The 115,343-nt window shown below is 42.4% G+C and carries 110 protein-coding genes and 8 pseudogenes (2 of these 118 cut by a window edge); 16 read left to right on the plus strand and 102 right to left on the minus strand.

The annotated features are described in order from the left end of the window. The 17 genes and pseudogenes from carB to ACESPO_RS03075 form a co-directional block, all read right to left on the minus strand. A protein-coding gene (gene carB, locus ACESPO_RS02995) for a carbamoyl-phosphate synthase large subunit (RefSeq protein ID WP_336304817.1) crosses the window boundary here: on the minus strand, nucleotides 1-3,070 show its 5' portion. It extends 113 nt beyond the left edge of the window; the window shows 3,070 of its 3,183 coding nt (coding positions 1-3,070); its start codon is at nucleotides 3,068-3,070; the stop codon falls past the left edge of the window. Continuing rightward, complete coding sequence (carA, locus tag ACESPO_RS03000; protein ID WP_499788447.1) at nucleotides 3,054-4,154, minus strand: glutamine-hydrolyzing carbamoyl-phosphate synthase small subunit; 1,101 nt, start codon at nucleotides 4,152-4,154, stop codon at nucleotides 3,054-3,056. Before carA ends, carB begins: the two co-directional genes overlap by 17 nt. Nucleotides 4,155-4,174: 20 nt before the next feature. Beyond that, nucleotides 4,175-5,593: an amidophosphoribosyltransferase gene (gene purF, locus ACESPO_RS03005; RefSeq protein ID WP_336304815.1), complete on the minus strand. Its 1,419-nt coding sequence runs from the start codon at nucleotides 5,591-5,593 to the stop codon at nucleotides 4,175-4,177. 31 nt (nucleotides 5,594-5,624) lie between these two features. Next, on the minus strand, nucleotides 5,625-6,908 hold the full coding sequence (locus tag ACESPO_RS03010) for an SIS domain-containing protein (protein WP_435387668.1): 1,284 nt from the start codon (nucleotides 6,906-6,908) through the stop codon (nucleotides 5,625-5,627). A gap of 27 nt (nucleotides 6,909-6,935) precedes the next feature. Further along, nucleotides 6,936-8,543 carry a CTP synthase gene (gene pyrG / locus ACESPO_RS03015; RefSeq protein ID WP_016439153.1) on the minus strand — a complete coding sequence of 536 codons (1,608 nt, stop codon included), beginning with the start codon at nucleotides 8,541-8,543 and terminating at the stop codon, nucleotides 6,936-6,938. Between the two features lie 14 nt (nucleotides 8,544-8,557). Beyond that, nucleotides 8,558-9,805, minus strand: a complete 1,248-nt coding sequence (guaA, locus tag ACESPO_RS03020) for a glutamine-hydrolyzing GMP synthase (RefSeq protein ID WP_499788448.1) — start codon at nucleotides 9,803-9,805, stop codon at nucleotides 8,558-8,560. 13 nt (nucleotides 9,806-9,818) lie between these two features. Further along, nucleotides 9,819-11,096 (minus strand): adenylosuccinate synthase, encoded by a 1,278-nt coding sequence (locus ACESPO_RS03025; RefSeq protein WP_320852374.1) that lies wholly within the window; start codon nucleotides 11,094-11,096, stop codon nucleotides 9,819-9,821. 15 nt (nucleotides 11,097-11,111) lie between these two features. Further along, on the minus strand, nucleotides 11,112-12,548 hold the full coding sequence (purB, locus tag ACESPO_RS03030) for an adenylosuccinate lyase (protein ID WP_251390385.1): 1,437 nt from the start codon (nucleotides 12,546-12,548) through the stop codon (nucleotides 11,112-11,114). Between the two features lie 5 nt (nucleotides 12,549-12,553). Continuing rightward, nucleotides 12,554-13,273 carry a phosphoribosylaminoimidazolesuccinocarboxamide synthase gene (gene purC, locus ACESPO_RS03035; RefSeq protein WP_120091418.1) on the minus strand — a complete coding sequence of 240 codons (720 nt, stop codon included), beginning with the start codon at nucleotides 13,271-13,273 and terminating at the stop codon, nucleotides 12,554-12,556. 172 nt (nucleotides 13,274-13,445) lie between these two features. Continuing rightward, entirely contained in the window at nucleotides 13,446-13,847 is a 402-nt protein-coding gene (locus tag ACESPO_RS03040; protein WP_016439159.1) for an RrF2 family transcriptional regulator, read from the minus strand. 19 nt (nucleotides 13,848-13,866) lie between these two features. Then, nucleotides 13,867-14,799 (minus strand): cysteine synthase A, encoded by a 933-nt coding sequence (gene cysK / locus ACESPO_RS03045; protein WP_336304814.1) that lies wholly within the window; start codon nucleotides 14,797-14,799, stop codon nucleotides 13,867-13,869. Nucleotides 14,800-14,818: 19 nt separating this feature from the next. After that, a complete protein-coding gene (locus tag ACESPO_RS03050; RefSeq protein WP_016439161.1) occupies nucleotides 14,819-16,102 on the minus strand; it encodes an O-acetylhomoserine aminocarboxypropyltransferase/cysteine synthase family protein in 1,284 nt (427 codons plus the stop codon). A 303-nt stretch (nucleotides 16,103-16,405) separates the two neighbouring features. Next, nucleotides 16,406-16,882 carry an Hsp20/alpha crystallin family protein gene (locus ACESPO_RS03055; protein ID WP_016439162.1) on the minus strand — a complete coding sequence of 159 codons (477 nt, stop codon included), beginning with the start codon at nucleotides 16,880-16,882 and terminating at the stop codon, nucleotides 16,406-16,408. 205 nt (nucleotides 16,883-17,087) lie between these two features. Next, on the minus strand, nucleotides 17,088-18,668 hold the full coding sequence (gene asnB, locus ACESPO_RS03060; RefSeq protein ID WP_120105174.1) for an asparagine synthase B: 1,581 nt from the start codon (nucleotides 18,666-18,668) through the stop codon (nucleotides 17,088-17,090). A 294-nt stretch (nucleotides 18,669-18,962) separates the two neighbouring features. Then, nucleotides 18,963-20,260 (minus strand): annotated as a pseudogene (locus ACESPO_RS03065) (ammonium transporter). A 100-nt stretch (nucleotides 20,261-20,360) separates the two neighbouring features. Continuing rightward, nucleotides 20,361-22,457 carry a glutamine synthetase III family protein gene (locus tag ACESPO_RS03070; protein ID WP_117576264.1) on the minus strand — a complete coding sequence of 699 codons (2,097 nt, stop codon included), beginning with the start codon at nucleotides 22,455-22,457 and terminating at the stop codon, nucleotides 20,361-20,363. Nucleotides 22,458-22,836: 379 nt separating this feature from the next. Then, the gene (locus ACESPO_RS03075) at nucleotides 22,837-23,028 is read right to left on the minus strand and encodes a hypothetical protein (RefSeq protein ID WP_016439165.1); all 192 of its coding nucleotides are present in this window, start codon (nucleotides 23,026-23,028) and stop codon (nucleotides 22,837-22,839) included. 218 nt (nucleotides 23,029-23,246) lie between these two features. On the opposite strand from ACESPO_RS03075, the gene ACESPO_RS03080 reads away from it, so the two are divergent. Genes ACESPO_RS03080 through ACESPO_RS03110 form a run of 7 tightly spaced genes read left to right on the plus strand, consistent with a single transcriptional unit; the run spans nucleotide 23,247 to nucleotide 30,106 of the window. Beyond that, nucleotides 23,247-24,341, plus strand: coding sequence for a class II glutamine amidotransferase (locus tag ACESPO_RS03080; protein WP_016439166.1), 1,095 nt, complete (start codon nucleotides 23,247-23,249; stop codon nucleotides 24,339-24,341). Further along, a complete protein-coding gene (locus tag ACESPO_RS03085) occupies nucleotides 24,341-25,846 on the plus strand; it encodes a glutamate synthase-related protein (protein ID WP_117576265.1) in 1,506 nt (501 codons plus the stop codon). The genes ACESPO_RS03080 and ACESPO_RS03085 overlap by 1 nt, the downstream gene beginning before the upstream one ends. Nucleotides 25,847-25,851: 5 nt before the next feature. After that, a complete protein-coding gene (locus ACESPO_RS03090) occupies nucleotides 25,852-26,286 on the plus strand; it encodes a 4Fe-4S dicluster domain-containing protein (RefSeq protein WP_016439168.1) in 435 nt (144 codons plus the stop codon). A gap of 16 nt (nucleotides 26,287-26,302) precedes the next feature. After that, nucleotides 26,303-27,535 carry an NAD(P)/FAD-dependent oxidoreductase gene (locus ACESPO_RS03095; RefSeq protein ID WP_499788449.1) on the plus strand — a complete coding sequence of 411 codons (1,233 nt, stop codon included), beginning with the start codon at nucleotides 26,303-26,305 and terminating at the stop codon, nucleotides 27,533-27,535. 1 nt (nucleotide 27,536) lies between these two features. Continuing rightward, nucleotides 27,537-28,259, plus strand: coding sequence for a GltB/FmdC/FwdC-like GXGXG domain-containing protein (locus ACESPO_RS03100; protein WP_499788450.1), 723 nt, complete (start codon nucleotides 27,537-27,539; stop codon nucleotides 28,257-28,259). An 18-nt stretch (nucleotides 28,260-28,277) separates the two neighbouring features. Further along, entirely contained in the window at nucleotides 28,278-29,489 is a 1,212-nt protein-coding gene (locus ACESPO_RS03105) for a glutamine synthetase family protein (protein ID WP_336304810.1), read from the plus strand. Nucleotides 29,490-29,521: 32 nt separating this feature from the next. Then, on the plus strand, nucleotides 29,522-30,106 hold the full coding sequence (locus ACESPO_RS03110; RefSeq protein ID WP_016439172.1) for an ANTAR domain-containing response regulator: 585 nt from the start codon (nucleotides 29,522-29,524) through the stop codon (nucleotides 30,104-30,106). 134 nt (nucleotides 30,107-30,240) lie between these two features. On the opposite strand, the gene ACESPO_RS03115 is transcribed toward ACESPO_RS03110, so the two are convergent. From ACESPO_RS03115 to ACESPO_RS03240, 26 genes and pseudogenes are all read right to left on the minus strand, one after another. Beyond that, nucleotides 30,241-30,612, minus strand: coding sequence for an ATP dependent DNA ligase (locus ACESPO_RS03115; RefSeq protein ID WP_318265124.1), 372 nt, complete (start codon nucleotides 30,610-30,612; stop codon nucleotides 30,241-30,243). Next, nucleotides 30,612-31,136: an ATP-dependent DNA ligase gene (locus ACESPO_RS03120; protein ID WP_336304809.1), complete on the minus strand. Its 525-nt coding sequence runs from the start codon at nucleotides 31,134-31,136 to the stop codon at nucleotides 30,612-30,614. The genes ACESPO_RS03115 and ACESPO_RS03120 overlap by 1 nt, the downstream gene beginning before the upstream one ends. Before the next feature lie 32 nt (nucleotides 31,137-31,168). Further along, nucleotides 31,169-31,678 carry a Ku protein gene (locus ACESPO_RS03125; protein ID WP_336304808.1) on the minus strand — a complete coding sequence of 170 codons (510 nt, stop codon included), beginning with the start codon at nucleotides 31,676-31,678 and terminating at the stop codon, nucleotides 31,169-31,171. After that, on the minus strand, nucleotides 31,660-32,040 hold the full coding sequence (locus tag ACESPO_RS03130) for a hypothetical protein (protein WP_336304807.1): 381 nt from the start codon (nucleotides 32,038-32,040) through the stop codon (nucleotides 31,660-31,662). Before ACESPO_RS03130 ends, ACESPO_RS03125 begins: the two co-directional genes overlap by 19 nt. Before the next feature lie 4 nt (nucleotides 32,041-32,044). Next, nucleotides 32,045-32,191, minus strand: coding sequence for a hypothetical protein (locus ACESPO_RS03135; protein ID WP_336304806.1), 147 nt, complete (start codon nucleotides 32,189-32,191; stop codon nucleotides 32,045-32,047). A gap of 216 nt (nucleotides 32,192-32,407) precedes the next feature. Beyond that, a complete protein-coding gene (locus tag ACESPO_RS03140) occupies nucleotides 32,408-32,794 on the minus strand; it encodes a hypothetical protein (protein ID WP_336304805.1) in 387 nt (128 codons plus the stop codon). A 315-nt stretch (nucleotides 32,795-33,109) separates the two neighbouring features. After that, nucleotides 33,110-33,692 (minus strand): annotated as a pseudogene (locus ACESPO_RS03145) (GyrI-like domain-containing protein). A gap of 75 nt (nucleotides 33,693-33,767) precedes the next feature. Then, nucleotides 33,768-34,247, minus strand: coding sequence for a hypothetical protein (locus tag ACESPO_RS03150; protein WP_336304804.1), 480 nt, complete (start codon nucleotides 34,245-34,247; stop codon nucleotides 33,768-33,770). Between the two features lie 50 nt (nucleotides 34,248-34,297). Next, nucleotides 34,298-34,639 carry a hypothetical protein gene (locus ACESPO_RS03155; protein WP_336304803.1) on the minus strand — a complete coding sequence of 114 codons (342 nt, stop codon included), beginning with the start codon at nucleotides 34,637-34,639 and terminating at the stop codon, nucleotides 34,298-34,300. Nucleotides 34,640-34,749: 110 nt separating this feature from the next. Beyond that, on the minus strand, nucleotides 34,750-34,911 hold the full coding sequence (locus ACESPO_RS03160) for a DUF3221 domain-containing protein (RefSeq protein ID WP_336304802.1): 162 nt from the start codon (nucleotides 34,909-34,911) through the stop codon (nucleotides 34,750-34,752). A gap of 231 nt (nucleotides 34,912-35,142) precedes the next feature. Beyond that, nucleotides 35,143-35,556 (minus strand): EamA family transporter, encoded by a 414-nt coding sequence (locus tag ACESPO_RS03165; protein ID WP_120093091.1) that lies wholly within the window; start codon nucleotides 35,554-35,556, stop codon nucleotides 35,143-35,145. A 244-nt stretch (nucleotides 35,557-35,800) separates the two neighbouring features. Beyond that, on the minus strand, nucleotides 35,801-36,475 hold the full coding sequence (locus ACESPO_RS03170; RefSeq protein ID WP_336304801.1) for a hypothetical protein: 675 nt from the start codon (nucleotides 36,473-36,475) through the stop codon (nucleotides 35,801-35,803). Continuing rightward, nucleotides 36,476-37,900, minus strand: a complete 1,425-nt coding sequence (locus ACESPO_RS03175; protein WP_499788451.1) for an FtsX-like permease family protein — start codon at nucleotides 37,898-37,900, stop codon at nucleotides 36,476-36,478. Next, nucleotides 37,887-38,150: pseudogene (locus tag ACESPO_RS03180) on the minus strand (ABC transporter ATP-binding protein); the annotation flags it as partial. The pseudogene ACESPO_RS03180 and the gene ACESPO_RS03175, both read right to left, overlap by 14 nt. A 140-nt stretch (nucleotides 38,151-38,290) precedes the next feature. Then, complete coding sequence (locus tag ACESPO_RS03185) at nucleotides 38,291-40,579, minus strand: AAA family ATPase (protein WP_270188187.1); 2,289 nt, start codon at nucleotides 40,577-40,579, stop codon at nucleotides 38,291-38,293. Nucleotides 40,580-40,583: 4 nt separating this feature from the next. Continuing rightward, nucleotides 40,584-41,303 carry an ABC-three component system middle component 1 gene (locus ACESPO_RS03190; RefSeq protein ID WP_117468201.1) on the minus strand — a complete coding sequence of 240 codons (720 nt, stop codon included), beginning with the start codon at nucleotides 41,301-41,303 and terminating at the stop codon, nucleotides 40,584-40,586. After that, nucleotides 41,296-42,573 (minus strand): ABC-three component system protein, encoded by a 1,278-nt coding sequence (locus ACESPO_RS03195; RefSeq protein WP_118188779.1) that lies wholly within the window; start codon nucleotides 42,571-42,573, stop codon nucleotides 41,296-41,298. Before ACESPO_RS03195 ends, ACESPO_RS03190 begins: the two co-directional genes overlap by 8 nt. A 177-nt stretch (nucleotides 42,574-42,750) precedes the next feature. Further along, complete coding sequence (locus tag ACESPO_RS03200) at nucleotides 42,751-44,505, minus strand: hypothetical protein (RefSeq protein ID WP_118188778.1); 1,755 nt, start codon at nucleotides 44,503-44,505, stop codon at nucleotides 42,751-42,753. 158 nt (nucleotides 44,506-44,663) lie between these two features. Beyond that, on the minus strand, nucleotides 44,664-45,047 hold the full coding sequence (locus ACESPO_RS03205) for a DUF6262 family protein (protein WP_118188777.1): 384 nt from the start codon (nucleotides 45,045-45,047) through the stop codon (nucleotides 44,664-44,666). Next, nucleotides 45,034-46,530: a tyrosine-type recombinase/integrase gene (locus tag ACESPO_RS03210; RefSeq protein WP_118188776.1), complete on the minus strand. Its 1,497-nt coding sequence runs from the start codon at nucleotides 46,528-46,530 to the stop codon at nucleotides 45,034-45,036. Before ACESPO_RS03210 ends, ACESPO_RS03205 begins: the two co-directional genes overlap by 14 nt. After that, entirely contained in the window at nucleotides 46,523-48,268 is a 1,746-nt protein-coding gene (locus ACESPO_RS03215; protein WP_118188775.1) for a tyrosine-type recombinase/integrase, read from the minus strand. The genes ACESPO_RS03210 and ACESPO_RS03215 overlap by 8 nt, the downstream gene beginning before the upstream one ends. Nucleotides 48,269-48,280: 12 nt before the next feature. Further along, nucleotides 48,281-49,396 (minus strand): annotated as a pseudogene (locus ACESPO_RS03220) (tyrosine-type recombinase/integrase). A 178-nt stretch (nucleotides 49,397-49,574) separates the two neighbouring features. Next, nucleotides 49,575-51,548 carry an ATP-dependent DNA helicase gene (locus ACESPO_RS03225; protein ID WP_499788452.1) on the minus strand — a complete coding sequence of 658 codons (1,974 nt, stop codon included), beginning with the start codon at nucleotides 51,546-51,548 and terminating at the stop codon, nucleotides 49,575-49,577. A gap of 578 nt (nucleotides 51,549-52,126) precedes the next feature. After that, the gene (locus tag ACESPO_RS03230; RefSeq protein WP_024852315.1) at nucleotides 52,127-52,558 is read right to left on the minus strand and encodes a sigma factor-like helix-turn-helix DNA-binding protein; all 432 of its coding nucleotides are present in this window, start codon (nucleotides 52,556-52,558) and stop codon (nucleotides 52,127-52,129) included. Nucleotides 52,559-52,947: 389 nt separating this feature from the next. Continuing rightward, the gene (locus tag ACESPO_RS03235) at nucleotides 52,948-53,652 is read right to left on the minus strand and encodes a response regulator transcription factor (RefSeq protein WP_242953403.1); all 705 of its coding nucleotides are present in this window, start codon (nucleotides 53,650-53,652) and stop codon (nucleotides 52,948-52,950) included. Nucleotides 53,653-54,097: 445 nt separating this feature from the next. Next, nucleotides 54,098-54,319 (minus strand): DNA-directed RNA polymerase subunit alpha C-terminal domain-containing protein, encoded by a 222-nt coding sequence (locus ACESPO_RS03240; RefSeq protein ID WP_044988093.1) that lies wholly within the window; start codon nucleotides 54,317-54,319, stop codon nucleotides 54,098-54,100. A gap of 554 nt (nucleotides 54,320-54,873) precedes the next feature. Between ACESPO_RS03240 and ACESPO_RS03245 the strand changes: the two genes are divergently transcribed. Then, nucleotides 54,874-55,383 carry a helix-turn-helix domain-containing protein gene (locus ACESPO_RS03245; RefSeq protein WP_004614566.1) on the plus strand — a complete coding sequence of 170 codons (510 nt, stop codon included), beginning with the start codon at nucleotides 54,874-54,876 and terminating at the stop codon, nucleotides 55,381-55,383. Then, complete coding sequence (locus tag ACESPO_RS03250) at nucleotides 55,353-56,042, plus strand: IS630 family transposase (RefSeq protein ID WP_117787421.1); 690 nt, start codon at nucleotides 55,353-55,355, stop codon at nucleotides 56,040-56,042. The genes ACESPO_RS03245 and ACESPO_RS03250 overlap by 31 nt, the downstream gene beginning before the upstream one ends. A 189-nt stretch (nucleotides 56,043-56,231) precedes the next feature. On the opposite strand, the gene bsh is transcribed toward ACESPO_RS03250, so the two are convergent. Continuing rightward, the gene (gene bsh, locus ACESPO_RS03255; protein WP_004614568.1) at nucleotides 56,232-57,209 is read right to left on the minus strand and encodes a choloylglycine hydrolase; all 978 of its coding nucleotides are present in this window, start codon (nucleotides 57,207-57,209) and stop codon (nucleotides 56,232-56,234) included. 556 nt (nucleotides 57,210-57,765) lie between these two features. Further along, nucleotides 57,766-57,954, minus strand: coding sequence for a hypothetical protein (locus ACESPO_RS03260; RefSeq protein WP_118038717.1), 189 nt, complete (start codon nucleotides 57,952-57,954; stop codon nucleotides 57,766-57,768). A gap of 327 nt (nucleotides 57,955-58,281) precedes the next feature. Here ACESPO_RS03260 and ACESPO_RS03265 point away from each other — a divergent pair, with 327 nt between their 5' ends. Beyond that, the gene (locus tag ACESPO_RS03265) at nucleotides 58,282-59,445 is read left to right on the plus strand and encodes an IS630 family transposase (protein WP_004615245.1); all 1,164 of its coding nucleotides are present in this window, start codon (nucleotides 58,282-58,284) and stop codon (nucleotides 59,443-59,445) included. Between the two features lie 105 nt (nucleotides 59,446-59,550). On the opposite strand, the gene ACESPO_RS03270 is transcribed toward ACESPO_RS03265, so the two are convergent. The 4 genes from ACESPO_RS03270 to ACESPO_RS03285 all read right to left on the minus strand — a co-directional run bounded on the left by ACESPO_RS03270 (nucleotide 59,551) and on the right by ACESPO_RS03285 (nucleotide 62,500). Beyond that, complete coding sequence (locus ACESPO_RS03270) at nucleotides 59,551-60,099, minus strand: hypothetical protein (protein WP_499788453.1); 549 nt, start codon at nucleotides 60,097-60,099, stop codon at nucleotides 59,551-59,553. 396 nt (nucleotides 60,100-60,495) lie between these two features. Further along, nucleotides 60,496-61,437, minus strand: coding sequence for a TlpA disulfide reductase family protein (locus tag ACESPO_RS03275; RefSeq protein WP_004614573.1), 942 nt, complete (start codon nucleotides 61,435-61,437; stop codon nucleotides 60,496-60,498). Nucleotides 61,438-61,479: 42 nt separating this feature from the next. Then, complete coding sequence (locus ACESPO_RS03280) at nucleotides 61,480-62,367, minus strand: 4Fe-4S binding protein (protein ID WP_004614574.1); 888 nt, start codon at nucleotides 62,365-62,367, stop codon at nucleotides 61,480-61,482. Beyond that, nucleotides 62,360-62,500, minus strand: coding sequence for a CD1871A family CXXC motif-containing protein (locus ACESPO_RS03285; protein WP_004058840.1), 141 nt, complete (start codon nucleotides 62,498-62,500; stop codon nucleotides 62,360-62,362). Before ACESPO_RS03285 ends, ACESPO_RS03280 begins: the two co-directional genes overlap by 8 nt. Before the next feature lie 44 nt (nucleotides 62,501-62,544). Here ACESPO_RS03285 and ACESPO_RS03290 point away from each other — a divergent pair, with 44 nt between their 5' ends. After that, nucleotides 62,545-63,285, plus strand: coding sequence for a response regulator transcription factor (locus tag ACESPO_RS03290; RefSeq protein WP_004614575.1), 741 nt, complete (start codon nucleotides 62,545-62,547; stop codon nucleotides 63,283-63,285). Then, entirely contained in the window at nucleotides 63,282-64,481 is a 1,200-nt protein-coding gene (locus ACESPO_RS03295; RefSeq protein WP_004614576.1) for a sensor histidine kinase, read from the plus strand. The genes ACESPO_RS03290 and ACESPO_RS03295 overlap by 4 nt, the downstream gene beginning before the upstream one ends. A gap of 120 nt (nucleotides 64,482-64,601) precedes the next feature. Here ACESPO_RS03295 and ACESPO_RS03300 read toward each other — a convergent pair. The 42 genes and pseudogenes from ACESPO_RS03300 to ACESPO_RS03505 all read right to left on the minus strand — a co-directional run. Continuing rightward, a pseudogene (locus ACESPO_RS03300) lies at nucleotides 64,602-65,414 on the minus strand (transposase); the annotation flags it as partial. Then, nucleotides 65,415-65,609 (minus strand): annotated as a pseudogene (locus tag ACESPO_RS03305) (winged helix-turn-helix domain-containing protein); the annotation flags it as partial. A gap of 245 nt (nucleotides 65,610-65,854) precedes the next feature. After that, complete coding sequence (locus ACESPO_RS03310; protein ID WP_499788454.1) at nucleotides 65,855-66,217, minus strand: MmcQ/YjbR family DNA-binding protein; 363 nt, start codon at nucleotides 66,215-66,217, stop codon at nucleotides 65,855-65,857. Nucleotides 66,218-66,364: 147 nt separating this feature from the next. Beyond that, a pseudogene (locus ACESPO_RS03315) lies at nucleotides 66,365-68,075 on the minus strand (lysozyme family protein). Nucleotides 68,076-68,102: 27 nt separating this feature from the next. Beyond that, nucleotides 68,103-68,450: a hypothetical protein gene (locus ACESPO_RS03320; protein ID WP_118188769.1), complete on the minus strand. Its 348-nt coding sequence runs from the start codon at nucleotides 68,448-68,450 to the stop codon at nucleotides 68,103-68,105. 27 nt (nucleotides 68,451-68,477) lie between these two features. Further along, nucleotides 68,478-69,278 (minus strand): DUF6674 family protein, encoded by an 801-nt coding sequence (locus tag ACESPO_RS03325; protein ID WP_499788455.1) that lies wholly within the window; start codon nucleotides 69,276-69,278, stop codon nucleotides 68,478-68,480. A gap of 70 nt (nucleotides 69,279-69,348) precedes the next feature. Further along, entirely contained in the window at nucleotides 69,349-71,679 is a 2,331-nt protein-coding gene (locus ACESPO_RS03330) for a VirB4-like conjugal transfer ATPase, CD1110 family (RefSeq protein ID WP_330627228.1), read from the minus strand. Then, the gene (locus tag ACESPO_RS03335) at nucleotides 71,672-72,118 is read right to left on the minus strand and encodes a PrgI family protein (protein ID WP_220430863.1); all 447 of its coding nucleotides are present in this window, start codon (nucleotides 72,116-72,118) and stop codon (nucleotides 71,672-71,674) included. The genes ACESPO_RS03330 and ACESPO_RS03335 overlap by 8 nt, the downstream gene beginning before the upstream one ends. A gap of 6 nt (nucleotides 72,119-72,124) precedes the next feature. Beyond that, the gene (locus tag ACESPO_RS03340) at nucleotides 72,125-72,595 is read right to left on the minus strand and encodes a DUF4313 domain-containing protein (RefSeq protein WP_220430862.1); all 471 of its coding nucleotides are present in this window, start codon (nucleotides 72,593-72,595) and stop codon (nucleotides 72,125-72,127) included. 14 nt (nucleotides 72,596-72,609) lie between these two features. Next, entirely contained in the window at nucleotides 72,610-73,449 is an 840-nt protein-coding gene (locus tag ACESPO_RS03345) for a VirB6/TrbL-like conjugal transfer protein, CD1112 family (RefSeq protein ID WP_173895397.1), read from the minus strand. A 63-nt stretch (nucleotides 73,450-73,512) separates the two neighbouring features. Next, nucleotides 73,513-73,881 carry a glutamyl-tRNA amidotransferase gene (locus tag ACESPO_RS03350; RefSeq protein WP_187305841.1) on the minus strand — a complete coding sequence of 123 codons (369 nt, stop codon included), beginning with the start codon at nucleotides 73,879-73,881 and terminating at the stop codon, nucleotides 73,513-73,515. 8 nt (nucleotides 73,882-73,889) lie between these two features. Further along, nucleotides 73,890-75,617 carry a VirD4-like conjugal transfer protein, CD1115 family gene (locus ACESPO_RS03355; protein WP_499788456.1) on the minus strand — a complete coding sequence of 576 codons (1,728 nt, stop codon included), beginning with the start codon at nucleotides 75,615-75,617 and terminating at the stop codon, nucleotides 73,890-73,892. A 152-nt stretch (nucleotides 75,618-75,769) separates the two neighbouring features. Continuing rightward, on the minus strand, nucleotides 75,770-75,928 hold the full coding sequence (locus ACESPO_RS03360; protein ID WP_330627227.1) for a DUF4314 domain-containing protein: 159 nt from the start codon (nucleotides 75,926-75,928) through the stop codon (nucleotides 75,770-75,772). A gap of 18 nt (nucleotides 75,929-75,946) precedes the next feature. Further along, a complete protein-coding gene (locus ACESPO_RS03365) occupies nucleotides 75,947-76,288 on the minus strand; it encodes a hypothetical protein (protein ID WP_499788457.1) in 342 nt (113 codons plus the stop codon). A gap of 51 nt (nucleotides 76,289-76,339) precedes the next feature. Next, nucleotides 76,340-77,290 carry an ArdC-like ssDNA-binding domain-containing protein gene (locus ACESPO_RS03370; RefSeq protein WP_220430859.1) on the minus strand — a complete coding sequence of 317 codons (951 nt, stop codon included), beginning with the start codon at nucleotides 77,288-77,290 and terminating at the stop codon, nucleotides 76,340-76,342. Nucleotides 77,291-77,296: 6 nt separating this feature from the next. Continuing rightward, complete coding sequence (locus tag ACESPO_RS03375) at nucleotides 77,297-78,097, minus strand: PcfB family protein (RefSeq protein WP_118188664.1); 801 nt, start codon at nucleotides 78,095-78,097, stop codon at nucleotides 77,297-77,299. A 14-nt stretch (nucleotides 78,098-78,111) separates the two neighbouring features. After that, nucleotides 78,112-79,386, minus strand: a complete 1,275-nt coding sequence (locus ACESPO_RS03380) for a relaxase/mobilization nuclease domain-containing protein (RefSeq protein ID WP_118188665.1) — start codon at nucleotides 79,384-79,386, stop codon at nucleotides 78,112-78,114. Next, complete coding sequence (locus tag ACESPO_RS03385) at nucleotides 79,387-79,695, minus strand: plasmid mobilization protein (RefSeq protein ID WP_009248015.1); 309 nt, start codon at nucleotides 79,693-79,695, stop codon at nucleotides 79,387-79,389. A gap of 8 nt (nucleotides 79,696-79,703) precedes the next feature. Beyond that, nucleotides 79,704-80,081 (minus strand): hypothetical protein, encoded by a 378-nt coding sequence (locus ACESPO_RS03390; protein ID WP_009248016.1) that lies wholly within the window; start codon nucleotides 80,079-80,081, stop codon nucleotides 79,704-79,706. A gap of 126 nt (nucleotides 80,082-80,207) precedes the next feature. Next, on the minus strand, nucleotides 80,208-80,534 hold the full coding sequence (locus ACESPO_RS03395) for a DUF7768 domain-containing protein (RefSeq protein WP_118188666.1): 327 nt from the start codon (nucleotides 80,532-80,534) through the stop codon (nucleotides 80,208-80,210). An 11-nt stretch (nucleotides 80,535-80,545) separates the two neighbouring features. Continuing rightward, on the minus strand, nucleotides 80,546-80,911 hold the full coding sequence (locus ACESPO_RS03400) for a hypothetical protein (RefSeq protein WP_177312087.1): 366 nt from the start codon (nucleotides 80,909-80,911) through the stop codon (nucleotides 80,546-80,548). A 78-nt stretch (nucleotides 80,912-80,989) separates the two neighbouring features. Then, nucleotides 80,990-81,796: a DNA-methyltransferase gene (locus ACESPO_RS03405; RefSeq protein WP_330627226.1), complete on the minus strand. Its 807-nt coding sequence runs from the start codon at nucleotides 81,794-81,796 to the stop codon at nucleotides 80,990-80,992. 18 nt (nucleotides 81,797-81,814) lie between these two features. Further along, on the minus strand, nucleotides 81,815-82,624 hold the full coding sequence (locus ACESPO_RS03410; protein ID WP_243035254.1) for a hypothetical protein: 810 nt from the start codon (nucleotides 82,622-82,624) through the stop codon (nucleotides 81,815-81,817). 5 nt (nucleotides 82,625-82,629) lie between these two features. Further along, the gene (locus ACESPO_RS03415) at nucleotides 82,630-83,598 is read right to left on the minus strand and encodes a DUF3991 and TOPRIM domain-containing protein (RefSeq protein ID WP_118188669.1); all 969 of its coding nucleotides are present in this window, start codon (nucleotides 83,596-83,598) and stop codon (nucleotides 82,630-82,632) included. Then, complete coding sequence (metK, locus tag ACESPO_RS03420; protein WP_118188670.1) at nucleotides 83,598-84,758, minus strand: methionine adenosyltransferase; 1,161 nt, start codon at nucleotides 84,756-84,758, stop codon at nucleotides 83,598-83,600. The genes ACESPO_RS03415 and metK overlap by 1 nt, the downstream gene beginning before the upstream one ends. A 302-nt stretch (nucleotides 84,759-85,060) precedes the next feature. After that, nucleotides 85,061-85,582, minus strand: a complete 522-nt coding sequence (locus ACESPO_RS03425) for a type II toxin-antitoxin system PemK/MazF family toxin (protein ID WP_118188671.1) — start codon at nucleotides 85,580-85,582, stop codon at nucleotides 85,061-85,063. A gap of 270 nt (nucleotides 85,583-85,852) precedes the next feature. Further along, nucleotides 85,853-86,053, minus strand: coding sequence for a UPF0175 family protein (locus tag ACESPO_RS03430; protein ID WP_177968239.1), 201 nt, complete (start codon nucleotides 86,051-86,053; stop codon nucleotides 85,853-85,855). Nucleotides 86,054-86,771: 718 nt separating this feature from the next. Further along, nucleotides 86,772-87,553 (minus strand): annotated as a pseudogene (locus ACESPO_RS03435) (class B sortase). Further along, the gene (locus tag ACESPO_RS03440; RefSeq protein ID WP_499788458.1) at nucleotides 87,531-91,922 is read right to left on the minus strand and encodes a SpaA isopeptide-forming pilin-related protein; all 4,392 of its coding nucleotides are present in this window, start codon (nucleotides 91,920-91,922) and stop codon (nucleotides 87,531-87,533) included. The pseudogene ACESPO_RS03435 and the gene ACESPO_RS03440 overlap by 23 nt, the downstream one beginning before the upstream one ends. Nucleotides 91,923-91,976: 54 nt before the next feature. Then, a complete protein-coding gene (locus ACESPO_RS03445) occupies nucleotides 91,977-92,474 on the minus strand; it encodes a gamma-glutamylcyclotransferase family protein (protein ID WP_118188676.1) in 498 nt (165 codons plus the stop codon). 9 nt (nucleotides 92,475-92,483) lie between these two features. Beyond that, on the minus strand, nucleotides 92,484-93,443 hold the full coding sequence (locus ACESPO_RS03450) for an amidoligase family protein (protein WP_118188677.1): 960 nt from the start codon (nucleotides 93,441-93,443) through the stop codon (nucleotides 92,484-92,486). 6 nt (nucleotides 93,444-93,449) lie between these two features. Continuing rightward, nucleotides 93,450-94,739 (minus strand): DNA (cytosine-5-)-methyltransferase, encoded by a 1,290-nt coding sequence (gene dcm, locus ACESPO_RS03455; RefSeq protein WP_499788459.1) that lies wholly within the window; start codon nucleotides 94,737-94,739, stop codon nucleotides 93,450-93,452. An 80-nt stretch (nucleotides 94,740-94,819) separates the two neighbouring features. Next, nucleotides 94,820-95,371, minus strand: coding sequence for a hypothetical protein (locus ACESPO_RS03460; RefSeq protein WP_187305832.1), 552 nt, complete (start codon nucleotides 95,369-95,371; stop codon nucleotides 94,820-94,822). 156 nt (nucleotides 95,372-95,527) lie between these two features. Beyond that, a complete protein-coding gene (locus ACESPO_RS03465; protein WP_118188679.1) occupies nucleotides 95,528-95,803 on the minus strand; it encodes a hypothetical protein in 276 nt (91 codons plus the stop codon). Beyond that, a complete protein-coding gene (locus tag ACESPO_RS03470) occupies nucleotides 95,800-96,708 on the minus strand; it encodes a ParM/StbA family protein (protein ID WP_118188680.1) in 909 nt (302 codons plus the stop codon). The genes ACESPO_RS03465 and ACESPO_RS03470 overlap by 4 nt, the downstream gene beginning before the upstream one ends. A 110-nt stretch (nucleotides 96,709-96,818) precedes the next feature. Continuing rightward, nucleotides 96,819-97,136, minus strand: a complete 318-nt coding sequence (locus tag ACESPO_RS03475) for a DUF5720 family protein (protein ID WP_118188681.1) — start codon at nucleotides 97,134-97,136, stop codon at nucleotides 96,819-96,821. Nucleotides 97,137-97,410: 274 nt separating this feature from the next. Further along, the gene (locus ACESPO_RS03480; protein WP_118188682.1) at nucleotides 97,411-97,620 is read right to left on the minus strand and encodes a hypothetical protein; all 210 of its coding nucleotides are present in this window, start codon (nucleotides 97,618-97,620) and stop codon (nucleotides 97,411-97,413) included. Continuing rightward, nucleotides 97,599-97,952 carry a hypothetical protein gene (locus ACESPO_RS03485; protein WP_118188683.1) on the minus strand — a complete coding sequence of 118 codons (354 nt, stop codon included), beginning with the start codon at nucleotides 97,950-97,952 and terminating at the stop codon, nucleotides 97,599-97,601. The genes ACESPO_RS03480 and ACESPO_RS03485 overlap by 22 nt, the downstream gene beginning before the upstream one ends. Nucleotides 97,953-98,349: 397 nt before the next feature. Further along, nucleotides 98,350-99,243 (minus strand): toll/interleukin-1 receptor domain-containing protein, encoded by an 894-nt coding sequence (locus tag ACESPO_RS03490; protein WP_270188183.1) that lies wholly within the window; start codon nucleotides 99,241-99,243, stop codon nucleotides 98,350-98,352. Nucleotides 99,244-99,301: 58 nt separating this feature from the next. Then, complete coding sequence (locus ACESPO_RS03495) at nucleotides 99,302-99,526, minus strand: DUF2188 domain-containing protein (RefSeq protein ID WP_118188684.1); 225 nt, start codon at nucleotides 99,524-99,526, stop codon at nucleotides 99,302-99,304. Nucleotides 99,527-99,876: 350 nt separating this feature from the next. Next, entirely contained in the window at nucleotides 99,877-101,166 is a 1,290-nt protein-coding gene (locus tag ACESPO_RS03500; protein ID WP_118188685.1) for an AAA family ATPase, read from the minus strand. A gap of 371 nt (nucleotides 101,167-101,537) precedes the next feature. Beyond that, nucleotides 101,538-101,939 (minus strand): hypothetical protein, encoded by a 402-nt coding sequence (locus ACESPO_RS03505; RefSeq protein ID WP_118188686.1) that lies wholly within the window; start codon nucleotides 101,937-101,939, stop codon nucleotides 101,538-101,540. Nucleotides 101,940-102,057: 118 nt separating this feature from the next. Between ACESPO_RS03505 and ACESPO_RS03510 the strand changes: the two genes are divergently transcribed. Together ACESPO_RS03510 and ACESPO_RS03515 are read left to right on the plus strand one after the other, a co-directional pair. Beyond that, a complete protein-coding gene (locus tag ACESPO_RS03510) occupies nucleotides 102,058-102,294 on the plus strand; it encodes a helix-turn-helix domain-containing protein (protein WP_118188691.1) in 237 nt (78 codons plus the stop codon). Between the two features lie 213 nt (nucleotides 102,295-102,507). Continuing rightward, nucleotides 102,508-102,762, plus strand: coding sequence for a helix-turn-helix domain-containing protein (locus ACESPO_RS03515; RefSeq protein ID WP_118188687.1), 255 nt, complete (start codon nucleotides 102,508-102,510; stop codon nucleotides 102,760-102,762). Nucleotides 102,763-102,863: 101 nt separating this feature from the next. On the opposite strand, the gene ACESPO_RS03520 is transcribed toward ACESPO_RS03515, so the two are convergent. The 6 genes from ACESPO_RS03520 to spoIVA all read right to left on the minus strand — a co-directional run bounded on the left by ACESPO_RS03520 (nucleotide 102,864) and on the right by spoIVA (nucleotide 107,324). Continuing rightward, entirely contained in the window at nucleotides 102,864-103,169 is a 306-nt protein-coding gene (locus tag ACESPO_RS03520) for a hypothetical protein (protein WP_118188688.1), read from the minus strand. Between the two features lie 263 nt (nucleotides 103,170-103,432). After that, the gene (locus tag ACESPO_RS03525; RefSeq protein WP_499788460.1) at nucleotides 103,433-103,774 is read right to left on the minus strand and encodes an ATP-binding cassette domain-containing protein; all 342 of its coding nucleotides are present in this window, start codon (nucleotides 103,772-103,774) and stop codon (nucleotides 103,433-103,435) included. Then, nucleotides 103,726-103,938 carry a hypothetical protein gene (locus tag ACESPO_RS03530; protein ID WP_499788461.1) on the minus strand — a complete coding sequence of 71 codons (213 nt, stop codon included), beginning with the start codon at nucleotides 103,936-103,938 and terminating at the stop codon, nucleotides 103,726-103,728. Before ACESPO_RS03530 ends, ACESPO_RS03525 begins: the two co-directional genes overlap by 49 nt. A gap of 34 nt (nucleotides 103,939-103,972) precedes the next feature. Then, complete coding sequence (locus ACESPO_RS03535) at nucleotides 103,973-105,016, minus strand: sensor histidine kinase (RefSeq protein ID WP_499788462.1); 1,044 nt, start codon at nucleotides 105,014-105,016, stop codon at nucleotides 103,973-103,975. After that, on the minus strand, nucleotides 105,006-105,701 hold the full coding sequence (locus tag ACESPO_RS03540) for a response regulator transcription factor (RefSeq protein WP_009262697.1): 696 nt from the start codon (nucleotides 105,699-105,701) through the stop codon (nucleotides 105,006-105,008). Before ACESPO_RS03540 ends, ACESPO_RS03535 begins: the two co-directional genes overlap by 11 nt. 150 nt (nucleotides 105,702-105,851) lie before the next feature. After that, a complete protein-coding gene (gene spoIVA, locus ACESPO_RS03545; protein WP_120090770.1) occupies nucleotides 105,852-107,324 on the minus strand; it encodes a stage IV sporulation protein A in 1,473 nt (490 codons plus the stop codon). Between the two features lie 141 nt (nucleotides 107,325-107,465). Between spoIVA and ACESPO_RS03550 the strand changes: the two genes are divergently transcribed. Next, nucleotides 107,466-108,077 carry a formate/nitrite transporter family protein gene (locus tag ACESPO_RS03550; RefSeq protein ID WP_270196279.1) on the plus strand — a complete coding sequence of 204 codons (612 nt, stop codon included), beginning with the start codon at nucleotides 107,466-107,468 and terminating at the stop codon, nucleotides 108,075-108,077. A gap of 197 nt (nucleotides 108,078-108,274) precedes the next feature. Here ACESPO_RS03550 and ACESPO_RS03555 read toward each other — a convergent pair whose 3' ends face one another. The 4 genes from ACESPO_RS03555 to ACESPO_RS03570 form a co-directional block, all read right to left on the minus strand. Next, nucleotides 108,275-109,288 carry an NAD(P)H-dependent glycerol-3-phosphate dehydrogenase gene (locus tag ACESPO_RS03555; protein ID WP_008976114.1) on the minus strand — a complete coding sequence of 338 codons (1,014 nt, stop codon included), beginning with the start codon at nucleotides 109,286-109,288 and terminating at the stop codon, nucleotides 108,275-108,277. Nucleotides 109,289-109,290: 2 nt separating this feature from the next. Then, nucleotides 109,291-109,938, minus strand: coding sequence for a glycerol-3-phosphate 1-O-acyltransferase PlsY (gene plsY / locus ACESPO_RS03560; RefSeq protein WP_009262700.1), 648 nt, complete (start codon nucleotides 109,936-109,938; stop codon nucleotides 109,291-109,293). A gap of 2 nt (nucleotides 109,939-109,940) precedes the next feature. Continuing rightward, a complete protein-coding gene (der, locus tag ACESPO_RS03565; RefSeq protein ID WP_499788463.1) occupies nucleotides 109,941-111,269 on the minus strand; it encodes a ribosome biogenesis GTPase Der in 1,329 nt (442 codons plus the stop codon). Nucleotides 111,270-111,331: 62 nt separating this feature from the next. After that, on the minus strand, nucleotides 111,332-112,648 hold the full coding sequence (locus ACESPO_RS03570) for a DUF512 domain-containing protein (protein ID WP_207666980.1): 1,317 nt from the start codon (nucleotides 112,646-112,648) through the stop codon (nucleotides 111,332-111,334). Nucleotides 112,649-112,872: 224 nt separating this feature from the next. Between ACESPO_RS03570 and ACESPO_RS03575 the strand changes: the two genes are divergently transcribed. Next, complete coding sequence (locus ACESPO_RS03575) at nucleotides 112,873-114,045, plus strand: ribose-phosphate pyrophosphokinase (RefSeq protein WP_009262702.1); 1,173 nt, start codon at nucleotides 112,873-112,875, stop codon at nucleotides 114,043-114,045. A 139-nt stretch (nucleotides 114,046-114,184) separates the two neighbouring features. On the opposite strand, the gene ACESPO_RS03580 is transcribed toward ACESPO_RS03575, so the two are convergent. Beyond that, nucleotides 114,185-115,343, minus strand: the 3' portion of a protein-coding gene (locus ACESPO_RS03580) for a polysaccharide deacetylase family protein (RefSeq protein ID WP_499788464.1). The gene runs 179 nt beyond the window's last position; 1,159 of the gene's 1,338 nt are visible here — the last part of the coding sequence; its start codon lies beyond the right edge, outside the window; its stop codon occupies nucleotides 114,185-114,187.

Consider the following 115,343-nt stretch of genomic DNA (forward strand, 5'->3'; position numbering starts at 1 on the left):
TTCGGATTGCAACACCATCTTCATAATGAACACCGGAAAGAATTGCACGGGTATTGATGACATAGCTGACGTATCCTGCACGGATCGCATCCAGTATCTCACTGCTTCCTTCCGATGGTTTCCCCAGTATACGGGTACGGATTCCATGCTGTTTCAAATGCTCTCCCGTAAGAGAGGTTGCTTCTATATTAAAGCCCATATCATAAAAGCGTCTGATAAGCGGAAGGGCTTCGTCTTTATCCTCATCTGCAAGCGTCACAATGACTGTTCCATAATTCTGCACACGAATACCGGAAGCAATCATGGCTTTATACATTGCCCTGTGAAGCTTCTTATCATATCCGATTGCTTCTCCCGTTGATTTCATTTCGGGTGACAGGTAAGCATCCATACCACTTAACTTTGCAAAGGAAAATGCAGGCACTTTCACATACCACCTCTTCTTTTCTTCGGGATAGCTCACAGTAATCCCCTGCTCCTTCAGGCTCTTTCCAAGAATGACTTTCGTTGCAATATCAGCCAATGGATATCCGGTTGCTTTTGACAAAAATGGAACTGTTCTTGAAGAACGCGGATTTACCTCAATGATAGATACATTCTCCTGTCTGTCCACGATAAACTGGATATTAAACAGTCCCACAATGCCAATGCCAATACCTAGTTTTTTCGCATAGTCCAAAATTGTAGCCTTTACCTTATCTGAAATGCTAAACGTCGGATATACACTGATGGAATCGCCGGAATGAACCCCTGTCCTTTCTACCAACTCCATGATTCCCGGAACAAATACGTCCGTACCGTCACAAATGGCATCAATTTCGACTTCTTTCCCACAGATGTATTTGTCTACCAATACCGGTTTATCTTCATCAATCTCTACCGCAGTTTTCAGATAGTGCCGCAGGTGTTCTTCCTTTGCCACGATCTGCATGGCTCTTCCGCCAAGTACAAAGCTTGGACGTACCAGCACCGGATAACCGATCTCTTCTGCCGCTTTTACGCCATCTTCTATATTCGTTACAGCCTGTCCTTTCGGCTGTGGGATAGAAAGCTCTGACAACAGCTTTTCAAAAGCATCTCTGTTTTCTGCTTTTTCGATTGCAGCACAGTCCGTGCCAATCAGCTTCACTCCACGTTCCTGCAGTGGATTTGCCAGGTTGATTGCAGTTTGACCGCCAAGTGATGCAATAATTCCATCCGGCTTCTCCATTTCGATCACATTCATAACATCTTCTACGCAAAGAGGCTCAAAATACAGCTTGTCGGATGTGGTATAATCTGTAGACACAGTTTCCGGATTATTATTGATGATGATCGCCTCATATCCGGCTTCTTTAATGGTTTTCACTGCATGTACCGTGGAATAATCAAACTCCACGCCCTGACCGATACGAATAGGACCGGAGCCCAATACAATGATTTTCTTCCTGTCTTCCACGATCGATTCATTTTCATCCTCATAAGTAGAATAAAAATAAGGAACATAGCTTTCAAATTCCGATGCACAGGTATCAATCATTTTATAGACTGGGAAAATGCCATGTGTCTTACGCATTTCATAAATGTCCGTTTCCATCATATTCCACAGCCACCCAACTGCTCTATCTGAGAAGCCTGCCTTCTTTGCCTGATACAAAAGCTCTCTGTTACCGGTACACTGCTTCAATTCTTTCTCCATATCAATGATTTTTTTCATCTTATCAAGGAAGAAACGGTCAATGCGTGTCTGCTCCCTGATATCGGAAACCGATTCGCCCATTCGGAGCAACCGGGCAATGGCAAAGATACGGTCATCTGTGCCGATTTTGATATATTCCATCAAAGCCTTTTTATCTTCTTTTTCAAACTTTTCCATATACAGATGATTTACGCCTGTTTCCAGAGAACGGATTGCTTTTAACAGACTCTCCTCAAAGGTTCTGCCAACACTCATGACTTCCCCGGTTGCTTTCATCTGTGTACCCAGCTTCTGATTTGCATCGGTAAATTTATCAAATGGAAAACGCGGCATTTTTGTTACCACATAATCCAGTGCCGGTTCAAAGGATGCAGGCGTATTTACCAGCATAATCTCATCCAGAGTCATTCCCACACTGATTTTCGCCGATACCCTTGCAATCGGATATCCGCTTGCCTTTGATGCCAATGCAGAGGAACGGGATACGCGCGGATTTACCTCAATCAGATAATACTGAAAAGAATCCGGATCAAGTGCAAACTGTACATTACAGCCTCCCTCCACCTTCAAGGCACGGATGATTTTCAAGGCACTGTCACGGAGCATCTGATATTCTTTATTCGTCAGTGTCTGTGACGGACATACCACAATGGAATCTCCTGTGTGGATTCCTACCGGGTCCAGATTTTCCATATTGCAGACCGTGATTGCTGTGTCATTGGCATCACGGATCACTTCATATTCAATTTCTTTAAAGCCCTTGATACTTTTTTCTATCAGCACCTGATGAACCGGTGACAAAGCAAGGGCATTTTTAATCAATCCCAGAAACTCCTGCTCATCATCTGCAAAGCCGCCGCCGGTTCCGCCAAGGGTAAATGCCGGACGAAGCACCACCGGATATCCGATATTCTCGGCAGCCTTTATGGCTTCCTCCACCGTATTGGCAATGACAGACGGAAGCACCGGCTCTCCTAAGCTTTCACAAAGCTCTTTAAAGAGTTCTCTGTCCTCTGCCCTTTCAATGCTCTCACTGCTGGTTCCCAAAAGCTCCACACGGCACTCTTTTAAAATGCCTTTTTTCTCAAGCTGCATTGCCAGATTAAGTCCGGTCTGACCACCAATTCCCGGTACGATGGCATCTGGACGCTCATGACGGACAATCTTTGCAACATATTCCAATGTCAACGGTTCCATATACACCTTATCTGCAATGGTGGTATCTGTCATAATCGTTGCCGGATTGGAGTTGCATAAGACAACCTCATACCCTTCTTCTTTCAGTGCAAGACATGCCTGGGTCCCTGCATAGTCAAATTCTGCCGCCTGACCAATCACAATCGGACCGGAACCAATGACAAGTATTTTCTTCAAATCAGTTCTTTTCGCCATCTTTTGTTCCCTCCATCATTTCTATAAACTGTTCAAACAGATAACCGCTGTCCTGCGGGCCCGGTGCGCTTTCCGGGTGATACTGCACACTAAACACCTTGTCCTCCTCACAGGCAACACCTTCTACTGTCTGATCCAGCAGATTCAGGTGCGTTACTTTCAATCGGGTATTCGCAAGACTTTCCCTGTCCACTGCATAGGAATGGTTCTGGGAGGTAATCTCTATCTTTCCTGTCAGAAGATTTTTTACCGGATGATTTCCTCCCCTGTGTCCAAATTTTAACTTATAGGTCCTTGCCCCATATGCAAGGGAAATGATCTGATGACCAAGGCAGATTCCAAAGATCGGATATTTTCCCCGTAAGCCTCTCACCAGTTCTATGACCGGCTGCACATCCATCGGGTCTCCCGGACCATTAGATAAAAAGATTCCGTCCGGCTTCATTTTTTCTATTTCTTCCATAGAGGTATTCCATGGAAATACCGTCACATTGCAGCCTCGTCTGTTAAAACTCCTCACAATATTCTGCTTCATTCCACAATCAATGGCGGCCACATGATATTTCTCATCCGGAATCCTATATTGCTGAATCTCTTTTCTGCTCACAAAAGCTACTGCATCTTTTGGTATATCATAGGAACTCAATTTGCAAAGTCCCTCCTGCAGAGAAGTATCAGCATCTGTAATCAATACTTTTCTGCTTCCCAAATCACGGATAGAACGTATCAGCTTTCTGGTATCAATTCCATAAATTCCCGGAATCCGGTATTTCTCCATGATTTCGGATAATGTATATTTACTGCGGAAGTTGGATGGCTGATCGTTATAATCCCTTACAACCAATCCTCCAATCGTCGGTGTTTCTGTTTCAAAATCTTCTTCTGCAATCCCATAGTTACCAATCAGCGGATATGCCATCACAACAGTCTGGTAGGTATAGGACGGATCAGAGATGATTTCCTGATACCCAACCGGAGAGGTATTAAATACGATTTCCGTGATTCTTTCATCAAAGGAACCAAAACCATATCCATAATACTCACTGCCATCTGGGAGAATCAGTTTTCTGTCAAATTTTTTCATAATATATGTCACCCCTCTATCTAAACCCGTTCAGACAGTTTCCTTTCAAAACGGTCTTTACGGAGATCTGCCGGAATTTTGGTTGGATATTCTCCGTTAAAGCAGGCAGCACAATAATCCTCGCTGTCAATCAGCTTACTCAGCTTCTCCACCTCCAAATATCCCAAAGAATCCACTCCGATCATCTCTGCGATCTCTTCCATGCTATGATGGCATGCAATCAGATTTTCTTCTGAGTCAATGTCCGTGCCATAATAGCAGGCATGTAAGAATGGGGGAGCCGAGATTCTCATATGTATCTCTTTCGCTCCTGCGTCACGCAAAAGCTTTACAATACGTTTACTGGTTGTACCTCTTACGATAGAATCATCAATAAGAACGACTCGTTTTCCATCGATTACATTTTTCACAGGAGAAAGCTTAATCCTGACTTTGTCCAAACGTTCATTTTGTCCCGGAGAAATGAATGTTCTTCCAATATATTTATTTTTGATCAGTCCTATCCCATAAGGAATGCCGGATTTATTTGCATATCCAAGCGCTGCATCCAGTCCGCTGTCCGGAACTCCGATCACAATATCTGCGTCCACCGGATAACTTTCTGAGAGCAGCTCGCCTGCTCTCATTCGTGATTCATGGACAGATACACTATCTATGACAGAATCCGGTCTTGCAAAATAGATATACTCAAAGATACAGGTTTTCTTTTTCTGCTTACTGCAGTGTTCTTTCCTTGATTCCACTCCATTTTGACTAAACACCAGAATCTCACCTGGAAGCAGATCTCTGACAAATTCTGCGCCTACCGCTGATAATGCGCAGCTTTCTGATGCCACTACATAGTCTCCATCCGGCATCTGTCCATAACAAAGTGGTCTGAATCCATATGGGTCTCTTGCAGCAATCATCTTTGTAGCTGACATCAAAACTAATGAATAAGCCCCTTCCAGTAAATTCATGGTGTTGCTTACCGCTTCTTCTATGCTCGGTGTCATCAGCCTTTCTCTTGTAATCACATAAGCAATGGTTTCTGTATCGCTGGTGGTATGAAAAATGGCTCCTGATAACTCCAGCTTATCACGCAGCTCCAATGCATTACTCAAATTTCCGTTATGTGCCAGTGCCATCTTTCCTTTCTGGTGGTTGACTTCAATGGGCTGGCAGTTATTTCGTGTTGTCCCGCCGGTTGTTCCATATCTTACATGGCCCACTGCCATAGTCCCTTCCGGCAAATGAGATAATGTGTCTTTCGAAAACACTTCGCTTACAAGGCCCAGATCCTTATAGGAAGAAAACACACCATCATCATTCACAACGATCCCGCAGCTCTCCTGTCCTCTGTGCTGCAAGGCATACAATCCATAATAGGTAATCCCTGCCACATTTTCTTTTTGTGTACTCATCACACCGAATACACCACATTCTTCATGAATCGCCATACTCTTTTCCTCCTGCGTATTATTCTACTGTCTACTGTGACCGATTTTGCCAGATTCCTTGGCTTATAATATCACAGCCACGATTCAGTGCAACATAATAGGCAAAAAGCTGCAAAGGAATCACTCCGAGAACCGGCTGCAAAAGGGAATGGGTCTTTGGTATCACAAACATTTCGGATGCCCGACTGCTAATCAGCTCTGCTGTCTGATCTGTCGTCATTGCGATTACTTCTGCTCCTCTGGATTTTACTTCAACAATATTGGACAAGGATTTTTCCACCAGCGGCTCATAGGTTACCATAGCAACCACCAGTGTTCCCGGTTCTATCAGAGAAATCGTTCCATGTTTCAGTTCTCCTGCCGCATAGGATTCTGAATGAATATAAGAAATCTCTTTCAGCTTTAGAGAGCCCTCCAAACCCAGTGCATAGTCCAGATTACGACCAATATAGAAAACACTGTTATGGTTGAAATATCTGGATGCCGCTTTCTGATAAAGATCCAGATCATTCATAACAACACTTATCTTTTCAGGTAAATCTTGAAGCTCCCTGATAATTGCCGCATATTTTTCTGCTGCGGAAACATCCCACTCAATCAAATGTTTTTCTTTTTCCAGCAGAAATCTGTCTCTGTCAAAGATCTGAACATCATCTGCCGTAATGACTGCCACTTCATCATCTTCCATATAAGTAACTGTCCTTGTATGTGCAAGAAGTGCAGTAACATCAGAGGCAATGTAATTTCCCGCCTGACCGTAACCAATCAGCAGAGGGGCGTCTTTTCTTGCTGCAACCATCTGTCCCGGAAAATCAGAACAGAGAATGCCCATAGCATAAGCACCTTTGATACGATTTAAAACCGCATACACTGCATCCATCAGATTGGATTTCTTCCTATAATAATATTCCAGTAACTGGACGATTACCTCTGTATCCGTATCAGAAGAAAAAACGACTCCTTTACGGATAAGAGAGTTTTTGATCTCCAGATAATTTTCTATGATGCCATTATGGACAACCGCAATCTTTCCTTCCTGCCCAACATGGGGATGTGCATTTGTACCATTTGGTTCCCCATGGGTTGCCCATTTGGTGTGACCAATGCCGATATTCCCCGACAAAGGATTTTGAGAGTCCAGCAATTCCCGCAGAACAGACAGACGTCCTTTGCTCTTTTTTACCTGTAATCTCCCATCCGCTGATACGACCGCAACTCCTGCTGAATCATATCCTCTGTATTCCAGTCGTTCCAGACCATCAAGCAATATCGGAACAGCTTCTGTCTTTCCTGCAAATCCAATAATTCCACACATTTTTTCTACTCCTCTTTTCGTTTCGACTTAATCAGCGTTTCTTTTTAATAAAGCTGCCGAAACGAATCCTTTAAACAGTGGATGAGACTGATTTGGGCGGCTCTTAAATTCCGGATGAAACTGTACGCCTACAAAAAACGGATGCTCCTTAAGTTCTACGGTTTCCACCAGTCTGTCATCCGGAGAAGTACCGCTGATCACAAGTCCTGCTCTCATCAGTTCCTCACGATATTTATTATTAAACTCATAGCGATGGCGATGGCGCTCATGGATCAGTTTGTTACCATAGCATTGTTCCATTTTCGTTCCGGCTTTAATGCTGCATGGATAGCTTCCCAGACGGAGCGTACCGCCTTTATCAATTTCCTCACTCTGTCCCGGCATAAAATCAATGACCTTATGGGCACACTGTTCATCAAATTCACCCGAATGAGCACATTTAAGTCCCAGAACATTCCTTGCAAATTCGATGACGGCAATCTGCATACCTAGACAGATACCAAAGTAAGGAATCTGATTTTCACGGGCATAGTTTGCTGACAGGATCATTCCTTCGATACCACGATTTCCAAATCCGCCCGGAACGATGATCCCATCCAGACCTTCCAATATTTCCTTTACATTGTCCGACCTGATATTTTCTGAATCAATCCAGTGGATTTTCACAAACGTATTCAGTTCATACCCTGCATGGTTCATTGCTTCTGCCACAGACAGGTATGCATCATGGAGCTTTACATACTTTCCAACCAGACCGATGTGGACTTCCCGGGAACGGTTTTGGATGCGTTCCACCATCTGTTTCCAATCTTCCAGCTCCGGTTTCGGCGCATCAATGTGAAGTTCTCTGCAAACAACATCTGAAAATCCGGACTTTTCCAACATCAGCGGTGCTTCGTAGAGGTTCTGTAACGTCCTGTTCCCAATCACGCAATCCGGTTTCACATTGCAAAAAAGAGAAATTTTCTGAAAGATGGATTCTTCCAATGGTTTATCAGAACGCAGCACTATAATGTTTGGATTGATACCCATTCCTCGAAGCTCCTTGACAGAGTGCTGCGTTGGTTTTGACTTATGTTCTTCAGAGCCACTCAAATAAGGGACTAACGTCACATGGATAAATAAACTGTTCTCCCCGCCAACCTCCAATGAAATCTGACGTACTGCTTCCAGAAATGGTTGGGATTCAATATCCCCAATGGTTCCTCCAATCTCCGTGATCACTACATCTGCATCCGTCTTTTTTCCTACACGGTACACAAATTCCTTAATCTCATTTGTGATATGGGGAATCACCTGAACCGTGGAACCTAAGTATTCTCCTCTTCGTTCCTTGTTTAATACATTCCAATAAACCTTTCCAGTCGTCAGATTGGAGTATTGATTCAGATCTTCATCAATAAATCTCTCATAATGCCCCAGGTCCAGATCCGTTTCTGCTCCATCTTCGGTTACATATACTTCGCCATGCTGATACGGGCTCATGGTTCCAGGGTCTACGTTAATATATGGGTCTAACTTCTGTGCTGCCACTTTTAAGCCCCTTGCTTTTAAAAGACGTCCAAGAGAAGCGGCGGTAATCCCTTTTCCCAGACCGGATACCACACCTCCAGTCACAAATATATATTTAGTCATAATCTTTCACTTCCTTACTCAAACTCCACCATTGCCGGCGGTTTGCTTGTAATATCGTAGAGAACACGGATTGCAAGTCCGGGACCTGGAAACGGCTGGCGCATAACCATATATTCCGGAAGCCCAAGCTGTCTTCCCAGTTCTCTTACTTCATCCTTGAACAGCAAACGCAATGGTTCAATAATCTCTTTAAAATCAACAAAATCCGGCAGGCCGCCCACATTGTGATGGCTCTTTATGGTTTCTGCATTTTCTTTGCCGGATTCAATCACATCCGGATAAATAGTTCCCTGTGCCAGATAGTCCGTCCTGCCAATTTTTTTGCCTTCTTCCTCAAATACACGGATAAATTCTTCTCCGATGATCTTACGTTTCTGTTCCGGTTCTGTGATCCCTTCCAGTTTTTTTAGAAAGCGTTCTCCGGCATTCACACGGCTCAGGTTGATATTCCATTTTTCAAATGCTTTTTCTACTTCATCACCTTCGTCTTTTCTCAGAAGGCCGTGATCCACAAAAACACAGGTGAGCTGTGAACCCACTGCTTCCGCAAACAGGGCTGCACACACAGAGGAATCCACGCCTCCCGATAGAGCCAAAAGCACCTTATCATTCCCTACTTTGCTTCTGATTTCTTCGATACAGCGATACATATAACTTTCCATCGTCCAGTCACCCACTGCACCACAGACTTTATATAAAAAGTTTCGGATCATGGTAGTTCCATTTTCTGTATGATTTACTTCCGGATGGAACTGTACACCATAATATTTTCTGTTTTCATCACAAATGGCTACATTCGGGCATTTCCCGCTACGGGCAACCAGCCTAAATCCGTCGGGTACTTTCTTCATGTAGTCGCCATGGCTCATCCATGAAATACTCTCCTCATCCAGTCCGTCAAACAGCAGACAGGAATTATCATAGAAAGTAAGTGTTTTTCCATACTCTCTGGCGTTTTCATTTTCTGCTGCCGTAACCATTCCTCCAAGATGATGGGCAAGGAGCTGACATCCATAGCAGATACCAAGAATCGGTATTCCAAGCTCAAAAATACCTTCTGCCGGATGATAAGAATTTTCTTTATATACACTGTCCGGTCCTCCAGTGAAGATAATGCCTATGGGGTCAAATGCCCGAATCTCAGAAAGGGTCATGGTATAAGGCTTAACCTCACAATAGACGCTGCATTCCCTCACCCTCCTGGCAATCAACTGGTCATACTGACCGCCAAAATTCAAAATTAGTACTTTCTGATTCTGCATCTTTCCTTTTCTCCTAAAACATTGTGATATAGGCATCACGTTCGGCGCCGACAGACACATACTTAATCGGGCACTCGATTTCCTTTTCAATATAACGGATATACTCCAATGCCGCTTTTGGAAGATCATCTACTGTTCTGCATCCGCTGATATCACACTGAAATCCCGGAAGATATTCATAGATCGGTTTTGCACATTTAAGTTCTTCGATACCGGATGGAAATGTGTCTACTCTGTTTCCATCAATCTCATACGCTGTACATACCGGGATTTTTTCCATATAAGAAAGCACATCCAGCTTTGTAAGCGCCACATAGCTGCAGCCCTGCATCTTTGTCCCATATCTGGAAGCAACCACATCAAAGCCTCCGACTCTTCTCGGTCTTCCGGTTGCTGCACCATATTCGCCCCCTGCCGCACGAAGCTGCTCCGCTTCCTCTCCAAACAGTTCACAGGTAAAAGGTCCTTCTCCCACGCAGCTTGAGTATGCTTTCATAATACCGATGCTTTCATCCAGCTTTGCAAAAGGTACGCCAGCTCCGATTGGCGCATAAGAAGCAAGGGTTGTGGATGCAGAGGTATATGGATAAATGCCAAAGTCTATATCCCTGAGTGCCCCAAGCTGTGCTTCAAACAGAATGGATTTTCTCTCTTCAATAGCGTCTCCAAGGTATTCCGTCGTATCACAGATAAAAGGAACAAAGAACTCTCCGTATTCTTTTAACCACTGAAACATTTCATCTGCCAGCACTGGTGCATGACCATATCCATTTTCCACAGTCAGATTCTTCCATTCCACAAGACCACCAAGGCGTTCCTTTAATGCTTCCAGATGGAGCAAATCACCCATACGCAGTGCTTTTTTCATATATTTGTCTGCATATACCGGAGATATACCTCTTCTGGTAGATCCAAATTTCTTATCTAACAGTCGGTCTTCCTCCAGACAATCCATCAGTTTATGATATGGCATACAGATGGTTGCCCTGTCACTGATCTTTAAATGTTCCGGCGTTACTTCCACACCTTTTTCTGCCAGTTTCTGCACTTCCCCGTACAAATGTTCCAGGTCAATCACAATGCCCGGTCCCAGAATATTGACCGTATCTTCACGGCAGATTCCGGACGGCATCAGATTCATGACAAATTTTCCTTTTTCATTGATCACGGTATGACCCGCATTATTTCCGCCCTGATAACGAACAACAATATCATAGTTTTCGCTGAGAAGATCTACCATACGGCCTTTTCCTTCATCGCCCCAGTTTGTTCCAACAATTGATGTAAGCATATGCATTCCTTCCTTTCAGACATTCACTTGCGCTTCCACGTTCACACGCTGCTTATTTTTTTCCAGTAATGGTTTCACGGTTTCTGTTACAAACTTCTCACACTGATATTCTGCCATTCCAGTGAACTTCACCGGGTCAAGCAAAACTTCCAGTTCCATGGCAGAAAGTCCAAAGCTATCGTCATTTTTGATACGTTCTATTAAATCATTTTCATTCCCATAAAGTTTTACCTGTTCCGCTGCCATAATAGAATGTTTACGGATTGCTTCATGAAGTTCCTGTCTGTCCCCATCTTTGGTTTTTACACAATACATCAGGATATTTTCCGTCGCCATAAATGGAAGTTCTGCATCCAGATGCTTCTTAATAACTGCTGGATAGACCTTCAGCCCCCTGATTACATTGATATACAGATTTAAAATGGCATCTGTGGCCAGAAATGCTTCCGGTACAGCCAGGCGCTTATTTGCGGAATCATCCAATGTGCGTTCAAACCACTGTGAAGCTGCTGTAATAGCAGTATTTTGTAAATCACAAATCACGAAACGAGCCAGTGATGCAATACGTTCGCTTCTCATTGGATTTCTTTTATATGCCATGGCAGAAGAACCGATCTGTTTTTCCTCAAATGGTTCATCCACCTCTTTTAAGTGGCTGAGTAAACGGATATCACTGGAGAATTTTGATGCACTCTGTGCAATTCCGGACAATACCTGTAAAACCGCAAAATCAGCTTTTCGTGTATAGGTCTGTCCACTGACACTCTGACACTTTGAAAAACCGATTTTTTCTGCGATTTTCTGCTCCAGCTGTTCCACCTTTGTTTCTTCCCCATCGAACAGTTCCAAAAAGCTGGCACCTGTCCCGGTGGTTCCTTTACAGCCAAGGAGTTTTAAGTTATTCAGTTGAAAATCAAGCTGTTCGATATCAAACAGCAGATCATTCATCCAAAGACAGGCTCTTTTTCCTACCGTTGTTGGCTGAGCTGCCTGAAAATGAGTATATGCAAGAGTTGGTAATGCCTTATATTCCATGGCAAATTCGCTAAGGGCTTCTATGGCATTTAACAAAAGATTTCTAATCTGTAAGAGCGCACTTTGCATGAGGATAATATCCGTATTATCCCCCACATAACAGGAAGTTGCTCCTAAATGTATGATTCCCGCCGCTTCAGGACAGGCATCCCCAAAGGTATGGACATGTGCCATCACGTCATGACGAAGCTCATTTTCGTATTGTCTTGCTTTTTCATAATCAATGTTGTCAATCTGAGCTTTCATTTCCTCAATCTGCTCATCAGAGATAGGAAGTCCCAGTTCCTTTTCACTTTCTGCAAGTGCCACCCAGAGTTTTCTCCATGTGGAAAATTTTCTATCATTGGAAAATATACTCTGCATTTCTTTACTTGCATAACGTTCACATAAAGGTGATTGATAAATATCTGTTCTCATAAAATCTATTTACTCTCCATCTCTAATCCTAATCGTTTTGCCACCTGAATATACGCATCCTCTACGCCTCCTAAATCCCTGCGGAAACGATCTTTATCCATTTTTTCTCCACTTTCCACATCCCATAAGCGGCAAGTATCCGGAGAAATCTCATCTGCAAGAATGATCTTGCCATGAAAACGGCCAAACTCTATCTTGAAATCAATCAGACGAAGGCCTGCTTTTAAATATTCCACTTTCAGAATTTCGTTAATTTTAAATGCATAATCCTTTATCGTTTTGATCTCACTTGCAGTCGCAAGCTGTAATGCTTTTGCAAAATGGGAATTGATCAGCGGATCTCCCAGTTCATCATTCTTATAAGAAAATTCAATCGTCGGCTCAGCAAGTACCGTTCCCTCTTCCACACCCAATCTTTTAGAAAAACTGCCGGCAGCCACGTTTCGCACAATTACTTCCAACGGAACAATCTCCACCCTGCGCACTGCGGTTTCTCTGTCATTTAATTCCTGAATAAAATGAGTCGGCACACCTTCTGCTTCAATTTTCTGAAACAACAGATTGGTCATACGGTTATTGATCGCACCTTTCCCAACGATTGTTCCCTTCTTCAAGCCATTAAAGGCAGTTGCATCATCTTTATAAGAAACAATCAGGACATCCGGATCATCCGTTAAGAAAACCTTTTTTGCTTTTCCTTCATATAATTGTTCACACTTTTGCATTTCATTCTTCCTCCAATAAAGTCATTTCCTGCATTTTTGAACGCAAAAAGGGCAAAAGCGCCTTTAAGTTCATTTTAAACTTAAAGACGCCTTTGCCTTTACGCACACTATTTTACCTCTTAAATTTTATCTTGTCAATCCATTTTATCTAAAAATCCCTACTTTCATCGATCTATTTCATTAGATCCAAAAGAGTAATATTATCAAAATAATGATTTACCATATGATGAAATTCTTTCCACATCGGCAATGTTTTACATGTATCTGCACGTTTACAGGTTTTTGCATTACATTCCAGACATGCAACCGGAACCAGTTCCCCTTCTGCAAGTCTTAATATATCTCCAACCCTATAATCTTTTGGTTCCCTTGCCAGACGGTATCCGCCGCCTTTCCCCTGTACCCCTTCCACATAATGGTTCTTAGAAAGTACAGACATAATTCTCTCGATATATTTTAAAGACAGCTCCTGTCGATGGGCAACTGTCTTCATTGCTATATAACCTTCATTCTGATTTTCTGCAAGATCAAGCAATACACGCAAAGCATATCTTCCCCTTGTTGAGATCATCATTCCTTTGTTCCTTCTTTCCTTATTCTGCAAATAGAGGTGTTGATAAATATCTATCCCCTGTATCCGGCATCAATACAACAATTGTTTTTCCTTTATTTTCGGCTCTTTTGGCAAGCTGGATTGCCGCCCATAAGGCTGCTCCGGAAGAAATGCCTACAAGCACCCCTTCTCTATGCCCCATGAGTTTTCCGGTTGCAAAAGCATCTTCATTCTCTACCGTAATAACCTCATCATAAATGGAAGTATTTAATATATCCGGAACAAATCCTGCTCCAATGCCCTGTATTTTATGTGAACCGGCAATGCCTGTAGAAAGCACTGCTGAAGATGCCGGCTCAACAGCCACAATCTTAATATCCGGATTTTGTGCTTTCAGATATTCACCAACACCTGTCACTGTACCTCCGGTACCTACGCCTACTACAAAGATATCCACATTACCATCTGTATCCTCATATATTTCAGGGCCTGTACTCTCCCTATGGGCTTTGGGATTTGCAGGATTCACAAATTGTCCGGGAACAAAACTGTTCGGTATTTCATTGGCCAGCTCTTCTGCTTTCGCAATGGCTCCCTTCATGCCTTTCGCCCCTTCACTAAGCACAAGTTCCGCTCCGTATGCTTTCATAAGCTGACGTCGCTCTACGGACATGGTATCAGGCATTACAAGAATCATGCGATACCCTCTGGCAGCTGCAACAGAAGCGAGACCAATACCTGTATTGCCGGAAGTTGGCTCAATAATTACTGTATCAGGTTTTAATCCGCCTGTACTCTCAGCGTCATCCAGTATTGCTTTTGCCACACGATCTTTTACCGAGCCAGCTGGATTAAAGTATTCCAGCTTGGCTAAAATTTTTGCCTGCAACTCATATTCTTTTTCAATATGAGTGAGTTCCAAAAGTGGTGTCTTTCCAATCAGCTGCTCTGCCGAAGTATATACTCTTGGCATCTCAAACACTCTCCTTTACTTATTCTACCGCATCAAACCCATGCTGTAAATCATTGATAATATCTTCTATATGTTCTGTTCCAATAGAAAGCCGGATTGTATTTGGCTTAATTTCCTGTTCAGCCAGTTCCTCCGGCGAAAGCTGACTGTGTGTTGTAGTCGCAGGATGAATCACAAGACTTTTCACATCAGCTACATTTGCAAGTAATGAAAAAATCTGCAGATGATCTATAAACCTGTAAGCCTCTTCCACTCCCCCTTTAATATCAAATGTAAAAATAGATGCTCCACCATTCGGGAAATACTTCTGATAAAGCGGATAATCAGGATGGGAAGGAAGAGATGGATGGTTCACTCTTTCAACCTGTGGATGAGCGTTTAAAAATTTTACCACCTTCTTCGTATTTTCTGCATGACGCTCCAGACGCAGCGACAGTGTTTCGATTCCCTGCAATAAAAAAAACGCTGCAAAAGGAGAAATGGTTGCTCCTGTATCACGAAGCAGAATTGCACGGATATAAGTAACGAAGGCTGCTGGCCCTGCAGCTTTTACAAAAGAAACGCCATGATAACTTGGATTCGGTTCAGCGATGGCTGGATACTTACCTGAAGCAGTCCAATCAAATTTGCCTGAATCTATAATGACCCCACCAAGAGTAGTTCCATGACCTCCAAGAAATTTTGTAGCAGAATGTACCACAATATCAGCCCCATGTTCAATTGGACGAATAAAATACGGTGTACCAAAGGTATTATCTACCACAAGAGGTAAGCCATGTCTATGGGCAAGCGCAGCCAATGCGTCAATATCCGGAATATCACTGTTCGGATTGCCAAGCGTTTCTATGTAAATCGCTCTTGTATTTTCCTCAATAGCAGCTTCCACTTCATCAAGATCATGTATATTGACAAAGGAAGCTGTGATTCCGAACCCCGGAAGTGTATGTGCCAACAGGTTGTAACTGCCGCCATAAATCGTTTTCTGTGCAACAAAGTGTCCACCATTTTGTCCCAGAGCCTGCAAGGTATATGTAATTGCAGCTGCTCCTGAAGCAAGTGCCAAAGCAGCAACACCACCTTCTAAGGCAGCAACACGCTTTTCCAGAACATCCTGCGTAGAGTTCGTTAAGCGTCCATAAATATTTCCGGCATCTGTAAGTCCAAAACGTGCTGCCGCATGGGCACAATCGTGAAAAACATAAGAAGTGGTTGCATAAATAGGCACTGCACGTGCATCCGTAACAGGATCCGGAGCCTCCTGTCCTACATGAAGCTGAAGTGTTTCAAATCTGTATTTTGACATAATATAGTTCCTTTCGTTTATAAATTTCAATGATTTCAATTAGCTTACTGCGGATTGTCACATTCGACCAAAACGAAAGTTTTCTCGTACAAGCTTTTCAAAATAAAATCCCATAACAAGCTCCTTATTGCCTATCGTTCAAGTAGGTTTTTGTTTTCTGTATTATATCCATTATTTACCTACCATGTCAATAGGTATTTCAAAATTCTTGTTCCATATCTCTGTTAATCGTTCCATATAAATAGCCCGAAGCCATAATGACTCCGGGCCAAATTCACATTACTATCATTTTATGAAAGGCATTTATCCTTCAATAGCAATATACTTTTTATCTTCTATCTGTGCTTTTTTCTCTTCCTGTTTTGGAATAGACAGTCTTAATACTCCACTTTCGTACTTCGCATGAATATCTTCCTGTCTGATATCCTCGCCCACATAGAACGATCTGCTCATACTGCCTACGTAACGTTCACGACGGACAAACCTTCCCGTCTTTTCTTCTTTTTCCTCTTTGTCGAGACCTTTCGCTGCATTGATCATCAAATATCCATTCTTCAGTTCTAGTGAAAGTTCCTCTTTCTTAAATCCCGGAAGATCGATATCCACTTCATAATGATCATCCTGTTCTTTCACATCTGTTTTCATCATGTTTGCAGCGTGACGACCATACAGTTTTTTCTGTGCTTTCTTCATTGCCCGATCATCAAATACCGGAAAATCAAAGAAATCATCAAAGAACTCGTCAAATAAATTTTCTCCAAAAATACTAGGTGTTAACATAATCATCGCTCCTTTTTCAAATTATATTTTGAAACTGGGGATGTTTAGGAAGAATCATGAACTCGTGGTTCTTTCTTTCTCCTGTTTCTAATTATGTTATAGCACCTTTGTTAGCACTCGTCAAGCGTGAGTGCTAACATATTATGTGAATTTTTTGTGTCTTTTCAATCAAGATTGAGTGCCTCGATCTTTCCATTACTTCATTTTATTTTCCGCTATCACCATAGTTAGATAGTACCCTTGCAGAAGGATCATTTACGTCGCATCCTTCCCACTCTTTGTTCGGCATCCAGAAATCTGCAACCATCTCAGCCTGACCCGGATAATACTTTTCAAAAATTTCTCTATATAATAAGGATTCTTTTGTAAATGGTCTGGCATGGGTATAGCTTTTACATCTTCTTTCAAATTCTGCATCTGTATATTGCTTTTGTGCATATTCCTTTAAATAATCAACCATGGAATGTCCAACAGCATCTGAAAATGCAGCTTTTTCTCTCCAAAGAATCTCATCCGGCAGATAACCACCCTGTTCAAACGCATGACGGAGCAGATATTTTCCTTTTCCATAAGTATTCAGCTTTAATTCCGGGTCTACTGCCATCACATATTTTACAAAATCCAGATCACCAAACGGAACTCTTGCTTCCAGCGAGTTTACGGAGATACAACGGTCCGCACGGAGAACATCATACATATGAAGTTCATGGATTCGTTTCTGTGATTCCTCTTGAAAGGCTCTCGCATCCGGTGCAAAGTCCGTATATTTATAACCAAACAATTCATCAGAAATCTCACCGGTCAAAAGGACACGGATATCGGTCTGTTCATGGATTGCCTTACACACCAGATACATACCCATGGATGCACGGATTGTGGTAATATCATAGGTTCCCAACAACTGAATGACTGTTTCCAGCGAAGAAAGCACTTCATCCGGTGTCATATAAACCTCTGTATGATCACTTCCAATATAATCTGCCACCTGTTTTGCATATTTTAAGTCAATGGCATCTTCACTCATACCAATCGCAAATGTCTTAATCCGTTCCTTACTTTTCTTTGCTGCAATCGCGCACACCAAAGAAGAATCCAGTCCGCCGGAAAGCAGGAAGCCTACCTTTGCATCAGCTACAAGACGTTTTTCCACGCCAGCCACAAGCTTATCATGAATACTCTTGCAGACTGTCTCCAGATCATCATGACAAACCGTATCTACTTTAGCAATGTCACAGTAGCAGATAAACTGACCGCCCTTATAATAATGTCCCGGTGGAAACGGCATGATCTTCTCCGCAAGTCCTACCAGATTTTTCGCTTCACTGGCAAATATAACAGCACCTTCTTTATCATATCCATAATACAATGGACGGATTCCAATCGGATCTCTTGCCGCGATAAATTCTCTTGCTTCCCCATCGTAGATGATGCAGGCAAACTCCGCATCAATCATGTCAAACATGTCTGTACCGTATTCCTGATATAACGGCAAAAGTATCTCGCAGTCCGATTCACTTTCAAATGTATATTTTACTGACAGTTCTTCTTTCAGCTTCTCAAATCCATAAATTTCTCCATTACAGACCACATAACTGTTCCCATACTTAAATGGCTGCATACCGGATGGAGTTAATCCCATGATTGATAATCTGTGGAATCCAAGAAGGCCATCACCTGTTTCAACCACACGTGTATCATCCGGACCTCTTGATATGGTCTTCTCAAATCCTTTCATAAAAACATCAAAGGCAGCACTGCGGCTGCAATAACCCATAATAGAACACATATAAATCTACCTCCGTAAATCTAGTAATTCAGCATTCTATAGGGCAAGTGCTGTGCTCGCGGTGCCACCTATCTTTTGTCTCATTTCCAAACCTTTTCATGGTTCTGCCATTAACGCTTGACGTAACGTCGCACCTACTAAGGAAATCCTGTTCGGATTGCAGCTTAAAAAGTGTTATTCATACAGGCTCTGCTGCGTGGCTCTCACTGTTCCACCTTCGCTGTAAGTGATCACCTGTACTACTTCTCTTTTCTCAAATGCCTTTACAATATTTAGTTTCTATCCATTCTGATTTTATTCTACGTCCTGAAGGGCATCAAATCCTTCTTCTCCGGTTCTTACCTTTACAACATTTTCTACATCATAAACAAAGATTTTACCATCGCCGATATGTCCTGTGTAAAGTACCTTCTTCGCTGTTTCAATGACTTTACGAACCGGAACTGCACTGACTACGATATCCACCTGTACTTTTGGAAGCAGATTTGCTTCGACCTGTACGCCTCGATAATCAGCACGAAGACCAATCGTATATTTGATCGCTAAAAATACAATCGTGATAATAACCGCAACATATGCTGCTACAGAAAGAACACCTGCCACCTGAACTCCAAGAAAGTGTAATCCGCCTCCATAGAAAAGCCCTGCTTCTGTTGTTACACCTGTTGCAAATAATCCTGTAAGGATTGTTCCGGTTGCACCACATACACAATGAACAGATACAGCACCAACCGGACTTACTGCATCACAGCCTGCCGTAATACCAACGAGTCCTGCCAATGCTGCATTGTATGTCATGGAAACATCCGGCTTTTTATAACGAAGCCATGTGAAGATTAAAGTTGTACAGCAAACTACCGCAGCTGCCATATTTGTGTTGAAAAATACTCTTCCTGCTGTTTCCATCAAAGTATCGCTGTCCATGCCTATAGTAGATGCACCATTGAAGCCAAACCAACAGAACCAGAGGATAAATATACCAAGTGCTGCAAAAGTAAGATTATGTCCGAGGATAGCTCGTGGTTTTCCATCTTTACCATATTTTCCGATACGAGGTCCTAAAATTTTGGCTCCGATCAATGCACAGATACCGCCTACCATATGTACGGCTGTAGAACCTGCAAAATCATGAAAGCCCATCTGTGAAAGCCATCCTCCGCCCCAAATCCAGTGCCCTGAAATCGGGTAGATTAAAAGAGAAATCGCTGCTGAATAAATGCAGTATGCACTGAATTTTGTTCTCTCAGCCATTGCTCCGGACACGATTGTTGCAGATGTCGCACAAAAACAGTCTGGAAGATTGCAAATGCCCATAACGGAACCCCCGCCGGCAAAATGTGACTGTAATCTCCACGAATCAATGGATCAAAGGTTCCTATGATCGCAGAGCCGCTGCCAAACATCAGCCCGAACCCTACCAGCCAAAAGGCTGGTGTACCGATACAAAAATCCATCAGGTTCTTCATCAAAATATTTCCTGTATTCTTTGCTCTGGTAAATCCGGCTTCACACATGGAGAATCCCGCCTGCATGAAGAACACTAATGCTGCTCCAATCAATACCCAAATTGTGTTAACTGCACTGTAAGTCATAAACATTCCTTCTTTCTGTATTTTTTTATGCTCTAGAATCTTCGATTCTATCGCTAACGTATCAGGCGAAAATACGCAAGCGTCCTTTCCTGCTGATACGTTATTTTACGCCAAACAGTAAATCGCCATAGGTTGGGAATGGCCAGTATTTTTTTGCTGTCATTGTTTCTGCCTCGTCACAGGCAACTCGGAGTTCACCCATTTTACTTAAGACAACATCACGAATCATATAAGATTCTGATTCAATGTCTCCGGCATCCTTAATCTTCATCACTGCATCATCCAGTTCATCGGCTTTAACCGCAATCTGGTCTTCCAGTCTTGCCAGTTTCTTCAGCAGCCCCGCTTCATAACTACAGGAAATAGAAGCATCAACTGCTTTTTTCGCTGCTGCTGTATTGGCAAGCTCCAGTACATATGCACTTACCGCCGGAGCAATCTCTGTTTTTGCCATATCAATCATGGTATTTGCCTCAATCAGCACTGTCTTGCAATAGTTTTCCAGCATAATCTCACATCTTGATTTCAGCTCAGCTTTAGAAAATACCTTATGGCCTGTCAGCATCTGTACATTCTTTTCATCCAGCAGGTGCGGCATACAATCCGGTGTTGTACGGTAGTTGAGAAGCCCTCTCTCTTCCGTTGCTTCCTTGATCCATGTATCATCGTAACCATTTCCGTTGAAAATGATATGCTTGTGGTCTTTGATGGTCTTTCGGATCATTTCATGTAATGCATCTTCAAAGTTTTCCGCTTTTTCCAGTCTATCCGCATAAATTTTCAGGCTTTCTGCTACTGCGCTGTTCAGCATGATGTTTGCACATGCAATGCTGTTAGAAGAACCCAACATACGGAACTCAAATTTATTTCCGGTAAATGCAAAAGGTGATGTACGGTTACGGTCTGTAGTATCACGGTTGAATTTTGGAAGCACATCCACACCAAGCTTCATCTGTGCCTTTTTCGTTCCTGCGTATGGAGTATCCGTTTCAATCGCTTCAAGCACCGCATTTAATTCATCTCCAAGGAAAATAGATACCACTGCCGGAGGTGCTTCATTCGCACCAAGTCTGTGGTCATTTCCTGCTGTTGCAACAGAAAGGCGGAGCAGATCCTGATAATCGTCCACTGCTTTGATCACTGCACACAGGAATAATAAAAACTGTGCATTTTCATACGGTGTCTCTCCCGGAGATAACAGATTCACGCCTTTATCTGTCGCAAGAGACCAGTTATTATGTTTTCCACTACCGTTTACTCCGGCAAATGGCTTTTCATGAAGCAGACATACAAGTCCATTCTTTGCTGCCACTTTCTGCATGATCTCCATGGTTAACTGGTTATGGTCTGTCGCAATATTTGTTGTCGTATAAATAGGGGCAAGCTCATGCTGTGCTGGAGCCACTTCATTATGTTCTGTCTTAGCCAGAATTCCCAGTTTCCAGAGTTCCTCATTCAGTTCTTCCATATAAGCCGCAACTCTTGTCTTAATCACGCCAAAGTAGTGATCATCCATCTCCTGTCCCTTTGGCGGCTTCGCACCAAAAAGAGTGCGTCCTGTAAATCGAAGATCTTTTCTCTGTTCATACATTTTCTTTGTAATGAGGAAATATTCCTGTTCCGGTCCTACCGATGTACGGACACATTTCACATCATCATTTCCAAACAGATGAAGAATACGAAGCGCCTGCTTATTCAAAGCTTCCATAGAACGAAGCAACGGAGTTTTTTTATCCAGTGCCTCTCCGCCATAGGAACAGAACGCTGTAGGAATACATAATGTTTTCCCTTTGATAAACGCATAAGAGGTAGGATCCCATGCTGTATATCCTCTTGCCTCAAAAGTAGCCCGAAGTCCTCCAGATGGGAAAGAAGATGCATCCGGTTCGCCTTTGATCAGTTCCTTTCCGGAGAATTCCATAATCACGCCGCCGTCCGGGGATGGAGAAATGAAGCTGTCATGCTTTTCTGCTGTTACGCCGGTAAGAGGCTGGAACCAGTGTGTATAGTGAGTAGCTCCATTTGCAACTGCCCAGTCTTTCATAGCTGCTGCAACTGCATTGGCCACGCTAATATCAAGCTTTGCACCTTCGTCAATGGTTTTTCTCAAAGATTGATAAACCTTTGCTGACAAATTTGCTTTCATCACTCTGTCGTCAAAAACTTTACATCCAAAAAATTCTGAAACATTCTTCATAATGTCACTCCTTCCAATTTGAAAATAAAAAGGCAAGGTTGTCTTTCATGGTACTTTTCCCTGCACCTGCAGAACCTGCCACCGGCAGCTTCCTACGGATGCTTTAGCAACACTCAAGACGCCCTTGCCTTTTGAATCAAATTGCATCTATTTTAATTTTATAAAGTAAAAAGCGCCTCTGAGAATTTCATCTCAAAGACGCCTTTGTCTTTACGTGTTGGATAATACACCCGGAAAAATCATTTGTCAATCCCTTTTTTTAATTTTTCACTCATCCTTTTCCCGACTCGACTTTTTCCAGGTCATTCCATCTGCCGATTTATAGAACGCCAGAGAAAACATAATTACTCCTCCAATTTTAATTCATATAAGTTTAATCTTATTGCAATTGTTCAAAAGTTCTTTTATCGTATCGCTTTATTTCTTTATGAAACAAGGAATATTTTCGAACAAACTCTATACAATCTTCTCTTTCAATTCGCTTAACTTTAGGTTTACCATTAACAATATCGCATACCTTTACTTCTGGCATGCCACTTCCAATAAGCGTTATTGCACTGCGCGATTTCATATTTTCACCTCGTATCCTCATTTTTTGAATTATTATATAGCAAGTATGAAAAAATAACAACTGCGAGGTGAAATACATTGTTTCTTGACAAAACTTACCATCTGCTGTATATATATTGAATATGAGCAAAGGCGTTCATTTTTAGAGTAGAATTTTTTCTGCCCTTAAAATGGACGCCTTTGTTTTTCTATTTATTCTGAAAGGAAGGTATATGATATATGAAAACTGAAGGTCAAGTGAGAATTCCTTCCGGATGTGCAATCTCAGCAGTCATTTCCAAAGAAGGAAACAAGATGTCCGGTGAAATGATCATAAATTCCATGAAACCCATGCATGACCGTTCCAACGGATTAGGCGGAGGCTTTGCCGGTTATGGCATTTACCCTGAATATAAAGAGTTTTATGCATTGCATATGTTCTTTGATACCCGTGACACAAGAAAAGAATGTGAAGCTTTCTTAAAAGAACGGTTTGAAATCATCCAATCCGAAATTATTCCGACCCGCAAGATTCCGGCTATTACAGATGAACCGATTATATGGAGATACTTTGTTGCTCCACTAAAATCCGTGCTGGTTTCTTTACAGCTGGACGAAAAGGAATTTGTTGCCAGAACTGTTATGAAGATCAACGCCGAAATGTCCGGTGCTTATGTTTTCTCCAGTGGCAAGAACATGGGAACCTTCAAAGCGGTAGGTTTCCCGGAAGATGTGGGTGTTTTTTATAAACTGGAAGAATATGAAGGATACTCTTGGACTGCCCACGGACGCTATCCAACGAACACTCCCGGATGGTGGGGCGGCGCACATCCGTTTACGCTGCTTGACTATTCTATCGTACATAATGGAGAAATTTCCTCTTATGATGCGAACCGCCGATTTATCGAAATGTTTGGCTACAAATGTACGCTCCAGACCGATACCGAAGTCATTACCTATATTATAGATTATCTGCTCCGTGTACAGGGACTTACCCTTGGTGAAGCTGCAAGTGTCATTGCTGCCCCATTCTGGAGTACCATTGCAGCAAAAACAGATTTGGAAGACCAGAAAAAACACACCTATCTTAGAACCATGTTCCCAAGTCTGCTTGTGACCGGTCCTTTCTCTATCGTTTTAGGATTTGATGGCGGACTGATGGCACTGAATGACCGGTTGAAACTGCGTTCTATGGTAGTCGGGGAAAAAGACGACAAGGTATTCATTGCCAGTGAAGAGGCTGCCATCCGAACCATGGAACCGAATGCCGAAAACATATGGTCTCCTGCCGGTGGTGAACCAGTCATTGTAAAAGTAAAGGAAGGTGCATTTTAATGAGCGTAGAATTTATCTATCCGGAATTTGAAGTAATCAGAAATGAAAACAGATGCATTGCCTGTCGGGTATGCGAACGACAATGTGCCAATGAAGTACATAGTTATGACGAAGAACATAAAATTATGAAGTGCGATGAATCGAAATGTGTCAACTGCCAGCGATGTGTTTCTCTTTGTCCGACCAGAGCACTAAAAATTGTAAAGAGTGACTGTACCCTGCGCGAAAACGCAAACTGGTCAAACGATACGATTAAGGAGATTTATAAGCAGGCGAACAGTGGCGGCGTCCTTTTATCTTCCATGGGTAATCCCAAACCACTGCCTGTATACTGGGATAAAATCCTGATCAATGCATCACAGGTAACAAACCCTTCCATTGATCCCTTGCGGGAACCGATGGAAACCAGAGTTTACCTCGGAAAGAAGCCCCAAAAAGTGAGTCGTACAGAGGACGGAAAATTAGACTGCAGACTGCCGCCGCAGCTGGAGCTTTCCATGCCTGTCATGTTCTCTGCCATGAGTTATGGTTCTATCAGCTACAACGCTCATAAATCCCTTGCACTGGCAGCTACTGAGCTTGGCATCTTATATAACACGGGGGAAGGCGGTCTTCATGAAGATTTTTACTGCTACGGCGAGAATACCATCGTACAGGTGGCTTCCGGACGTTTCGGCGTTCATGAGGATTATCTGAAAGCAGGTGCTGCCATAGAGATTAAGATGGGACAAGGAGCAAAACCGGGCATTGGCGGACATCTCCCCGGTGCAAAAATTGTCGGGGATGTATCACGTACCCGCATGATTCCGGAAGGCTCTGATGCAATTTCACCGGCTCCGCATCATGATATTTATTCCATCGAGGACTTGCGTCAGCTTGTGTTCTCTTTGAAAGAAGCTACAGAATATAAGAAACCTGTCATCGTTAAAGTCGCAGCCGTTCACAATATTGCTGCCATTGCAAGTGGTATTGCCCGCAGCGGAGCTGATATCATCGCCATTGATGGCTTCCGTGGCGGTACAGGAGCCGCTCCTACCAGAATCCGGGATAATGTTGGTATTCCCATCGAGTTAGCACTTGCCTCCGTTGACCAAAGACTTCGTGACGAAGGTATCCGAAACAATGTATCACTGGTAGTCGGCGGAAGTATCCGGAGTGCTGCTGATGTGGTAAAAGCCATTGCACTTGGTGCAGATGCCTGTTATGTGGCTACCGCTGCCCTTCTGGCTCTTGGCTGCCACCTTTGCCGAACCTGCCAAAGCGGTAAATGTAACTGGGGAATCGCAACCCAGCGTCCAGAGCTTGTAAAGAGACTGAATCCTGAAATGGGAAGCGAACGCCTGATGAATCTTATGACCGCATGGAAACACGAAATCAAAGAACTGATGGGTGGCATGGGCATCAATTCCATCGAGGCTTTACGAGGAAACCGTCTGATGCTGCGTGGCATTGGTCTGACAGAAAAAGAGCTTGAGATACTTGGTATCTCTCATGCAGGAGATTGATAAAAATGAAACGAATCTATGTAAAAGAAGAATGGTGTCTCGGATGCCATTTATGCGAATATAATTGTGCTTTTGCCAATTCCGGCAAACCAGATATGACAGAAGCATTAAAAGGAAAGCCAATCTTTCCTCGTATCCATATTGAAGAAGGCGAAAAAATCTGTTACGCCGTTTCCTGCAGACACTGTACCGATCCATTATGCATAAAAAGCTGTATTGCAGGTGCAATCTCAAAGATTGACGGAGTTGTCCATATAGACCAGAACAAATGCGTGGGATGCCTTACCTGTGTTCTGGTCTGTCCATATGGGGCACTGGCACCGAATGAAAAAGGCATTATGCAAAAATGTGAACTTTGCATTGCTAATACCTGCGGTGAACCAGCCTGTGTAAAAGGCTGTCCGAACCGGGCAATCGTCTATGAAGAAAGGGGTGAGTAGAATGGCTCAATATGTTGTGATTGGAAATGGTGTTGCTGCTGTGGGCTGCATTGAAGGTATCCGAAAAGAAGATGCAGCGGGCAAGATCATCGTAATTTCAGAAGAACCGCATCCTGTATACTGCCGCCCACTAATCTCCTATTATTTGGAAGGCAAAACGAATCTGGAGAAAATGGCATATCGTGATAAGAATTTTTATGAAAGAATGGGATGTGAAGTTCTCTATGGAAAGAAAGCTGCGCAAATTGATCCTTCCACAAAACAGATAGCCCTAAACGATGATACCGTGATTCCTTATGATAAACTCTGCATTGCCACTGGTTCCTCTCCTTTTGTACCTCCTTTTACGGGTCTGGAATCAGTGGAACAGAAGCATTCCTTTATGACGATAGATGATATGCTGGAACTGGAAGCTTCCATCAATGAAAATTCGGATGTGTTGATCGTAGGTGCCGGTCTCATCGGTTTAAAATGTGCCGAAGGTTTAAAAGACCGTGTTTCCAGTATTACGATATGCGACCTTGCAGACCGTGTGCTTTCCAGTATCCTTGATGCTGACTGCGCAGCTATAATGCAAAAACATCTGGAACAAAATGGAATTAACTTTATGTTAAATGACAGTGCAATATCTTTCGATAAAAATACTGCTTTTATGAAAAGCGGAAAAACCGTTCGTTTCGATGTTTTAGTCCTTGCTGTCGGTGTTCGTGCAAACACTTCTTTGATAAAAGGAATTGGTGGTGAAGTGAACCGTGGCATTTTAATCAGCAACAAAATGGAAACTTCCATTCCTGATATTTATGCCGCTGGCGACTGTACGGAAGGCGAAGACATTTCGTTCCACGATAAACGTGTCCTTGCCATTTTGCCAAATGCTTATATGCAAGGAAATTGTGCTGGCATCAATATGGCAGGCGGTTCTTCTGTTTTCGATAAAGGAATCCCTATGAACTCCATCGGTTTCTTTGGATTACATGCCATGACCGCCGGAAGCTACTATACCGCTGAACAGGGCTGCGAACTGTATGAGGAAAAGTCAGAAGGAACTTTAAAACGTCTGTTTACCAGAGGTGACTATTTAACCGGATTTATCCTTATCGGGGCAACTGAACGGGCTGGAATTTATACTTCTTTAATCAGAGAACGTATTCCTTTAAGTTCCATTGATTTTGAAATGTTGAAAAAAACTGCTACTTCTACAGCATTTTCCGTAGAAAAGCGTAAACAATTTTTTGGAGGTGTGGTATAATATGAAAATCATTGATGCTGCAAATTTAGATTACAGAGCTGTAAATGAAGCATTGCGTGGGACAGACAACGACTGTACGATTGAAGGCTGTTGCGGTCAGAGATTCATTGCTGCCGGTATGTCTGATCGGAATCTTACAATCAATGGAATTCCGGGAAATGCACTGGGCGCATATTTAAACAATGCCAATATTACCGTAAATGCCAATGCTCAAGATGCAGTAGGCGACACCATGAATGAAGGGAAGATCCTGATCCATGGCAATATTGGTGATGCCGCCGGATATGCCATGCGCGGCGGCAAAATTTATGTACAAGGCAATGCAGGATACCGTGCCGGAATTCATATGAAAGCGTACAAGGAAAAGATTCCAGTCATGATCATCGGTGGGTGTGCCGGAAGCTTTCTTGGGGAATATCAGGCTGGCGGCGTAATTATCGTCCTTGGACTTCACACAGACGCCAAACGTATCGTAGGCAATTTCCCATGTACCGGAATGCACGGCGGTAAAATGTTCTTGCGCGGCAACTGTGAGGATATCCGCTTTCCGGAACAGGTAACTGCAAGATGTGCAGCCCCAGAGGATTTAGAGGAAATCCAGGAATATCTGTCCGAATACTGTGCAGACTTCGGATATTCTGTGGACGAACTTTTATCCGCTCCTTTTACAGTCGTCACACCAGACAGTAAAAACCCATATAAACAAATGTATGTAGCAAATTAAAAGAAAGTAGGTAGGCTTATGAAGTATTCAAAAGAAGAGGTAATGCAATATGTGCGGGAAGAAGATGTAAAATTCATCCGCCTCGCCTTTTGTGATGTATTTGGCAAACAGAAAAACATATCCATCATGCCAGAGGAACTTCCTCGCGCTTTTGAATGTGGAATTGCCATTGATGCATCTGCCATCGCAGGCTTTGGCGATGAAAACCATTCCGATCTGTTTCTCCATCCGGATGCAGACACACTTATGCCCCTGCCATGGAGACCAGAGCATGGCCGTGTGGTACGAATGTTCTGTTACATTACCCACCCAGACGGAAAAACATTTGAATGTGACACCCGTTCTATTTTAAAAAAAGCAATTCAGGATTCCCAAAATGCAGGATTCCAGTTCTTCTTTGGTGCTGAACAGGAATTTTACCTGTTTACTCTGGATGATAATGGGAACCCGACCAAAGAGCCTTATGATAACGCAGGATATATGGATATTGCCCCGGAAGACAGAGGCGAAAATATCCGCCGAGAAGTATGTCTGACACTTGAACAGATGGGAATACAGCCTGAAAGTTCTCACCACGAAGAAGGTCCGGGACAAAACGAAATTGATTTTCGCTATTCCGATCCACTGACTGCTGCTGACAATGCCATGACCTTCCAGACTGTTGTGAAAACAATCTCCAGACGTAATGGGCTTTTTGCTGATTTCAGCCCGAAGCCGCTGGAAGATAAACCGGGAAACGGATTCCATATCAATATATCTGTAAAATCCTCTGATAATACAGACTATATGAATTATATGATTGCTGCTATTCTGGATAAGGTTGCAGATATGACCGTATTTTTAAACCCAACAGAAAATTCTTATCAGCGTTTTGGCAGCAATAAAGCTCCAAGATATATCTCCTGGTCCAGCGAGAACCGTTCCCAGCTTGTCAGGGTTCCTGCTGCTGTAGGCAAATACCAACGTGCGGAGCTTCGCTCTCCAGATCCATCCGCAAATACTTATCTTGCATTTGCCCTGCTGATTTATGCAATTATGGATGGCATTCAGAATAAACTGGAACTACCAGGTCCCGCTGATATGAACCTGTATAAAGCAGATGCAGATACGCTGGCAAAATTTGAGCAGCTGCCCGGCGATTTTAAATCCGCATGTGCTGCAGCCGTAAACAGTAATTTTATAAAAGAACATATACCAGATGCTATCTTAGATATTTATTGCAATAAATAATTCAAACCAACGAAAAAAGGAGGAGGTGTAAAATGAGTTTAAGAGAACGTTTTTACAGCATACTCATCGTGTCTGCAACAGATAGTTTCACCTCTGCCTTTGCTGACCTGCTCCCCGAGACAAGATACTACCCTATCCATAATGTTACAAGTGTCAGTGCTGCCAAACGGGCACTTGCCGAAAAAACATTTGATTTTGTTATCATCAACGCCCCTTTGCCTGATGATGTGGGTACTCGTTTTGCAATTGACACCTGTACTACCAAACCGTCCGCTGTGTTGCTTTTGGTAAAAAGTGATGTTCATTCCGGTATCCACGATAAGGTTGCTGAGTACGGCGTCTTCACTTTGCCAAAGCCAACCTCAAAACCAACTATGCTGCATGCCCTTAACTGGATGGAAAGCGCCAGAGAACGACTGAGACAATTTGAAAGGAAGTCTCTGTCCATCGAAGAAAAAATGGCTGAAATCCGTCTGGTCAACAAGGCAAAATGGATTTTGATCAGTGAACTCTCCATGAGCGAACCTGATGCTCACCGTTACATAGAAAAACAGGCAATGGATCGCTGTATTGCAAAGCGAACCATTGCCGAAGAAATCATCAAAACTTATACTTAATCCCCTTTTAACCTTGCAATGGTAAAACTTCTCCCTTTCTATCTCCATTGCGTTCCACTTGAAGGATACACTCCGTACATAATGGTGTGCATTCTTTTTCATTTATCGACTCTTACCAATTTGTTTCTCTTATTTTATGCTTCTGATGCCTGTACTTCTTTCGGTAAGACATCATCACGAAAACCCTTAAATACTGGCTGTCTTAGCGAATTAATGAGATTGGGCATATATTCCACAACACATACATGGTTCGTCTTCACCCAGATTACATCATGTTCCCCAATAGGCATCAAAAGGAATGGATTCTTGCCAGTCACTTCCAAAGTATCTATTGCTTCTTTTGTCACGCCAGATGTTACATACCCTCTGAAAATCAGTGTATTACCTTTGTATTTTGCCAGAACAAGGCTATACATATGTCCGCCTTTTTTGATATATCCCGCTACTACAAAGTCCTCGTCTGCCATCCGTTTGAATTTGATCCAGTCCTTCGTTCGTTTCCCCATCAGATAAAAGCTGTCTTTTCTTTTTGCAACAACGCCTTCCAGTTTGCTCGCCTCTGCGCCATATAAAGCGCAGTCCCCGAACCTTCCACATATCTGGACACCGATATTCTCGAATCCTCATTCACAAGCCGGGATAATTGTTCTTTCCTGTCCATCAGGGGTGTCCATATCAGTTCTTTTCCTTCTATATAAATGCAGTCAAAGGCAACGAAGGATGCCGGATAGCGCAATGCTTCCATCTCTATCTTGAATTTGTCTGTGAGCAGCGTCCTCTTTTGCAGGCGATAAAAATCTGGAACGCCATTTGTCAAAACAACGATTTCGCCATCTAATATGCATCGTCCTCCTACATTTTTACTGATTTCTTTCAGTTCTGGGAACCGTGGGAGCATTCGTATATTGCGTTTATTACGAAGATCCACCATACCGTAATCTATATAAGCCAGACATCGGAATCCATCCAGCTTCAATTCATATAGCCAGCCGGGATTATCGAAAGCATCCATTTGCTGTGCTATCAGCATTGGCGAAGCCTCTCTTTTATCAAACAGATCCATCATGCCGTTCCCGTTAATTTCTTTTTGCTCTCTTCGTCTTTTTTATTGGATAGTTCCAGACTCTTCTGTAATGCTTCCATCAAATCAATGACGTTTGCTGTAGTACCGGTATCAACTGCCACGATTTCCTGTCCCTGTATCTTCTTCATAATAGCTTCCCTCAGTCTTGCCTGGTATTCATCCTGATATTCCTCCGCCACAAATGGTTTTGTCATATTTTCAATCAGCATTTTCGCCATATTCAGCTCATTCTCATCCAGCTTCATCCTTGGAACGCTCTTAGGAATGGCAGCAATCTCATCATAATAAAACAAGGTTTTTACAATAATCCCTTCCTTTGTAGGGTACAGCACAAGAAGTTTTTCATTTGTTCCCATCACTGTTTTTGCGATTGCTACCTTTTTTTGTGCTAAAAGTGCCTGCCTTAACAATTCATACGCTTTCTCCGCCCCTGTATCCGGAACTGCATAGTAATCCTTTTCATAATAAATCATATTGACTTCTGCCATCTTTGCAAACTGCAGAATATGTATTGGATATTATTACCGTCATAGTTTCCAAAACGCTTCATGACAGCAGCTCCCCCACCGACAAATACAATCTCTGTCACTTCAAGGTTGTAGCCATGCTCAAAAAGAATATTGTAAACCTTATCTACATAAGCTCTGAGGCATTCTTCCACGATGGTCAGATACTTCTGAGGAAGTCTCTCATGTTTTCCGGTTCTCATAATTTCCTGTATATCTTCCTCCGAAAGCTCCTTACCATACTGCCTCATACATTCCTCGTTGATTGTCCTCATGCACTTAATCAAGCCTTCCCTGATTGTGATGCACTCAGCTTCATTCGGTGCAGAATCTTCAATGGGCATAATGTCAATAGTCCAGCTTCTCTGCTCCAAATCTTGTAAGAGGCAACCCTACGGATAAGAGAATATTTGCATTTCTCATTCCTCGTCTGTTTAACTCTTTTGCAATCTCCGCCAATGTGAGAATGTAGAAGTTATCATTTTCTACCTTCAAATCCCTTACCTCAACCTTGCCTCTGCTGTTATAATCTCTATCGGTTTCGGAGACTTTTGTACCTTTACATTAATTCCCACAGACAACACCCGCCTCTCGCTCGGTGGGAAGCCTCTATATTGCTTCTAATCTTCTATCTGCCGTACCTGCTGCTTTTGCAAGTGCAAAAAAATGTAATCCATACTAAAGCAACTCCTATACCAATAATTGCTTTTATCATCTGACATTCCCCCGTTTCTGCTCTGCTTTCTTTCTCTGTTCCTCCTCTATGTGTCTGACACACTCCTTAATATCAATCAAATCATCTAAGTCATAGATTTTGGAACTCATTGCTCTTTCCACATTTTCCGGGGTACACTCACCATACTCTGTTAATGCTACTATTACCTTTGCCTTGATTTCTTCCTGTACGGCATCCGGCATGGCTGCTATATAGTAAGGTGGCAGTTCTGTAATCTCTGTCTGAACCTCCTTTTCGTACTCATAACTTCTCTCAAAGTCATTGATAAACTTTTCCTTTACCAAGATTGCTCTTGATTTGTTCTCCTCACTGGCTAACTCCACCAGCTCGTCCATGAACTGAATTAACTCTCGCTTTGTCATTGCCACCCTCCTTTTTCGGGCAAAAAAAGTAGGACTTATTAGCAATGCCGGATAAACCGTTTTTAAGAGCTAATTCAGTCCTACATGAATTGTAATATTAAATTTCACCTCGCATTCTAATAAAAGCCAAAACTTGACCATATCAGTAATCAACATTATCTGACTTTTTTGAAATGTAGGTTTTCGATTGTAAACAGCGCTGTCCTAACCTTAACCTAATGGCATAAAAAAATAGGACTAAATCAGTGCAAACCCTTGATTTTGTTGGGTTTCTCTTAATTTATCTAATAAACCTTATAAAGTAGAAAAAATTTCTCACACCTTTTTAATGGGATGCCGAATAACTGTTTTCCACTTTTCCGGGGCAACTTTTCTTGCATCTGACATATAGATCTCGTGATGCAGCCGCTCCCCATTAATGTCATTAACATAACCATTCTGTTCTATATACGCGTCCATCAGTACCACTGTTTCAGGTTCCTTGTCAAAAGAACCTAGGTGCATAATCTGAACGCATAATCCTTCATTAACCGTCAGAAATTCTGCTGAGGAACAATCGATTTTTTTCTTTTTACCCGCTGCCTCTACCGCCCAGGCAAAATCTGCTTTGGAAACAAAATCCGGCAAACGGATAACGGTCCTGCCACCAAAAGCCTTCCAGCAGCGGGACTACATATTCAAAAAAGCCCCCAATCTTATATTCTGTTTTATAACTCATTTTCAGAATATATGCCACGGCATATAGTATACCGATTGCCTGCTGATATGCCCCATTTTCTTCATTTGGATCTCCCGACCCTCTCACTGCAATATAATTCATTTTCGGCACATCTACAATCTGCGGCTTATTCTTCGGCATATAATATTCCTTATATTCTTTCTTAAAATCAAATGCCATAACTTCCTCCTTCAAGCTTTAATTGATTCAACCGTTTTTACAAATTTGTTGTGTTTATAAGAAAACACTATCTGACTATTTGCTCTCTATTACATCCTCAATGATTTCAAAAGCTCCGTTCGCAAAATTTATTTTTCTCTTGTCTAATAGCTTTCCGTTTTGCGAAACAGATACAGAAGCTATATGTAATTGATCTTCCTTTGTTGGATCCGAGTTTCCCATTGAAGTTGTCCACTCTACATCAATGTCTGATTTTGTGATACTTGTGTCAGATTCCACTTCATATTGCAATGGTTTGAAAAATGCTGAAGTGGATTTTGAAGTCACTATAATCACATTATCGCTATTTTGATAGATTTCTACTGTATGATAGACAACATCTTTTTCATTTTCAACATAATCCTTATTTGGGGAAATTGTTTCCTCAAAGATTCGTTTGCCCTTGCCGATCACCCCTAAATCTTCTGATTCTTTGGAAGAACAACCTGTTGTTCCCAACGTACATAAAACTAGAAAAAATACCGCCAACATTGCTTTGAAATATTTTTTTCTCATGATAGCTACTCTCTTTCTACAAATTTTCATCTTCGTGTTCATGAAAATCGTTATTCTATACGAATATTGACTGGTCTCACTATAAGCTCCCCGGCACCTTCTACCTCGTACCATTTTCCTCGTTCTAGTTGAAGTGTTTCTGATACCCCAGATGTAATATAATCGATTTCATAAGTTTTCCCAGTTTCAACATCTGTAAATCTGACCTCTGTATCAACAGTACCATTTACTTTTACTCTTCTATTAACAGGTTGTATTTGCTCACTTTTCACTGTTTCGTTACCTGAAAGTGTAAAAGTATGCACTCTAACGTAACTGTTATAACTTATTCCGACAATAATGATAGCAAGTGGAATCGCAATTCCCACTACTCGTTTCCATCTGTTTTTCATTGCAGTACACCTCCTCGTAAGGCTGGAATTTTGCTTTCCTTACCCTTCGTCATCATCATTTTTTCTCTTCTTTTTTGAATCATAAAGAGTGCCTAAAATATCAACAACTTTTATTCCGTTCCTCTTATCACTTCACCATTTTCATCTACCAAATAAATTACAAAAACAATCTTAATTTGCGCTGGATAAGACTCCTGAACATCACCATTATACACAATGCTCACTCTCGTTCCTTCCTCAAGCTTTGGAACTTCTTCCTTTTGGGATTTCATTCCGATTGCTGCAACCTAAAAATAACACTACCAAACTACATACAGCTAAAAGAGTATACATTTTTTTCACATCACCGTCTCCTCAAAATCTAATTTCCCTTTTAAGAATTTTCAAATGAGCGAAATATAAATAACTTGAAACTCTACAATCAAAACCAACTCAGGAAATCTATCATCTCACCCATATTCCAACTGCTATAAGTAATATACCTAATATTCTTTCATATTTAATTACAAAACCATCACTAATGTTCCAGCGCCAATTAAAATACACCCTATCAAAGATTTTATTGTAAATTTTTCGTGTAAGAAAATAAAAGCAAGTGCCAAGGTAATGACCACACTTAACTTATCAATTGGAACAACTTTTGAAGCTTCCCCCATCTGTAATGCTCTATAATAGCATAACCAGGAAGCTCCGGTGGCCAATCCGGACAGAATCAAAAATACCCAGCTTTTTCGACTGATTTCTGATAATCCACTTTGTGTATGAGTCAAAAATACCATTCCCCATGCCATCATTACCACTACAACAGTTCTTATAGCCGTGGCAAGATTAGAATTTACTCCATCAATACCAATCTTAGCCAGTATCGAGGTCAGTGATGCAAATATTGCTGATAGTAGTGCAAATATAAACCACATAAATTTCATCTCCGTTTCACGCTTACAGATTTGCGGCTTCTTTATCAAAAATTATACCATACACAAAATAAACCGTCACTCTTTTTTGTACCTTTTTCATATATTGTAGTAACAGATCTTGACAGTGTCTTATCCTTCTCCTGACAAGAAAAACCCGGTCAGGGATCTGCCACTACATACCGCAGATACATCCTTGACCGGATTTTTTTCTTCCTTATTGTAATTGTATACAGTTTTAAGAGCTTTACAATTTTAATATTTCCCTTAGCTTTTTCAGTGACATCCGGTAAACAATCAGCTGGTAAATGCAGATCATAACCGCAAATCCTACTGTACATCCAAATGACATCCACTCCGTACTCTGGATTCTTTTATCATTTCCGATATAGATGATCATCAGAAATGAGAGGATCAGAAACAGTCCGATTGCCGTCGGAAGCACAAAGATTTTCCGGAGCTGGTTCTTGATACAGCGCATGATATAAGTATTTTTCGCACCAAGTTTTCTCAAATCGTCAAACATTTTCTGATTCTGCACACCGATCGTAACGCTTCGTGTATAAGCGATGATGCCGATTGCTGCCAGGCAGATGCAGGAGACATAGAGAAATGTCAAGATCATAATTCCACTCTCGTGAAGATAAGTTTTCATCTGGATCGGTTGAATCTCCGGATTGAATTTCCAGTCATGGTATAAATACGGATTTTCTGGATCCATCGGCTCTGTCATCCGATAGTGATAAGGTTCTCCGGCAGCTTCTGCCCGATCCTCTTCAGCTTCGTTATATGCATTCAGCACTGCCATATCTTTGCCTGCACGTCTGACATACTCTTTCCGAAGTTCGATTGCAAAATCATACACATTTTCACTCTCTTCCACATCAAAGAAGATCTGTTTCATCTGGCGCTGTTCTGTCATCTATGCCGTGATCGTCTGGAAGTCGCTGTCATTTAAAATATAGCGGTGTACATTTGCACGGTAAAACATGCGGTCTTCCACTGTCTTGGCAAATTTCAGGTGCAGCTGTGCTCCGGTTTCCTGATTTGTCACAAGATCCATATCGGTATATTTCTCCCAGAAGTTTTCTGTCTGCTCCGGCAGGATAATCTGTGCAAATGTTCCTGGCTCTACCTCCACTTTTGTCCCGGTATACTGCTCATAGACAGATGCACTGATAAATTCTCCATAGGCATATGTCTCATAATAATCTTCGATCGGCTTCCCATCATCTGTCCAGTCTCTCTCGACCCCGGATGTCTGAAGTTCTGCAAGAAGAACTTCCTGATAATCTGTGATCGTCACTCCATATTCGTCTGCCATCACCTCGATGTCTTCCTTCTGGATCTCCTGCTCTGTCTGTCGGTAAATCAGATTAAAATCTACCGGCGTATCTGCCATTGTGCGAAACATCTCAAGCTTGTCTGGGATATAGGAGCCTGCGTAGAGTGCTGCACCGGTCAGAAAAGCAAGGATACACATATTCCGGACGGTCTGTCTTCCCTGAAATTTCATCATACTGTTGGAAATCAGGTTATGATAATATTTCTGCGGATGCTTCCCCCGCTTGTGATAGACGATAAAAAACACAAACAGCATATAGATTCCGACTGCCGCTACGAGATAGACTGCATTCCAGATAGCCGGCATCTGAAATTTCAATAAATTGGCGGTAAGCTGTGACCCCGCATATCCAAGAAGCAAGCCCACCACAAGAAGGATCCCGCCTACGATTCCATAGCCTTTCTTTACAAGCTGAAGCGGTTCACTTTTCTTCTCTTCATTTAAAATATCCATCAGATTTGTCCGTCTCATATAGCGCGCCGCCATAAAAAATAAGATGATCACTGTCATCGCCGCAAAGAAAAGACTGATACCAAGTCCCGCAGCCGAAAACATCCTCCGCTCCAGAATATCCTTCAGAAACGTGTGAAGCAGGACCCATATAATTCCAACTGACGCTGCAGCTCCAAGCACGATCCCGAATACGATTCCTTTGCCCAAAGATAGGAAAAGCTCTTTGTACAATTCTTTTTTCAGTCGTTTCTTCGTCATCCCAAGTGCAAGAAACACTCCGGTCTCACGGCTTTTTGTACGGAAAAATAATCCTGCCGCATAAATATTAAAGATCAGACATCCAAGAACTGCCAGTGCGAAGATCATCATGATCATCTTCAGCGAATCTCCGCCCTCTAGAAATCCTGCCTGCACCACCGGGCTGTACAGTACACAGACAAAGGATGTCACAAGAAAAATCGAAAAAAAGGTACAGAATAGTAACTGCTTATAATTTTTCTTGTTATATCTGCGAAGTTTCAGGAAAATACTGCTGCTACTCATCTTCATCGCCATCACCACCATTAATGATTTTTAATTCTGTCAGAAGTTCATCTAAAAATGTTCTCCGATCCCCGGTTCGGATCAACTCTTTATAGATTTTTCCATCTTTCATGGCAATGACACGGTCACAATAGCTTGCCGAAAAGCTGTCATGCGTGACCATGAATATAGTTGCATCCAGATTTCTCTGCGCTGCAAGAAATGCTTCAATGACTGCCTCACTAGATCTGCTGTCCAGGTTTCCGGTCGGCTCATCCGTAAACTGTACCCCTATCCCCTTATGCCTTGAAAATAGAGGCTTTAACTGTATGCACACTTGTGTACTGTGTGTTATTTTCCATAAGAAGAGCTAGTAGCAAAGTCTCAGCCCTCCACTACTAGCTTTTCTCTCTTTTTCTATTCTTCTGTTACTGTTTTCATATAAAGTGCTTGCATGTTCTGTTCCCGAACACTCATTCCTGCATGTTTAAATTTATATCGTAGCAATGCTGCTTTTGCCTCCTCATGCGTAGACAATACAATTTGCCCTATTCCCTGCTGTGTCAACAAATCCGCAAGCGAAATTGCACTAATATCATCAATTGTTTGAAGTGGATCATCTATCAGTAAAATGTCTAACCCTTTCGTATCACCATACACATTTTTTATTGAAAGTAAAAGCGCAATCGAAAGACCATTCAATTGTCCTGTACTTAAAATATTATAAACATCACTTCCACTCTTAGAAGCTGCTTCAAATACTAACTGATTGGTTTTAATGACTGCTCTAATTCCCAACCCTAACGGATAATTTTGTATAATCCTTCCACTATACACCATTAAAGGAATTTTAATTGCATTAAGAAGCTGTGTTTGATATTCTTTATTCGCATCTTCATATTTACCAACCAATACTTTTATTGCATCTGTCATATCCTTTGTTTTATTCTTGTATTCCTCATAATCTCTTTTTAGTTTTCTTAGTCGGGCCTCTTCCGTAGAAAGCTGCTGAGAAAGATTGTCATTAAATAACTTTGCAACATATTGTTCCTTGCTTTGTAACTCTCCCACTGTGTGATACGGTTTTTCATTATGATAATAGGTATTGTGAATGGATTTATACAATTCAACCTGCTTTTCTTGAAAAATAATTTTATTTGGAACTTCCTTTTCTTGAAGTTCTTTCAATAAGTTTTCATATTGTTGAGAAAATTCTTCAATATCAAATTTTTCTATTCCCTGAGATTTAAACTCTGATATTTTTACCTTATCCAACAACTGCTGTAATTTCTCCACCGCTAGATTCTTACATCCTGATAAAGTATCATCCATTTTTATTAGTACTTTATTTTCCTCAAGAAACACTTTCAACACAGGAATAATTTCTTTTTGAAATAAATTTGTTATTTGTGTCTCAATATCTTCTATTATTTTTATCCCATCTGTATGAATATTTTTTATAAATTGTTCTGTTTCTATAATAGCTGAATCTATATCCGTAAAATCCGTTCCACACAATGGGCATTTGTTTTTATCAAACTTTCCAGACTCCGCAGCATTATAAAATTCTTTAATAAGTCCCCTTCGTGCCTTTGTCATCTGTGCCAGAACCTTATCAGCATCATCCAATTGACTTTGTTCTTTTTTCTGGTTCAATAATAATGTTTTTATTTGTGCTATAATTTCTGCTTTTATTTTAATCTTATTGAACAATGTTTCATCTACTGACCAGACATTATTGCTATAATTCGTCACTAATTCTTTGCTCTTATTTAACTCTTTTATGAGACTTTCTTTTTTATTAAGTAATTCAATCTCCTGTCGATAAAACAATGCCATATATAATCGTTTCGGTGATGCTTTCAATTCCCTTATGATAGCATTATCTTTATATCGAAGGTATTCTTCATAGTTTTCTATAAACCCTTCAATTTGTTTAAGCTGCTGAATAACAGTCTCATATGTAACTCCCTGGTCTAATTTTATGACATCAAATTCATATTCAACTTCGTCAAATAATCGTATATTTTCCCCTGGCAGTTCTGCATTCATAACAATGTGATCTGTCTGACGTTTTATCTCATTTACTCTTTGACTTACTACACCTATTTGTTTTTCTTTATCCCCAATTTCTTTTTCTACTCTTCCAAGAATATGTTCTTGAACCGATTTCAGCATTTGAATTTTATCAGTTATCTCGGTGTCATCTAAAAGAGAAGATACAGAATCTTTTCTATTTTTATACTTATTTTGTAAGAAGTCCAAAGATTCACTTTGAGAAATATATGTCCCTATATCAAACATATTGGAACTCAAATGAAATTTATCATACAATTCTTCTTGACTAATTTCTTGACTATTAAGTGTGATAATACTCTGAAATTCATTTTTACATAAAAGTTTTCTTTCTACATGTATTTCATCTGAAAAATCAGATGATAAAATTGCCGAAATAACTATATCCTTATTTACATCATTTGCCAGTGTTCCTAATGTTTCCGTCTTCCTATTTTGTAAACTAGGGTTAAAATGCTTTATTTTCCCAGTCACCAAAACTTCAATAGCATCAAATAATGTAGTTTTACCATATCCATTTTGACCATCTAAAATCACAATATTACTATTCATAAAATCAAATTTTAAAGGTTTATTATTTGTAATATACTTAAAATTTCTAATACATAAACTCTTAAATGTGTACCCCATCCAATTACTCCTCCAATAATTTTTGATATATCATATCGGACAATACTTCTACGTCAAAAGATGCTTCTTCTATTGATCTTATAAACATATCATTTAGCATTTCAACATTCTGTTTTTGTTTCCGTATTCCATCTATCTTTTGTTTTACCATTTCATCAAAGTCATTCATGACTGCCTTTGGAAAGATTGGATTAAAAAATGGAACTTTACTTAATAAACGCGTCAAAAATTGTACTTGCTCCGATTCATCGTTCAAGAACTGTACAGCTTCTAATACTGTATCAAGCATCGGTTTCCCATTAGTTTTCAATGACCTACACCATTTTTCGAAACATTGCAGTTCTTTTTCTGTATAATAGAACACATATTTTTTATAAAAGAATTCATTTTCTTCAATTTTTATAATATCTGGATACATTCTTTCCTCTATACACTCCACTTTCCAGAACAATATCATGTAAGAATCGCTTGGTGTCGGTTTTTCTATGACTGTGTATGCATCACTATTTAATGCTACATCTTCAATCTCTGCTAAATTATCCTGATTTTCATCATTTATCTCAAGTTCCGAAAAATAGTAATACTTGCTTTCTTCTCCAGATGCATCCATAAACAGTTGCACTTTTTCATTATACAAATCAATCTTTGTATCTTCATCTTTTTGCATCGGTACAATATTTCCATCATTTAATAAACGGATTATATCCAATATAGTATTAATCATGATTACCTCCATTTTGTTCAAATTTTTCCTTCAATTCCTGAGCAGAAATCAATTCTATATCTCTATAATATTCGCCTACTTTATTTGGAGAGCTATTTTTCCATCCAGATGTAATTTGTGCTTGGGATAAAGTTCCTGAATAGCTTCCCGGAATAACCGTAATACTATTTCCTGCCAATATATCAATAATGTCTGTATTATTAATAATATTTTGGAAAATACTCTGTAACGCCCGTTCTTTCCTGGCACCACGTGTAAGATCTAAAAACGTAGGTATGACCTGTTTTCTTGGCGCTTGTGAATACTTTGATTGTAAATATATTCCACAATTATCTCCCGTAACTTTTTCTGGAGTATCGCTTCTATACAGTAATTCATAAATTTCACTTTGAATTTTATCAACTGAAAGATTTTCTACTAAGTTCAATTCGTTATCCCACTCATCTACTTTACCCGGATTGAGTAATTTACAAAACTGACCATAATCAACAATTTCAGTCATTTTTTCATATCCACATTTAGCAGCACATATTCTATTACAATTTTCTAAAGAAGTATCACATTCATCTTGACATAAATTATTTAAAGCCTTTTCAATATTCTGCATAACATATTCGTAAATTTTCTCTTTCAAAAAATATTCTTTTCGCACATCTTCTTTATCGATAGCAGACTCCATAATTCCTACGATATCAGAAAATTTTATTATATATTTTCTTTTTTTAGAGTCCTGCTTGTGCATCCTTGCGATGCTATCATCTAAAAATAAACATAGTTCCCCATATACAATCTCTTCTGCCTTATCAGAATAGCCTTTACTTTTCAAATATGCTAAGATTTCCATATCTATTTCATTTCTCACATCACATACACCAACTACTTTTGATGCCCTTTTATATAATTCAACACTTACATTGTATGTATTAGATGCATCATCCCAATCTTTTATCTCCTTTGCAACTGTAAGATAACATTTTGCTGTTGGATTATTTGATTCAGCCCGATGTTTCAACAATTTGTCCATTGCTTTGCTATAACTGTTCCATTTATCTTTAGACAAATATGCCTTAACCTGATGAAATGATTTATATTCTGAATCGCAAATAATACAAAAATCTTCTGTTTTTTCTAATTCAACAGAATAGGCGTCTATATCTTTGTTTTTATCTTTGGCTATTTGATTTATTAACTCTAGGACATACAATAGCATCATTTTTCCTTGATAATTAAATCCACTCCATGTTGGTATTGCATCATTACCTCTACCCACGACCATTACTCCTTATAATTTTTATACTCTCATTATACGACAAATAAATAATAAGTCGAGTTAATCATACAAAAATTGGCAAAATAGTTTTGGTATAGAGGCTACATATTTCTGTACTGCTTATTTCCCAATAAAAATGGAAGATCCTTTTTAGAATCTTCCGCACTAATTTCTGTATTATTCATTTTTTTCTACATTTGGTAATAAAGAAGCTATCGGCCAACTATAAAATTCTTCTTTTTCTGTTGCAGATAATTGCTGCATATGTATATCAAATTCATCAAACTGTTTCAGCAAAATACATGCACAGCACCTCGCAAATATATTCTCAGAATATTTAATCTGTGCCAATGTTTTCCTTTCTTCAAGCTCTAGCTCCCTTTTACGGGCAATGATTTGAAGTCTATTTATTGTAAGAATGGTTGAATCCATCGAATATTTCTCTAAGATATTTATTAATTTTTCAGCCAATAACAATAAATTTTTATCTCTTTCCTTATCATAAGATTTTAGAAAATCCAATATTAGTCCCAAAAGTTGATCCGTTTCTTCTTCACCGGTGTTGTACATTTCTTCCAACAGATCATTTTCATCAAATATCATCTGAGATATATCCTCATCTCGTAACGCAAACCATCTGCTGATTTTCTGTGTTTTTCCATCTGGTATATCGGCAAAGATAGCAATCCGTTTACCATCCTTCAAATAATTACGAATTATATATCCATCTTCTTGAATCTTTTCATATTCTAACAGCAATTTCCTACGTCCAATTATTTGTTTGTAAAGACCACAATTTTCATCTGCTTGGAATGGTAACGATAAAACTTTCATTTCCACTAATCCCTTTTTCAGAAAAAATATGGTAGGTTCTGCATCTAAAATTTCTTTCGTTTTAAATAAACTTCTTTTAATATTTAGTTCTGTAAGTGTTTCTCCTAATTGAACAATCCGTTTGTGATATGCAAGAAATCCTTCTGTAAAAGCTGTTTGTATTTCCCCTAAGAAATTTTTTCCCAGACTTATATTTTCGATCATTACTTCCTCTGCATCAGAAACAGCTATTATAATTTTTGATGCTTGAAAAACTGTTTCAAAATTATAGTTAGTTGCCTCAATACAACGAATGGTTGTTTTTTGGCTTTTTTCTGTTAATACAAATTCGATGATCTCACTAATCCTTGTAGTCGTTTGATTTAATTCATAAATATGTCGGACAGGATATCTTTGTTCTATTTTATCATCGATTTTTATTAACCACTCACTCTCGGTCGCAGTAACTAAATCTGTCAATAAAACTGGTATCTCCATCCCATCCTTCTTGGTATACACATACTTAAAAGGACTTTTCGCAATTGCGATTGCAGGATTCATATATGGAGTTGGCAATGTTGATATAGTAAAATTAGATATATTATCATAATCGGGAATTGATTTTCCCACTCCTACCATTGCCTGTTTAGGTCTATTTTCTTTAAAAAGAACACACAGTTCTTCTAATTCTCGGACAGTTTTTACATGGTTTAAATGTACCGTAATGCTCCCCTGTTCTTCTTTTCCTTTCATTATATGGACAATATCTACCGGAAGTAAGATTTTTGCATACATTTTGTCATTATATTCCGTTTTTGAAATTGCATCAACGAAAAATATTACTCCGCCATTCTTTAAATAATTTTTCAAATCATTTATATCCACTGGATAACTTATGCTATCCGAATCCGGAAGAATATTATACTCTTTTCCCTTTACTTGAATAGGAATAAGAAATTCATTTCCTGTCGAAGCCGGCTTTTTAGTTTTGTAATATATGATATTTCCATCCCATGAAACTGTTTTGTCATTCATATGAATATCTGACTCATCCAAATATTCAGATCTAGCACACATTCTTTGTAGTGTTGTTATAGAAAATGTTTCTTGACTACTCATTTATCTGAATCTCCATGTAGTTGTTCATTTCTGAAAGTTGATTGTTTTCTATTACATTATACTATATAGCACACTACGTTTCTAGATATTTTATCCCCACAACCACCAGCAGGCGCGTTCTTCACGCCCCTGCCAGTCGCTGATTGTTTTCTTCTTCATTAAAAATTCTTGATCAGATTCAAGTCTCTTTTATTCAATGCTTTCCGCATTGCTTCATTTTCTTTCCGTAATGTCTCGTTCTCTCTTTTCAGTTTCACTACCTGTTGCTCCAGCTGCAGGATACGGTTGTCCATTGCCATATCTAAAATCTTTCTTCTCTTATCTACCATGCCAGCCTGTAGCTGCAAGGCACGATCTACTGCCTTTCGCACTTCCGGGTTCTTATAAAAGAATCCTCTGGAGAGCCCGGTCTTTTGCATCAGTTTGGGAACAGTCACTTTATCCTCTTCTTCGATCATTTCTTGGATCGTCAGTTTTGCCCTCTGAATCTTCTCCACGCTCTGCTTATGGTTTACTTCCAGCATCTTGTCATATTTGCTCATACTCTTTCCCCCATCCTGCCAGATTCGCCCGGATCATCCGGCTCATCTCTGCTCTGATTTCTCTTGTTTCATCCGCAATGATCTGAAGACTCATCTTCCGGTAAAATTTCACATTCTTTACAGATGTATGCCCCAGTAGTTTTGCGATGGTCCAGTCATCCAGATGCAGTTCTGTTAAGCGGATACCATATACATGGCGGAACATATGCGTTCCGAATCCGAACAGTTCTCCATGGTCGTCCCGCAAGTCTTTTTTCTGGATCAGATCCATCACCTTGTTTTGAACGGTATTGTACTGCATCGGTCTCTTGCTATTTTTCTCATCCACAAAAATGTAAGCCATATCTCCATACCTTTTCTTGCTATACTCTATTGCTTTTTCAATCAGCAATTCCAGTTCTGCACTGATAGGCTTCACAAAGGTAGTTGTTTTCATCTGCCGGATCTGGATCATAGGATGTCCGTCCTGTCGATACAGGCAGTCTGTCTGTAGGGTAAGGGTATCAGATATCCTTGTTCCTAACATCTGGTGGATGACCATAAGCCGCTCCATCTGCTCATCCAGCTCCGCAAGCGCTGCATTAAAACGAATCAGCTCACTATCTGAATAAGATTTCAGTTTCGGCTGCACCTGTCTGGGCAAGTCACTGGCTAGGAATAAAATTTCTAAGTGTGGATACCCATATAATTTTCCAATGGTTTCCAGCAGTCCTCGGAGTCTCGTCAAATCCATTCGGTAATTATTCACGCCCTCCGCTTCCGTTGCAAGGTACGTCAGATATTCTTCCAGCAACTCCCGATTCAGTTCTTCTGCCGAATGGATTTGGGGATATGTTTCTTTCAAATATCTGGATAGTCTCCGGATGGCTGTCAACTCTTTGATGATCGTTGCAATCGCTTCATGATGTAAATGCTCATAAACTGCCTTTTTTGTTTCTTCCCGTAAGTCATCCTGGATAATCGCTGTAAAATTCAAAGTCTGTACATTTTTAATCGGATTCTTTTTATAGGCAATGTCCAGATTCTCTAATTTCCAGATATCTTTCTCAATCTCATCCCGTTCCTCTTTGGCTTCTGTAAATTGATATGCCTTCCGCACATATGTGATGAGGCTCGATGGCACTGTCTTTTCTTTCCCATATACGTTGATTCCCTGCATGGTCAGTTTTTGTCCATGTTCCAGAAGCCAGCTTCGGATTTTGATCAGCCATTGTTCCCACTCCAGTTCCTGCAGGCTCTCTGCCCGGATGTGCTTATCCTTTACCATTCTGCAAAATCTCTGATAGAGCACTCGTTCCTGTATCATCGTTGCCAATGCACATTGTCGGCTTCGATTCTCAATAAAGGAACGGAATTCATTTTGAAGCCCCTTTGTTGGAAGCAGTCCGAAATCAAAGCAATGGGATTCCTTTACCTTCTTTTTCTGGTTTTCCTCTGCTCTTGCATAGCAGTCCAAATCGATTAGATATAATTTTTCATCCATGGAACTCTCCTTTCATCAGTTCCGTCGCAAAGCTGTGGGTTTCTTCCTGGAAATATGCTTCACTGGCTTTTTCCAGTTTCTTCGGCATATAGTCCACATACTGTCTGGTCATTTCCTCATATTCATGCCCCAAGTAATCTCGTACCGCTTGGATGGAAATACCATTATCATAATAAAGCGTAGCCAGGTTATGGCGGTAATCATGGGATCTGAAAATATATTCCCCATCTGCAATCTGATTTTTCTCACAGTATTTCAACATTTGATACCGTAATGTAGCATACTGGAATGCTCCACCTTTTTTGCTTTTAAACAGGTATTCTTCTGGTCCGATCTGATATTTCTTTTTGTACACCTGCACTAATTTATACAATGCTTCCGGAATGGGAATCCGCTTATACGTTTTCATTTTCACCTGATATACTTTCAGCCAGTAATCTCCATTCTTTTCTTCATAATCACCACCTGTCAGGGTACATACTTCGCTCCCCCGGATTCCTGTACACCATAAGTGCAGGAACATCAACCGCAGATGTTCCGGAAACTCTGTCAGCTTCGATAAAATTTCCGTATAGATTCTTTCCGGTACACTGCGGTCATTGTGGACATGCACTTCTTTCTGCAGATAATACGCATGCCGGAAGGGAATCTTCTTTAAATATCCTTTGACTACAAGGAAATTGTAAAACTGTAAAATCATAAAGATTCTTCCATTTGCTGTTTTTTCACGGGTATCCTGTCTCTGAACGGATTCCAGATATCTCTGAATCTTCTCTGCCTCCACTTCATAGATCGGCTTTTCTTCTCCATTGAAGTGTGCCAGGAATGTACGAAGTTCCAGCAGCTTGATTCGGATGGTACTGATAGATAAATCTGTGATTCCAAACAGATACCGCAGATATTTTTGCAAAATCTTTTGATTTTCCATGTTAGTCACCTCTTTAAAGGATACCGATTCCACAGGCTTACTTGGATTCATCCGTTCCCTGGAAAAATGGAAACGTTCCAAAAACCACACATTCGCTTGCCAATGAATTTCCGGCGCCTGTAAAAATAGGATTTTTCTGCTCATCTGCAGGATGCCAAACATAGTACTTCTCTTTTTCCCTCGAAACTCTTCCGAGAGTTCCTGTTCAAATCGCTGTTCTTTGTCCAATGTCATGGTCTCAATATCAGCCACTTGATGTTTCACACAGAATTGGTAGAACCTTTGCAGTGCCAGCAGTTTCTCTTTTCTATAACAGCCTTGGTAGGTATGGATCACCTCTTTCAGTACTGTAAAAATCTGCACCTTCAAATTTCTTGGACATTCCAGGGTAAAATTCCACAACAGTTCTTTTCCGTCTTTACTTGATAGAAAGGATTCCGCAATCTCAATCTCCGGATAATGGGTAAGGCACATCCACTGTTCCTGATACTCTGTAGTATAGTTTCTTCTCCCTGCCAGTGTCTGCAGTTCTTCTTTCATCCGATGAATCACGATTCCATCAAATCCCCGCAAGCAGGTAATCGGTGCAAGAACGGTTTCGTTCCTTTCCAGATATTCTTCGTAGCGGACCCTTAGGACTGCGTCCATCTCTGAAATATCAGTAATCCCTTCTTCTATCAGGAACTTCTTTATCCGGTTTCGTATGGTTCCATTTACCTCTGTACAGGCATCCACCTGCTCACAGATTTTTTGTTCCAGTGCTTCCCGCTTTTCCCGATCTTCATATACATATAATTGATAAGCGGGCATGTTCTTCACCTCCTACAGGAGTTTCTCCACATCATAAAGAGCAGAATGTTTTGCATAATATTGGTCACTGGCTTCCATAAGCTGGTCATCTACAAGGTTCAGATATTTGATGGTTGTGTCGATGTGCTTATGTCCATACGCTTCGCTGATCATTTCCAGCGGCCATCCGGCATCCCGCCTCATATTTCCGAAGTATCTCCGCAGCATATGGGGCGTCGTATGGATGCCTGTCTTTTTCTCCATCCGTTCCAGCATCCGGTAAACTGCGTCTACCTGCAGTGCCTTCCCTTTCGTCTCTCCTTCGATGTTTACAAACAGCATCGGCTGGTGCTGCAGAAATTCCCGGTACTTGGACAGATAAAACAGTAAAAACTGGAAGGTGGCATCACTGACTTTGGATCTTCGGTACGCCGCATTCTTCGCCCTTGCCTTGTTCTCATTGTCATCCCGGAAGAATACCCGGATGGTGTGTCTTTCATAATCAATATCTCTGGTATAATCTACCCCTAAGATCTCGCCGATCCGGTATCCGGTCTCTGCCAGAAGCATGATCAGAAGCTGATCCCTGCAGTTGGTACACTGCTTCAAAAGTTCCAAAATCTCCTGATGCTCTGCTGGACGGACGTTTCGTTCTTCCTCTTTCAGATAGCCATTGAATGACCGGAACCGCAGCTTCCGTTTTACGCCGATGGAATCATGAGTGGTAAAACTGTCATAATATAACACTTTTAATCTTTCCATATCTGTTTCCAGCTCTAAAAAACAGAAAAACCTGAACACGTCTTTTAAGTACGCATTGCAGGTTTTATTGCTTGGCAGTTTCTCTGTCTTTTCATGCAAATGATTTCCGGCTTTCAGCCAGTGGAGAAATCCCACATAATGTTCATACTGTTCCTGGAATTCCAGTTCCGCTACCTGAGACAGTTCCATCTCCTTTTCATCCAAATATTCCAGATAGAACCGGATGGATTTTGCCCGGCGGCTAACGGTATTCGGGGAACGGTTTGCTCAAATCAAATGCGTCAGATACTTGGACGGGAGCAGCACCATCTGCCAGCTCTGATGATCCCGGATCAAGAAATATTCCTGTTTTCCTTCCCAGATATGTTCCACTGCATATCGTGCCATTTTGCTCACCGTCCTTTCCTCTAACGCTATACACATTATACCCACTTCATGTTCAAATAGCTATTCAGCAATACCAACAATCCCTCCAAAACCGCTCCAAAAACTGTACTAAATTTTCCCTTTAAAAGTGCCTGGAAAATAAGCACAAGCAACAAGGCTGGAAAGCAGATTTTTCCTATTATAAATAATACTCTACACCTTTCCGGCTGCGGATGAAATCCTGCACCTCTCTCAACTCTTCTGCTATCCGGCAGGGCGGAAGCGCACACATCACATCTTCGTGATACTTGCCGCCTTTTCCTGCCCGGATATCTAAAATAGACACCACGCAGGTATCAGTTTCTGTCCGGATGGCTCTCCCAAATCCCTGGCGCAGTTTCTTCTGCATATCCGGCACAATGATGGACTGAATATAGGTTTCCAGGGAATCATAGGTTTCCTTCTCTGCCTCGCTGATCGGATCTGGTACTGCAAAAGGCAGTTTCACAATGATAAGGGAAGATACCATATCTCCCGGAAAGTCTACTCCTTCCCAACAAGAGCCTGCTGCAAACAGCACTCCATTCTCCATGGTCTTGAACCGCAAGATTTCCTCTTGAGAGTGCCTCCATACTTCCACCATGGGAAATGGCAGGCTGTCCCTTAAAATCTGGTACACACTTCCCATCAATGTATAAGAGGTAAACAGTACCAGCGTATGTCCGTAAGTGGAACAGATCAGGGAATGAATCTGGTTTGCCACCATTACTGCCTCTTCCCTGCTCCCTCTCCTGCAATGTTCCAGCGTCTTTGGCAGGTATAACAGACAATTCTTTTCGTAGGAAAAGGGAGACTCTGCCACATATTCCTGCACTCCTGCCCTTCCTTCCAGCCCGATGATCTGCCGGGTGCGCAAAAAGCCTGCGCCTGCCTTTAGCGTTCCGCTGGTTAAGATGGCGGATATCCCTTCTTCCCGATCCCATAACATCTTCTGAAGCAATTCTGGGATTTCCCGATTGGCTGCGCATAAAATGGGAAGTTGCTCTGTATCCAGACGCAGATAGCGGACATATTTTTCATCGCTGCTACAAAAACACTCCAGCACCTCTTTTGCATCTTCCAGCCGATTCCGTATCCACTTTGGAACACATTTTTCCAGCTTGTCCAAAAGAAATTCCAACATTTCTACTCCTTCCCACAGAGAAACCACACTATCTGTTGTATGACGGAATGTTTCCTGAATTCCTTTTCCAATCTTCTGTTCTGCACCAACCACATGCAATGCGTCACACATCACTGTCCGCAGGATTCTTGCTTCTTCTTTCTGATGCTCCCGTTCCAGATAATATGCCATTTCCCGGATATCATCCATACATAGATTTTTCCCAAACATCTGCTTTACCGCTTCTGGTAACTTATGTGCTTCGTCTACAATCAATGTCCGATAATCTGCCAGTAAAGGCTTGTATCCTTCTGCTCTGTGATACGCATCTGCCAGTAAATAGTTGTGATTGCAGATTTGAATGAACACATCCTGTTTCCTGGATTCTTCCAGATATCTCTGATAGCGGCACATCTGCCTGCCCGGACATTCTCTTGGACAGAATTTCGGCACACAGACCAGCCTTCTGTCAAACCCGCTCAGATTCTTTACGCTATCCATATCATACTGTTTTCGTAGAGACAGCAACGCTTCTTTTTGGGCAGCATTCTTCTGTTTATGGCGGATCGCTTCGATTCGTTGTTCCAGCCTGTTGTCGCAAACAAAGTGTTCTTTCCCTTTCCGCACCACTGCCCGAAGCGGGGACTGAATGATTCCTTGCTCCAGCAGCACCCTGGACAAAAATGGAATATATTCTGTTAATATGGCTTTCTGCAATGCGATACTGGAGGTGGATACTACCACCGGACGCTGTTCCAACGAATTTCCTCTCCCTGTCAGCATGGAATACTTCCGCAATAATACGCAGGCTACCAGATAAGCATAGGTCTTCCCAATCCCCACCCCTGCATCACACAAGGCAATCTGTTCTCCCAGCAGAGTATCCAGCATTTCGTGGCATAGGCGGATCTGCTCTTCCCGGACTGCCAAACCTTGCTCGGGAAACAGCACCCGGAAGATCTTCTCCACTTCCTGATGCGCTCTTTTTTGATATTCAACTTTATAAAACATAGTACTTCTTTCCGCATGGCGTTAATACCACAAGAATACGGCTGTGACATTTTCCCACAGCCGCATGTATCTGATATCAACGACACACTCTTTTTTGATTTCTTATCGTTTCTTCTTTTCTTTGACACCGTATTTGTCCTCGACTCCCCGGCTGCCACACCACATCTATGGCAGGGAACATTACAGGCGGATGCTTCGCTTGGCACCGCTCGCAGATTTCCTGAAAGTCTTGCTGATTACAACTTAGAGTCCATCCTCTTCTTTTTTGAGAAGAATTTCGTATCATTATCCCCCTCCGATGATCCTGGCGAAAGACCTGCAAAAGTCCATTCACAGCTATAAGGAGTCGCTCAGAATGAGAACAGGCACTGACAGTTTTCTCACGAACTGATCCGCCATAGTCTTTGTACAGACCTTTCCATAACAATCCTGCAGTGCTTGTTCCCATCCGTCCTGGCGCTTATGCTGTCACGCTTCTATCTTTTGGAACGTACCTGTAATGCTGGTATGTGGTTGTCAAGGAACGAGGGGCAATTACCCCTTTCATATATAGAGCCGATGAGATACCCCATTTTTCTTCACTTCTTCAAAACTTTTTTAATTTTTTTCTTCAATCGCTCAATCCGTGTATAAATGGTCTTTTCCGCTAGTCCCATCTGGCCTGCAATCTCACGAACAGAAAATCCCCACATCTTCAGAAGTAAAATCTGCAGTGTTTTCTTATCCGACTCCAAAAGAACCTGTAATAGCTGCTCATTCTCCACACTGTCAAGTAACTGTTGAATATTAAGCACCACTGAAGATGGTTCTTCCAATTCCCTGGTGTATAATTCTTCTTGACTAGAAGAAAAATGTTCCCAGAATCTCCGCTCCGCATTAAAATCCTGCCAGTCTAATTCACGAAGTCTTTGGATCACCTCTTCACTGACACCGGATTTTCGCAAAATCCGTTCCTCCTGCTCCTTCCACTGTTTCCATTTAGATTCTTCTTTTGCTTTATGAAATGTCACCTTTCTTTTCCTCCGATCTGAATTTATATGAAATCAAATCGGAGCGGCGGTGATCTTGCATTCTCACACGAGAAAGGTCGTGCTAACTGAAATTTTGTCCACAAAAAGAAAGATGCCGCAATCCTGTTTCGAATTGCGACACCACCAAACGCTGCATATGAAGTTAGTTTTTCCTCTTTTGTAACTCTTTCCGGCACATATACTGCTCCTTTATGTCATGCAACGAAGCCCATTCTTTACATAAAGAAGTAGTATACAAGACGAATCTGTCATCAGACTGTCAGTTTTCTGTCAAATAACTGTCAGTTTTCCTGTCATTTCTTTTCTATTACAGTTACAACCAAATCTCACCATATAAAAAGCAGGCTCCATTTTCAGAAACCCGCCTTCTATGATTCCTTATATACTTTTAAACAATATCCAACCTCTTTTACACTGCTGATTATATGCTCTGCATTTACATCTACTTTTTTCAATTTCTGTTTCAGTCGATGTACCATGCAGTAAATAATATTTGTAATATCCCCATGTGGGTACTCCTGCCATACCAGTTGATAGATCTGACTGTATGTATATACTCTTCCCGGCGTAGTTGCTAACAGATACAGAAAATCAAACTCCCTTTTTACAACAGGGATTCTTTTATGCTCCCATTCTACTGTTCTTTGAAGTGGAAGGATTTTCAGTTTTCCTACCATAACAGGGATTTCTTCTTTTCTTTCCGATTTCCATTCTGTATAGCGGCGAATCAATGCATACGACTGCAGACTGACTTCTTCCGCTGTATACGGTTGTGTCAATACCACATCTGCCCCCAAGTAAATGATTTTATTTCGCATTTCAGAATGATCCGGTAATAAAACAATCATAGGTGTTATCACCAGCTTTCGGATTGCTTCTACAAGTTGGCATACTATTTCCAGTTCTCGTTTTACTGCAATTAAAATCAAATGATAAGAGAAAACTGTCAGGTTGGAAAGGGCATCCTGGATACTTTTCATTTGATAAAACTCTGCTTGTTGTTCCAACAAAATCAAACTTTCCCATGTCATTTCTCCTTCATCAGCAATTATTATAATTCTGTTTTTCTTCACACCCCCATCTCTCTGTTTCTCATATTACAATTCCTCCACATGACTTTCTGTATAATGATAAAAATAGTTTTCATTTTTTAATAACGCCAGAAAAAATATTTGCTGCACTTCACATGAATTATTGCTTCATCCGGTATAAAATGAGTTTCATCAAAGACCTATCCTCATTTACTTACAAGTCCCGCAATTGATGTTCCATAAGCCAATAAACATTTCCATATCGAAAAAGTCTTTGATATATATACGAATAGTTAAATCTTTCCTTGTCTGCATTTGAATTTAACACCTATATATGTATTCTTCATATTCTCCCAGAACTATTTTTAAAGCGGTATTGTAATATCTACATTTTACATCATAAACCGATTTTCCCACGGACACAAAAAATCTTTTTCCTGCTCCAGAATTGAGTGACCTATAGTTTTTTTGCTTTATCATCCCATTTTTACAGTGCCTTTATCACAATTTCAGAAGAATGCACACCCATTTTTCGGATACAGCATAATTTTTCAACAGAATTATATTTTTGTTCTAAATTCTGGATAAAACAAAACTTTTGTCTTTTAAGACAATTATAAGTACTTGTTGGAAGCATCAAATACTCTATTGGTGCCCAATTCCCGTTTCCGATTAAAAACTTCAAATTATTCCAAAAAGATTTGTACAATTCGTAACACCGTGGATTTTTTTAAGTTTTTATATATCCCCTTGTAAAACTACTTTTTTCATTTTTTCCAAGTTATAAGCTGCTTAGAATATAATGGGCATTCTACCAAACTTAACGTTTTAACGTATGTACTGCAAAAAAGGTCTATATATTCTTCCAAGGTTATAATCGAATTTTCGTAGTATAAACTCATTGAACTCATTTCCACTTACTACACATTCGTTCCTAAATTTTAATTCTTCCACATGATTTTCTGCATAATGATAAAAAATAGTTTCCGTCTCTTTACAAGACCTAAAGAAATATTTATTGCCTTTTAAAAAGAAGTAATTAAAATCCTTTTTAACCATTAATCTGATAAATTTATACTTGTATCCGCAATAGATGCCATTTCTAAATCATGCGTTATGATAATACAAATTTTATCTGCAAAAATCAAATGAATCGACTCTTTCAGTAACCCACTAGTGTACTGTATTGTTGACATTTAACTAAATATTTATAGCTATTATAGCCGCTTCATGTTAAAATAAAAGAAAACAGCGGTGATTTATATGGCAAGACCAAGAAAATATGTCATTAAACTTACAGATGATGAATTGAAGACATTAAAATCTATAATTCGCAAAAGTAATACATCTAAAACTATTCGAAGCAGATGCCAGATTATTATTGATTTGGATGAGGCTCATGGGAAAGTATTAACCCATGAGCAATCCGCAAGATCAAATGGTGTTTGCCTGACAACTGTAACGAATACAGTGACCAAATATTTTTCCGGTGGCATTGAAGCGGTTACCGAGTTCAAAAGAAATATCAATTCCGACAATGCAAGGCGTATCCTTGATGGACGTGCAGAAGCACGTATTATTGAACTTGCCTGCGGTCCTGTTCCAGAAGGTCATTCCAGATGGACTTTGCGTCTGCTGGAAAAAGAAGCCAAAGTAGTGCTTGATACACCGGTTAGCAAAGATGCTATCCGTAGAGCCTTAAAAAAAACAAACTTCGACCTCACAAAAATGAATACTGGTGCATTCCCTCAAGAGAGGACGCAGAATTTATAGCTTGTATGGAGGATGTTCTCGATGTATACGAACTTCCATATAACCCACAACGCCCCGTTGTTTGTATGGACGAAAAACCATATCAGTTACTTGGCGAGGCAAGATCCCCACTTCCTATGCGCCCCGGCAATGACCAGAAAGTAGATTCTGAGTATGTCAGAAATGGTACATGCAGCATTTTTGCATTCGTAGAACCGCTTGGTGGAGCTCATCATGTAAGTGTTCGGGAACATCGGACTGCAATTGACTGGGCAGAAGAAATCAAATATCTTGCCGATGTCATGTATCCAGATGTAGAAAAAATAATTCTTGTAATGGATAATCTTAATACACATAAACCAGCATCATTGTACAAACGTTACCCTTGTAGTGCTATAATACCTGCTGATGAAGCCAGAAGAATCATGAAACGGTTGGAGATTCACTACACACCAAAACATGGCAGCTGGCTTGATATTGCAGAAATCGAACTTAACGTCATGACCAGACAATGTTTGAACAGAAGGATTGATAATATTTCAAATCTTCGTAAGGAATTATCAGCATGGGAAGTTGAACGAAATACCGTAGCCGCAAAGGTAAACTGGCAATTTCGAACGGAGGATGCAAGAATTAAATTGAATTCCTTGTATCCGACATTTACTACTGCATCTGAATAAGATGCAGTAGTAATGTTAAATATCAACGATACAGCACACTAGATTACTAGGACAGATTTAAATTTGGCACTAAAGTTTCTTCTTTGTCTGGACATAATTATGAATCCTCTCTTTCATACTGATTTTAGTATATCAGATTCATTAAAAAATTTCCGAAAAAGTGTCTTAATTTATGAGACCATTATAATACTATTTATTTTGATAATTGATTCGTTCTCCTTGAATTACCGGATAACAAATCAATTTGTTATTATCCAGATTTTCCACATGCATATCTACTGCACTGATCTGATGATTTTCATAAGTATTATAATAATAGATACCTTTTGCCACATTACAACAAGACGTATACAAAGTGATTTCACATTTTCCATCAGCCACCTCACAACATCCACGTTGCTGATCCACAGATCCAAGAATATGGAAGAACTGACTAACACTTTCTGCCTCTGATTCACCTGAAATTGCATTTACTTTTGTAAAAGCTACACGCACAAAACGAGAGGAAGATGAAAGATCTCCCGGAAGACCTAATCCACCCATACCTCTACTATATGCATCAAGAGCCAAATTTTCGCAAAAAGTGTTTTCTGGTTGCTTTGGGGATAAATACATATAATTGTTTAATTGAAACATCTGTTGTGGAAATGGCGGATTATTCGTAAGCACTCCTACCGGATTATCATAAATATGCAGACCATCTGACATAGATTCTACAGTAATTGATTCATTTTCATCAGAGATAATCCAATGCAATTGTGCTAATGGCAGTTGTTCACTGAAAGGAGTATTAACAATATTAATTCGATCAAGAAGCTCACGAACTTCTACTAAAGAAGCACACTGACTTAAAATCCACGAAATAAATTCAAACTGTGCAATATTTTCCACATTAGACTGAACCTCAGAATAAGCAGCATTTCCGACAAAATTCAATCCTGCCATTGCTACTCCTTTTTCATTCATCGCATCATAGTACAAAGGATAATCCTCTGCTACATGGGCCATTCCAATAATTGCATAATGATGTTCCATATCACCAACATGACGAAAGTGAAACGAATAATTACGTGGTGTAATTACTATCTGATCACCATAAGAGAATTCATAATCGAGTGTTCTTCCAAAATAAAAATCTTTTGTTTTATAAGTTGCTGCTGTACACATAAACGTTTATCCTCCTAAATAATTCGAAATATGTCAATAAGATTTTTGCTGAACAATAGTATAGCACACTTCTTTTGTTTTGTTTCAAATTCACACATAATCATCCATCATGAAATTTCATCAATCTTAATCATGATCTTAGTTATATAATCCTCTTCGTCAGAGATTACAAAATCATTTAATCCTGCTTCATAAGCATAACCATTAAGCTGTAAATTATTTTTCTGGCATAATCCAGCATTTTTTGATATAGAACCGGCAATCTATCCCAAGTACCTTTCTGGTATCTGCAGAGATATTTTCTTCCAGACTTTGTAAAACAATCTGAAGACATTTTTGCGTTCAGAGTAGTTGTATAGAGTCCTTCGTATCTGTAGAAATTCGTCTTATACACATTATCAAGAGAAATAAAACTTCCCATTCCCATCCGGATCTGTTCAATTCCCCATGTATCTTTTAAGTGATAAATGGCTTTTGATATATCATCTTCTGAAAAATTATATGGATAAAGTAATAGTTTTTCTGCTTTGCATACTTCAACCCTGATTTCCTGATCTTATAAAGTTTCACAAAGAACAATTTTCTCTTTCTTTTCTTGCATTACGGTTTTAATATTTTTTAACTTTTGAATTTGCCGATCAATTTCTTTTTCTTTGGCATCATCGATTGCTAAAAAACTTGCAGGTGATGGAGCTTTTCGATATGTTTCTATTTCAGTGATGTTCATATTTAATTCCTTTAACACACAAATATACTCTATAGTGGTTTAGTTGTCAAGACAAAAATCTAAGATTCTTATAATGAACTGATATGGTTTATAGTTACTAAGGAACCAGGGAGAATGGTATCACATTTGCCTGACCCATATATGCATTAAGCTACATAAGGCAGAATCATTGCTGGATAGTAGCATTCAGCCAGTGTTTTATAATCAAGGGCAGAATGACATCGTTCAAAGTTGTAAGTGTGGATATAGCGTCCGATGTCCGCTCTAGTATAACATAAATTAAGTTGTTGATAGTTTCGATATCTGGTATAATGGACTTAATGAATACAATTACGGAGGTCAATTATGCCAGCATTATCTTATAGTATAACAATATCAGATGAGGAATCTGCCTATCTGAAATCACTGATTAAAACCAGGACTATCCAAGCACAGGTTGTTGACCGTGCACGCATCCTGCTATGGAAGTCTGAAGCCAAAACAGACAAAGCCATTGCAGATGGCCTGGGCATTAGTGTAAATACTGTCCGGCGTTGTATTGACCGTTATCTCAACGGTGGAATTAATTTGGCCATATTTGATAACGACCGTTCCGGTCGCCCGGTTGAGATTACCGACGATGCAAAATCATGGATTATCAGTATAGCCTGCCAAAAGCCCTGCGATCTTGGTTATGCCGCGGAATTATGGACACTGGCGGCACTGCACAAACACATACAGGCACATGCGGAAGAAGCTGGCTATCCACGCTTAAAGACAGTTACCAAACCATGGCTTCAAAAATATCTCAAAAAGATGGATATAAAACCATTCAAAATCAAGTATTATCTTGAGCGGAAAGACCCTGATTTTGAGAATAAGATGCATGACGTTCTCCTAGTTTACAAACAGGTTGAGATGCAGTTTGGCGATGATGGAACGATCACCATACCAGAAAATGGGCATTTGACACATACTATTTCCTATGATGAAAAACCCGGCATTCAGGCTGTTGCCAACAAATATCCCGATCATAATCCGACAGAGGAAAAGGGGTATATCCGCCGGGATTATGAGTATGTGCGGCTTGGAACGCTGTCTTTGCTTGCAGGAATTGATCTTCTGACGGGGAATGCAATTCCGTTGGTCAGCCAGACACACAAAAGTTCTGATTTTATCGAGTTTCTAAAGATTCTCGATGCAAAATACCCAAAAAGTGACACAATACGGTTGATACTGGACAATCATTCAGCGCATACATCAAAGGAAACACGCCGGTATCTTGCAGGGTTACCGGAAGACAGATTTGTGTTTGTATTTACACCGACACACACCTCATGGCTGAACATGATCGAAAGCTTCTTCAGCAAGATGACAAAACAGATGTTAAAGGGCATTCGTGTTAATTCAAAGGATGAATTGGCAGAGCGAATATACCGCTACTTCGATGAAATCAATGCTGAGCCAATCGTCTATCATTGGACATATAAAATGGATGAAATTGATCCTGATGAAGCAGCAACTATTTAAACTATCAACAACTTAATTTATGTTAAATATCAACGATACAGCACACTAGCTATACTCGAACTGCTTCCTTTATTTTCAGAATTTTCGAACCGTTAAACAAAGACTTTATACCCTCTTATAGATAATCGGAACGTCATATCCAAATGTTCTTTTTCCATTCACTTCCATACTTTCGAATACTTCCAAACACGTATCCGAAAACTTTTCCCATAGTTTAAATATCATAACGGGTGAGAACTGACTAGTACTGCCTCCCTCCCAGACACCGTTTCTCTCATAATATAGTGCAGGAGTAAATTTTTTGGATCTTTTTAATTCAATATATTCCACCTCTTTCATAAATTCATATGAAAACGTGTTCTTATCTTCCCCATTTGGAATTTCATAGGATGAAAGTAAAATTCTATCTTCTTTCTCTGTAATCAAGAAAAGATGCGGTGACGCATGACGCTTTCCTTCATTTTCATAATAACTTTCTTCTACAATAAACATGCCCTTAAAATCAGCAGGAAGATTTTTAATTTTATCATTGCAAACCGTATTTACGTGCTGTGCATAAGGGTATGTCTTTCCTGCCTTTTTCATTGCATCAAATTGCTCCTTATTATCAAATCGTCCTGTTATCAGTTTTACAAATTCTTCTATTTTCGTCATAGCTTACCTCCAAAATATATCACAATCTCTTGGAATCTTCGGCCCGGCAAAATCGAGGCCTGCTAATTCAATTTCTAGTTACACCCACAATTCAATGGTGGTTTATTATCAGCTCTCCTAAGGTTACTGTTACTGCTCGTCCTAAAAGACGGATATCACAAGCACATAGGATCCTTTTTTTATTGCCCCCACACACCTCTGCTTATTCCATTCTCCCCAACATAGCTAGGGGATTAGGCTTTTCATTAACGAAAGACTATCGATATTATATCCTACAAAAATAACAATATTTTGATAATCTAATCCATTTTTCTTAAAACTGGGGGATACATCCCTACCCACAGATTTCTCCAAAATTTATACGTAAAAATTGACAATCCTTAATTATAAGATAAATTATTTCTGGTCAAGTACGGACTGGATCTGTTTCATCAGCTGATCGTAGTTTGACTGATCATCGATTCCGCCCATGAATGGCTCGCCAATGATATTTCCGTCTTTATCTACGAGAACGGTTGTAGGGAATGCCATGATGTTTCCAGCATATTTTCCAACTGTTGAATTAGAATCGAAAGTCAGGTTCTTGTAGGAAGCGCCCTGAGCTTTCAGAATTTCTTTTGCTTCTTTGATTCCCGCTTCATTGTTGTCTAAAGTATCCGTGTTGATACCAACAACTTCGCCACCCATTTCTTTGAGTTTCTCATTTAATTCATTCAGCTTAGAGAGCTCTCCGACACATGGCTTGCATCCACTGAACCAGAAGTTTACAACTGTAACTTTGTTTTTAGCGAAAAGACTGTCATCTACATCGTTTCCATCCAGATCTTTTCCTTTGAAAGCTTTGAATACAGCTGTGGATTCGTCTGATTTGGAGGAAGAACTGTCAGAGGAATCGGATGCAGCAATCTCTTTCTCAAGCTTGGCAATTTCTTCTTCAATTCCGCGGATTGTCTCGATGTCTTTGCACAGAGTTTCATATTCTTCTTCAGAGAAAGAGTCTTTGTTAGATTCCACTGTGCTTGCGAGGGAATCAGCATAGTTTTCGCTCATGGCATCACCGGCAGCGTTCTTGTTCATAAGACCAAAGGCTTTGTCCCATGCATCTTTGTGATCAGCAAAAAGCTGGTTTTCCTGCTGGTAAAGGTCGTTCAGTTTTTCGTTCAGCTCGTCTGCGCTGCCAGTTTCTGTTGTGGAAGAAGATTCCTGTTTTGTGTTTGTATTGTTTGTTGAGGAAGAGCTTCCGCAGCCTGTAAACGCAAAAAGTACAGAAATGGCAAGGGATGCAGCAATTACCTTTTTTAATTTCATTGAGTTTGTTCTAAGTGTTTTGTTTTTCATGAGTTTAAATCTCCTTTTCAATTTTATTTTGTTCGTTTTAGTTTATTTATTGTCAGCCTTTTTTTTGTTTGAAAATCCGTAATGATAGCAGATTGCATCAGTCGGACAGGCTTTCATACATTCTCCGCATCGGATACACTCCGGATGGTTTGGTGTGTCTACTACATTGACATCCATCTTACAGACACGACTACATTTCTGGCAGCCAACACATTTCTCATGATCAACCTGAATCTTAAGAAAAGATACCTTGTTAAACAGTGAATAAATAGCACCCAGCGGGCAGATCCATTTACAAAATGGACGGTAAAACAAGATGCTCAGGATGATGAAAAGCGCAAGGATTGTGAACTTAAATGTAAATAAATGTCCGAGTGCGGCACGGATTCCTGAGTTGGCAAGTGCCAGCGGAATTGCGCCTTCAAGTACGCCCTGTGGGCAAATGTATTTGCAGAAGAAAGGATCTCCCATACCAAGTGAATTGGTTACAAATGCCGGAAGTAGTATAACAAAGACGACCAGAATCACATATTTCAGATACCGCAGAGGCTTCAGTTTTGCGGTGGAAAATTTCTTGCCCGGAATCTTATGCAGCAGATCCTGGAACCATCCAAACGGACAGAGGAATCCACAGATAAACCGTCCTAACAGAACACCTAACAGGATGAAAAATCCGGTGATGTAGTAGGTAAATTTGAATTTTGAAGAACCGACCACGGCTTGAAAAGCTCCAATCGGACAGGCACCTGTGGCGGCAGGACAAGAGTAACAGTTTAGTCCCGGGACGCACATCGTTTTTACATTTCCCTGATAAATTTTCCCTTTAAACAGATTCGGGATGTGAATGTTGGTCAGTAGTGTAGCAGCTGCCTGAATCCATCCGCGGAAGCGGACCAGAGGGTTTTTGTTTGATTTCATTTTCTTATCCAATTCCGACACACTCCATACATAATTTTATTGCTTTGCTGAGTACTACAGCGGCTTCGCCGCGGAAAATTCCGCCAAAGAAAAGAACCAGACCGGCTGTAAGTAAAAGAATCTGTGATGCTTTTTCAGATTTCATAAAATACTCCTTTCAATGTTCAAAGTCAGTTTATTGACTTTTCGATGTTGGCATTATACAATAGGAGGTGTAAAATTTCTGTTAAGAAGATGGAGAAAAATAAAGTGAGATTATTAGTCGTTGAAGATGAGAAGAAATTATGTGACATGATCGCGAAAAGTCTGCACCAGAGCGGCTATGAGGTGGATGTATGCAATGACGGAGAAGAAGCATTGGATATGATTTATGCTGAAATGTATGATCTGATCGTGCTTGATCTTAATCTTCCTGGGGTGGATGGGATGGAGATTCTTCGGGAACTTCGTAAAGAAGATGAAGAGACAAAGGTATTGATCTTGTCTGCGAGAAGTCAGATTGCAGATAAAATTGAAGGGTTGGATGCAGGTGCGAATGATTATATGGAAAAACCATTTCATTTGCAGGAACTCGAGGCACGCGTGAGAAGTCTGACGAGACGAAAATTCATACAGAAAAATGTCTGCCTGGAATGCAACGGCATTCGGTTTGATATAAGAGAACGAGTGGCGTATGCAGAAGAGAATCCGGTTGCGTTGACGAGAAAAGAAAATGGGATTCTAGAGTATCTTCTTCTGAATCAGGGCCGGCCGGTCAGCCAGGAAGAGTTGATTGAGCATGTTTGGGATTCTTCTGTGAATAGTTTTAGCGGCTCTATTCGTGTGCATATGTCTTCTCTGAGGAGAAAACTCAAGGCGGGACTTGGCTATGATCCGATTGTAAATAGGATTGGCGAGGGTTATAAGATAGGAGGAGATAGCAAAGCATGAGAAAATTATCACTCCAGTGGAGACTGACAATCCTTACTACAGTGTTGATCACAGTATTGTGCGGATGCCTTACATTTTTCTTATATAAGAATGGAGTCTATTATATCGATACACTTCAGGAAACAGTTACAGATCAGGGAAAAACACCGGAAGCACTATACATTGAGATTCCGGATAATGAGTGGGACAATTTTGCATCACAATTTGCTACGGAGGTGTATAATTCGAAATCCGATTATAGAAACAGAAGTCTACTGATCACAGGTGTTGTAGCGTTACTTGGTGGAGCGGTGACATATTTTATTAGTGGCCGTGCATTAAAACCGCTCAGAGAGTTTTCTGAGACAGTTGAAAAAGTACAGGCACAGAACCTGACGGATTATACGATCGAAGAGAATAAGATTGCAGAGCTGGACATACTTCGTACGTCTTATAATAAGATGCTTTTGCGACTGTCGGAATCGTTCGAGACACAGCGCCAGTTTACCGGGAATGCAGCACATGAGCTGCGGACTCCTTTGGCATTAATTCAAGCACAACTGGACCTCTATCATGCGTCAGAAAATCCGGAGAATGGGGAAGCGGCGCAAGAGACGATCCAGATGGTAACAGAGCAGAACGAGCGTCTCAGCAAGTTGGTCAGAACACTTCTGGATATGAGTGAGTTACAGACAGTAGCGCGCAATGACAAGATCGAACTTTGTGGACTAATCGAGGAAGTGCTGGCAGATCTGGAACCGTTGGCACAGGAAAAAGGTGTTACACTGATACAGAAATCGCAGAGTACAGTAGATGAAAAAGAAGAGAATGCAGGCGAGGGTCTGATGCTGACAGGAAGTGATATACTGATCTATCGGATGCTTTATAACCTTGTTGAAAATGCGATTAAATACAACCATACAGATGGAAAAGTTACGGTATCGGCAGAACGAAAGAGGAAAGAAGTTGTTCTGACGATTGCAGATACAGGAAATGGAATCGATGAGACATTCCGAGAGCGGATCTTTGAACCATTCTTCCGGGTGGATAAGTCAAGAAGCCGAAAAATTGGCGGTGTAGGTCTTGGACTTGCAATGGTACGCGAGATCGTGCAGGTGCATGACGGGGAGATTGAGGTTCATGGAAATGAGCAGGGCGGAACGACATTTGAAGTGAAAATGAGTATAGAAAGACTAACTATTAAAAGTCAAGTCTAAAATGAAAGTTTTTTGAATGAATTGCAGAAATGCATTTCAGATATATTTGAACCTTGAAAACTGTATGACAACAAGAGCATCTTTATAGGTGCTCTAAAAGGAGATATTTACAGAAAAAAATTAAGCAGTTGGCAGATATGCTTTTCCTGATTTCTCCATTGCAAAAATCAATCGCACAAGCTTCTTAGCGGCATGGGATATGGCAACATTATAATGCTTGCCTTCCGATCGTTTCTTTTCAAGATATGCACCAAAAGATTTATCCCAGTGACAGACATATTTTGTGGCATTGTAAAGGGCATACCGGAAGTATCTGGAACCTCGTTTCTCCATATGGGAATAACAGTTGTCTAACTGTCCGGATTGATAAGTGGAGGGAGACATTCCTGCATATGCGAATATCTTATCTGCGGAATCAAAACGAGAGAAATCCCCAATCTCAGCGATGATCATTGCGCCCATCCGGTAACTGATACCGGGAATGGTAAAGATTGGCGATTGGATTTCTTTATCCATGATTCGTTTGATGGCTGCTTCAATCTCGTCAATCTCAATCGCTAATTCCCGAATAAGTTTTATGGTGTGCTTTAGTTCCAAAGACTTGGCAGGCATATGAGAACCGATAGAACTTCTTGCAGCGTCACGAAACATGACAGCAGTATCTTTTCCATATCTGCCTTTCGAACTATCAAAGAGTAGGTTGGAAAGCCTTGTGAGATGTGCATTTGCAACAGCATCTGCACTTGGAAATTCACAAAGCAAAGCATAGACGGATGCCATATGAAGCGTAGGAACAAGTCTTTCCAGCTCCGGGAAAAGAATACAGACAAGTCTTGAAACAGAACTTTTCAATTTTGCCCGTTCTTTGACCTTATCAAAACGATAACGGGTTAGTGACTTTAATTCCTCATTGTGCTAAGATGTATCTGAGTAGAGCCGATTATCCCATAAGTATTCAATCAAATCTGCCCTTGTACAGATGACTCCGTCATGCTCAAAAAGATAATACATGATCCGCAATTCATTTTTTGTAAGCTCTGCCTGTTTTCCACCTGCCTCTATAGTTCCTGTCTCCAACCACAGAGATATTCCCTCATGAGTAAGGTATCTACTCTGTTTCTTTTCCAATCTGTTCTATCGTAAAGGAAGCAAAAATATTCTCAAAATGCTTTATTTCTATATTTATATCCAGCAACAAGTCAACAAGAGTTTTTATCGCAAGAAACTCCTATACTTTTACATTTAACTTTTTTGATCTTTGTGAGAAAATATTTTCAAATTCAGTGGCCATATTCTCTTGTATTCTTGAATATATATATTTATTGCTTTCATATTTTCTCATCCTCTGCACACCATTCAAATTTATTTACAAATCAATCTTTCTTCTGATCTATCAAATCATAACTCAGATCCAAAAAATCCAATATCTTTGCTTCGCTCACCCTTCCATCCAACAACATTGTAATCCAGTACTTTTTATTCATATGATATCCCGGAAGAAAACCATAAGTCTGTGTCAGAAGTCCAACCATATCCTGTTCGCACTTCACATTGATGACATCTACCATGCTCTCTTCTTCTAATCCCAACCTAGATTTTTCAACCTGCATCAGCACTGCATACCACTTTCCATTTTTATGCCGAAGCACTGCACTTTTCGGTGATGTTTCCCAGAGATACTCTGGAACTGTTCCATATTGGTTTTTTACATATTCAAAAATTTCTTCCCGTTTCAATCATTTCACTTCCCAATTACTCTATTTTATCAATCTCCTGATTGTACTTTTCGTATTCATTAACAGGCAGGACATCAGCCCTGCCTTCCTTTACATTATAACATTGTTTCTCGGCTCCCACAATGCAATCCATTTGATTTTTACTTTTTAATAAGCTACCAGCCCATACCCCAGAATCGACTGGGAATTCACCGTATAGCTATTCTGCCTTACTGCATCTCCGCTGTTTCCTTCAATCGTATGTACCGTAGTTCCATCGCAGCTTTCCACGATTCCCACATGGTCACTGCATCCGTCATAATCCCAATCAAAAAAAAATAATCATGCCGGGACTTGGGACACTTCCTGCCCCCTGCCATTTCCCCTGTGCCTGAAACCAGTCCACGCCTGCCGTACAAAGGGAAAACTTTGGCACAGCTCCGTTTTGAATGAGCCCCGCCTGATCCGCACACCAGCTGACAAAACAGGCACACCATTCTTCCCGACTGTCAAATCCATACCATGACCAGAACTTCTCTCCGCCTTCATTTCCAAGCTGGCTTTTTGCAATGGTGACAAACTGTCCGTTTCCAAAGAGTCCGGTAAACCAACCTCCGCCGGAATAATACCGCATCACATGAGGCACATACTCCGGATCCCCATACCCAGACCAGCCATGGGCGGCTGCCTGTTTCTGGGAAAACTGTAATGCATTGGCTTCACTATAACCGCCAAACTTTTCCAATGCCCACGAGATATACCCATTCCCGTAATTATAGCCTTGCCAACTAAGTTTCAGTTTCTCCATATCCTGAGGACTTTCACATCCGGCTTCCCGGACACAATCCGCATAATACTGTATCCCCACTTTGATGGAATAGTCTGCATCCTGAATCGCACCGGGAGTATTGGGATACTGGGTGTTATAAGGACACTCACTGGCCTGCATGGGATCCGTTCCCCTGCCGCCGCTTTCCTGCATCATAATGGCTTGGATGGCAGAAACATATTCCGGGATACCAAACTCGCTGGCATACTTTTGAATGACAGGTGTATGCGCCAGTACTTCTGCGCTTAAAGCCTCACTACTCTGGGAATTTCCCAAAAAGGCTGCACCCCCAATAATCCCCACAATCAGAATCAGAACAACAAACACTGCGCCTCCACCTGCCATCAGCGCTGCAAATGCAGCTTTCACTGCATGAGTAGCGGCTTCTGCCATGGCTTTCAATCCTCTTCCGGTTGCCTTTGCAGTCTTTGCACTTTGCTTGGCAGTCTGAACAGAGTGCATGGCAGCCCGTTTCGCTTCCCTGACTGCTTTCATGGATTTGAGTGCTTGTTTCTTCTGTAAGACTGCCTGGGTTTTCACTTTCTGGGAAGAAACCGGAGAGGCTTTCACCATACGGGGCGCTGTTTTTACCGTCCGATTTCCAGCTTCCTTGATCGTTTTCCCTGCTTCTGGCTTGACCTTAATGCTTCTTGTGGCTTCTGTTCGCCCTTTCTTCGCCATTGTCTGCCCTGCCTGGGTAGATGTGCCACCTCTTGCATTTCCCCCTCCCAACGGGGTTGTCGCGGCTTCTCTCTGCTTTTGTTTCTGCTCCTTTAACTTCTCATAGTGTTTCACTGCCAGCTTCTTACCGCCACGATAGGCTGCCGAAGCACTTTCCCTTCCAGCCCGCTGTTCCACACGCTGGATGCGGTTTCCGGCATATTCCACCGTGGATTCCTCTCCCGTTTCTCTTCCGATTTTATCTGCCATGATGCTGGACTTCTCTTTCGCTCCTAGCATGGCAGAACGTACCAGTTCCTTTGGAAGCCGGGAGGCAGGATTGCGGATCTTTGGACTGTCATTCCGCACTTTTTCTTTGATATCTTTCAATCACACACCTCCCATCTTCTGTACTTTCTAGCGTTCTCTCCCCCGTTTTTTTGTTTTCTTCTGCTGGCTCTCCAGCTGTTCCAGTTCCCTTACTGCTTCCTGCACCAGCGGATGATTGGCATAATAAGGAACATAGGACAATAACTCTTTTCCCTTCTCCCCGGTAGCCAATGGATATTCTCCCTCGTTATACAAAGGATCGTCTGCATGGTGCAGGGAAAATTCCAAAGATGGGAGCATCTGAGGGGAACGTTTGCAAAATCTCTGGTAATGCCGGAATGCTTCTTTTAAAGATGTACATTCGATACATTCCCCCATCCCATGGAACTCCCCGCACTCGGATGCAAAAAAGGTAATGGTTGTTTCTTCTTTCATGGCTCTCACCTCTCTCTGAAAAGTTTTTTATCGAACTGCCACCTTCCGTTTTTCTTCTTTGCCTAGCTTCAGAGGGTGTTGTTCTTGTCGAAGTTCCTGCAAGGTATTCCTCACAGACAATTGTTTTCCTTCTCTTGCTTCCAGTTTCTCAGCCTGCTGTTTCCAGCGCTCTGTTTTCTGTTCCAGCTTATGGATACTCCGCATGGATTGGAATAACACCTTCTGGGTTTGAAAGATGATCCCCTGTTCTGGATTTCGCTCTGTGATCTTTGCTGTATTTTTTCCATTCATTTCCCAAAATGCGTTGTTCAAATGCCCTTTGGCAACATGCAGTTCCTCCGCCATACTTCCCAGACGGTCAATCTTTTGATCCATCGACAGCATCACCGTATGCAGAGACGATTGGATTTTTTGCAAGCCTTGAGTAAGGTGCATTCCCTTTACCGCACAGGCAAGGGCATCTTTCCCCTTTTCTTTAAAGTCCATAACTGCCTGTTCTGCTCGTCCCACAAACTTTGTCTTAAATTCTCCCACCTGAGAACGAAGTGTTTGCACCTGATGTTCCGCCCTCTGGATTGTGTTCACCGCAAAGAGTTTGACCTTGCTTTCCTGCATCACACCCAATTGCTTCTTCACCTCTCCCAATTCCTTTAGGACAGTTCCCAGCTGTATTTCCATAGAATCAATATAGTCTGCCATACGGAGCACATCCCCTTTTTCCTGCTCCATGCCCTGTTGTTCCAAAAGTTCCAGCAATGCCCGGATACTGCCCTGCTCCCGAAGCGGTTCTCTCGTTTCCTGGATTTCCACTGTTTGTCCTTCTTCCATTTACATTCCCTCCTTCCCAAAAGGATGCTGCCGAAGAAATTCCAACAGCACCCTAAAAATATCTTTTCGACTAACACTCTCCCGGTTTCGTTGTCATCAAGCGGTACAGCTTCGTATTCTTCGGGAAGCTATTCTCAAATGGCACCAGATTCCCGGAACACCGAATCAGTCCCTTTCCTGCGCCTACATTCGTGATGTAGGATAACTGGTTCTCGGAAATATTCAAAAGGGAAGCCAGTTCATCTCGGTCTGTGGTTGCCTGATTCAAAAGGATCAAAAACTCACTGTTTGCCAGCATCAACCTTGCGGTATCGGATTTTAACAGTTCTTCTACGTTCTGCGTTAAACCTGTGACAAATCCCTGGTATTTACGGATTCTCTTGTAGAGCCGGTAGAAAAAGTCTGCGCTGTACTGATACCGGAACAATAGATAAAACTCATCGGCAAAGATCCAGGTGGTCTTTCCCTTCTTCCAGTTCTGGATCACCCGGTTGAAGATGCTGTCCAAGGTGACCAGCATACCAAGAGGCATGAGTTGCTCTCCCAGTTCCCGGATATCATAGGCAATGATACGGTTCTTCGTATCCACATTGGTTTTCTGTGCAAAGGTATTGAGACTTCCATTGATAAACAGTTCCGAAGACAATGCAAGTCCTCTGGCCTCTTCTTCTGGCTGGAGCATGAGCTGGCGGTACAAGTCTTTCAAGGTGGGCGCTTCGCTCTGGTAACCGCTCCGGATATATTCCCGGTACACATCTGCGGTACAGCGGTCCAGGATGGATTTCTCCTTGGCAGACAGATTTCCTGCCCCTACTAACTGCTCAAACAAAGACAGGATAAATTCCGACTTTTCAATCAGCGGATTCTTATCATTTCCATAGGCAGAATCCATATCCAGTGCATTCAGATGGGTGTTGGATGTAGCGGAAATCGTAATCACTTCTCCATTCAGTGCTTCTACCAAAGAACCGAACTCGGACTCCGGATCTAAGATGAGGATGTCATCTTCCGTAGACAGGGCAAGATCCACAATCTCTTCTTTTGCCGAGAAACTTTTTCCCGAACCGCTGACACCCAGACGAAAGGAGTTTCCATTCAATAACTTCCTTCGGTCTGCTACCAACATATTTTTACTCACTGCATTCTGCCCATAATAAATCCCACCCGGCTGCATGATCTCCTGAGTATGAAATGGAATCAGCACTGCGGTAGATTCTGTGGTCAGGGTACGAAGGGCATTGATCTTTCGGATGCCATAAGGCAGTACCGTATTGAGTCCATCCACTTGCTGCCACTTCAAAGTTGCCATCTGGCACAAATGCTTTCTTGCCACGGATAAGATGCTTTCCGTATCCGAATCCAACTGTTTCTTGCTGTCTGCCATATGCACCATGGTAAGGATGCCGAACATCATCCGCTGATCCCTTGTGGTCAGGTCATCCAGCATCTCTTTAGTTTCCTTTCTCTGTAGTTCCATATCATAGGGCACAATGGCGGAAAAGTTATTGTTGGCATTCTGGCGTCTCTGCCAATTGGTCACGTTCGTCTCCACGCCGAGCAAACGGTTTTGGATCTCACGCACTGCTTCGTCTGTTGGCACTGGGAGAATGTCGATGGACAGCATCAGATCCCGGCTCAAGTCACACAATTCCGAAATCATGTCGTCCTTTACATAACTGGCATAATCCTGCATATACAGCACCCGTCCGTACCGCTCGTTGATCTTGAAACAGTCTTTGGAAAACTCCATGGACTGGGGACAGATCCAGTCCTTAAAGCTGCTCCCCCGTTTGGCAAACGCCTTCATATCAAACGGGAAACACTGGGGTTCATCTGCCTGGAAGAAATCACGGAAAATCTGCAGGCGCTGTTCTGCATCCAGTTCTTCCCCAATGGAGGACAGCTTGCTCAGATGGGTAATGATATCCGTTCCCACACGGGCAAAATACGTCCTTGCCTCATCAATATTCTTCTTATGGACACTGACCGTCAGATACCGTTCCTGATAGATGCTGTTGTTGGTGCCGCTGACCTTGGATAACAGCATTTCGTTGTATTCCCTGCGGTATTCATCCAGCCCGTCCTCTTTCATCGGCAACAGCAGGGAGGCTTCAAACTCTTCCTTATTGATTCTTCTGTTGTTCAGGGTAATCTTGGCAGATGCGCCGGAATCCAGAGCATTTAACAACTCACTGTAATCTAAGAACATTTCCGTTTTATCTTCTTTGCTTGCAATGGCATAGTTGATATCCGAAAACCGAAAGGATTTGGAAAATTTCGTCCCGGACTGGAACACCCCATCCGGCCAGATCCGCTGAACGGGAATTGCCTGCTGGACAGACCTTGGTACTTTAAACTTCTCCCGGTCCATTTTTAATGCCTGCTGTAAGGTTTTAATCAAACGCACCACTCCTTCCTGCCTTCTTTTTCTGCTTCATCTGTTTTTTCCTTGCCCGCTGTTCCCGCTTTTTCAAAAGGGCAGCACCATCTCCCCTGGTCTTTTCTCCAAAGATCATAGTCTCTTCCATGCAGGCATGGTAAAGATCCTCGCTTTGAAACAGCAATCGCTTGGGGTATAAAAATTCGGACTTGATATATGCCCAGGCAAACTGCTCCGCATTCATGCCATGATACTGGAAGAACCCGCAGGCTGCGAAAGGAGCAGCCCCTAAGATACACAGCCACCCGGTCATTTCCTGCCCCACATAGTCTCCCAGACCAAAATAAATCCCTACTGCCACAGCGATGGCAAGTAGGGAAAAGATACACTGGCGCAAATTCAGCCCCATAAACATGGACTCTTGATAGTTACGGATTTCTTTATTCATTTTTACTTCCATATATTTTTATCTCCCTCTTTCTCTTTTCTTGTTGCCTGCAGGTTTCCCTTGGATTTTTTCCGGCTCTTTTGGCACATCCAGTCCCCATTGTCTGCAAAATTCTTCCACCCCTTCCCGGTCATACTGGGCAAGCCTTGCAAGGTCAAACGCCACTGGGGTGTAGGTAGCAAAGCCTGACCGGGCCTGTCCCGGCAGTATGTTTCCCAGCCTGTTCTTTTCGATGAATGCCAGCTTGTCCTTCGTAAAATCACCGCTTATAAATGCCTCTTGCGGTTTCAGACCATACCCGCCCGGAAGATTCACCGTCAGATCATCAAACAATTCCAACTCCCCTTCTTCCTGGCGGTACATTAAAATTGCAAGCCCGTTTCCATAAGCATAGCTGGATACCTTCAAAGTAATTTCTTCCTGCCCGTATTCCCAAGAGAATGGCAAAATCTTTCTTCCGTTTCTATTTTCGTTGTTCTTCTCATTCATGGTTTTACTTCCTCCTATAATCCCATCATTTCTTTTACAATCCGGTCGGATGCTTTTACCGCCCCAACCAGTACCAATAAGTTAAACACCAACTCTCCGATATAATTCCACACAATGGTCACCGCACTTAAGGACGTATCCCCAATGGCCGGGGGACTGGCAGAATACACGGAAAAGATGATACAAGCCAGTGCAATGATCGCCCCTTCCAAGCACACTCCGGCATAAGACTTGATAAAATTCTTTCCCACCGACTGAGAGGGTTCGCCCGCAAAAGTGGAAATGGGGATGGGTGCAATGGCAGTGTACATATACAGCTTGAACATCCTTCCATATACGGTAAGGATCATAATGAAGGACAGCACCGTAATCAAAAGGCTTCCAAGCAAGGTCACAATCCACAAGGGAATGGATTCCAGCATTCCCACCGCTTCAATCTTCTCCACAATCTCTGCCGGAAGTTCTGTAACACCCCCATTTGCCATGCCCGACTGTGCCATAATGGTGGACACAATCCCCTGCACAATGGAGAACAAGGCTGTCATCAGTTCCATGCCATACATGATGGCGCCTTGTGCCAGAGCAAACCGGATAAAGGCTTTGAGGGCATGCTCCGGCTTCTTCATATCCGTAAAGCTGCCACAGGTCTTTACAATCCCGGCAGCAAAAAACAAGACTAACAGTCCATATCCAATGGCAGTCAGCGCTCCGTTGATTCCAGTGATGACACTCCAAATATCTCCCCCCTTAAAGGATTCCGGGCTTTGGGTAAGCAGTGTCCAGATTTCTGCCAGTTTCTCATTCCAGGTGTTCAGTGCAGAGTTTAGGTTCTGCACGATCCAGTTATCACTCAAACAGCTTCACCTCCTTTGCCGGGGCAGGAAGAATCTCTCCCCGCCCCTTTCCATTTCTTCCTGCTACCCAACAATCAGGTCCAGGATCTCTTTTGCGAAGGTGATGATGACGCCGCCTGCCAGCGTCAGAAACCCGTTGGCTCTCTGGCTGGGATCGTGGCTCTTTAGGCTCAAGCCTACCTGTACCACACCAAATCCCAATAAGATCAGACCAATGGCCCGGATCAGGGAAAAGATAAAGGTGGACAGGTTATTAATGACCGCCAGCGGATCTCCGGCAGCAAGCACCGGCATTGCCCCTACCGTCATAGACAGCACCAGCGCCACATAAAAGGCAAAGGGATATTTGGGCCCTTTTCCCATCCGTTTCGGTACAAAGGCATGGCTTCCTGTTTGATTCTTTGGCATTTCATTTGTTTTCTTCAATGGCATTCCTCCAATCAAAAAGACTGCTCCCCTCCGAGGATTTCCTCAGCTGAGAGCAGTTCATAATCATCCAGTCTCCTGGTATCAATGGTTACATCTTCATGGGACAGCGGTGCTTTCGCATAATCATAGGGAGGCGCACCGCCATCCTCGGTATATTTCACATTCACATGCTTATGCAGATCATATTTCTCATCCAAAATGGGACGTTCCCCACGCACCAGCAGCACCGCTTTCCGGTTATCCAAAAGTCGCACTTCATCCGGGGTAAGAAGTTCCCTTCCAGACTGTTGGAAATTCACAGAATAACTTCCGCTTCTTCCCTTGGTCTGCCCGTAGGTATTGGTATCCAACGTTTCTTTTCCCAGTAGTTCTGAGACATATTTATGCCCCTCTTTTTCATTACCACCCAGGTATAAAAATTCATCGCAATTTCCTATGAGACTTTCCCAGCTGTCCTTAAACAAAGCTTTCATCTGGGCAATATTCTGAATGATGATACTGCAGGAAATTGCGCGCGACCGCATGGTTGCCAGAAGTTTGTCAAAATCATCCGGCAATGCCACGTTGGGCCACTCATCCATGATGCAGTGTACCGGAATGGGCAGTTTCCCATGGTATTTCCGGTCTGCCACATAATAAAGGGTCTGGAAGAGGTTACTATAAATCATGCCCACCAGATAGTTGAGGCTGGTATCTGCATCCGGGATACAACAAAACAACGCCACCTTTTTCTCCCCGATGCTGTAAAGATCCAGTTCATCGGTGCAGGTTAAATTGGCGATCTGCTTTAAGTTAAAGGCTGCCAGACGGACACCCACGGAAATCAGAATCGACTTTGCAGTTTTTCCAGCTGCCTGCTTGTAAATGGCATACTGCTTGACTGCAATACTTTCCGGATTGCGCATCTCCAGTCGTTCAAACAGGATATCCAAAGGCGACTGGTATTCCTCATCGTCCTCTTTCACCTGGGCAGAACCTAACATTTCCATAATCATGGAGAAGTTTTGTTCCTCCGGCGGCGCTTCATGTAACAGATACAGCATCAGTGCCTGCAACAGCGCGGTTTCGCTTTTCTCCCAAAACGGATCCGAACTCTGCGCCCCCTTCGGGGTGGTATTTCGGATCAGGTTATTGATGAGTTTTAGCACATCCTTGTCATCCCGCACATAAGCAAAGGGATTATAACAAAAGGATGTCTCCGGGTTAATCAGATCAAACACCCGCACTTCATACCCTTCCCGTTCCAGCAGCCCTCCGGTTTTCCGCAGAAGTTCCCCTTTGGGATCGGTGATCACCATGGAACAGTTGCACTGCATAATGTTGACTACGGCGTATGCCCGGCTTTTTCCCGCGCCGGAGCCACCCACGACCAATACATTTAAATTGCGTTTGTGTTTATAACAGTCCAGCCCCATACGGAAGTTCTGGGTTAAAATGAGATTTTGGGTGTACCGCTTGTCCCGATAACGCTTGCAGATGGAAGCTGCATCGCCCCACTTGGCAGAGCCATGCTCCACCCCTCTTCGATAATTTCTCTTCTGGGAATAATAAATACCGATGCCTAACACATAGGCGATAGTGAATGTGAACACACACCGCAGTGTGTACGGTGTATAGGTGATAGAAAATGGCTGATCCAGTTTTTCGGTCAGCACTTGTAAGATTTGTAACAGATTGGTATCCGGCTCGATGGCACAGGCAGTGATGGCGCCTGCCCACCAGACAACAGGCAGGAACAACAGCCATACCCAAAAGTCAGAACGTTTGCATGCTACCTCTGCAGGCTTCGCTCCTTCTTCGCTTTTTCGTCTTTTGGCACTTCCTTTGCTGGTCCGTCTACCCTATGAAAAGAATCCACACCGGGAACGATGGCAAGACTCCGCCCATTCTCTCAATGCATGTGAATCTGTCCGGCATCATCGATAAATGCTACCGTTCCCTGCAATCCCGGCGGCATCCCTGCCTCATCCATAAAGTCCAGGCAGAGCCTTGTTCCTTTCGGATACCGCTTTCGTAATTGTTCCACTTGTTTTTGATCATATATCTTCATAGACATCCCTCCCTTCTGCTACCAGAAGAAGCGCCTGCTGGTGTTTGGTTTCATGACCTTTAAGATCACACTGTCAATGCCATCGCTGTATCTGCCCATGGCCAAATACTTGTCTCGCAGCCGATTGAGGGCATTGCGAAGTTCCCGTTGTTCCTCTGTGGTGATGGGAAGCCTTTTCTCGGAAAGTTCATAGGAACAGACTTTCTGCAGCATTGCTTCTGTCGCAGGGCGAACCTTTCCCATCTGACTCTGGGCTGCTAACTCATCTTTGAGTGCCACCGTAAACATGTTTTTCATGATGTTGTCTGTTTTCAAATAGTAATCTGCCATCTTCGGCACCTCCTTTGTTACACCCAACATACCACAAGACCCCCACAATAGCTATCCCAAAGGCGGAACTTCTTTCAGAACTTACCGCTCCGGCTGTTTCTCTTTTTTCTCCTTCTTCGGTGCCTGCTTTGACGGTTCTGCAAAGGAAAAATCATCCTTCGTAAAAGTCTGCTCCTGTTCCCCGAAGTTCCGTTCCATATGGTTGCGGATGGTATAGGCTGCCTGACGCACATCATTTAAAAAGCCACGCAGTTCCTGGGGATCTTTCTGCCCATCCGCCTGCATCTCTGCTACTTTTCCAAACTGGAAACCGGACACCTCTGCCCCATACCGCTTGCCGATTACATAGGTGGCACAGTATGCCTGGGCATTGACTTTCTTCCTGACATAATTCCCATCATGCTGATCTAATGCTGCACACGCCAGTTCCCGGTTCACTGCATGGAATGTTGTATTCTCCTCCATTCCGTTTTGCACATAGACCGTGCGCTGTTTTGGAATATACTGTGCCTGGATGCCTTCCGGCAGATTGTCTGCAATCTGCATCCGCACTGGCTGATCCTTTAAAACTGCATGGATCAGTTCTTCCATGGAACGCTGCGGACGTTCCTCCAGAGGCTTTCCACTCATCTGGCTGATGTCAAAGCCCTTACTGATGGTATAGCCTGTCCGCATCTCTCCGTCTTTTTCATATTCGGTGCTGACCATATAAGTGTATCCATGCACCCCGGATTTTGGAGAACGGTTCTCTGCCTTCCAGTAATCATAAGACTTTACCACAGTTGCCTGTGGATTCTGTCCGTAGATCAGCAGAAGGTTGGGCGTTTTCTGAGTGTTGCACTGTGCCATAAAATCCAAGAATCCTTTTAAAGATTCTCCATTTTGGAACACCGCCTGTGCCTGGGCGTCAACCTCTGCCCACACTTCTTCCCTCTGCTGTTTTTTCATGGCTGCATACTCTTCTTTTGACAACCGCTGTTCTGAAGCCTGTTCTTCCCCTGCTCCACCTGGGATCATACTCGTTAAATCCATATCGCCTTACCTGCCTTTCACTTTTTTCTTTTTTCTCTGCTGGTTTCTCGGTTTTCTCCGACTCTTCTGTGTCTGCCTGCGCTGTTTCTGCTCGGCTTCAATCTTCTTTAGTTCCTGCCGGACAGAGGGCTTGTCCCCTTTCCAGCTAGTTTCCTGCCCGGAAAAAGAAGCGCTGTTGTGAGAGGAAGGTTCGGACAGATTCTCTGCCTTCTCCGCCTGGGTAAAATTTTCCCCCGAAGGAGAAACTTCCCCTACATCAAACAGATGCTCTTCTTCATCCAGTTCAAATTCAATGGTCCCTTCCGGCAGCACCACCTTTTCGGTCTTCACCGGAAGTTCTTCTTTTGCCTCGGTTTTCTCGGTAAACTCTGCATCGATCACACGCTCTGCTTCCCGGACTTGTGCTTGCTCCACAACCGCTTCCCCGGCTTCGGATTTTACAAAGTCCAGATTCATCTTGTCCAGCACCCGGTTCACCTTCGCTGCATCATCGGCAAACACCATGATTTCTGCTGACTTGGGATTTTTCTTATCCCGGATGACCACATACAACAGCCCTCTGGATTTGGCTTCCCCTGCAAATTCCCGTAACCTGTCATGGGGAATGGTGAAAAACTTCATTGCCCGCTGTTCCTTTAACATCCGAAGCAGATTGGTCTTTCCCCTGGTCTTTTTCTGATCCTTCATCACCGCTACGATTAGCACCGCCAGATTTTTTGCAATGCTCCCGCTGATCCGTAAGGTATGTTCCATGCCTTCCATGGAATACCGGACAATCTGATCCGCCGCATCACCGCCATAGTTCATACGCTCTCACCTCCTTACCGATTCCGTTCTGCCTCTCTTCGTTGTTTCCTGGACGCTTCCTGTACCTCCTCCTGTTCTTTTGCCTGCCTTAACCGCTCTTCCATTTCCAAGGACTGTTTTTCAATCTGCTGGCTTAAGCGGATTCTCTTACGAAGTTCTTTTAATTCCCCATTGATTTCCTGAATGCGCATACCTCCCAGTTTTTTCCGGTATAATTCTCTGCGCTCTTTCATCAAAGAAAGTACCTGTTCTTCCAAGGGTTTCCGGTATGCTGCCAGCTCTTCCCTGGTGGTAATCTCTTCTTTTTGCAAAAACTCCATCTGACTGATTCGTTTCTCCAGTCTCCGGATATCAGAACGCACTGCATAGGGAATCCGCTTGGGCTTCTTCGGAAATACCCCCATCTGATATAAATAAGAATAATAAAGTCTCTGAAGTCCGGTGAGTTTCCGTCTTGGAGACTGCATCTGCGTGTTTCCATACACCCGCTGAATCTTTGGACGCAGGATCTTCTCCCGGATTTCTGCCTCCCCATATCCTTTTCCCAAGGAACGCAGACGGATATACCGCTCCACCCCCGGTGTCTTTAATGATGGGTACTTCCGATTTAATTTCCACGCATAGCCTCGTTTCTCCATTTCTCTTACAAACTGACTCCAGGAAAAACTCACACCAATGGCATCCCGGATATCCATGCGGATGGCAGTCCTCCAAGTGGGCTTCCCTTCTGCTTCTGCTTTCCACTGGGCATAATGCATGGCTTTTCCCTGATTCGTCTGGATCACCGAAAGACCATATTTTCTGCATAATTGATCGGAAATCTGACGCACTTCGGTAAAATAACTTTTGGCATTGCTGTGGTATTTTCTCCCATCTACCATACTCACTGAATTCCACACCAGATGATTATGGTAATGCTTCGTATTCAAGTGAGTAGTGATCACGACCTCATACTGCCCTTTCAAAAGCTGCTCTGCCAGTTCCTGTCCAATAAGATGGGCCAGTTCCGGAGATACTTCCCCTTCCGCAAAACTCTGTACCAAATGGTATCCCTGTACCCCTTCTTTTTTATGGAAACGCTCTTTTGTCTTTACCATGTCCACATAGGCATTCTCACAGGTACACCCAATGGCATCTTCAAAAATGGTCTGTTCCGTCTTTTCCCGGTTTAATGCATAATCAATGGCTTCTTCCAGGGATCCGGCACTCTTGGTTGTCTTTGCCCGGTCTTTCACATATTCAATGGAACGGTCCAGGCGGTGGACGGGGAGAACGCTGGTATATGCCATCTACCATTCCTCTTTCACCAGACGCCAGGTCTCTTTGGAAATCCGAAGCATTTCCTGTATGCTGGCTTCCCCTGCCCTCCCTGTTCCATTGGCGACATGAGCCAGCTGGTTCGCATTGTTGCAAAGCCCCGCGATTTTTCGAAGAAGTTCTGCGTGATGCTCACAGGGCTTTGTCTGCAGTTGTGCACCTAAGATCAGAGAACGTAAAAATTCCTCCCTGCTTAGTCCACTCTTTGCTACCTGCCCATCCAGATGGCGAAGTTCTTTCGCATTCAGACGGACAGGAACTACATGGTTTCGTTTTCTCATTCAACCGCCTACCTTTTCTTCTTTTCTGCTGTCTCTAAGGGATACACCTGAATTCCCCTGCGTTCCATCTGCCAGAGGAATTCCCCGATCTCCCAGACCTGCCCATTCACATCTACCTGCTTTTCATCCACAAAGCGGCAAAGCCCAATCTCTTTCGTTCCGTCCTCTGCCATCATGCAAAGACTTTCCCCATCCAAAAGGATGAACCGCTTTGTCCCTTCCATATCTCGGAACTGGATCTGTTTTGGTTCTCCCTGTTTCTGTCTGCGTATCCGCATCTGCTCCATCTGCTGATCTTCTCTCTTTCCGGCAACCACACAGCACATCAGTCCAATGCCAAAGGCTGCACCTGCCATTGCCCCAAGAGCCATTCCTGCAAAAAACATTTCACTTCTCTCCTTTCTCGACTGCCGGGGGATTGGGGTTCTCCCCAAAGTGCGTTTGGATATCCAAACGCTATGCTTGCAAAACCAGTTCCACCGATTTCCATCGACTCCCCCACGCAGAATCGATTATGATTCCTTTTCTTTAATCTTGATCAATCCATCTAATGTGGTGCAGATGATATGCAATCGGTCTGCGGTACTGATATCGGTATTCATGGTTCCAGTCACCTCTTTTCCACAGACCACCACCATCCGGCACCGCTTTAAGATCAAATGGGACATCCGATTATATGCCTGCTGATCCTCAGCTTCCCCTTCCTCCAAAAATGGCAGAAATCCAAACCTTGGACAAATGGGAACATATCCCAACTCATAAATCTTCCGGCAATATCGCTGCACCTTCACCCTGCTTTCTTCTGCCGGACAACACACATAGGCCATCGCCTGTTCCATCGCCTCATCTCCTATCGTACCTGTTCCTTTTTCTTTGCTCTTTCTGTTTTTACCTCAAAACTCACATCCATCGTGCTTTCATCAAATTCAGCATCAAAGCCACCGTCCTCATACAGTATCTCTGCCCGTTCTACCGCTTCTTCCCTGGAATGTGCAGAGATAGATTTGCGGATGGTACAACTTTTTCGGATTTCAATCTCAAATGTCTGTTCCTGTTTCCGTTCCACGGCTTCATATTGAACAGACTGAATGTCATATTCGCTGGTACCAGGGCCATACATACGGCATCCTTTTTCTGCTTCTTCTTTGCTGGATGCTTTCACCGCAACGGTCTTTTCACGCACTTCTCGGATGGTTACATCATAGACTCTGTCCATAAGCCCCCTTTCCTGCATCCATGTGGATGCACCTTTCTTCTTCTGAAACAAAGTTGGACATCCATGTGGATGCCCTTGCTATTTTTCGCTCTCTTCTTTTTCCTTTGCTTCCAGTGCAAACTTCACCCGATCACTGCCCAGCTTATAATAGGCATCTGTTACCTCGATACCTACTGCCTCATAGCCTTCCTCTACAGCTGCGAGGACCGTCGTTCCGGCTCCGGCAAAGGGATCTAAGATCCTGCCGCCCGGCTCACAGATCTGGATCACATCTTTCATCAGCTGTAACGGTTTCTCTGTCACATGGATACGGTTCTGGGTATTCCCATAACGGAACACACCGGGAAGACAAGACACCGGACGGCTGATGGGCATGGGTCCGTTACTGCCCCACACAATATATTCAGCCTGCTGGCGAAAACGTCCTTTCTGCGGACGGGAGTTTCCCTTATCCCACACCGCAGTTCCTCTCCAGATCCAGCCTGCCCACTGGAGTGCATCGGTAATAGAGGGATATTGTCTCCAGTCAATAAACAGGCAGATTGGTGCACCGACTTTACAGGCTTTCCGCACATCGTAGAGCCACTCTGTCATCCAGTGGGTCCAGGAACGCTGGTCCTTGTTATCCCCATCAAAATCCGGCAGTGCATTCTCTGCCTTCATACTGCTATATTTCTGATTGGTGGTACGGTTTCTTTCATTCTGCTTTGTTCCCCCGGACGCATAAGGCGGATCGGTAATCACTGCATCAAAGATTCCCGGCTGGAATGCTTTCACCAGCTTCAGCGTATCTCCATGTAAAATTGTCCACTTCTCCCCTCCGGTATATTCTTCCGGGTACGTTCCTTCTTTCAATAAGTTCCCTAACTGCAGGGTATTTTCCATAGGCATCATCCTTTCTTATCAGCGCTCCGGCTGTTTTTTACTTTTCTTTTTATTGCTCTGAATACATTCCAAAAGCTGCGATTTTCTTGCCTGCGATTTTTCATCTGATACACTCAATTCAGTTTCCACATACTCACTGATGATATGCAAAGCCTGATAATAATTACCTGACTGCATCACCCGTTTATACATTTCATTCGCCTGCTGATCCATCCCTTCTTTAATCAACAAACCTGCCACAGCTCCTAAAATAATAAACACATTTCCATCTCTTCCTAAGACCTCCATCTTCGGCTTTTTCTTTTCCGGTTCTTGCTTATTCTGTATCTCCGGCTTGACCTGTTCAAAAAGATAGTCCCTCGGCTGCCAGAAATGGACATGAAGTTCTCCACCATCAACCTGAATTTCCTGCTGTTCAAACCCTTCTCCCCATCCATCACTATACTGTCCGGTGAGATATTCACACAGTTCCGATAATTCTTCCGTTTCCAGATACTCCTTCAATTCTAAAGTTGTACAGCCATATAACACACCATCCGATTCTTTCACCGATGGAACTGCAGACACCACCTTTTCTTTAATAGCAACACTTCCGTCAAAATAATCCATCAGATTATCGGTCTTATCATCGTCATGTCCGACACGGTTGTATTCTGCAATCTTTTCCTGAATCACAGAAGCATACTCCGTTAAATCATCTCCTTCAAAAAATACCTGTTCTTCTTCAAAGTCATTGTAATCCTCTTCTTCCCAATCTTGTTCCATCTCATTTGGAATAAAGGTTCCTGTCAGCGGTGTCAATAATTCTATTTTGATCGTATCTTCCATTTGCCTCACCTCCCTCTTTCCTTTTGCTGTTTCTTCTGTTTTTCCCCTGCCTGTTTTGCCAGGTCTCCATAGTCTGCACCTTCCATCTGCGGTAAGTTACAAACTACGGTATATTTTTCTCCATACTGCTCTTTTAACTGCGCACACGCCCATCGTCCGGCAAAATCGTTATCGGTGCAGATCTCAATTTCTGTCACCTCCGGATGCTCTTTTAGGAAATGTTCCAATGCATCTGGACGTTTCATCTTCTTCGTTGCCCGTTCCTCTCCTTCTTTTGGTGCTGCAATGCCCCCTAGAGACAGACGGTACTTATCTGTCGGTCCATCTTCCAGCGTCATATGGGCAAGGGCGTCAATACAGGCTTCATATACTGCCACCCGACAGCTATTCCCAAGAGGTGGAACACAAAAGCTGTATTGTTTTTCACTGCCTTCCTGTTCCATCCGGAAGTTCTTTCCCCGGTTGTCATAGATTCCCCGTAAAAACGCATACTTTGCCTGCCCCTGCTCATCCATTCCAACAAAAACAGCGTTATGGTGTGGGGCGCTCTCATAAAGGATTCCCAGCTGTACACAGTAATCCAGTACCTCATCCCGGATTCCCCTTTGGTTCAAATATCTCCGCACCCGGTAAAAACTGTCGTTGGGTAAAGGCAGGGAAAAGTTCTTCTTAGGGGCTGGTTCTGCTCTGGGAACATACACAGGCGTCTGCTCACACAAGATTTTTACTGCTTCCGTATATTCCATGCCATCTACCTGCATCAAAAACCGCAGAGCAGACATTCCGCCAATATTCCTGGACTTCCAATGCCATTTGCTGGTAATCTCGTTGATTTTGAAACTGTCATGATCCTGAAGCTGCCATTCATTTCTTGTCCGTGTTTTTTTCAGTCTCCCCGGCTGATATGTCTGCAGATACTCATAGGCTCTCACCTGCTTGGCTGCCCGATATTCTTCTTCGGTAACCCAAGCCATCAGATCACCGCATTGCGAAGAGCTTCTGCCTTATCGGTATGCTCCCACGGAAACTCTTTTCTCCCGAAATGCCCGAAGGCAGCTGTCTGTCGGAAAATAGGACGGGTAAGGCGCAGGGTATCCACGATCTGCTTCGGAGTCAGCCCAAACACCAGGGGGATTGCCAGCTCCAAACAGTCATCCGCACACACGTTTCCCGTACCAAACGTGTCCACCTGCACCATAACTGGCTGTGCCACTCCGATTGCATAAGCCAAAGACACCTGACACTTGCTGGCAAGCCCCGCAGCTACGATATTCTTAGCGATATATCTGGCCATATAAGCTGCAGAGCGGTCTACTTTTGAACAATCCTTCCCGGCAAATGCACCGCCACCATGGGGAACCATGCTTCCATAACTGTCTACCATTAGCTTCCTTCCGGTCAGTCCCGTATCTGCATCCAGCCCTCCACAGACAAAACGCCCCGATGGATTGATATAAATCTTAGTTTCCTCATCCGGTGGCAAGGGACGAAGAGCCGGCAGCAACACCTTCTTTCGGATCTCTGCCTCCAGCTTTTTCAAATCTTTTTCTTCCTTATGCTGACAAGACACTACTACACTGTCCAGTCGAACAGGCTTTCCATTTTCATATTCTACCGTCACCTGTGCTTTCCCATCTGGTAAGATTCCCTGAATATAAGAGCTTTGTCTACAGGCAGATAATTCCCTGACAATCCGATTGGCCAACACCACGGGCATGGGCATGAGCTGCTTCGTTTCATCACAAGCATATCCGATCATCACACCCTGATCCCCTGCTCCTTGGAACCAGTCTATCTGATTGTCAGACACTCCTCCCCTTCGTTCTTTTGAAGCATTGACCGCTTCTGCGATATCGGGACTCTGTCGATGGACAAAGGTATCCATAGTAACCCCTTCGCTGGAATAACCTACATCAGATAGTACCTTTCGCACGACTGCAAACACATCCGGTTCATAGGCACTGGTAATCTCTCCCGCCACAATAATATTTCCTTTTGTAGCAAGCACTTCGCAGGCTACTCTGGAATTTTCATCATTCTTCAGACACACATCCAAGATTGCATCTGCAATCTGGTCACATAATTTGTCCGGGTGTCCTTCAGTTACTGCTTCTGCTGTATAAAATTTTCTCATATGAATGTCCTCTCTTTCATGCAAAAAAGGCAGGATACCTTCCTTTTACGGGAACATATCCTGCCTGATTTCTTATTACTTTCATTTTTTATTATCATAAATCTTTCCAAAGAAAAACTCCCCAGATAAACTGGGGAGCCTCCAGAAGCTATACCTTACGGTCCTACGGCTTCGTTTAAACATTTATAAAGTACCCACTGTATCTTGATTGCTCAAGTGTGGGACTTAATCATAGTATCTCTGTTCTTCTTTATTATATGCAACTACCTTCTCTTTGTCAACAAATTTTTAGCAGTCACATTTTACAGATTGTATGCTCTTTTGAATTTTCCTTTTACAAGATCAAAATCTTCCGGTGTTAAAGTACCAATACATCCTCGATTTGCATCCAGCCTTGCCTTACTAACTGCACGTATCTCCTCACACTGAATCATACTGTCTTTATCCAAAAATTCATAAGTATGCATAGACGCTGGTATCGTTCTTCCCGGAATCACTTGCTTTTCTTCATCTTCTGTATCAGAATATAACAAAAACCATGAATCCTGAATCGGCAAACATCTTGCGTTTACTTTTCCTTTTGCATCGGTAATACAAACAACTACCACTTTTTCAGAATTATTGATTTTATTATTGGACATCACCAGTACCGGACGCATTTTATTTTTCTCCGTTCCTATGTTGTATCCCAAATCACAAAACCATATTTGTCCATGTAAAACCTGTCTATGTTTATTCGTATTAAATTTTGATATCCGATTGTAATTTACTTTATCTTTTGTCCAACTGGCAATATTATAATATTCCTGTGCTTCCTGATTCATTCGCATCACCTACTCATATATGATAAAATTCATTATAATTCACCCAGTGTGTATCTTCAACTACTTTTTAGGCTTTTCAATAAGTCTTACACCACTCAAAACCATTTCTTATCTGTCCTATAATAACGAAAAGACCCCCGTAGGAGTCTCTCCGGACTACAGGCTTCACAAGTTTCTGTAGTGCGATCACTAGGCATAGTGTAACCGCTTCTGACACACTTGTCAAGCACAAAAGATCTTGTATTTCACATTCTACGCATCTGGTTTTTGCTATCCTATAAAACTACGTTTTGCTTCTGATATAAATTTTTTCTCTGTTATGCCAGCAATCTGAGAACACAATTCCACCGATACCCCATATTGCTTATAAAATCCCAATGCAGTTGCTCTTTTTGCAAAGTCTGTTGCTTGTTCTATCGTTTGCTTTGTATCATACAATACTTCTTTTGGTATCTCGATGACAACCTGCATCTTCTTCCTCCTTTCACATTTATTTTTTCCATGCCTCCGGCGAAATTCTGCAAAAGTTTCTGATGAATCTCTTCCACAGTCATGAGATCGGCATTGATAACGCCGTTCATTTTCTGCATTCCGTCTGAACCCATGCACTTTGTTTGTTCTTTCTGATCCATGGAACACCTCCCTGTCTTTATGGAATGATTGTAACGCTTTTTCAGGCAATTGAACAGAGATTTTCTTTTAAATGCTTCTCAAAAATACTCTTCCAATAGATGGCAGATACATCCAGATAGTTGCAAAAGTCCCAGTCTTTGAACACTTTCTAACACTACATCACACCACATTTCGTTGCACATCCTATATCCTCGAACACTTTTGTATATGATGGTACTGTCTTTTTTATGCAGTCGTGTCTCACATTCTGCACTTTTGGGGTACTTTCAAACACTTCCCGGCAGCTTCAGTTCCAGAAAGCCACCAAAGAGCTGGAAAAGCACCCACTGTTGAACACTTTTCCAACACTACAGGACTACACAAGCCGCCATAATTCGTTGCATCTTCCCTAACTTCGAACAGTTTTTGTGTTGCAGTGCCACTCCCCATTACAGTTCGTCTCACATTCTGCACTTTTCTGGTAGTTTTGAACACTTCCTGACATTACTGACTCTGAAGAGTACTGTAGATATCCAGAGACTGGAAGAAAGTTCCCACTGTTGAACACTTTTCCCTTTTAAGCCCCTGCTTTTACTGCTACAAGGATGTTCCGGGCTTGTTTCCACTCATAAGAGCAAGTCACCAGCGTCAGAGTTTTTCACAACCTGTACCATCTACCCCAGTCTCGAACAGCGCCAATTCTTTTGCCTGTTCTACATATGCCTCTGCTTCCCGCTGGTTCTGAAAGGAAATCTGCTGGAAGTCGAACATGGACACATCGGCTTTCAAAACTGCCGCTATCTGGTACTCCTCCATGCCTTCCGGTGTCTGAAAGAACACGCTGGGATGTGCTTTCCAGTACTCATAGGAGGCGTACTGATCCAGATTCCCGAACATTGCACCGCTGTTCATGTTGTGACCGTAGATGGTCAGCTTCCCCGATTCTCCCAGAATGCAGTCTGCCTGGAGGAACAAACTTCCATTGATGTCGTAGTTTCCCCGGTAATCTCTCCGCAGATAATACTCCGGTTCTTCCGGGCTGCTCTGCAGTACCGGATAATCGATGCCACTCTCCGGGATTGTAAGCCAGCCCCGAACATCCGGATACTGACTCTGGAGAGAGCGAAGATCAACCGCAGACACTTCCGTTTCTCTTCCAGCCTGTTCCTCTTTCTGTCCCAGAGAACCACCGCCCGGAGGAAGTTCCTCCGGGAAGCAGGTTTTTAACGCCTCCACCAGTTCCCGATTCTTCCGGGGAACGGTCACATAATCCTGATAAAGCAGAGCTGCACTGAGGATACAGACACCGCACAAGGCTGCCTGCAACATCCACAGCTTATTCTTCTTTTTTCGTTTCATCTGCTTTTTCTGTCTTTCCACGTTTCTTCTTATAAATCATGGTTGCCATGAGTCCGGCTGCTGATGCTCCCAGAAGAACAAACAACAGGATTGGTTTCCAGTGGTCATCCCCTGTCTGCGGTACACCTGGTGTTTCCGGTGTTCTTGCATCTTTCATTTCCACCTTCTGGATTTCCATGGTATCTTCCAATGTGAATTCCACATCTTCTGCAATCTCATAGCCTTCCGGCGCTGTGATCTCACGCAGAGTCAGCTCTTCCCCTACCGGAAGTTTCTCTACCAGATGAGGCTTTCCATCCGTTACCCACTCTTCCAGAATCTCACCCTCTTTATTTAAGATCTGCAGCTTGGCTCCTTCCAGTTCCTCGCCTGTGGTAATATCCGTCTTGGAAATTTCCACTTTGGAATAATCATCCTTCATCTCCACCTTGGTCACACTGCCATCTTCTTTTACTTCAAACTCGATATCTTCTGCAGACACATACCCTTCTGCATAAGGCGGCAGTTCTTCGTAAAGGATATACGTTCCTTCTGGCAATCCATAGACTACGTGCGGTTCTTTTGTACTGATCCACTCTTCTACGATGTTGCCCTCTTTATCGATGATCTGAAGCTTCGCGCCTTCCAGTTCTTCCCCGGTTGTTGCATCGGTTTTCGTAAACTGGCTCTCAGTCGGCTGGTTTTCCACTTCTTTTGTCAGCTTGATTTCTGCAAGGTTCTGGTCTGTGTAAGAGGCATCAATCTCCCAGATTTCTTCATTTGGAAGATATCCCGGTTTTCTCACTTCCTCTTTTACATAATATTTTCCATGATACAGGTCGCTGTCAAAGGTAAGCTGACCGTTTTCATCCGTTGCTTTCTTCTCCAGCAGAGTGTCCTTTTCTACAAGAATCTCACCCTGCTGGGAGAGGATATCTTCTTTGGCATACAAACCAAAAATCACGCCTTCCAGCTTCTCTTCTGTGGCTGCATCCTTCTTTTCTACAGAAATGGAAATCTTCTGTCGCTCATTTTTATAAGCAACCCCTTCATAAACCACTGCCTGCGTATCATCCTCTGCGGTCAGGGTAAATTCTTTCTGTTCCGGGTTCAATACGAAATGGTCGCCTGCTATGGTTTCTTTCATATAATAAGAACCCAATGGAAGATTATTTACCACTGCCTTTCCTTCTGTATCGATCACTAAAGTTGCCACCAGATCGTCTTTTTCATAACGGATGACCGGATTGCCCTGCTCATCCTTTGCTCCGTCCGGGGAATAAATGGTGTCCTTGGCATACAGTTCAAAGGCTGCCCCTTCCACACCGGATTCTTCATAGACAAAATCATGGAACACTCCGGTATCGGTATCCTCTCCGGTCACTGCATCTTTGATCTTTCCTGCCAGTCTCTTTGCCTTTGCAAGCAGGGAATCCCCCTTCACTTCCACTGGCTGTTCCCCGGTTTTGGTCAGTGTCAGGCTTCCCACCTGCTCATCGTTTGGCTGCCAGGCTTCCACGATGACTGCCCCGGTATCTGGATCGATCTGATGGGCGGTATCGGAAGAAACAGTGATCACGATTCCCTCTTTCGGGTTCTCTTTGTAACTGCCTTTTCCGGTCACCTCCAATGGAGAAATTACTTTTTCCCCTTCATACAAGGAACTCTCATATCCCTGTCTTACAAACCCTTCCGGTGCTTTCACTTCTTCGATCCGGTAAGTAGAACATTTCAGTTCTTCCGGTGTTACCAGATAGCCTTCCTCATTGGTCTTGAAAACACTAATCGTCTCTTTCTTCGGATAGAATACCGTCTGCTCTACATATTCCTCTTTTTCCATATCAAAGATTTTATAGGATGTGCCTGCCTTCAAGACCGGATTTCCTGTCTGTGCATCCTTTTTCACGATCTTTAACAAAAACTCAAACGGACGGTCATCGAAGATCCTCCATACCATCGGTTCTCTGCTGTCCTCATCTACCTTTACCAAAAACGGATCGATGGCTTTTAAATTCTCCGGCACCGTACTCTCTTCTACCACATAAAGACCATACGCAAGTTCCGGACTGAGGGCATATCCCTTTTTATCTGTGATCAGCTCCGGTACCGGGACAGCCTTGCCATCCACATAGGTCACTGCCCCCTCTTCCTTACTGAAATCATAACCTCGGAAATCTTCCGCAGTAAACTGTTCCCCATTGGATGGCTGTAATTCCCCACTCTCTACTTTGGAAAGGCTGCTGACCAGATACACCTTAAAACCTGCCCCTTCCACAAGGTCTGTTTCTGTCTGGTCTCCATCTTCGCTGATCTTGATCAGCTGGAACGCCTGCTTTTTCACCTGTTCCTGTACCGTCAGATCCCTGGTTACCTCTGCCACTTCCTGTCCTTCGTAGGCAAGATCCACCTCATACTCTGTTGGATCTACCGTATAGCCTTCCGGCGGAGTGATCTCTTTCACATACATTTTTCCCAGATACAATTCGGAAAAATCTAAGGTACCATCCTCCTTGATCACGCCCTGTGCGATGAGGCTGTCTTTTTTGAACAGAACCCCCGTCTTTCCATCCGGGTGGACGATATCCTCTCTGGCATACAGACCATACACAGCCCCGGCAAGGGAACTATCCCCCTGGGGAAGAAAGGCCTGTGTCTCCTTATCGATCTTTTGGATATGGACAGCACCTTTCACCCTCTCATCGGTTGCTGAGATGGTGACCGTTTTTCCGGCTTTCACATCCACCTTATGGATCACATCACTCTGTGCATACTTGTCTGGAGCCTTGATCTCCTTCACATATACTGTTTTGATGGCTGCCTCAAAATAATCACTGACCGCTTTTGCCTCTTCCCCGGTGACTGGCATTTCCATCAAAAGATGCTCACACTTGCTGTCTGTATAAATGCCATACACTGCACCGTCTAAAGGATTCTTGGTATCCGCATCCTGTTTTAAAAGCTCGATCCTTGTCATCTCCAGCCAGTCTACCGTAAAACTTACCGGATTGGCTTTCTCCGATTCAAAGACTCCAATGTCCTGATTGCTGTTTCCTGTAGATAATACCAACGTTCTCCAGGTTTCCCCTACAGAGCCATGCAGCTCCCCGGAGGAATATTTTCCGGTATGAAGCATTGGGGCAGTCAAATAAAAGGTATCCCCGCCATAGATCTTCAGCGCACCATTCTCTGCGGAAGTTCCCTTTGTCTTGTTATAAATGGTGATGTCTTTTGGTACATGGACTGAAATGTAGTTTCGGTGATTCCCGGACAATGTGATATCCGGTGTTTTCTGCACCTTTCCATCACGGACTGCTTTTACGGATGTTTTAGAAAGAGAAATCTCCCCTTTCGGCGGTTCTTCCATAGCAAACAGATGGTCAATATAAGCGATCACCCCTGCGTTTACCAGATCCTCATACTTGCATCCCGTAAATCCTGCCTCACCTGCGTAAGCATAACTGGCTGCGATATGGGTATATACATATTTCTCTTCTGCACTTTTCCCGGACAGATAACTTCCGGTAATATCCCCGGCGCCGCCATAGCCATAATACAGCACCTTCTGCAAATTCTTATTGCTGTCAAGCACCTGTGCTATATAATCTCCACTCGGCGGTGAAGAGCGATGGGATTCCAGACAGTAGGCAATCTTTCCATTCACCGTAAACCAGCAGGTCAGATAATTTCCAATATAACTTGGATAGTAAATGGTCTCTCCTTTTTCCAGATGTACGGTTTCCCTTGCAGTAAAGGTATTTTCTGCACCGGAAAGCATCATCACTTCCCCATCCTCAATCTTTTCTTCCAGTTCCCTTGCTGCCTGTGCATCTGCATCTTCCCCGGATACCGTTACTTCCACATCCGGGATCTCCTGCACAGGCGTCTCCGAATCTTCTTCGGATTTCGTATCCTCTTTCTGTTTCTGCCCACCGTTTTCTTCTGCATGGGCCTGTCCTTCCGTATCCGTCAGGATAATCTTACGAGTAACTGAATAACTGTCACGCGCATCTTTTGGCACAACCCAGTAAGTTGCAATATAAGTCCCTGCCTGGTCTGGATGGTAGGCACTTCCATCCTCTGCTTCGATCCGTTCTAAGGTAACATCCTCTTTTTCCAAATCGTAATGGATGCCTTCCATACAAGTCTCTGCCATAAAATCCTTGTCGGAAATGTCTTTCGTGATATCTTCTGCTGTTACCAGCTGTCCGGTAACCTCTGAAACCTCCTCTGTCTGTTCCGTTTCAAATATTTTTGCATTCTCTGTTACTGGTTCTGAAAGATTTTGCATTTCTGCCGCATGGACATCCGCCAAATTTCCAAGCGGACTAATGCCCATGAGCAATGCGAGCCCAAAGGCTGCAAGTCTTGTTTTGATATTCCTACTCTTCATTGCATTCTCCTTTTTTCGTTAAAAATACCGCAGAGGCTTTCCCCTGCGGCTTTGTTATCTGCTGACTTCTGTTTTCTTTTGGCTGGGTTTCTGTCTGCCCACTTCCTCCCGGACACGCTTTAACGCATCGGTCACAGAGCGGCTGGAAATCCCATTCTGATGGCAGCCTTCCACAATCCCCATAAAATAAAGGTCTGAGGGAATGGCAGGCTGATCCTTATAGGGTGCATTCATGGTATATGCCATGACTTCCCGTTTCACACCATCCTTTCCCTGAACAAGAACAGGCTCCTTTCCATACAGGTGTGGATATCCTTCATAAAAGTCCAGTCTTTTTTCACACTCCGGTGTGAGTTTCCAAAGCACTCCTTCCACCCGGCTTCCCTCTTCTGGCAGAATGGTAGCAACACCGCTTCCCTTTCCCCTGCCACAGAAAGTCAGGCGATACCCGTCCAGCTTGACATTCTCCACAACAAAAGCTGCCGGACAGCGGTACGCCATCTGGTCTAAGTTCATGTTACTGCCATAGGCAAAATAATACGTTTCTTTCATCTCTACCTCCTATCGGGCATCCTCTGCCCGATGATTTCTATTCAAACATTCATACTGACTGCGGTCATATCTCCACGCCCGATCCCCTTCCAGGTTGGCAAGCAGATGTTCCCGGACATTCTTATATTCCGGTCCGATAAGCCCCAACCGCAGTAAAAAGGTACGGAATGTAAACGCAGGATTCTCGGTAATCTCTGTTTTCCGCATCTGGGTACATTTCTGATTGATGGCCTGAGCGGAAATGGCAAGAGCCAGCGTGATATTTGCCCGTACTTTTCCTGCATGGAGAGTGCTTTCAAAACACCGCCATTCCAGCGTTCCCTTCGAAAACACCGCATGAAGGTTTAAGGCATAATATCGGCTACTGTCATAATGATTATGACTTCCATCCCTGCCTCCATACCAGATCTGTTTCAGCTTTTCCATGGAAATGGTGTTGTTTGGCATTCTGCGGATTTTTTCCAGCACAATGGGGCGTACTTTCTGACAATAGTTGCTTTCTCTGGAAGTCTGTACTTTCAATGCCTTGAACAGAATATCCTCTTTGGAATACATGATGGTCATAGCATTTTTGAGGCTTCTTGGGGTATGGTTGGAAGCGTCCACATGAACATGCTGCCCGCAGGACGCATTCACCTTTGCCCCATGGCGCCTCAAACACCGCACTACTTCCTGCAATTTGCCCATCTCTCCATAGGAAAGTTTGGGACTGACCATTTCGGTACTGTATTCACTTCCGGCACGAACCATGCGTCCACGCTCCCTGCGTTCCGTATAGATACTGCCATCATACATAAACTTCCACTTCTTCCCTTCCTGATCTGTCACAGACCAGACTCCATAATACCCACCATCACAAACTGCCCTTGTTCCAAATAGTTCTGCGACTACCTCTGCAGCCCTCTGACGGGTAATACCTGTCATTTCAATTTCTGTACCGAAGTACTGATCCTGAATTCCAATTGCCATACTGCCTTACCTCTTTGTCTTTTCATCCTCTGCCCGGATTTCCGCATCTGCCTGCCGAAGAAGTGTTCCTATGGCTTCGATCACGTTGACGGTCACTCCATTTCCCGCCTGTTTATAAAGCTGGCTGTCCGAAGTATCCTGTTCGGTACGGTCAATCTGCCAGTCATAAAAACCCTGCAGCCGCAGACACTCCCTTGGCACCAGTTTTCGGATTCTGCCCCGATAGGCAACTCCATGGCGGTCTGTGGCAGTAATGGTAAACATCGGCTCTTCCGGTTCCTTCATCCTCCGGCCATTCTGCCGGGTTTCTTCCCTTCCCGGAGTCAGCACTGCCCTGGCACCTTCCTCTTTTAAGACACCGGAACATTCCCCTTTGTGATTATGGATGCCAGACTGTCTGGTATTCAGACATCTGCAATGCTCTGTGATAAGAGGATGTGGAGACAGATCCACAAAATGAAGCGTTCCCTGCTGGATTCCGGTGGTCAGGGTATGGGCAATCTGATGCCCCACACGCCCTCTCCGTGTGTTCATTCCTGCATAGCCTAAGTCAATGCTATCTCTCGGATACGCCATCTTATAACCCTGCTTGGTATTCTCTTTAATAGGAATACCTACCTCATACAACCCTGTCTTACCACCCACACCTCCGGCTCCGGAAGTCAGAGTACAGCTTAAGCCTTCGGCTTTGTAGATCCGTTTCCCCTGTCTGCCCGTCTGGACTTGAACAAGAGGCGTTCCATTTGCTGTTGGGAAAGGTAATATTTTTCCGGCACATCTTCGATCAAGATATCCGACAAGATACACCCGCTTTCTGGATTGGGGGACTCCAAAATCCTTGCTGTTAAGCACTTTCCATTCCACACCGTACCCCAGCTCAGATAACGTACTGAGGATGGTGTGAAACGTCCTGCCTTTGTCATGCGAAAGCAGTCCGGGAACATTTTCAAGGATGAAATACGCAGGTCGCTTGTCTGCAACCAGTCTGGCAATCTCGAAGAACAAAGTTCCTCTGGCATCTGCAAATCCTCCCCGCTTTCCGGCGATAGAGAATGCCTGGCAAGGAAATCCCGCACACAAAAGATCAAAGTCTGGCATTCGGTCTGTTTCGATTTTTCTTGCGTCATTACAAAACCACTCCCCTTCTGTGTCGAACAGCAATCGGTAGTTCTTATCCGCATAAGCATCCACCTCGCAGTGCCCCACACAGGTAAAACCGTCTGCACGTCTTAACCCTTCCCGGAATCCCCCGATCCCGCTGAATAAATCAAAAAATCGAATGGTTGCGGCTATCAACCTCCTTTGCTGAGAAAAAACAGGCGGCATGGTTTCTTTCCCACACCGCCTGCAAGTTTTATAGTTCTATTTGTTTGGCATTATGCAATCTCTTCGGTTTCTTCCTCGGATTCTGGCAGTTCTTCTTCCTCATCTGCATCTTCGGGAAGTTCTGGATCCGGTTCTTCCTCGTCCAGTTCTGTGGATTCTTCGAAGCTCTCATCGTCAGGTTCTTCCTCCGCAGTTTCCATCTCTTCAATTTCCTCTTCGATAATCTCTTCCTCATCAGTCTCTTCTGTAGACTCTTCCATTCTGTCTGCTTCTGCGGTTTCTTCCGGCTGCTCTAGCTCCTGCCATTTGGCTTCTACCTCTTCCACCGCTTTCTCGATGATGCGGATGATAAAATCTTTCTGTTTGATACCTTCCTTCGCGACTACCCATTTGACTCTTTGGAATAATTCCTCTGTGACCTGTACTGCTAATGTTCTTTTTTCCATGCTCTCTTCTCCTTTGCCTTCCAGTCTGTTAAAGTGTTCTTCAATCACCTGCCGGATAAATATCTGTGTACTCGTTTCTTTCTCTTCGATCTCGGCTCTTACCTTCTCATGTAATTCCACCGGGATCTTTCCGCATATGTTCTTCATCTCTGCCATAAGCGTTTTCCCCTTTCGTTTTGTTATACACAACATACTCCAAAGTTTGAAAGAAAGCTATTCACAATACCCACTAAAGAATCCATGTCAAATGTATGCAAAACCCAAGCAGATCCAACAATGCCATATTTTCTTTGTCCATAGGCCTCACCCCCTTTACTCCTGCTCCATCTGAAATAAAAAATCCAGCATCTGACCGGGAATTTCTTCCTTTTCACATGCTGGCATTTGTTCCATACCGCCACTTTTCAGTTCTTCCCGAACAGTCTCCTGAATCAATTTCCGTAAAGTTTCCCGTTCGTCTTTTTCTAAGATCACATCCACTAGATACTGATTCCTCTGTCCTGCCGGAACTTCCAGCAAAAGCCGCCACGCTTTTTCATGCTCCGGGTTCTTAAGGTTTGGGCGAAAGGAAAAGACCGGGCGGCTCACAGCGTCCTCATCTGCCCCACAATCCGTTCATATCCGGCTGCGTTGGCATGGATGTCTGTGAGGTAAATCGGGCGACACAGGCGGTCCTGGGTGCTTACACGGTGCTGAAAAATAGTAGCCCCGCCTCCCATGAAAATGGAAGGAACTGCCCGCAGATCAAAGCCCGCCTCGGTGATCGCAGACAATATCTTTTCAATGTAAAGCCTGCCCTGTTTCTCGATCAAAGACACCACTTCCGCAGGCATGCTGCATGACTTTCCCTGTAAGATGCGCTCAACCTGTGTCTCTGTTATCGACAGCCCGGTGTTTCTGCGCACTTGTTCCAGAATCTCATCCATACAGCGAATGACACCCAGTTCCAGACTCCTGCAGGTAGCTGCATTAGGAACAGCATTATCAAGGCGCATCAGATCCACCGTCCATCCTCCGATATCCACAAGAAGAACAGAGGGTTCATCTTTTAAGTATTCCGGATAAAGAGCCAGAGCCGAGTATCCCTGGGGGAACAGTTTCACATCTTCAATCTGGATTTCATAGCGCTCCCCTTCGTAGAAAAAGCGGACAGGCTGTTCCTTCCGAAACAGATATTCCTTAAATTTCTGTTTTTCCCTTCCAAATCCGGTAAGGGGAAGTCCGGCTGCAAGAACAACCTTGGCAGATTTCTCCCCTTTCCGCTTCCGAATCTCCTGTGCCAGTGCAGCCAGAGTCAAAAGATAATAATTGTCATTGGCAGTCTTGTCCTTCACTAAAGTCTGCCGCCCAGTTCCACACACATAATAAGCGCCTCCGTATTGGAGAACATTCTGCATAGTATAAGGTTCATAGGTGTATCGCATCAGCCCTGTTGGGAAACACACCTGTTTTGTTTTAATGGCGTAATACCCGTGGTCGATTCCAATGATCATCGCTTACCACTCCCTTCTTTCTCGTTCTATAAAAATTTCCGGTAAAAGAGCTCCCGGACTCGGAGCCATGCTCCTGCAAAGACTTTTTCTTTTCCAGCCTGTTAAGCTTCCTACTCCCGGTCCCGGACAAATGCCTGGGCTGGAAGATAATGCAGCGTCCCCTCTAAAACAAGCGCCTGCTTTTGAAAGCGCAGGACTCCCTGATTCTGCAGATCGATCAATTCACGATATGATTCCTTAGTCAAAAAATAACGATGATACTCTCCCTTTTCTCCAAACTGTTCCTTTTGTTCCAATAGCAAAAACTCCACCATATACCGGGTATCTGGCGCAAAGCGTTTCTCACACAATATGTCATCCCCCTTAACTGCCTTCACACCTTCCGATTCCCTGGCTACTGCCAGCAACTCATGGATACTGATACTCACGTTTCCTATCACCTCCCTTCGAAATCTTTTTCCTAATTTTCTGCGAAAAAAGACAGGCACCTATACGATGTCTGTCTCTGTGGGATCTACCATCCCTTTTCCCTGATACTGTTGTTTGATGATCTGTTCCAATTTATTCCAATTCTTTCTACTACCTCTCCAGTGATTTTTTTATCTAACTATAATAAATAACATGGAATACCTACTTGCAACAGATGATTCCATGTTACATTCTCTTTCTTCCATTATTTTTTGCTATCCTTATAAGTTTGCTTTATTCATCAAACTTTTTCCATTTCCAACGTGTTTCTACCTCTTTTTCCAATTCTCCATAACTTCTTGCATATCCCAATTGCATTTTGGACAATTCACAACATATTTTTACATCTTGTATATCTTCAAGTCTATTCCCTGTTCCCGGTAACTTAATGTATTCTAATCCTTTAATAGTAATATCCTGTCTTATTCTTGCACAACCGCACATTTCCAAACATTCTTTCCATGTAATATTTTAGAATATACCTTATTTCTTACTTTTAACTCGTCAAAATCAGGTTCTAATAAAATATTATCATCAGGTATTTCTATTTTGAATATGTAAACATACTTTTTATTATAGTCATCCTGATCCAAAAGTAGAATATTTCCATAATAATATGCAGTATATAAATTCTGTGTCAAATACACAAATCCATCTGTCGTACCTTCAATAATATTCTCATATCCTTCATGACTTCTTTTAATTTGGCATCGTATTTTTCCTTCTTGAATAATCTTTTCTCCACTTTCTAGTAGAGTTCCATGATATAGTAGCATTTTCTAAACTCCTACTTTCTACTTATATCTTCAACTTTCACATAATTACACCTTCCAGTTCTGTAAACAATCATTTTATTATATAGAGTTGTACTCAATTCTAATTTGTTATCGCTTTCATTTTACAGAACATCATATTGAAATGGTAGAAAATCTAAGAAAGCATTTTTGCTGTCGCAGATTTCTCTTTTCTTGTATTCTCATACAATTGTGAAAGTTATAGTTTATCTTCCATATCTCCTAAATGCTGGTATTTATCATTATCTCTTGCACACTAACATAACACTCGGAGAATATCCATTCACCATGTCTGCCATATCGGAATTTATTATTTAAAGAACAATCGGAGCACAATAAAACTGTTTATTCCGATTGTTATATTGTTTTTATTCAATATTTATTCTTCAGATAATAATTTGTACAATTCTTTTGCCATTTCCTGCGGAGTCATATTCGCCGTTGTCATTGCTAATTTACTCGCAACAATTGGGCTGTATTCCATAACCTCTTTTTTAGTAAGATTATGCCAGACTGGAAGAAGCATTTTCCCATTAACACTCTCTATCTGAAATAATCCGTCTAATTCTGTCTTTGTCCAATATTTTCCATCCTTGATATAATCAGGTGATAATACTACTACGCCAAATTTAGACTTCCTTAACCCGTCATCTATCTTGCTTCTCATAGAGTCGCCCCATTTTATTTGGGTTGTATCATACCATACCTTAGCTCCACACTCTCTTAAAGATTCTACAAATTCATCCGCAAAAGATTCTTTATCCTCCCATGCATGGGAAACGAATACATCATATTCTTCCATTTCCTGCTGATTGTTCGTTTTTTCGATATTATCATTTGTACGCAACTGCAATACTGCTTGATTATTAAGTTCTTCTATTTTATTTTCATATGCTTTCTGCATCTTTTTTAATGACATTTCTTGCTTTTTTTGTTCTTCCTTCTGTGCTTTCTGTAACTTCAAATATGCATCATTTCTTTTTTTTCGCTTATCTGATATTTTTCTCCCAACATCTGCACTAGAAGACATCTTTTTAGAATATTCCGCCTGTAAACTAGCTATTTGTTTCTTTTTACTAGCTACCATATTAGCTGAAGTTCTAGATGCAATATTCTTCTGAATCGAATTAATTTTCGATTGGATATCTGCACATTTTTTATCAGCTTCTACTTTCTTCTTTTCTAGAGTTGCTATTTCTTTATCCAATGTATTTACACTTTTTTGATACTGCTCGACTGACATCATTACCTCCGCTGTAATTTTTGTTTTCATCATTTCTCTTAAAACCAGAGATAGTATGCCCTATCCAGGCATACTACCTCTCAGCTATTTATCCTCTTGGTGGAAATGGATCTCTTCCATGAGAATCTTTATCTCTAATTTGTCCATTTGGTCGATGAATAACTAATTCAGATCCTTGGTTTTGTGAAATACTACGTGCACGATCTATTGCTTCTTTCTGAGTTGTAGTCCTCAGCGTTGCACGGCTATTTCCTTGTCCTTTTACCTGCCATCCACCATCTGGATGAGGTGTCACATGTTGATTTTTTCCCACACTTCCCACCTACCTTATCTCAAACGGGTAATACGCCCACAATGTGGACATTTACATGGGTTGGTAAACGGAATAACTTTTCTACCGCATTGGCAAATGTAATATTTGTACTTTAATCTCATAAAAATACCTCTTTCTAAAAATTTAATTTACAGTTACTATATTCAATCACATTTTTAGAAAAAGTCTGCATTTTTTTGCCTTTCTGGACACAAATTTCATATTGCAAACAGCAATTAAGCGTGATACAATGGTTACGGTTATTAATATTGTAGCGACGGCTGCTGCTTTTGTCGTCCTGCAGAACACCGGGCTGCAACTCGGTGTTTTTCTTTTTCATATTTTATGTGTTATTTTTCAAAAAACATTTCTGGGTTACATCCAAATGCCCCTTCAATAATTCGATTAGTTAAATTAACTTTTGCACGTGATGTCTTCAAATCACTCATTCTATGTAATGAACTTTTTCCATATAAATCTTTACTCGTAATCCAAACCTGGTCTCGTCTATATTCACCGGAAACTAGAAGTGGCTGATGCGATGTACATATAAGTTGTGCATGATTTGGATTACTCTCCTCATTAGTAAAAAGCCCAATTATCTCCTTAGCCAGAGAAAGATGCAATCCATTTTCAATCTCATCAATAACAAGCACCCCTCCTGATTCCAAAATATCATACAGATATGGTAATGCCGTGAAAAGTTTTACAGTACCTAATGATTCTTCTGCAAAGAAAGTCATAGGTGTACTACTTGTCTCCTTTCCATTCTCATAAACAGCATGTGCCGTATCTACCCCTACCGTCGTTTTAGTAGCTATGATTTCTCGATTTTCAAAATCATCCGTCTCAATTTTTTGACGGTCAATCTCTTCTTCTTCAAAAGAAACCTTTATATCTCTTAACGTAGGATCTGCTTTCTGGAGAATATTAATATATTTTCTTAATCGCTCCTCTGAAAATGATTCTTTCGATTTCGTAGGCTTTAATCTCGCTGCAGTCATACTAACAACTTGTATTCCTTGTATAGCGTCAACAATTTTAGACGCCAAACTGTTGTTCAATAATGCGGCTACTGGAAGACATAGAGCCTCTTCTTTAACTGCCTGCTTCTTATTTTCAAAATCTTTTAATTCAGAGCGTAAAACAATATCTTTATACAAGGAAGATGTTCTTTCAAGTAATTTTTCTGTTCTACGATATTTTTTTGTGAGCAACTCTGATTCAATCTTTTTTTCTCGTACCGAAAACTCATAATAATATGTAGTTTCATCAAGAACAATCTCTATTGCAAACTTCGATGGACGCTCTTGATAAGCCACATCAAACATAAATTGCTTTACCGGAGCATCAATTTCTTTAAATTGTGGTAAAGAGAGTAATTGAGAATTGTTCATTGCCAACAATGGTGACCAGTCTAATAATCTTTGAATCTCTCTTATGATTTTACAGAAGAAAGTCTTTCCCGAACCATTTGCACCATACAGAAAAGACACTTTATTAAACATCATGTCTCTACTTTCAAATGTGTTATTAAGAAATTCTTTTTTACTAATGTCTGTCTCTGTTGTAAATGTAATCCTATCTGCAAACGAAGTAAAATTCTCTACAGATAAGGATTTCAGGATTGTGTTATTCATCTTTCCTTCTCCTTTCATTCGATATAATAACTCATATATTTCTCAATGTCAATATATTATTCTTTATTTTTCTGCATTTGTGTTGTTATATATAGTTTAACTATGTTTTTCGATATTCCTGTATGTTTTCTACTTTTTACATTTCCATATTATTTAATTTGAAAAAATTTCCTATCTCTAGCTATAGAATAACTAAGTATAAAGTTGCATAGAATACTGCTACATCAATGAGTCAACATCTTTCAAAAAATGATATTTTCACCAAGTAATAAATCCCCCATTTTTAATGAGTAATTGAAATTTATTATCAGGATCTCCATTCTTTATCTTTTATAATTTCTTTTTCACTTTTCTGTAAAAAAGATAAACACCTACACGATGTCTGTCTCCGTGGGATCTACCATCTCTTTTTCCTGATACTGTTGTTTGATGATCTGTTCCAGCTGTTTCCGCATTTCCTGATCCGCTACCTGAGTACAAAACTCCTGAAGCCATTTATCATGTAAATGCTCATCTGCTTCTGTCGGATCCCAGGACACAATGCTGCAGGTTTCATCATACAGCAATTCCAACTGCCGAAACTGTTCACTGAACTGTCCTGCATATTCATTCCAGATTTCTAAGTTATACAGCTTCAATCCTAGAAAATCAGAAACATACGTCAGCCTGTCCAAATCTGAAAACGTCATTTTTTCCTTTCCCAGCAGGATTTCCCTGTCACGCTTTCCGCATAAAAGCAGGAAAGCAAACCGCTCTATATCCCTTTGGTGCATACCTATCACCCTTCTTGCAAATAATTCCTTATTACGAAACATTATAAAAAGCGAAACCAGTAAAATCAATATAAAGTTTCTTTATTGCGAAATATTCAAGAAATGGAAGGACTTTATGATACAGAAAATCAGACCAGATATGGATATCGGAAAAAATATACAGGCAATCCGTTATGCGAATAAACTTACCCAGGATCAGGTTGTCGCAAAATTGAACCTGATGGGAATTTCTATGTCCAAAAGTACCTATGCCAAACTGGAAACTAACCGTATGAACATCAAGGTTTCGGAACTTGTTGCCCTTGCTAAAATCTTCCATACCGATATCAACGCATTCTTTTCCGGGCTTCTCTAAACCGGAAAAGCAGCCACTTCTTAAATTTCTCTTGTACTATTGCTCTTTCTTATTCTCTCCGTTTTTCTTCAACCGATTCCATCATCCTATTTCCGTATATTTCTTGTCTCACTTTTACAACCGATTGTATTCCTAATCCCATGTAAAATCAATAGAAAAAGTGCAAAAAGTGAGACAAACCTGCCAACACTATTTGCAGGAGGGATTAGAAATATGCCGAAACCGAAAACATCCACCGGGGAGAAAAACCTGATCAGCCAAAGGCTCATTGAACTCCGTCGCCAGCATAATATGTCACAGCGGCTCTTAGCCTACCAGCTTCAGCTGAATGGATATGATATGGATAAAAATGTGATCACCAGAATTGAGACCAATAAGCGTTACGTCACAGATGTGGAATTAAAAGCGCTTACTGAGATTTTTAATGTTTCCTATGAATATCTCATCGAGGGAAAAGAAAGGTCATAGCTTCAATCACATGAGGCTGTGACTTTTCTTTCATTCCCTTTAATTTTGAAAGTATGTCTTGCGGTTTCTCCTTTTTTGCTGCCTGGCTATATTGGTCCAAACTATTGATTCTGGATTTCATGCACCAAATCCAATATTTCTTTGATCCGTTCTTGTTCCGCTTCTCCATGCGTATATTGCATTTCACTGGCATATCTCCAAAGCCCCTGAAGCATAATTTCCTCAAAAAGTTTCGGATAACCTGACACAGATTTCTCCAATCCCCAATACTCTCCTATTTCATTTGCAATCTTCTCCAGCTTTAAACGTTCACTATCATTACCGTTTCCTCGTTGTTGTGCATACACCCGTATTCCATACTGCGTTGCCTGCATAAGTTTCTGTTGTGTTGTAAATTTTTTACTCATTTTATGCTTCTCCTTTCCTTTTCAACCACAACACTACCTTGTTTTCCACGAGAAAGCTATTCACACATACCACCAAAATACCTCCTGTAAACCTGTCTATTATTGACAATAAAAAAACTGCTACAAGGCTCTCTTCCCTCATACCAGATATTAATACTTTCTTCCTACTCCATACACATTTTTTCTCATTACTTGTGTATCATGTACCTATATTGTCATGTAATCCTACTGTGTACACTCTATGTACAGTAAGCACATGGGGTTCAGTTTACATCCGCCAGAACAACTGGAGGTTTTGCGATCAATGCCCGTGCAATTGCTGCCCGTTGTTGCTGTCCACCAGACAATTCTCCCGGAAAGGCATCCAGCAGATCTTCCAGACGCAAAAAAGAGATGATAGAACGCAAGAGTTCCTCATCCGGCTTTCTTCCATCCAGCGTCAGCGGGAATACAATATTTTCATAAATATTTAGCATCGGCGCCAGATTGTAATTCTGGAAAATAAATCCGATCTTTCTTCTCCGGAAGACACTTTTCTCTTCCTCATCGAGATGATCTAAGACAACTTCTCCAATCTGTACGCGCCCCTCCGTCGGTTCGTCCAATCCTCCAAGCAAATGCAGCAGCGTAGATTTTCCGCTCCCTGAGATTCCATCACCGCAAGAAAGCATCCGCGCTCTACTTCCAGATCAATTCCGTCCAGCGCTTTGATCAAATGCGGTCCTCTCTGATAATACTTTTTCAGGTTTTTCGTCCGTAGCTGTATCATATTACTTTATCCCCCTTTTCCTCTGTCTCTTTTATCAGTCACTTCTTTTCGGAACGGTGGAATCTGGCTCGTTTAGAAGATAGACAGAAAATGTCGTCCCCTCCCCCACAACCGAAGCCACACTGATATACCCTTTCTCCAGTTCAATAATTTCCTTTGCGAGATGCAGGCCCAGACCGATCCCTTCCTCTCCTTCTGCCTCCGGCTCCCGGTAAAATCGCTGAAAGATTTTATTAAGATGCTCTGCCGCAATGCCCCTTCCAGTATCAGAGATATTAATCTTCGTATAAAATTGTCCCTGATTGACATCTATTTTGATTTTCCCGCCCTGATCTGTATATTTCACTGCGTTATCAAGCAGATTGAATACTGCTTCCACCGTCCATCTCCGGTCATGAATCAGTTCTGTCTCTTCCGGGCAGGAAACGGTGACAGTAATCCCTTTTTTCATCGCTTTCGGCATCACCTCGCTCATCGCTTCAGCAAGCGTATCAAGCAACGACTGACGCTTCTGATGCAAAGAGACAAGCCCGGTCTCCAGTCTGGACATCTTTGTCATCGCATCCATCAAAAAATTGATTTTCTCTGTCTGTGCCTCCATCATCGTAAAAAACTGTTTCTTTCTCTCCTCGGAAAGGTTTTTCCGCCCAAGAATTTCTGCAAACATCTTTAAATTTGCTGCCGGAGTTCTCACTTGATGCGCAATATCCGATACCATACTCTGAATCATTTCTTTTTCCTTTTGATTCTCCTCCCGTGTATAGATCATAATTTCATGATACTGTTTCATCCGATCCTGGATCTTTACAGTCAATGTATCATGATACTCCGAAAAACTGATCTCCTCTTTTTCCGCAATCATATCATCCAGCGTGTCTAGCAACTTTTCCGCATGTTTTACAAGCATTTTTCTTAGAAGCATCATTTCCAGCAGGCATACAAAGACTACTGTACATACGATGATCATTGCACCACACGCAAATAGTTGCTGGTTCAGAGGCAGACAGAAAAGAACTGCGATCCCTCCAACTGCAAGCACGAGGGTCAGCACCATCGTTTCACACATTTTATGCCTCATGCCCTTCCCCCCGCGCAAAAAGATATCCCATTCCATAAATGGTCTGAATATATTTATGAGATGTATCCTCGATCTTTTTTCTCAACCTGGTCATATTGACTGTCAGCGTATGCTCATCAATAAAATTTTCATCACAGTCATAAAGTCGTTCCAAAAATACCTGTCTTGTCAGGATCCTCCCCGCATTTTCCACAAAAAGCTTTAATATCCGATATTCATTCGGCGTCAGGAGCAATGTTTCTGTCCCCCTCTGTGCAGTCATTTTGTCAAAATCAATCCGGAGATATCCATCGTCATATTGCCCCTGATCCCTTTTCTCATTTTGTCCTGTACGTTTCAGGATCACCGCAATTTTTCTTTTGAGTATCGATGGAGAAAACGGCTTTGTCACATAATCATCTGCACCGAGATCATAGCCTCCTAACACATCCTCTTCTTCTTTTCTTCCCGTCAAAAACATAACCGGAACGGTATATCGTTTTTTAATCTCCTTGTAAAATGTAAATCCGTTTCCATCTGGAAGATCTACATCCAGCAATAGCAGATCAAATTTTGATGTCTCCAACAACTGTCCCGCCTTCTTCAAAGAGTGTGCTGCAACCGTCAGATAATCTTCCTCCTCCAGTTCAAAGCAAAGCCCGGCAGAAAGTGCAATGTCATCTTCCACAAGTAGTATTTTCTTCATATACCCCTCTCCTCACTCTTCCTTTGTATTTTCCATTTTAAATTTATGTATTTTTATACACTTTTGAAATAATTTTACTATATTCCAGTACTTTTTACAATATTTCAAAAATTATTTTATTACATTGTGTAAAGCATACTAATTTTCATTTTAAATAATAATACAAACCATTCCCCCATTGCTGTCATTGACGATCTTCTGCATGGAATCCTGAAGTTTCACTTGACTTTCATCGGTGATTTTTGTAATCTTCCCACGGATTCCATCTGTGACAAGTTCCTCGATCGATTTGCCGAAAATGTTTGTATTCCAAATTCCCTCTGCTGATGCGCTCGTCTCATTGATATAGCGCACAAGATCCTCTGCCTGTTTCTCACTTCCTACGATTGGTGCAATCTCTGTCTCGATGTTTGCGCGGATCATATGGATAGACGGCGCTTCTGAATGAATTTTTACGCCAAACTTACTGCCCTGTTTGATGATGACTGGTTCTTCCAGATGGATTTCCTCCCTCTTCGGTGTGACAACCCCATATCCTTTGAGGCGCACAGCATCCATCGCATCTTTGACCTGCTCATACTCTTCTTTCATTTGGGCAAGTTTTTTCATCGTTCCAATCAACTCATATTCTCCGCCGATCTTCGTTCCAGTCAGCTCACTAAGAAGTTCATAATAAAATGTCTCTGCCAGTTCCATCCGGATCTTCACCTTTCCGGTATCCATCTGAATCTCATCGATCTTGACCTCTTCAATGTAAGGACTATCAATCTTTGGCAGTCCGTCCGCTGCATTCCGGATTGTCTGAAGCCCCGCCATGATTTCTTTTACATGTACGAGCAGATCTGCCTTGATCTTATGGTCCATCGGCAGCATCTCCACCCATTTTGGTATGTAAAATTCCACCTCTGCAATTGGAAATTCAAATAAAATCTGTCGGATAATATGATGGATGTCATCTTCCCGAAGCTGTTCACAATTGACCGGAAGTGCACTGACTCCATATTTTTCTTCGATAGATGCAGCAAGTTTTTTTGTCTCTTCACTATATGGCTTCTGTGTATTGACAAGCACAATGAACGGTTTCCCGATCGACTGCAGCTCTCGAATTGTCTTTTCCTCCGGTGCAACATAACTATCCCGCTTTAGTTCCCCAAAACTCCCATCCGCCGTCACTACAATCCCGATCGTTGCATGTTCATGGATCACCTTCTTTGTCCCGATGGTCGCAGCTTGTGTAAATGGGATTTCATGGTCAAACCATGGTGTCTTCACCTGCCGCTCCGCATCATTTTCCATATACCCGGTTGCCCCCTCTGCCATATAGCCGACACAGTCGATCAGTCTCACTTTTGCCTTCACATCCTGTGAAAGCTGGATCTCTGCCGCCTCCTTCGGGACAAATTTCGGCTCTGTTGTCATAATCGTCTTCCCTGATGCAGACTGTGGCAGTTCATCTCTCGTCCTCGCCCGACTGTTTGCATCGGTCATATTCGGCAGTACGAGCAAGTCCATAAATCGTTTGATAAAAGTTGATTTTCCAGTACGCACCGGCCCTACAATGCCCAGATAAATTTCCCCATTTGTCCTTGCCTCAATGTCTTTGTATAAATGAAACGTCTCCATAAGAATACCCCCTTGCTATGCTGATACAATCTATGCAAAAAAAGCCAGTTTTAGAATCTCCGCTATTCTATTTATTTTTTTCTTTTTCCTAAAGCATTTTTATGCTATAATATTGCGGAATAACTACAAACGAGGTGAAACATGAATATTTTGACAACATTAAAAAAATCTATCATCGGAGGATTTCTGATCGGCTTTGGCGGAACTGTCTACTTAAATATGGACAATAAGATCGTCGCTGCATTCCTCTTCGGTCTCGGACTGTTTACGATCATCAATTTCGAGTTGAACTTATATACCGGTAAGATCGGCTATCTTTCAAAAGAGAACTGGAGAGAAATACTTCTGACACTGATTGGTAATTTCATCGGTACCAACCTCTTTGCGTTTCTCGTACTTCAGACACGCCTTGCAGGAAAATTAAAAGAAGTAGTTGCTCCGGCCGTGGAACTAAAATTGTCTGACAATCTGTTAAGCACATTCATCCTTGCGATTTTCTGTGGAATCCTGATGTCCATCGCAGTTGGAACCTTTAAAAAGCTTCCAAATATTTTAGGAACACTGGCCGTCTTTTTGTGCGTGGCAGTCTTTATCCTCGCCGGATTTGAACACTGTGTAGCGAACATGTTCTTCTTCGCACTCTCAAGTTCTCCGGCAGACTATCTTCTGACACTGCTCGTGGCAATTGCCGGAAACAGTCTTGGCGGAATCGCATTCTACAGACTGACAAAAATAAAAGAAGCTGAAGTCTAAATAAGTTGATCGCACCTGTGACCGGGCTTTCCCTGGTCAGGTCATCCCTATATCCGGTACAACGAAAAACTCCTTCTCGTCAAGAAATGAATTGCTTTTCATTTTCTTTTGACGAAAAGGAGTTTTATTTTATTCAGGATTCCACTGCTGACTAAAAACAGTTTGAAATCCTTTTTCTCTTTCAATATTCAAATATCTTATGCTTCCCACGGCAGATCCGAATGTTCTGTCTTTCCATCCCGGAGCATCAGTTCTTTTACCGCCTCTGCCGCGCTCTTTCCTTCAAAGAGAACTGCATTGACCTGCTCAATGATCGGCATCTGCACTTCATATTTCTGTGCAAGCTTTACGGCTGCCTTTGTAGAATAGACACCTTCCACAACCATCTGCACTTCATCCATCGCCTGCTGCATCGTCCTTCCCTGACCGATCAGATAACCTGCTTTCCGATTCCGGCTGTGCACACTTGCACAAGTTACAATCAGATCTCCGATTCCGGTCAGTCCGGTGAAGCTCTCGATCTTTCCACCCATCTTCACCCCGAGGCGTGCGATCTCTGCAATTCCTCTCGTGATCAGAGCAGCCTTCGTGTTATCCCCGTATCCAAGTCCATCGGCAATTCCGGCAGCAAGCGCAATGACATTTTTCAGTGAGCCGCCAAGCTCGATCCCGAGAATATCCGGGCTTGTATAGACACGAAAGACTTCATTCATAAACATCTTCTGAAGATATTCGGCAGTCTCTTTTGTACGCGCCCCTACGACACAAGTCGTCGGAAGACATCTTCCGACTTCTTCCGCATGGCTCGGACCGGACAATACCGCCACATCCGCCTGTGGAATTTCCTGCTCAATCTGCTCAGAAAGTGTCATCAGTGTGCTTTCCTCGATTCCCTTTGCCACATTGACGATTTTCTGTCCTTCTTTCACAAACGGAGCCATCTTCTTTGCAGTTGCCCTCGTAAACGGAGAAGGCACCGCAAGCACCATGAAATCCTGATCTGTAATTGCTTCCTGAATCTCATTGGTAAATTTCATCGTCTGCGGAAGTTTCACTCCCGGCAGCTTGCTTTTGTGCTCCCGCTCACGGTCAAGCATCTCCACCTCTGCCTGATCGATCGACCATACCGTCACATCATGCCCGTTTTTATCCAACAGTAATGCAAGTGCTGTCCCCCAGCTTCCTGCGCCCAATACTCCAGCTTTTGCCATAATCAGTCCTCCTGTTTCTTCTTTGCACCAAACTTATTTTCCGTTCCATTTAACAGTCTTTTGATATTTGCCCTATGCTTATAAAATGCAGACAACATTAAAAAGACTGCGATCGCATACATCTCATACAGATGTGCCTGAGAAAGTCCAAATCCTCCGCGCTGTCCATATACAACAACCTCCACAACAAACAGCACAACAATTGTAAGAGATCCCAGAGAAACATATCTGGTAATTCCGACGATTACCCAGAAAACGATTGCCGCGATCAGCATCATCATCGGATTTGTCGCAAAAATCAACCCTGCGGTCGCCGCAATCCCCTTTCCGCCCTTAAATTTTAAATAGAACGGATAGTTGTGTCCGAGCACAGCGCCCATTCCTGCATACATGGAAAGAAGTGCTAATTCCTCTGGGTAAGCCTGACTATAAAGTATATGTACGATCCACACTGCCACCACACATTTTAAGAAATCTCCGAGAAACGTGATCATTCCCGCTTTCCATCCTAATGTCCGCAGTGTGTTTGTCGTTCCGGCGTTACCGCTTCCATGCTGCCTGATGTCAATATGTTTCCATTTTCCATAGAGATATCCCGTCTGCAGCAGCCCGCAGACATATCCTATGATCACACAGACCAAACGTTCCATAATTATCGGTCTTTCTCCTTTCTCTCGCGGATAAAGAATTTTAACGAGGTTCCCTTAAATCCAAATGCCTCGCGGATCTTATTTTCCAGATAGCGTGTGTAAGAGAAGTGCATCAGTTCCTTATCGTTGACAAAAATGACGAAGGTCGGCGGCTTCACTGCCACCTGCGTAATATAGTAAAGTTTTAGTCTCTTTCCTTTATCTGACGGCGGCTGCTGCATCGCAACGGCTTCCATCATAATCTCATTGAGTACTCCGGTCGAAATACGAAGTGTCTGATTCTCCAATACCATATCGATCATATCGAACAGTTTTGGAAGGCGCTGCCCCGTCTTCGCAGACACATACATGATCTCTGCATACGGCATGTATGACAATACCTGACGAACATTCTTTTCATACTCATACATCGTCTTGTCATTTTTCTCAATGGCATCCCATTTATTTACAATAATAATCACACCTTTGCCGCGCTCATGAGCGATTCCGGCAATCTTAGCATCCTGCTCTGTGACACCTTCCACCGCATCGATCACAACTAAGACGACGTCTGCCCGCTCCACAGCTGTCACCGTACGGATAATACTGTATCGTTCCAGTTCTTCTTTGATCTTATTCTTTCTACGAAGTCCTGCTGTGTCGATGAAGACATATTCTTTTCCATTCCATGTAATCTCTGTATCGATGGCATCTCTTGTCGTTCCTGCAATATTGGAAACGATCACACGGTTCTCTCCGACCAGTTTATTGATGATCGAAGATTTTCCCACATTCGGCTTTCCGACAATCGCGATCCGAGGTCTCTCATCCTCTTCTTCCTCTGCAGAATGCTCCGGAAAATGTACAGCGACTGCATCTAGCATATCTCCCAGTCCAAGTCTTGAGGATGCAGAAATCGGGATTGGATCTCCGATTCCCAGATTGTAAAATTCATACACATCTGCCATCAGCTTCTGGAAGCTATCCACCTTATTTACAACTAATACGACCGGCTTTCCAGAACGGCGCAGCATATCTGCCACTTTGGAATCCGAATCCTGAAGTCCTTGTCTGACATCCGTGATAAAGATGATCACATCCGCAGTATCAATCGCAATCTGCGCCTGCTCTCTCATCTGTGCAAGAATGATATCCTTGCTGTCCGGCTCAATCCCGCCTGTGTCAATCAGGGTAAATTCCCGATCAAGCCATGTTACTTCTGCATAAATTCTGTCCCTTGTGACTCCCGGCGTGTCTTTCACGATGGAAATCATCTCTCCTGCCAGCGCATTGAATAATGTAGATTTTCCTACATTCGGTCTTCCTACGATGGCAACTACTGGTTTACTCATAGTTTCACTCCTATATCTGTCTTATTTTGTTATTTTCTTTTGTCTTTGTTCTGACAAGTCACCTATATCTTCTCATCCAGAACTGCTTCGATGAGATCTTGTCCGCTTGATTTTACAATATCTATCTGCACTTGTAAAGCCTCTTTCAGCTGATCTAAGGTAACATCATCAAGAAATACTTCTTCGCCGTTTCTTAACATACAGCACGGCAGAAGCAATCTGCTTCCAAGCGGTCTGCCAGAAAGCTGTGCCTTCAGATCCTGCCCGGTGATCAGTCCCGCTACAGTGATCAGCTCTCCGAAGAAATCATTTCGAATCTCATAGAGATGGACAATCACATTTGGATATTTTGTCTGAAGTGTCTCGATCATTCTTTTTAAATACGGATACGCAAGTTTTCCGGTTGCCAGGGAAATCTCTGTCTCTCTGTCATCCCCGGACAATTTCTCAAATGCCTCCTGAAACTCGTTCTGCAAAAGTCTTGTAGTGCCGACTCCGTTTTCCAGCTGAAGGTAACCGTCGTAACGCTCTTCCTCCGGCATCTCCTCCCCGGCAAGAATGTACCATTCATCTCCTGCATGGATAAAGTGTGTTCCATATTCCTCATAGATTTTCTTCTGCCAACGGTGAATGATCGCAAGCACTTCCTTCGCCTCTTCTTTTGTAAATGGCTCCAACGGATACAGTCCGTCGCGGAATTTTGTCAATCCAACCGGAACGACCGATACACTCTGCAAATGTGGCAGATATGCTGTCATATCACGAATGCTCCGCTCCAGCTCCTCGCCGTCATTGATTCCTTTACAGAGCACGATCTGCCCATTCATCGTGATGCCGCCCTCATAGAGTGTCTGTACCTTCTTCAGTGCATCCCCCGCAAACCGGTTGTGCAGCATCTTACACCGCAGTTCCGGGTTCGTTGTATGAAAGGAAATATTAATCGGCTCCAGATGATACTGTACGATCCGGTCAATATCATGATCACTCATATTTGTCAGCGTGATGTAATTTCCCTGCAGGAAGGAGAGTCTGGAATCATCATCTTTAAAATAAAGTGTCTCTCGCATTCCTTTCGGCATCTGGTCGATGAAGCAGAACATACATTTATTTCTGCAGGAACGATACTCGTCCATCAGCCCCTGCTCAAACTCGATCCCCAAATCTTCCTCATAGTCCTTCTCAATCTCCAGCTCCCACTCTTCTCCGTCCGGCTTCTCGATCAGAAGTACAAGTTCTTCGTCATTTACAAGATAATGGTAATCAAAAACATCCTCTATTTCCTTGTCATTGATACTGATCAGGCAGTCCCCCGGCTCCACGCCAAGTTCCCACGCAATACTTCCGTCCTCCACGGAACGGATGATATGTCTATGTTTCATATTGTCTTCTCCTAATTCTACTACTTCCAAACAAATACCGCCTGTATTTCGTCAAAATTTTTACATCTCTTTCGAAACATGCGTTTTCTGCCATATTTGTTTCTGGCTTCCTTTTATCATACTAGATTTTTAAGGAAAAAGCAATTTTTTACACCTCTTTCTTGCCCCACAGATCAAAAAGTGATATAAATGAAATGTCAATAAATTTTTTAACGGAGGCCATTATGCCAAATATTCAATTATTAGAAAAAACTCTTCCGGCGGCACCGCTTCGCATTGCAGCACTGGAAAGCTGTCTGCCGCTGGCACAAAAAGTCGACGACTACATCGTGACATTCCGGAAAAGTGCCCTGGAATCCATGCAGTCTTCTGCACTTTACGCAAACTACAAAAAGGACAGTTACCTTCTGAAAACTTCCTGCCCGCGTTTCGGCTCAGGAGAAGCAAAAGGAATGATCCACGAATCTGTCCGCGGTGCAGATTTATTTGTCATGGTAGATGTGTGCAATTATAGTCTGACTTATTCTGTCAACGGACATTTAAATCACATGTCCCCGGATGACCATTACCAGGATTTGAAACGTATCATTTCCGCAGCTACCGGAAAGGCGCACCGCATCAATGTGATCATGCCATTCCTCTATGAAAGCCGCCAGCATAAGCGCACAAAGCGAGAGTCTCTTGACTGTGCACTCGGACTGGAAGAACTGATTGATATGGGTGTCAGCAATATTCTCACCTTTGATGCCCACGACCCGCGCGTGCAGAACTCAATCCCACTGAAAGGATTTGACAACTTCAGCCCGGCATATCAGTTCATGAAAGCATTGTTCCGTGCAGAATCCGACTTAAAAGTAGACAAGGATCACCTGATGATCATCAGCCCGGACGAAGGTGCGATGCACAGAGCTGTCTATTTCTCAAACGTGCTCGGCGTAGACATGGGTATGTTCTATAAGAGAAGAGATTACTCTACAGTTGTCAACGGGAAAAATCCGATCGTTGCCCACGAATTCCTCGGAGACGACGTAAGTGGAAAAGACGTGATCATCCTCGACGATATGATTTCTTCCGGAGAAAGTATGTTAGACGTGGCAAAACAATTAAAAGACCGCCACGCAAACCGCGTATTTATCTGCACAACTTTCGGACTTTTCACAGAAGGATTGGGAAAATTTGATGAATACTATGAGAAAGGGTACATCGATCGCGTGATCACGACAAACCTCACTTACCTGCCTGCAGAGGCTTCTGAAAAGCCATATTTTGTTGTGGCAGATATGAGTAAGTTCCTTGCGTTGATCATTGATTCCCTGAATCACGACATTTCCATCGGTTCCGTATTAAATCCAACCGATAAAATCCACAGACTGTTGGAAACTTATAAAAAAAGATAGAGAAACTGTGCAAGTCACAATTTATAAAGTCTACGAGGGAGATAACACAAAGCAATGTGTCTCTCCCTCTTCGTTTTATCTAACTGTCATACTTTTCCATTTATCAATTATTTTTCATACCCACACGGAAAGATGCATTTTATTGTTGCTGTTCGTTCACCTCTTCGTGGTGATACTCCCCTTCAAATACCTCTTCCTGTGGCTGTACTTTTGCTTCCCCAGACTCTGCGGCTCCCGGTGGGAAGGAATAATACTGATGACCATTCTCCAATACGACTCTTCTTGCCTCGGCAAGTTCACTGACTGTCACAAGCTGATATCCCTGCTCCACAAGCTTTGGAATCAACTCCAGTGCAGCATCGATCGTCGTGGAATGAATATCATGCATCAATACGATATCTCCATCTTTCACGGTATTCAGCACACTATCTACCGTCGCTTTTGCATTTTTTGTCTGCCAGTCCAGTGTATCCACGGACCACATAATAAATGGCATTTTCACAGTCTGTTTCAGTGTGTCACTGACTGCCCCATAAGGCGGCCGAAGTGTTGTAGTGCCATTTGCAACAAATCCGTTGATGATTCTGTTCGTACCATCCACCTCGTCTAAAATTCCCGCCGGATCCATCGTAGATAAGTTCGCATGTGTCATCGAATGGTTGGAAAGTTCACATCCCTGCTTTGCCATTCGCTTGATCAACTCCCCGTTGTTCTGTGCATTCTGCCCAAGCATGAAAAAGGTTGCTCGTGAGTTATATTTTTCCAATTGATCCAGCAATTCCCCGGTCCGCTTGCCTGGTCCGTCATCAAATGTCAGTGCAAGCATAGGTTTATTCGGATCAATAGAACTCTCTTCGGATTTCAATTTTCCATCTTTTGCAAATTGATAAGTTTTGACACCAATCCGCAGTTCTCCGGTTACCAGATTTCCTTCCCCGTCAAAATAGTATTTCTCTCCGTCATCTTCTACCCATCCATTTTGCACATAAGTCCCATCCGGCTGCTTAAACTTCTTGCCATCCCACTCGCCATATTTATTTTTTACAGTCAACGTACCATCCTGCGTCTCAAAAAATACGGACTGAGACAGTTCCCCTTCTAGTTTCTTCTGCAAATCATCTGAAAGTTTTATTTTGACCGGAAAGGTTCCTTCTTTTGTCCCGTCCGATTCACATTCCAGCGTGTAGTCTTTCCCCTCTGTCAGACTTTCCATAAACTGCTGTGCCGTATACTGCTCTTTTTCATCTAACGTAGTCTTCATCGCACCTTCCCCATGAATATCCACAGAAAACTTTGGA

The sequence above is a fragment of the Coprococcus sp. HPP0074 genome (assembly GCF_964238105.1).
Classification (GTDB): domain Bacteria; phylum Bacillota; class Clostridia; order Lachnospirales; family Lachnospiraceae; genus Faecalimonas; species Faecalimonas umbilicata.

What these genes read in the sequence shown, in the direction of transcription:
- purF (WP_336304815.1), bottom strand. Translation starts at nt 5,593, where the DNA reads ATGGCGATTCATGAAGAATGTGGTGTATTCGGTGTGATGAGTACACAA.
- ACESPO_RS03075 (WP_016439165.1), bottom strand. Translation starts at nt 23,028, where the DNA reads ATGAAATCGCGCAGTGCAATAACGCTTATTGGAAGTGGCATGCCAGAA.
- ACESPO_RS03395 (WP_118188666.1), bottom strand. Translation starts at nt 80,534, where the DNA reads ATGGAACAGGCGATGGCCTATGTGTGTTGTCCGGCAGAAGAAAGCAGG.
- ACESPO_RS03485 (WP_118188683.1), bottom strand. Translation starts at nt 97,952, where the DNA reads ATGCTACTATATCATGGAACTCTACTAGAAAGTGGAGAAAAGATTATT.
- asnB (WP_120105174.1), bottom strand. Translation starts at nt 18,668, where the DNA reads ATGTGTTCTATTATGGGTTATTGCAGCCGCAGTGCTGCCTTTGATGTT.
- ACESPO_RS03010 (WP_435387668.1), bottom strand. Translation starts at nt 6,908, where the DNA reads ATGTGTGGAATTATTGGATTTGCAGGAAAGACAGAAGCTGTTCCGATA.
- ACESPO_RS03140 (WP_336304805.1), bottom strand. Translation starts at nt 32,794, where the DNA reads ATGACAAAGCGAGAGTTAATTCAGTTCATGGACGAGCTGGTGGAGTTA.
- ACESPO_RS03125 (WP_336304808.1), bottom strand. Translation starts at nt 31,678, where the DNA reads ATGGCAGAAGTCAATATGATTTATTATGAAAAGGATTACTATGCAGTT.
- purC (WP_120091418.1), bottom strand. Translation starts at nt 13,273, where the DNA reads ATGCAAAAGTGTGAACAATTATATGAAGGAAAAGCAAAAAAGGTTTTC.
- ACESPO_RS03205 (WP_118188777.1), bottom strand. Translation starts at nt 45,047, where the DNA reads ATGAGCAAATATGACAAGATGCTGGAAGTAAACCATAAGCAGAGCGTG.
- ACESPO_RS03055 (WP_016439162.1), bottom strand. Translation starts at nt 16,882, where the DNA reads ATGTTAACACCTAGTATTTTTGGAGAAAATTTATTTGACGAGTTCTTT.
- ACESPO_RS03080 (WP_016439166.1), top strand. Translation starts at nt 23,247, where the DNA reads ATGAAAACTGAAGGTCAAGTGAGAATTCCTTCCGGATGTGCAATCTCA.
- ACESPO_RS03325 (WP_499788455.1), bottom strand. Translation starts at nt 69,278, where the DNA reads ATGGAAGAAGGACAAACAGTGGAAATCCAGGAAACGAGAGAACCGCTT.
- metK (WP_118188670.1), bottom strand. Translation starts at nt 84,758, where the DNA reads ATGAGAAAATTTTATACAGCAGAAGCAGTAACTGAAGGACACCCGGAC.
- ACESPO_RS03040 (WP_016439159.1), bottom strand. Translation starts at nt 13,847, where the DNA reads ATGATGATCTCAACAAGGGGAAGATATGCTTTGCGTGTATTGCTTGAT.
- ACESPO_RS03290 (WP_004614575.1), top strand. Translation starts at nt 62,545, where the DNA reads ATGTTGGCATTATACAATAGGAGGTGTAAAATTTCTGTTAAGAAGATG.
- ACESPO_RS03425 (WP_118188671.1), bottom strand. Translation starts at nt 85,582, where the DNA reads ATGAATCAGGAAGCACAGGAATATTATAATATTGCCAGTTGGACAAAA.
- ACESPO_RS03450 (WP_118188677.1), bottom strand. Translation starts at nt 93,443, where the DNA reads ATGGCAATTGGAATTCAGGATCAGTACTTCGGTACAGAAATTGAAATG.
- ACESPO_RS03270 (WP_499788453.1), bottom strand. Translation starts at nt 60,099, where the DNA reads ATGACGAAAATAGAAGAATTTGTAAAACTGATAACAGGACGATTTGAT.
- ACESPO_RS03555 (WP_008976114.1), bottom strand. Translation starts at nt 109,288, where the DNA reads ATGGCAAAAGCTGGAGTATTGGGCGCAGGAAGCTGGGGGACAGCACTT.
- ACESPO_RS03370 (WP_220430859.1), bottom strand. Translation starts at nt 77,290, where the DNA reads ATGGATTTAACGAGTATGATCCCAGGTGGAGCAGGGGAAGAACAGGCT.
- ACESPO_RS03340 (WP_220430862.1), bottom strand. Translation starts at nt 72,595, where the DNA reads ATGAATGAGAAGAACAACGAAAATAGAAACGGAAGAAAGATTTTGCCA.
- ACESPO_RS03570 (WP_207666980.1), bottom strand. Translation starts at nt 112,648, where the DNA reads ATGAAACATAGACATATCATCCGTTCCGTGGAGGACGGAAGTATTGCG.
- ACESPO_RS03410 (WP_243035254.1), bottom strand. Translation starts at nt 82,624, where the DNA reads ATGGAAGATACGATCAAAATAGAATTATTGACACCGCTGACAGGAACC.
- ACESPO_RS03210 (WP_118188776.1), bottom strand. Translation starts at nt 46,530, where the DNA reads ATGGATGAAAAATTATATCTAATCGATTTGGACTGCTATGCAAGAGCA.
- ACESPO_RS03120 (WP_336304809.1), bottom strand. Translation starts at nt 31,136, where the DNA reads ATGCTGATAGCACAGCAAATGGATGCTTTCGATAATCCCGGCTGGCTA.
- ACESPO_RS03385 (WP_009248015.1), bottom strand. Translation starts at nt 79,695, where the DNA reads ATGAGAAAACGAAACCATGTAGTTCCTGTCCGTCTGAATGCGAAAGAA.
- ACESPO_RS03215 (WP_118188775.1), bottom strand. Translation starts at nt 48,268, where the DNA reads ATGCCCGCTTATCAATTATATGTATATGAAGATCGGGAAAAGCGGGAA.
- ACESPO_RS03115 (WP_318265124.1), bottom strand. Translation starts at nt 30,612, where the DNA reads ATGGGGAAACGAACGAAGGACTGGATCAAATTCAAACGGATGGCAGAC.
- ACESPO_RS03050 (WP_016439161.1), bottom strand. Translation starts at nt 16,102, where the DNA reads ATGTCAAAATACAGATTTGAAACACTTCAGCTTCATGTAGGACAGGAG.
- ACESPO_RS03520 (WP_118188688.1), bottom strand. Translation starts at nt 103,169, where the DNA reads ATGAGTAAAAAATTTACAACACAACAGAAACTTATGCAGGCAACGCAG.
- ACESPO_RS03375 (WP_118188664.1), bottom strand. Translation starts at nt 78,097, where the DNA reads ATGAACTATGGCGGTGATGCGGCGGATCAGATTGTCCGGTATTCCATG.
- ACESPO_RS03070 (WP_117576264.1), bottom strand. Translation starts at nt 22,457, where the DNA reads ATGAAGAATGTTTCAGAATTTTTTGGATGTAAAGTTTTTGACGACAGA.
- ACESPO_RS03440 (WP_499788458.1), bottom strand. Translation starts at nt 91,922, where the DNA reads ATGAAGAGTAGGAATATCAAAACAAGACTTGCAGCCTTTGGGCTCGCA.
- guaA (WP_499788448.1), bottom strand. Translation starts at nt 9,805, where the DNA reads ATGCAGAATCAGAAAGTACTAATTTTGAATTTTGGCGGTCAGTATGAC.
- ACESPO_RS03245 (WP_004614566.1), top strand. Translation starts at nt 54,874, where the DNA reads ATGGCAAGACCAAGAAAATATGTCATTAAACTTACAGATGATGAATTG.
- ACESPO_RS03175 (WP_499788451.1), bottom strand. Translation starts at nt 37,900, where the DNA reads ATGAAGATGAGTAGCAGCAGTATTTTCCTGAAACTTCGCAGATATAAC.
- carA (WP_499788447.1), bottom strand. Translation starts at nt 4,154, where the DNA reads ATGAAAAAATTTGACAGAAAACTGATTCTCCCAGATGGCAGTGAGTAT.
- ACESPO_RS03445 (WP_118188676.1), bottom strand. Translation starts at nt 92,474, where the DNA reads ATGAAAGAAACGTATTATTTTGCCTATGGCAGTAACATGAACTTAGAC.
- ACESPO_RS03490 (WP_270188183.1), bottom strand. Translation starts at nt 99,243, where the DNA reads ATGAAAACAAAAATTACAGCGGAGGTAATGATGTCAGTCGAGCAGTAT.
- ACESPO_RS03460 (WP_187305832.1), bottom strand. Translation starts at nt 95,371, where the DNA reads ATGGCAGAGATGAAGAACATATGCGGAAAGATCCCGGTGGAATTACAT.
- pyrG (WP_016439153.1), bottom strand. Translation starts at nt 8,543, where the DNA reads ATGACTAAATATATATTTGTGACTGGAGGTGTGGTATCCGGTCTGGGA.
- ACESPO_RS03225 (WP_499788452.1), bottom strand. Translation starts at nt 51,548, where the DNA reads ATGTTTTATAAAGTTGAATATCAAAAAAGAGCGCATCAGGAAGTGGAG.
- ACESPO_RS03150 (WP_336304804.1), bottom strand. Translation starts at nt 34,247, where the DNA reads ATGAGAAAAAAATATTTCAAAGCAATGTTGGCGGTATTTTTTCTAGTT.
- ACESPO_RS03515 (WP_118188687.1), top strand. Translation starts at nt 102,508, where the DNA reads ATGCCGAAACCGAAAACATCCACCGGGGAGAAAAACCTGATCAGCCAA.
- ACESPO_RS03535 (WP_499788462.1), bottom strand. Translation starts at nt 105,016, where the DNA reads ATGAGGCATAAAATGTGTGAAACGATGGTGCTGACCCTCGTGCTTGCA.
- ACESPO_RS03170 (WP_336304801.1), bottom strand. Translation starts at nt 36,475, where the DNA reads ATGACAGAACAGCGCCAGATGAAACAGATCTTCTTTGATGTGGAAGAG.
- ACESPO_RS03320 (WP_118188769.1), bottom strand. Translation starts at nt 68,450, where the DNA reads ATGAAAGAAGAAACAACCATTACCTTTTTTGCATCCGAGTGCGGGGAG.
- ACESPO_RS03390 (WP_009248016.1), bottom strand. Translation starts at nt 80,081, where the DNA reads ATGTTTTTTGCAGGAATGGCTCTTGGGGCAATGGCAGGTGCAGCCTTT.
- ACESPO_RS03160 (WP_336304802.1), bottom strand. Translation starts at nt 34,911, where the DNA reads ATGAAATCCCAAAAGGAAGAAGTTCCAAAGCTTGAGGAAGGAACGAGA.
- purB (WP_251390385.1), bottom strand. Translation starts at nt 12,548, where the DNA reads ATGAGAACAGATATTTATCAATCACCTTTATGTGAACGTTATGCAAGT.
- ACESPO_RS03470 (WP_118188680.1), bottom strand. Translation starts at nt 96,708, where the DNA reads ATGATCATTGGAATCGACCACGGGTATTACGCCATTAAAACAAAACAG.
- ACESPO_RS03165 (WP_120093091.1), bottom strand. Translation starts at nt 35,556, where the DNA reads ATGTGGTTTATATTTGCACTACTATCAGCAATATTTGCATCACTGACC.
- ACESPO_RS03500 (WP_118188685.1), bottom strand. Translation starts at nt 101,166, where the DNA reads ATGAATAACACAATCCTGAAATCCTTATCTGTAGAGAATTTTACTTCG.
- ACESPO_RS03335 (WP_220430863.1), bottom strand. Translation starts at nt 72,118, where the DNA reads ATGGAAGTAAAAATGAATAAAGAAATCCGTAACTATCAAGAGTCCATG.
- ACESPO_RS03405 (WP_330627226.1), bottom strand. Translation starts at nt 81,796, where the DNA reads ATGGAAAATACCCTGCAGTTAGGGAACTTATTGAAAGAAGGAACGTAC.
- ACESPO_RS03400 (WP_177312087.1), bottom strand. Translation starts at nt 80,911, where the DNA reads ATGGACAGAGTCTATGATGTAACCATCCGAGAAGTGCGTGAAAAGACC.
- ACESPO_RS03480 (WP_118188682.1), bottom strand. Translation starts at nt 97,620, where the DNA reads ATGTGCGGTTGTGCAAGAATAAGACAGGATATTACTATTAAAGGATTA.
- ACESPO_RS03360 (WP_330627227.1), bottom strand. Translation starts at nt 75,928, where the DNA reads ATGAAGATATATGATCAAAAACAAGTGGAACAATTACGAAAGCGGTAT.
- ACESPO_RS03275 (WP_004614573.1), bottom strand. Translation starts at nt 61,437, where the DNA reads ATGAAAAACAAAACACTTAGAACAAACTCAATGAAATTAAAAAAGGTA.
- ACESPO_RS03285 (WP_004058840.1), bottom strand. Translation starts at nt 62,500, where the DNA reads ATGAAATCTGAAAAAGCATCACAGATTCTTTTACTTACAGCCGGTCTG.
- ACESPO_RS03085 (WP_117576265.1), top strand. Translation starts at nt 24,341, where the DNA reads ATGAGCGTAGAATTTATCTATCCGGAATTTGAAGTAATCAGAAATGAA.
- ACESPO_RS03575 (WP_009262702.1), top strand. Translation starts at nt 112,873, where the DNA reads ATGCCAAATATTCAATTATTAGAAAAAACTCTTCCGGCGGCACCGCTT.
- ACESPO_RS03105 (WP_336304810.1), top strand. Translation starts at nt 28,278, where the DNA reads ATGAAGTATTCAAAAGAAGAGGTAATGCAATATGTGCGGGAAGAAGAT.
- ACESPO_RS03130 (WP_336304807.1), bottom strand. Translation starts at nt 32,040, where the DNA reads ATGCCCATTGAAGATTCTGCACCGAATGAAGCTGAGTGCATCACAATC.
- spoIVA (WP_120090770.1), bottom strand. Translation starts at nt 107,324, where the DNA reads ATGGAGACGTTTCATTTATACAAAGACATTGAGGCAAGGACAAATGGG.
- ACESPO_RS03505 (WP_118188686.1), bottom strand. Translation starts at nt 101,939, where the DNA reads ATGCACCAAAGGGATATAGAGCGGTTTGCTTTCCTGCTTTTATGCGGA.
- ACESPO_RS03025 (WP_320852374.1), bottom strand. Translation starts at nt 11,096, where the DNA reads ATGCTTACATCAATTGTTGGAACAAACTGGGGCGATGAAGGAAAAGGC.
- ACESPO_RS03295 (WP_004614576.1), top strand. Translation starts at nt 63,282, where the DNA reads ATGAGAAAATTATCACTCCAGTGGAGACTGACAATCCTTACTACAGTG.
- der (WP_499788463.1), bottom strand. Translation starts at nt 111,269, where the DNA reads ATGAGTAAACCAGTAGTTGCCATCGTAGGAAGACCGAATGTAGGAAAA.
- ACESPO_RS03350 (WP_187305841.1), bottom strand. Translation starts at nt 73,881, where the DNA reads ATGCCATTGAAGAAAACAAATGAAATGCCAAAGAATCAAACAGGAAGC.
- ACESPO_RS03110 (WP_016439172.1), top strand. Translation starts at nt 29,522, where the DNA reads ATGAGTTTAAGAGAACGTTTTTACAGCATACTCATCGTGTCTGCAACA.
- ACESPO_RS03430 (WP_177968239.1), bottom strand. Translation starts at nt 86,053, where the DNA reads ATGCAGGTTGTCATCGAGATACCAAAAGAAGTATTGTATGATACAAAG.
- ACESPO_RS03540 (WP_009262697.1), bottom strand. Translation starts at nt 105,701, where the DNA reads ATGAAGAAAATACTACTTGTGGAAGATGACATTGCACTTTCTGCCGGG.
- ACESPO_RS03550 (WP_270196279.1), top strand. Translation starts at nt 107,466, where the DNA reads ATGAATATTTTGACAACATTAAAAAAATCTATCATCGGAGGATTTCTG.
- ACESPO_RS03380 (WP_118188665.1), bottom strand. Translation starts at nt 79,386, where the DNA reads ATGGCATATACCAGCGTTCTCCCCGTCCACCGCCTGGACCGTTCCATT.
- bsh (WP_004614568.1), bottom strand. Translation starts at nt 57,209, where the DNA reads ATGTGTACAGCAGCAACTTATAAAACAAAAGATTTTTATTTTGGAAGA.
- ACESPO_RS03155 (WP_336304803.1), bottom strand. Translation starts at nt 34,639, where the DNA reads ATGAAAAACAGATGGAAACGAGTAGTGGGAATTGCGATTCCACTTGCT.
- ACESPO_RS03185 (WP_270188187.1), bottom strand. Translation starts at nt 40,579, where the DNA reads ATGGGGTACACATTTAAGAGTTTATGTATTAGAAATTTTAAGTATATT.
- cysK (WP_336304814.1), bottom strand. Translation starts at nt 14,799, where the DNA reads ATGCCAAGAGTATATACTTCGGCAGAGCAGCTGATTGGAAAGACACCA.
- ACESPO_RS03190 (WP_117468201.1), bottom strand. Translation starts at nt 41,303, where the DNA reads ATGATTAATACTATATTGGATATAATCCGTTTATTAAATGATGGAAAT.
- ACESPO_RS03415 (WP_118188669.1), bottom strand. Translation starts at nt 83,598, where the DNA reads ATGGCTTGGGTTACCGAAGAAGAATATCGGGCAGCCAAGCAGGTGAGA.
- ACESPO_RS03200 (WP_118188778.1), bottom strand. Translation starts at nt 44,505, where the DNA reads ATGAGTAGTCAAGAAACATTTTCTATAACAACACTACAAAGAATGTGT.
- ACESPO_RS03365 (WP_499788457.1), bottom strand. Translation starts at nt 76,288, where the DNA reads ATGTTGGGTGTAACAAAGGAGGTGCCGAAGATGGCAGATTACTATTTG.
- ACESPO_RS03265 (WP_004615245.1), top strand. Translation starts at nt 58,282, where the DNA reads ATGCCAGCATTATCTTATAGTATAACAATATCAGATGAGGAATCTGCC.
- ACESPO_RS03530 (WP_499788461.1), bottom strand. Translation starts at nt 103,938, where the DNA reads ATGATACAGCTACGGACGAAAAACCTGAAAAAGTATTATCAGAGAGGA.
- ACESPO_RS03090 (WP_016439168.1), top strand. Translation starts at nt 25,852, where the DNA reads ATGAAACGAATCTATGTAAAAGAAGAATGGTGTCTCGGATGCCATTTA.
- ACESPO_RS03100 (WP_499788450.1), top strand. Translation starts at nt 27,537, where the DNA reads ATGAAAATCATTGATGCTGCAAATTTAGATTACAGAGCTGTAAATGAA.
- plsY (WP_009262700.1), bottom strand. Translation starts at nt 109,938, where the DNA reads ATGGAACGTTTGGTCTGTGTGATCATAGGATATGTCTGCGGGCTGCTG.